The sequence below is a fragment of the Actinomadura atramentaria DSM 43919 genome (genome assembly GCF_000381885.1).
Classification (GTDB): Bacteria; Actinomycetota; Actinomycetes; order Streptosporangiales; family Streptosporangiaceae; genus Spirillospora; species Spirillospora atramentaria.
The window spans coordinates 170737-283263 of sequence record NZ_KB907213.1 but is presented as its reverse complement, the minus strand read 5'-3'; the positions used below and the strand labels follow the sequence as shown (position 1 = coordinate 283263).

Here is a 112527-nt window from a genome sequence, read left to right as displayed (position 1 = left end):
AGCGCCGCGACAGCGCCCCCAGCAGCGTCCGCGTCTGGCGGCCGATGCCGTTCGTGCAGTTCGCGGCCCCGTTGAACGTGCAGTACAGGAGCGCGTTCATCCGGCGAGGTAGAGGTCTTCGGGGTTCGGCCGCCACACCTTCGACTTGGCGCGGTTCGGCGTGAGCCCGGAGGCGGCCAGTGCGTCGGCGACCGTCTCGGCGGAGCACTCGGCCGCGCGGCGCGTCGAGCAGAAGACGGTGTAGTTGTCGGTGACCCGGACGACGGCCATGCCGTCGAGCCGCCGGTCCACGGGCACCAGGCGCAGGTTCGTCAGCAGCGGCGTCAGTCCGCTGCCGGGCGCGAGCGGCACGGGCAGCGCGGCGAGCGCCCGGCGGACGACGGCGAGGAACGAGCCGTCGCGGACGAACCGCGCGAGCCACGAGACCGTCTCGTCCAGGTCCGCGCCGGAGGTCGCGGCGGCGACGTCGAGGTCGGCGACCCAGACCCGTCCGGCGGCCAGGTGCCGGGCCGCGACGGCGAGCGCGTCGACACGTCCGGCCCGCCGCCGCCAGCCGAACATCCACGGCGGGTAGGCGTCGGATTCCAGGACCGGCTCGGCGGCCGTCCGCAGCGCGCGGTGAACGACACGGTCGCCGACGGTCGGGACCGCCAGCGCCAGGTCCTTGCCGTACGAGGGAAGCGAGACCGCGCGCACGGGCCCGGGCCGCCACGTGCCGTCGCGCAGCCGCGCGGCGAGTTCGGCGATGCGGGCGTCGAGGCCGTCGCGGTACCGCGCCCAGGTGACGCCGTCCGCGCCGGGCCCGGCGGGGCGGCGCATGCACGCACGCGCGCACCGCTTCAGCCGGGCGGGATCAACGAGCAGCGGCATGAGGCTGTGCGCCGCGGGATGGGTCATGGGAGCGCACTCCAGCGTGAAGTGGCCGCACCGGCGGCCAGGGCGGCACGCGCGTGCGGCCCGCGATGGAGAAGAAGGTCCAGGACGGACAGCCCATCGGTGAACGGCCCGCCGCCCGCCTGTGGATAAGGAGGAAGCGCGAAGGTGGACACCTCGACGTCGATGCCCGCCGCTGCGAGCGCTGCCGCGTCCAGGTATCCGGTCGCGCCCGTCCCGACGCGCAGCGTCCGCGCGCCGGTCCGGCGGCACAGGTCGACGAGCATGTCGGTGCGCGCCCCGGCCGGGCCGATCGAGCTGGACCGGACGAGTTCGACGGACAGGCCGAGCGCGTCCAGAAGGAACCCGGTCAGCGCCAGATCAAGGTCGACGAGCCGTTCCCACGGCCGCGCGTACAGCTCGTCGAGGCCCTGCGCGTACGAGTCCCAGCACGGCGCGCGGCCGTAGTTCTGCGCGAGCGTCCGGAAGTGGCGGCGCGCCCAGAGCCTCCCATCGGGGACGACGTCGGTCAGCGGCTGCCCGAACCTGCGGCGGACGGGCACGGTCAGCCACTGCGCGCCGCCCCCGGCCCGCAGCACCCGGTTGCGGTGCTGGAACCCGCGTTCGCTGAACTGCACGTGGTCGAGCACGACGAGACGCGGAACGTCCAGCAGCCGCGCGAAGTAGCCGCCCCACGGCAGGTAGGCGGGCTGGTGCGCCACCAGCACGGCGTCGGACATCAGCTCGCGACCCGGTAGGGCACGAAGCGCTCGGCGAACGGCACGCCGATCGAGATGCCGTGCGCCGCGTCCAGCGTCCGGATCGCGGACACGCTGCGCGGATGGCCGTCGCCGCGGAGCTGGGAGCCGTACGCGGCGAGCGCCTTCCCCTTGGCGGGCCAGCTCGCGGTGGTGTCCACGAAGACGCTCCACTGCTCCGCGTTCGGCGTCCAGGAATCCTCGGGACCGGCGTAGCCGAGGACGATGCGGGGCGTCGGCCGCGCCGAGCCGCCGGGCCGGACGGCGGCGAGGCACGCGGCGTGGACGGCGCGGTGGTCCTGGTGGAAGGCGTTGCCGGCGGGCATCAGCAGGACGTCGGGGGCGACCTGGGTGAGCGAGACCTCGGTCCCGGATTCGACGAGGTCGACGAGTTCCTTCTGGTGGCGGCCGGGAGCGCGGGCGCGGTCGTCGTCGGCCCAGCCGATCGCGCGTCCGGCGACGCCGAGCGCGTCGCACGCGGCGTGGAACTCCTTGGTGCGCAGGGCGACGTCGCTGTACCCGCCCCACATCCGGTGGGTGCAGCACGCGACGGCGAGCACGTGGACGGTGAGTCCGGCCTGCGCCATCCGGTGCAGCGTCCCCCCGGCGCCCAGGGTCTCGTCGTCGGGATGGGTCGCGACCATCAGCGCGACGCCGCCGGGGGCCAGGCCGAGCGGCGCGCGGTCGGTGGGGAGGTTCACGGTCGGCTCCTGCCGGTTCGGTGGCGTGTCACGGCGTCGAGGAAGGCCGCGGCGGCGGCGGACGGGGTGTGCGCGGCGACCCGGCCGGGGGCCGCCCGGCTGGCCGCGCGGTAGGCGCGGCGGTCGCGCAGCAGGGAGTTCGCGGCCGTCCACAGTTCCGTCGCCGTCCGGCCGGGCGGGACCATGACGCCCGCGCGTCCGACGAGGTCGGGGACGTGCCCGAAGTCGTAGGCGACCACGGGCGTGCCCGCCGACAGCGCTTCGGCGGCGGCGTTGCACCAGCTCTCCGGGCTGGTCGTGGAGATGATCGTCAGGCAGCCTCCGGCGAAGAAGTCCGGGACGGCGCGCCAGGGCAGAGCGGGCAGGACGCGCACGTTCGGCTTGGTGCGCGCGGCCCGGCGGCACTCGTCGATCACGTCGTCCTGCATGCCGGGCCAGTACTCGAACCCGGCCGCCGCGAGCACGATCTCCACCGGGCGTCGCGTGGACGCGGGGATCGCCTCGATCAGCTCGCGGACGCCCTTGTGCGGCTCGGCACGCGCGACGATGCGGACGGGACCGGCGCGGCGGAGCAGTTCGCGCCGGACCGCGCCCGGCGGCTTCCCGCTGGTCAGCAGGGCGTTGGGCACCGCCGCCCAGCGCGCGGTGTCGTAGCCCTCGGCCGCCGCCTCGCGCAGCATGAACGGGCTGGTGGTCACCACGACCGACGCCTGGGCGGCGGCCTCGTCGAACAGCGGGTCGGTGCGCATGACGGCGGCGTACAGCGCCGTGCGGACGCCCGCCGGGGCGGGCGCGAGGTAGCCGAGCCCCCAGGAGGCGTCCGCCCAGCAGGCGATGTCGACGTCGAGCCGCTTCAGCAGCGCGGAAACCTCGTCGGCGACCTCGGGGTGCCGGAGTGCGGCGAGCAGGTCGTCCTCCGTGGCGGGGTCCGCGAGGCGGACCGAGTCGAGCGCGACGACATCGGTGTCGGCGGAGGACGCCCGGCCCGCCGCCGTGACGATGACGGCCCGGTGCCCGAGTTCCCGCAGCCCCGCGGCGAGCGCCGCGACCGACCGTTCCAGCCCCGCCGGCACGTCCGCGCTGTACGACAGGAGAACGAACGCGATCGTCGTCACGGGCGCCGCACCCCGCTCGGCAGCGGCAGGGACTCGACCGGTCGGGCCGGACGCGCCTCCCACGGGAAGACCGTCCAGTCCGCGACGTCCCAGATCCAGACGTCGAGGTCGGCTCCCGCGCCGAGGTTGCGGCAGAGCGCGGCGGCGCGAACCGATTCGAGGCCCGGCAGCGTGCGCGCGAGCGCGGCCCGGACGGCCCGGAGCGTCGCGCCGGACCCGCAGATGTCGTCGACCAGCAGGACCCGCCGCGCGGCGCGGCCGAGGTCGCCGGTCTCCACACCGACCCGGCCGGTCGCCGGAAGGCCGATGCGGTCGTCGGCGTTGTGCCGCGCGGAGACGAACGCGCACCGCACGCCGAGCGCCGAAGCGAGCGCGGTGGCGGGCGGCGCGCCGCCGCGCCGGATACCGACGACGAGATCCGGGCCGTGGGCCCGCTCGGCGTCCGCGATCAGCCGGATCGCCGCGTTGAAGGCGGGCGTCGTCACCTGCCAGACGCGGCGCCCCTCGAAGAGGCGGGTCGGTTCACTGGTCATGGCCATCCCCATCGGTCCAGAACGGTGTGGGCGAAGGGCGCGTCGCGCGGGTCCGGCGTCCACCAGACGCGCGGTCCCGTCGCCAGCACGTCCGCGACGAGCAGCAGGTACAGCGGCTCGGCCACGACGAGCACCTCGCGGATCGGCCCTTCGGCGGCGAGCGCGGCGGCGACGGCGGGCCGCAGCCGCGCCGCGCGGTCGTGGTCCAGGCGGCGGTCGTACGGCAGGAGCGGCTCGTCGGCCGCGACCACGCCGTGCTCGGCGGACAGAATGCGCACGCGGGCGCGCAGCGCGGGGTGTCCCCCGAGGCGGGCGCGCAGCGCGGCGAAGCACCCGCCCTCGTACAGGTCCAGCGCCGGGAGCGGGACGTCGGTCGCCCGCTTGCGCCGGGAGCAGCCGACGATCACGAGCCGGTCGTCCGTCACGCGTCGCTCACCACCCGCACGCCGATGCCCGGTGAGACGAGCCCGGCGGGGACCTCGTTGACGTACGCGCAGCGCGCGTACAGGCTGATCGACCGGTACGAGCCGCCGCGCACGACCCGTCCGCCCGGCACGGCGGTGGCCGTCCACTCCCAGACGTTGCCCGCCACGTCCAGGACACCGTCGGGCGTCGCGCCGTCGGGGAAGCTCCCGACGGGGGACGGGCCGCCGAGGCCGAGCCCGCGCAGGTTCGCGCGCAGCGGCCCGTCGTAGCCGGGTTCGTCGTCGCCCCACGGGTAGCGGCGGTGGCCGCCGCCCGCCATCCACTCCCACTCGGCGGACGTCGGGAGCCGACCGCCCATCGCCGCGGCGATCCGGACGGCGTGCGGCCAGTCGAACCCCGTCGCGGGCGCGGCGCCGGTCCGCCGGGCTTCCCCGAGGTCTTCCGCCAGCGCCCAGGTGACGGGAACGCTCAACCACCACAGGTCCCGGATCGCCGTCGCAGGCCGCCATCGGCCAGACGGCAGCGTTCCACCGGCGACCGCGATCCAGCGCGGGCCCGGCCGGGTTACCGTGGATGCGGCCTGGGCGGCAGAGACGCTTCCCCGCGCGGTACACGGCCCGCTTCCGCACACGTGCGGGCCGGTCGCGGGGAAAGGACGACTCCGTCCGGGTCCGTTCGCGTCAGCGGCCACGGGCGTCCTCCCACAGCAGGACCTGCAGCCGGGGGGCGAGGTTCCAGCCGCGCTCGATGACCGGGTCGGCCAGGTCGCGCAGGAGTTCCAGGAGCCGTCCGGCGGACGTCGCCTCCGGCATGATCCACACGTCGTCGAGCCCGTGGGCGGCCTGGACGCGGGCGACCTCGTCGAGTTCGGCGGCGTCCGCGACGACGAACTTGAACCGCGCGCGCCCCGAGTCGGCCAGCGCCCGGAGCGCCCGTTCGCGGAGCCGCCGGTGCTCGGGCCCGCCCGCACCGGCGAGCTTCGGCGACACGTTGAACGCGACGTGCTCGACGAGCAGCTCGGGCGGCGGCGCCACCGTCCCGTTCGTCTCGATCTCGACGGCGGTGCCCGCGAGCCCCGCGACCAGCTCGGCGACCGGCCCGGCCTGCAGAAGCGGTTCCCCGCCGGTGATGACGACGAGGTCGGCACGGCCGCGCGCCCAGTCGCGGACGGCGTCCACCGGCATCGCCGTCTGCTCGGCCGCCCGGTCGTAGACCCGCCACTGCCACGTCCACGGCGTGTCGCACCACGAGCAGGCGAGGTTGCAGCCCGACAGCCGGACGAACGCGGCGTGCCGTCCGAGGCTCGGCCCCTCGCCCTGGAGCGTCGGGCCGAACAGTTCGGCGACTCTCAGCACGGACGCCATCGTCAGCTCCCCTCCGGCTGACGAGGCGATCCGTACTCCGCCCAGGTCGCCGCGGTCTCGGCGACCCGAACGGCCTCCACCGCGACGTCCGGCGGAAGCGCGAGTTCGGCGGCGCACCACTGGAAGAGGTGCCGGGCGAGGTGCTCGCTCGTGGGTTCGACGTCCAGGACCTCGTTCAGGTCGCGGTGGTCGAACGCCGTCCGCAGGTGGTCGCGGAACGCGTCCAGGGCGGCGAAGTCCACGACGAACCCCGGCTTGGCGAGCCCGTGCCCGGCCAGCCGGACCTCGACGGCGTACGAGTGGCCGTGCGGACGACCGCACTTGTGACCGGGCGGAAGGCCGCCGAGCCGGTGCGCGGCCTCGAACGCGAACGTCTTGGCGATGCGGAACATCTACGCCTCCCCCGTCGCGTAGCGGGTCGGGTCCGCGACGTCGGCGGCGGCGAACGCCTCCCGGCGCTCGACGCACGTCCCGCACGTCCCGCAGTGCAGGCCGCCGCCCCGGTAGCACGACCACGTCCGCTCGAACGGAACGCCGAGCCCGTCGCCGAGGCCGACGATCTCGGCCTTCGCCAGCGCCAGGAACGGCGCGGTCACCGCGAAGTCCGGCGGCAGGAACCCCTCCCCGGCGAGCCGGGCCGTCCGCTCGTAGGCGTCCACGAAGGCGGGCCGGCAGTCGGGGTAGACGGCGTGGTCGCCGCCGTGCGCGCCGTAGGCGACGGTGTCGGCCCCGAGCGCGGTGGCCAGGCAGACGGCGGCGTCGAGCAGCAGCGCGTTCCGGTGCGGGACGACCGTCACCGACATCGACGGCTCGTCGTAGCGCCCGTCCGGGACGGCGACCGACGGGTCCGTCAGCGCCGATCCGGTCAGCAGGCGGCCCACCGACGTCAGATCGACGACGCAGTGCGGGACCGCCAGATCCTCCGCGACGCCGCGCGCGAACTCCAGCTCCTTGCGGTGGCGCTGGCCGTAGTCCGCCGACAGCAGCGTGAGGCGCGCGGCATGCGCGGCCAGCCAGTGGGCGAGCACGGTGCTGTCCAGGCCGCCCGACACGACGGCCACCGCGTGTCCGATCGGACGATCGGGGGCGTTCACGCCGCGACGCCCGTCAGCCGGAGGAACTCGTCCCGCGCGGCCGGGTCGTCCGCCAGCGCGCCGCGCGCCGCGACCGTGACGGTCTCCGCGCCGAGCGCGCGCACGCCGCGCCGGTTCATGCAGGCGTGCTCGGCCACCAGGACGACGCCGACGCCGCGCGCCCCCATCCGCTCCTCGACGAACCGGGCGACCTGCTGCCCGAGTTCCTCCTGCACCTGCAGTCCGGCCGCGCACCACGCGACGGCGCGGGCGAGTTTCGACAGGCCGACGAGCCGGTGGCCCGGCAGCACGCCGACGTGCGCGACGCCCGAGAAGGGCAGCAGGTGATGGGCGCAGACCGACGTGAACGGGATCGCGCGCACGAGCACCAGGTCGTGCTGCTCGGCCGTGTTCGGGAACGTCGTGAACTCGAAGCCCGGCCGGTCGAGCAGCTCGGCGAGCCCGGCGACGACGCGCTCGGGCGTCCGCCGCGCCACCTCGCCGCCAGCGGGCACGCCGAGCGCGGCGATCAGCGCGGCGACGGCCTGCCGCGCCGCCGCGCGGTCCAGCGGACGGTCCTCCTTCACCAGGGCGTCGGGGCCGCCGACGGGTCCGGGTCCGGTTCGGGGGTGTGCAGTGCGCACTCGATCTCCTCTGATTGAGATCCCACGGGCCACCGGGGATGGCCGCGCGTCCGTGCCGGACGCGCCGGTCCCAGTGAAGGGCCGCCGACGTTCCGCGACCAGACCGTCGCGAGTTGAAGCCTGTTGAACATGACCGAATCCGTTGAACACTGTTGAAACCGGCTTCAGGCTGGGGTCCGCGCATCGGCGATCCGTCTCGGAAGGGGCACTCGATGGCGGGACAGCGACGTCTCCCGATCACCAACACGGCGTTGAAGGCGGCCATGACCGCGGCGGCGCTTCCCTATGCCCGGATCGCCGAGGTGATCAATCTCGTCGGACACGAAAACGGCGTGCCCCTGTACTACGGGCGCAGCACCGTCGCACACTGGCTGACAGGGACGACCCCGCGTCCGGAGTCGATCGCCGTCGTCGTCGAGGCGTTCGCCCGGCTGCTGGACCGCCCCGACCTGACCGCCGGCGACCTGGGATGGTCGCACGCCGAACCGGCCAGGCCGGACGACCCGTGGGACGGCGACCCCGTCGCGTGGCTGACCCGGCTGGGGAAGGACGACATGCTCGACCGGCGCTCGCTGCTGAGGGGCAGCCTGTACTCGTTGACCGCGCTCGGCCTGCCCGCGCCGCCGTGGCCAGCGCCGGCGCGGTCGGGGACGCCGCGCCGCACGGGCGCGTCGGACGTCGCCCGGGTCGAGGAGATGACGAGCCGCTTCGCCGCGGCCGACGACCTGTTCGGCGGCGGGCACGCGCGGACGGCCGTCGCCGCCTACCTCGTCAACGACGTCGTGCCGATGCTGCACGGAAGCTCCGGGCGGGCGCGGCCCGCGCTGTTCGCCGCCGCCGCCCGGCTGGCCTACCTCGCCGGGTTCATGAACGCCGACGCCGGGCACGCGGGGCAGGCGCAGCGCTACTACGTCCAGTCGGCGCGGCTCGGGCGCGAGGCCGACGACGTCGTCGCGCAGGCGACGGCGCTGCGAGCGCTCGCGCTCCAGGCGTCGGAACTGGACCATCCCGCGCAGGCCGTCGAGCTGGCCGAGTCGGCCGCCGCGACGCTCAACGACCGCGCCGACACCCGCATCCGCGCCTGGATGCAGGGCATGCTCGCCGAAGCGCACGCCGCCAACGGGGAAGGCCGCCAGGCGCTCGGGCGGCTCCGCCAGGCCGAGGCGCTCGTCGAACGCGCGGATTCCACGCCCGCCTCGGAATGGACCGGCGGCTACGGGCGCGAGGCCCTGGAGCACCAGACCGGGAGCATCCTCATGCGGCTCGCGGACCCGCGCGCGGCCGAGGAGCACTTCCGGCTCTCCATCGTCAGCCGACCGCCGAACGAGCGGCGGTCCAAAGTCCTCATCACCGCGCGGCTGGCGACGGCGCAGCTTCGCGACGGCCATCCCGAGAAGTCCGCGCGGACCGTCCTCGGGATTCGAGACGACATCGCGTTGGTGAGTTCGCACCGTGCGGTTCGGCACTTCCGCGAACTCCGGACGGGATGGGCGCGGGCGCGGTCGGAATCCGTCGTCCAGCGGGCCGACGATTTCCTCGTGCGGGCCGTCTCCGGGTAATCGGGCGTGTCGTCGTTGCTCTCGCATTAAAGGACGAGCAAACTCGGAGCGTCGGACCCGAACGCGAAGGAAGCTCTTCCGCTGACCGCTCACGCTGGTTGGAGCCTTCGCGCGATGAACGAATCCGATGATGAACTGGCGGCCGAAGCAGCCGCCGCTGATCTCGCCCTCGCCGTCCGCTCGTTGCTCGGTATGACGCCGCGGTATCCGGCAACGGTGTACGGCATTCTGGGGAACCTCGCCGAGACCGCTCGCGGCCTGGACCTGCTGTTCGACCGGCTCTCGTGTCTCCTCGGCGCGCAGCTCGCCGCCGGGCGGCTCGGCCACGACCGTGACGAGCCCGCTGGTCCGGCCGTCGCCGCGACCCGCCGTTCCCTCCTTCTGGCACGGACCTCCGCCCAGGAGATGCACCGAGGTTCGCGGCAGGCGCAGCGTTCGATGAACGCGCTGCACGCGCGTTGCGGCTTCCCCGACGACGGCGCTCGCTCACGCGGAGCAAGAGATACAGAAGTTTCACTTATTCATTCCGGGACCGAGCGCGGTCCCGGAAATCCCCTCTCCCGTTGACGGAGAAGGGGGTGATGATGGGCGGAAGCCGATCGTCGAAACAGGGGAACCGGCGGCGGAAGAGCCGCGAACCGCGCGTGCGCAGTGTCCGGCTGACCTGGTCGGAGACGGAGTACGCCGCGGTGGCCGCGGCCGCCGCGCGCACCGACATGGCAGTCGGCGCGTACGCGGCGGCGACGGTGCTCGCGGTCGCGACCGGCGCGGACCCGCCCGCATGGTCGCCGCTGCGGGAACTGCTCGCCGAGGTCGTCCGCGCGTCCGGCCAGACCCGCCGGATCGGCGTCAACCTGAACCAGGCCGTCGCGGCGCTGCACGCGCTCGGCCGCCCGACCTACGCGCTGGAGCAGTACGGACGCGTCGCCGCGCGCGCCGTGGACAACCTCGACGAGACCGCCGAGCAGATCCGCCGGACGCTCGCGGACCGGCCGTGATCGCGAAGGTCATCCGCGGCACGCGCGTCCAAGGACTCATCCGCTACCTGTACGGACCCGGACGGTTCAACGAGCACCGCGACCCGCACATCGTCGCGGGCTTCGACGACCCGGCACGCCTGGAGCTGCCCGTCCGCGACGGCCGCCGCGACTACCGCCGCCTCGACGGCCTGATGCGGCAGACGCTGGCCGTCCTCGGCGACCGCAACCATGACCGCCCCATTTGGCACGTCCCCGTCCGCGCCCACCCCGACGACCCGATCCTCACCGACGCCCAGTGGGCCGAGATCGCCGCCGAGATCATGCACCGCACCGGCCTAGCCCCCCGCGACGACCCCGAAGGCGTCCGCTGGTTCGCGATCCGCCACGCCGACGACCACATCCACATCGTCGCCACCCTCGCCCGCCAGGACGGCCAACGCCCGAACATCTGGGGCGACCGCTACCGAGTCCGCGAAGCATGCCGCGCCGTAGAAGACCGCCACGACCTCCACCGAACCCCACCCGCCGACGGCACAGCCGCAACCCGACCAACCCGAGCCGAAACCGAAAAAGCCCGCCGCACCACCCACCCCGAACCGCCCCGAGTCACCCTCCGACGACACGTCCAAACAGCCGCAGCATCAGCCCAAGACGAGAAGCACTTCCTACAACTCCTCCAAACCGCCGACGTCGCCCTACGCCTCCGCCACAGCCCCCACGACCCCACCAAAATCACCGGCTACGCCGTAGCCCTCCACACCGACCCCGCAACGACCGAGCACCCGATCTGGTTCAGCGGCAGCACCCTAGCCCCCGACCTGTCCCTCCCCCGCCTGCGAACACGCTGGCCAGCACCACAAGGAACAGAAGCCGAGCCCAACAGACCGACCGGCCGAGCAAAACTCCCCGCCCGCCTCGTCCTACCCCTCACCGACCACGAACGCCAAGCGATCTACACCGAAGCCGCACGCGCCGCCGAATTCGCAACCGCCTACCTACGCCAACCCGCCCCAGACCTGGACGACGCCTTCCACGCAACCCTCGACATCCTCCGCACAGCAGCAGCAACCACCGGCAACCCCCACCTCCACAAAGCCGCCGACACCTACGACCGAGCCGCCCGCCCACCCCACCGCCGCATCCCCACGCCGACCCCCGCCGGCCAAGCCCTACGCACCGCCGCAAGAACCCTCGCCGCAACCCACCCAGGAAAGCGCCACACCCAAACCCTGATCACTGCACTCATCACCCTTCTAGAAGCCATCACCACCCACCACCGCCACCACAAAAACCAAACCCGAGCCACCGCAACCCAACAAACCACCAACCACCTCGCCCGCGCCGCCATGCCCAAATTGGCCGCACCCAACAGGATACCGGAACCCAACGAACGCCCTCCTTTTGCATCCTCTGCGCAGAGCCGACCATACAAAAAACGTTCGTATACCACCGAGCCGCACGACCCTCGAAAACCCCATACTGCCTAGATGAAGCCTGAACATGCCGTCCCAACGACCTCAATAAGGACACGATGGCACGGGTGGCGACCGCCGCAGCGAACAGGTCGTGGGCACTGCCGCGCAACGGCCGCTGAACCCACACGATGGCGCCGTCCAAGGCGGCGATGACCTACAGGTCGTCCAGGGCTCGGAGGTCTGGCCCCAGACTCTCGGTGGGAGCCGATGATGTGCTTCTACTTGGAACGCCATCATCCCATCCCGACTGGTCGGCCCGGGGGCAGACCCCGCCGTGCATCCCGCAATGCGCCCCGGCGGCGGGGACGCTGCTGCGGCTGCGGCCAGGCGGCCAATGGATGCTGGACGCCGGCGGCATCGCCGAACTGCCGATGAACGGCCGGGAGACCTCCAGCGCCCGCTCCTACGCCCGTGCCGCCCGCCGCCACGCCGACGCGATCGGCCCCCATAGACGAACATTGACCTGCCACAAATTCCGATCGAATATCAGCACATACCAGTTAGGCGCGAATGAAAACGGCTATCCTGCCCTGAAATATCGATTGGACTCAACAAGCCCCCATCGATCTGCTTCAGGACGAAGGTACTGAATGAGCAACCCTGATAAGTGGTCACAACTCCGGCATTCCCGTAGGATGTCGAAGATCCCACTATCCAACTTTCGGGCCCACCCCCAACCGGCACCCAGAAGATAGTATGGCCAGCAACTGATTCGCCCCAGGGTATGGCACCCTCGGGCTCCGGAAAAATCGGCATCCTCAGGTCGCTACGCTCGCGAGCTACCGCTTCCCGATATTTTCGCACGACGAGGTCGGCGAGACTGTAGTCACCCGCGCCTTGCGGCGTTGCGATTCGGAGCCCACACAGATCACCGGGACCGTAAAACTCCGCGAATTTTTTGTAGTCGCCCGGCAGTTGGGCTCCAAGCGCCGATTCGATGCTGTCCCATTCGATAGGCGGAACGACAACAGAGTGCTCACCAAGGAGCAGTTTCAAATTAATGAAATCGTCGACCAACGGCTTGATCTTCACGCGCATCATGCGCCAGAACGGATCGCGAACCCGATCATCGCCCTGCCGGACGGATTCGTTAGCGTAGAGTTCGTGCTCGGCCGCCAGAGCATCAGCCATGGGCACAAAAGCCGGCGCGCGGAAATCGACGAAGGCATCGAGCGACGTACCGGTTGTGCGACCATTCACCAAAACCGTCAAGAATTCGGCCACACCACCGGCGAATGCACACCAGTTTTCGAACGTTGAATCTGCCACGACGACCGTCCAATTGTTCGGATCGACGTCGTCGGTGCGCCAGAAGATCGGTGTCATTCCAGGGCCGATCCCCCAGGGCAGCAGCCCACCGACCTCAGGGAATATTGGGTATGGAACGGCGTTTCCCTCCCCGCGTGACACGCGAAGGTCGTCCAACAAGTGGGCATAATACCCCAGAAAATCGGTCTCGACGTACCCATCCCCACCAGGTCGACCTACCCTGACGACGCCTTGAAAGAATCCGTCAACAGTGCCGTCCACGATTGACTTATAGTCTTCCGGCAGTGCCAGGCCGATCGATTCTTCGACCCGATGCCAATCGAAATGATGCATTTCCCCACTTGGCGCTTTCGCCAAATCGATCAGTTGTCGAACAGTGTCCATCAGACGCACTCCAACCACAGCTTACTTCTAGACCCACGCTATCATCCCACCGACGGTGCTGAAATATTGTAATTACGTTCAGCCTAATATTGCGAAGCAGGCGCCGCTTGAACGATGCCAGTCAGACGGTTGCGCAAACAGCAAGGGTACTTTAGAAGCACCGGATTAGAACGAACGCCGGGCTTGGCCAGCCAACGCGCGGACTTGGCGTGTTGCCGATCGAACGGCTTCTTTTATTCACCGATCCTACGACCCATCTTGCACCGAAAGGCGAAAACGCTCGAACCCAGCCCTGGTCGGCGCATAACTGACTAGTCGTTGCCACCCGCCATCCAGGACAGCCTATTCCTCACACTTGGGCGATTACTTCCCGACGCCTCTCGATAAGATCCGGTCGCGCCTCCGCACTTCGACTACAAGCCCCGTACCGCCCAGGAGAAGGAGTTCGACGCGAGTATCCGGCCCGAACTCTGGCATCCATCCGAGAAGAAGTACGGTCTGCCGGCGTCGAAGGTCCGCGCCGAAACACCGCTCGTGTACTGGGGGTCTGTCGCCTATAAGGGTGTGCGGGTGAGTGGCGGAGAAGCCCGAGTCGCAGTGAAGAACTGGGCCGTCATCCCTGAGGACGTCCGGGGCAAACTCGCATGGTGGTACGGGAACATGGCGGGCGACCCGCAAGGGTCGCCGGAGTTCACCTGGTCACTGGTCGACTACCGAACCGGGAAGTCCGTGCCGGCGTCCTGAGACAGCGGCTCTCCGTCTGGGGAGGCGGAGGGCCGTCCACCAGGCCATCGGGAGTAGTAGGAGGCTGACCAGGCCCAATGCGCTCAGGCCGATGACGATGTGGAGGCCGTCGACGCGGCGGGCCGAGGCGATGATCACGGGTGTGAGGGTCAGGGCGGCGAGGCCCGTGAAGGCGGTGAGCCAGTAGAACTCGTGGGGGATCAACGTCGTTCCTTAGCGGGTCGGGCGTCGGGTCGGTTGGCGTTGCGTGTGCCTGTTCGGGTCGCAGGGGTTGTTCCCTTGGCCAGAGCGGTTTTCACGTCGGTGGGGAAGGCGTCTGCGGCGATGGCTGCGGGATCGCGTTCGGCCGGTGCGGGGCGGGTTGCTGCGACGGCGTTGTTGATCTCGGAGTGTGTGAGGTTCGTGCGCGCGTTCAGCAGCGTCCGCAGGTCGTTGGCTGCGGGCTGGGTGGGCTGTTCGGTGCTGAGGCGTTCGGCAATCTCTCGTGCTCGGGTGCTGCGGCGGGCGGCGTGGAAGTCCTCGCGGGTCGGGCCGTGGTCGGCAAAGGCCCAGCGGGTGCCGGTTCCGGGGTTCAGGGTCGGACGCGGGGACCACGGTTCCTCGTGGACGCGGGGATTGCGGGCGAAGAACGGGGCGGCTTTCATCATCGCGTCGTAGCGGCCGAGGCCGGCCGCGCACGCCCGGTCGAAGTGCCCCATCGCGTGCGGGTGCAGGGCACGAAGGCGTTCTTCGCAGCGGTCCAGCGCCGACCGGGCGGCGGGGTGCTCGGCGGCGTACCGGACGGCCGCTCCCCACGCCTCCGCGACCTGGACGAGACCCGCCTGCCCCAGCCATCTGCGGTCATTGGCCGGGGCGTAGCGCACGCGCGCCTCCGCCGCGGCCGCGCGCAGGCGGCGCTCCATCGTCTCCTGTACGGCCCGATCTTTGGCCGCCCGCGCCTGCAACGCCCTGGCCCGCTGGCTCACCGCCAGTTGGTAGGCCGCCGCCGACAGCGAAACCACCTGGACGATGCGTTCGCCCGCCTGGGCGAAGCCCTCGGCGACGGGGTCTGGATGACGGTCGGTCATGCAACGCTCCTCAACACGATCACGGTGATGTCCTTCGACGAGGCGGGCCGGAGATCTTCGCCGGACGCGCCACCCGCGCCCGGTCCTCGACGGCTTCGACAACGGGTTCGCCAGGGAAGTCGTCAGCGGCCGACCCCGCCCCATCCGGGCTGACCTCCGCGATCAGCAGACTGGTCACCAGCGGCGAGTCGACTCCCGTCCGGTCGGCGACGCGCAGCACGTGCCGGGCGGCGTCGGCCGGGTCGAAGACGGCGATGACCGCGACGGCCGCCCGCACGGCCGCCAACCGGCCCTCGCCCGTCGTCAGCGTCCCGGCCGCGCGCTCGACCGCCGCATCGACCGCCACGTCGATCAGCGGAACCCCGTCCGCCAGCGCCTGCCTCAGCGCGGACGGCCCGAGGTCGTTCATCGTCGCCGCCGGATCACGCCCGCCGCCCAACACGACCGCGCTGACCGGCCCTCGGATGCCGGACAGAGCCGGGACGGCTCGCTGAATGGCCGCCTGACCTGCGCTGTCACCGTCCATCAGAACGACCGCGCCGACCGTGTCGAGGTCGACCGCGCTCGACAGCGCGCGCACGTGCCCGGTGGTGAGCGCGCATCCGCCCACGGCCACGGCCGCGTGCGCCTCGCAGGACGCATTGACGGCGATGGCGTCCAGCACTCCCTCGACGATCACCGGACGCGCGCCGCGCGCGAACCGCTCGCCCCCTTCATGCAGCCCGAACAGCAGCGTCGACTTACGGAAGATCGCGCTCTCCGGGCTGTTGAGGTACTTCGGCCCCCGCCCGCCGTCCGCGCGCCGTCCGATGAATCCGCGCACGGCACCGTCGGCATCGCGGATCGGGAAGACGATGCGGTCGCGGAAGAAGTCGCGCAGCGAACCGGACTCGTCCCTGCGGCACAGCCCGGCGGCGACGATCGTGTCGGCGGTGTGTCCGAGCGCGCGAAGGTGCGCCGCCAGCGCGCGCCCGCCCGCCGGCGCGTGGCCGATCTGCCAGTGACGATGCCAAGTCGGCGCGATCCCGCGGCCCGCGAGATAGTCGGCTCCCCAGCTTTCGGAGAGCTGGTCCTGGTAGTACTCGTGCGCTGCGTTGACGGCCGCGAGAAGATCTCCACGTCCCTTCGCATGCGGTCCCGGAACGTGGCTTCGCAACCGCGCGGCAGTCCGGATGATCCGCTCCCCGACGACCCGCAGCGAGCCGTTCGCGTTCGTCCGAGCGTCGGTTCCCGCCCATAGCGGGGCCTCCGCGAACTCGATCGCCGGGTCCACTCCCAGTCCGGCCAGGACGAGATGCGCGACCGAGTCGGCCTCGACGCGGCGTGCGCCGAAGCAGTCCCGCGCCACCGCGTCCGGCCGGTCGCCGCTCCGCAGGACGTGCGCGAGCTGGTGGGCGAGGAGAAGGGCCGCCTGGACGTCGTCCACTTCGCCCGCGACGCGCAGGACGCGACCGGAGCGGCCCGCGTACGTCCACCGCTCTCCCCGATCGACGTAGAAGCCGAGGTCGACGGCCGCGCCCCGCACCGCCTGCCAGACCTGTTCCGCTGAAAGGCTCGGCTGCTCGGGCACCGGCGGGCCGTCGGTCTGCGCGACGTCGAAGACGGGCCGCGCCGTCCCGCGCGGCAACAGGACGCGGACGGCCGTCTCGCCCTTGCGGACCTGCCGACCGGCGAGCTGCCAGTCGTCGTAGGTCCGGACGTCCGACGCCTCGGGACGCTGCGCCGGGATCAGCAGCGTGTTCACGAAGCCGTACTCGCCGAACGCACGGGCCCGTCCCAGCCAGTCCCGCCACCCGATCTCGCCGCCCCGCAGCCGGTCCAGCTCCTGGTCGAGCACGGACGCGAGAACGCGCGGCAACTCTCCGCTCTGCCGACTCACCGGCGCTTCCCGACCGCCATCCAGAGCAGGATTCGAGCGATGTGCCGGGCGTCGGAGACCGGGCCGAGGAGGCGTCCGTGCGCGGTGACGAACGCGTAGGCGTCCTCGGCTCCGGCGCACAGGACGGTCTCCGACCAGCGGCCGACCCACAGCCGGAGCTTGAGGCGGTCATGCCGCGTCCGCCGGACCCGCGTCCTGACGCCCAGCCGGTTCAGCTCCCATCGCAACCGCAGCAGGTGCTTCCGCCGCTCCTCGACCGCTTCGTCCGCCCTCATCGCCGCCCCCGATTCACGTCGATTGATGAACCGTCGATCCATCAACTAAAAGCAACCATGACGATGCCCGGAAGGAGATCGGGGCGTCAATCAATCGCGACGCGCCCGCGTTTCGACACGAAATGAACCGGACTATCGGCAATTGACGGATAAGTCCCGAGTCGCCCTGATGGCGCGACGCACGAACCTCCGCCGGGCATACCGAGCTTCAAACCTCGGCAGCAACGACGCGGCACCCGCATGCGGCGGTCGGCACCCTCAACTAGAGTCCGTCTGGTCGACCGCCGAAATCCTCACCCATCGGGCCGTTCGAGCGAAAGGTTAATCCGATGGCGAATGAAGCCATGCCGCCAGGGACTCTGGCGCAGAAAATCGAATGGCTGATCCGCAACATGTGGCCGGACGACGTCCCCCGACCCCGCAACAACGTCGAGGCCGCTGCAGCCATCACGAACGCGACCGGCGAGAACATGTCCTCCACCACGATCTGGAAGCTGCGCACGGGCCGCCAGGACAACCCGCAGTTCAGGACGTTGACCGCTCTCGCGTCCTTCTTCCGCGTCCCGATCGGCTACTTCGGATCGCCCACGGAGGCCGAGCCGCTGGAGGAGGACGTCACCTTCGCCGCGCTCCGCCGACGGGTCGCCCGCGGAGAGATCCGCCACGAGGTACTGCGCGCCCTGATCGGGTTGGACGAACAGACCCGCCGGATCGTCGACGGCATGATCCTCTCAGCCACCGACAACCGCGTCACCTGAGCGCGGAGGCTTCGGTCACCTGGGGTGCTTTCAGGTCGCGCAGCAGGTGCCGGGCCATGAATTCACCGATCTCACCATAAGCGTGAAGCTCGTTCGCTTTGTTGCTGAACCCGTGGCCCTCATCCGGGAAGACGTCGTAGCGAACATCGACGCCCCGGCTCCGAAGCCGCTCGACGAGCTGATCCGATTCAGCCTGCGGAACACGAGGATCACGCGCCCCCTGCAGAACGAAGAGCGGAGCCGTGATCTGGTCGGCGTACGTGACCGGAGAACGCTCGCCGAGAAGCGCCGCGTCGGCTTCCGGGTCGCCGAGGACGATCGAGATGAACGACTTCCACGTCGGGGGTGGATTCTGCGCGAGCGTGACGAGATTGGTGGGGCCGCAGATCGAGACGCCAGCCGCGAACCGGTACGGAAGGCGGGCGAGGCACGACAACGCGGCGAATCCGCCGTAGGAGGCCCCCATCACGGCGATCCGATCGGCGTCCAGGTGGGCGACGCCTTGGACATAGCGCACGGTGTGGTCGAGGTCGAGCAGGTCGGCTCCACCCCAATCGCGGTAGACGAGCCTCTGATACGCCGCGCCGTATCCGGTGGAGCCCGCGATGTTGGGCGCGAGCACGGCAATCCCCCGGTCGAGCAGATACTGGTAAAGGCCGGCGCGCATGTAGCGCGGCCTTTCCTGCGCTTCGGGCCCGCCGTGGATCGACAGCACGACCGGGTGCGGGCCGTCGCCGTCAGGCCGGTACAGCAGGGCGTGGACCTGCCGTCCGTCCGCCGACGGATAGACGACGACCTCCGGTTCAACGGGCTCGACCTGCCGCAACGCGACGGGCCGGGTGTCGGTGAGGTAGCGGAGCCCGGTAGCCGCGTCCACCACCGCGATCTCCGCCGGGCGGGCCGCCGTGTCGATCAGCACGACGGCGCGGTCTCCTTCCGGCGCGAGCGCCAAGGCGTTGATCACGCCGCGCGGCATTGCGGGGAACTCGATGTCGCGGTCGCCGCGCCGCCCGTGCAGGATCGAGCATCCGGAGTCGTTGACCGTCCACGCGAGCGTTTCTCCGCGGACGTCGACGCATTCAACGTCCCATTCGCACTGGGCGACGAGGTCGAGCCGCCCGTCTTCGACGGAGTAGCGGCCAACCGCCACGAACTCGCGCCCCATGTCGGTGAGCAGGTAGAAGGCGGACGAGTCCGCGGCCCACGGCCCCGGATCGAAAAGTCCCCTGCCGTACGCGGCGGTCACGCAGACGGGTTCCGAGGACGGGTCGGCGAGGTCGACGAGGTACGCGGCGATGTCGGTGTTCGAGCGGAATCCGGCGGCGAGCAGCCAACGCCCGTCCGGTGAAATGCCCACGGGCTCGAAGGCGACCCCCCGAGCGGGGACGACTCTGCGTTCGCTTCCGTCGGTCAGATCCCGGACGAGCAGGTCCTGCACCGCGATGTCGCGGTCGTTCGCCGAGTAGATGAGGTAGCGACCGGTGGCGTCGAAAGGCGCGGCGGGAATGACCCGCTGGCAGTCGGGGCCGGGCACGAGTTCGACGATGTCGTCACCGTTCAGGCCGGTCCGGTAGATCCGGTACTGCTCGTCGCCCTGGTAGTCCGCGGTGAAGACGAGGCTTTTCCCGTTCGGTGCCCACGCGACTTGGCGCACCGTCTGTTCCGCGAATCCGGCCACTCGACGCGCCGCTCCCCCGGATACCGGGACCGTCCACAACTCGAAGCTTCCGCCAGCGTTCCCCGAGTAGGCGACGGTTCTTCCGTCTGGCGAAAGGGCCAATGTCGGCTGGAAGCTCTGCCGAGGAACGAAGTCGGCGTAGTCGTGGGACATGAAGGTGCTCCGATCGTCGAGGTCAGTCGATCCAGCCGCGGCGTACCGCGGCGGCGCCGGCCGCGAAGCGCGTCTCGACGCCGAGTTCCTCGCGGATCGTGTTGATGTGCCGTCGTACCGTGCTGACGGCGAGAGAGGTGTGCCGGGCGATCGACTCGTCGCCGAGTCCTTGGGCGAAGATTGAGGATCTTCCGCTGCGTCGAGTTCAGCGGGTCGTCCGGCTGAGAGGCGCCGAAGGGGACGGCCCGCTCCCACAGCATCTCGAAGTATTCGCGGAGCGCGCCGACGACCACCGGCGACCGGACGAGAAGCGCGCCCGTCAGGCCCGTCATCGTCAGCGGCAGCAGCGCGATCGACTCGTCCGCCAGCTTCATCTTCATCACGACGCGAGGCAGCAGCCGGGCCTGCTCGCCCTCCTTGACGGCCAGCTCGATCGTGCGCAGGCCGACCGGGTCTTCGGCGCAGCGCGTCTCGTAGATGCTCCGGCACCGGACCTGCCCGTTGAAGGACGGGAGCGGTGCGACGACCGTCAGCTCGTCGATCGGCCGTTCCACGAACTGGTTGTCGAGCGTCAGCCAGTCGCGGTGGGCAGCGCTGATCAGGCCGCGCGACAGGCTCTCGATCTCTTCGCGGTCGGTGATGATCTGGACGAGGCGATCGATGCGCGCGTCCGACGCGCCGGTTCCGGGGAACCGCGCCTCGGCCATCCGGCGGTGGCCGCTCAGCAGGCGCTCCTGGTCGGCGGCGAGCCTGCGGGTGATGTCGGCCAGCGCTCCCTGCAGCGCCAGTTCGGGAGCGACCGGCACCAGGCGGCGCGGCAGCGACGGCCCGTCTGATCGGACGTGCGCCAGGCCGGCCGCCTTGAGCGCTTCGACGCCGTCCTGGCCGCCGAGCAGCTCCGAAGCCTCTTCCGGTGAACAGTCCCCGGCACGCTGCAGGACGCGCAGATAGAAGGTGAGCAGCTCGTCCGAGAGAATGCCCGAAAGCAACCGATGGGCGACGTTTCCGAGCTCCGAAGTCAGTTCCACCACCTCCTCGGTTCAGAGCGTAGCGAGCCGATGCCCCACCGTGACGGGGCTTCAGGGGTGCGCACTTCTGCTCACTGAGTGGAAGTGCTCACCGCCGCCGTATCGGGCCGCCCGCTCCCGTGCGACCCGACGGACTCGACGATCCCGTCGGCGACGACGACCCGGTTCGCCGCGCCGGACTGCTCACTTCTCGCCAGGGAGCGTTTCATCCACGTCCGCCGACGCCGCGCCCGACCACCATGTCGAGCGTTCACCGCAGACCGGAGGATGGATGAGGAACAAGGTGACGGCTCCGCTGCACGGCGCTTTCGTGGGAGGCGGTCGCTCGGCCGCTTCGTGGGATCGAGCGAAAGGCGGACGAACGTGGACGCGCATGTTGCTCGCCGTGGCCGCCCGTTCCGCTGGACGACGTCCGCGTCCGCCGGTTGGTCCCCCGCGCGCTGGACTGCGCTTGGCGCATGTCTTCGCGCATCCGAACGGCACCGGTTTCATCGGTCCCGATGCCGATGGATTGCTGCGGGCGATCCTCGTCGATGCCCTGATGTCCTCGGCGCGGACGCACGTGGTCACCACCCACTCGACCGTCACGCGCCTGCTCGGCGGAAAACCCGGTAATGCACGAGAACTGACGGTTCTCGATCTTCTAGAAGACACCGTCGAATACTTGGAAAGCCCGGCCGCCATGCCCAGTTACGGCCCGAGCGCCATTCTCTGGGTCACTACGCCGGACGCCGATACAGACGTGGTCTACCAGACACTGCTCGACCGCCCCCGCCACGGCTTGATCGCCCTGTGCGCGGGTCTTTGGCCGCACGGACCGACCTACGTGATCGACCAGGACGACCCGTTCTCCGGCGACCGCGTCGATCCGCCGATATTGACGAAGGAACAGGCTCTCACCGCCCTGGCCACTGGCTGATCCGTGAGGTCGCCGAGGAACCGTCGAGTGCCGCCCCGCGCCGGAACAGCGCGTCGCCGACGCGGGGCGGCAGTGGTCAGACCGACCGGCGCGGCGACGGAGCGGTCGGCGGCGTCACCGGCGAACGCGACGGGCCCGGGTCCGCCGGCGCCCGATCGATGACGTCGCTGACGGAGCCGGGAAACTCCCGACTCACCGCATCGCGCTGAGCGACGTCGTCGCCCTTGCCCTTCCCTTCGGCCCGGCTGTCGGCCGCGCGAAGAACCCCGACCTCCCGGCGCACCCGTGTAAGGGACGCGCCGGCCATATCCAACTGAAGCGACGCGCTGGCCAGAGCCGACTGCCCCTTCAGCACCGCCGCCGTCACCTCGGGGTGATTCCGGCGATGAGCATGCCGCTCGTTCCCCAGCTCCGCGAGGATGAACGTTCCCGTCTGCTTGATGGTCTCGTGCAGTTCGTTGACGATGTCGGCAAGCCCGCCGACGACCTTTTCCGCGGTCCCGTAATCAGACCCGCCGACCGACCCGGCCATCTTCACGGCCAGCGCGGCGGCACGCTCCCGCACCTCACGGATGATCTGCTCGGTATCGCCGCCCTGAGTCGGCCCCTGCTCGACGCTCATGCGCATCGCTCCACATGTTGCAACGAAGGATGGACATTGAAGGACCTCCTCTCAAATCGAAGCGATGAGTCCCACGCACCAAGAAGCCTGGAACTACGACTAAAGCTGATCATAAACTTCCCACCGAGCACCCGCCGATCACCACCGCCCATCGGCGTGTCCGCCCACACTTCATCCAGAACTCACCGACCCAGCCATTAGCACGACCATCCTCTTTTGGTCTGCTGCGAAGGCGGGCACCGCATCATCGTCACCAGCGCGCAGCCCACGGCCGCGCCGGGTTGCGATCCTCACCCGCCAGCGAAGGCGAGCGCCACCTCCCCGTCCGCCCCCGTGACATCGATGACGACACGTTGCGCTCCTCGCCCGTCGGCGAAGGCGGGCGCCACTCGTGGTCGCCGGGCGTCGTGGCCGGGGGGTCGTCGAGGTTGCGATCCTCGCCCGCCGACGAGGGCGAGCGCCACCGGCGGCTCGACCACCGGACGCGCCGCCGGACGTGGTTGCGATCCTCGCCTGCCGACGAGGGCGAGCGCCACTCCCGAACAGCGGTCCGCGAACGCGCGCATCGCCGTGTTGCGATCCTCGCCCGCCGACGAGGGCGAGCGCCACGGGGAGTTCCTGCGCGCCAACGGCGGACGACCGATGTTGCGATCCTCGCCCGCCGACGAGGGCGAGCGCCACGGACACGTCAGCGCACACCACCCAACCCGACCCCACCGTTGCGATCCTCGCCCGCCGACGAGGGCGAGCGCCACCAGATCGACTACGTCGTCAACTCGACGGCGTTCGTGTTGCGATCCTCGCCCGCCGACGAGGGCGAGCGCCACCGTTCATCGGCGTCATGCCCGACGCGCCGACGCCGATGTTGCGATCCTCGCCCGCCGACGAGGGCGAGCGCCACCGGCGGGCGGCCGTCTAGTCGGCAGCCCGGGGGAGCGGTTGCGATCCTCGCCCGCCGACGAGGGCGAGCGCCACGCGAGCCCGTCCTGACCTGCCAGGTCCGCATCACCCCGTTGCGATCCTCGCCCGCCGACGAGGGCGAGCGCCACGATGCGGTATGGCCACCCAGATGGCGGGGGGCCTTGTTGCGATCCTCGCCCGCCGACGAGGGCGAGCGCCACCCGTACATGTGGCCCAGGTCGGCCGCGGACGTGCCGTTGCGATCCTCGCCCGCCGACGAGGGCGAGCGCCACGGCCGTCATGGTTCCCGAATGGACGCGCGCGGTCGGTTGCGATCCTCGCCCGCCGACGAGGGCGAGCGCCACGTCCCAGGTCGCGACGACTTCGGCGTGCCCTTCGGCGGTTGCGATCCTCGCCCGCCGACGAGGGCGAGCGCCACGTGGACGCTGATTCCGGCGGACGCGCCGGTCATGAAGTTGCGATCCTCGCCCGCCGACGAGGGCGAGCGCCACGACCTGAATGCCCGGCACGACGCGGGCCGCAAGGCGTTGCGATCCTCGCCCGCCGACGAGGGCGAGCGCCACCCGCAGTTGACCTGCGACGATTACCCTCGGTGCCCAAAGGGGTTCGCGGGTGAAGCGGACAATTGCCATGAAGATGTCGATACGTTCTTCGGAACCCCCCGGCGATTCGGTGGGCACTGGGGGTTCCGAGCTAGAGGATGAGTGCGTCGTCGTGGGGTAGCGGCTCGGCGATGCCGAGGGTTTTGACGGTGCGGAAAGAGCCTTTGGGGACTCGGTAGACGCGGATGCTGTCCTCGGCTCCGTCGATGATGCGCTGGATCTTGTCGAGCAGGGTCAGCAGGTCCGCGTCCGTGCAGACGATCTCGAAGACCGATTTCTGGACGCGCAGGCCGTAGCCCTCGCAGAGTTTCGCGACCCGGCGCAGTCGGTTCTTGCCTTCGGGCGTGACGGTGCTGACGTCGTAGGTGAGCAGCAGTTCCATCACGCGATCCACGGGACGTAGCCGTCGAGTTCTCCACGGATGTGCCGGGCGAGGATGCGGGCCTGCACGGAGGGGAGGATCGCGGTGGGGACGCGTCGGCCGTTGAGGCGGTGCGGGCGGTCGCGTTTCATCGCTTCCCGCCAGGCGGTGAGCGCGATCGTCCGGCCGTCCTCGGTGAGTTGGACGGCGCCGCCGGGCAGTGTTTCGAAGTGTTCGGCGCACAACTGCCGGCGGTTGAACATCGTGAGGGCGAGGCGGTCGGCGACCGGTGCCCGGAACTCTTCCATCAGGTCGAGCGCGAGTGCGGGTTTCCCGGGGCGCAGGCCGTGGAGGAATCCCACGTACGGGTCCAGGCCGACCTGCTCGGCGGCTCCTTGCACCATCGACCTGGTCATCCCGTAGTAGAAGGAGAGCAGCGCGTTGACCGGGTCGGTCGGGGGGCGTTTGATCCGGGCGGGGAAAGTGCCGATGTCCAGGTCGCGGCGCAGCAGATGCCGGAATCCCTCGAAGTAGTGGCGGGCCGCGTCTCCCTCGATGCCGCGCAGCGCGTCGAGGTCGGGGGCCGCCGGGATCTTGCCGAGCATCTTTTCGAGCGTCGCGGCCTCTTCGCGAAGCTCGTCCCGGCCGCGTTGCGCGTCCCGCGCTCCCTTGAGGAGCAGTTGCCGGCTGTTCTGGAGTTTGCCCGCGACGAACGAGCGGGCCGTTTTCAGGGTGGCGTCCGGGTCGGCGTACCGGAGGTGCTGGGCGTGCCGGAGCAGGACGTTTCCGCGCGTCGGCCCTTCGAGCCGGTTGAGGAACCGTCCGCCGCCGCTCATCCAGGTGACCGGGCGTCCGTCGGCGGCGCACCGGGTCACCAGCGGGTTGCTGACCTGGACGCCGCCGAACACGACGATTTCCTGGAGCCGCCGCAGCGGCACGATGTTGCGGCCGTCGTGTTCGGGGATGACGATCCGGACGCTGTCCCCGTCAAGGAAAAGAGACGCCCCCTGGGTCTGGACATAGAGGGTGTTGAGGAGTTCAGTCATCCCCGGGACTTTCATCTGCTGGTTGGAATAGACGATCGAGTTCATCTCGGTAGCGCTTCTGGTTCGCGAGCAGCTTCGGCATGCAGAGTTCGTTCATCGAGCAGCGGCGGCATCTCTTGTCGGCGACCGGCGCGGGAAGCACCGTGTCGGCGAGTACGGCGCGGACCGCGCGGCTGAGGTCGACGACCCGTCGCCGCAGCGCCTCGTCGACGGCCACGGGGTGCCGTTTGCGGTCCGCGCCGGAGTAGATGTAGCCGAGGGGGACGGGCGTCTTGAAGCGTTCTTCCAGGCAGATCGCCTGCGCGGCGACCTGGACGTCGGCGGGCCCGCCGCTGACGTACGGCCCGGCCTTGTGCTCCACGGGGACGACCGCTCCGTCGTCGCGGAGTTCGACGACGTCGCAGACCCCCGTCAGGCCGAGACGGTCGTGCCAGACCGGGAGCGCGCGCAGCGTGCGCACCCCCGGCCTGGACTCGTCCCCGGGCTCGTGGACGCGCTGGTGCAGGAGGTTCCCGCGGACGGTACTGGCGTCGTCGGCGTAGCTCTCCTCCAGCAGGATGAGCCCCGCCTGGCGCGGGCAGTAGTCGTAGTGCTCCAGCGCGGACAGTGAGACCTGGATCGGTTCGGACATGTCCGTCAGCCGACGACCGGGGTGTAGGTGACGCCGTCGGGGAGTCCCGAGTCGTCGAGCTTGACGGTGTAGTCGGTGAAGTCGCGCGCCGGTCCCCCGACCTGCGACGTGATCGACAGCAGGTCGAACAGGCGGTGCGCGGGCGCGTTCCCGAACGCGTCGCCGTGCGTGAAGACGTGCAGCCCCCGCAGCGCCATCTCGCCGCGGCTGGACGCGCGGTCGTGCTCGAACATCAGCTCCATCGCGCGCCACAGCGCGGCGAGGTCGCCGGAGGTGACGCCGGTCTTCCTGGCGAGCGGCGCGCTGAAGTGCCCGTACCCGACGTACAGGCCGTACGGGATCATGCGCTTGTTGCCCATCTCGGTGGTCTCGCCCTTGTCGATGTGCTCGGTCTTGGTCTGGGTGACGCGGGTGATGCCGTGCTCGACGGGGAAGACCGGGTCGACGGTGCGGGCGAAGGTGAGCTGGAGCGGCCCCTGCACCCGGCCGGCGCGCTGCGTGCCGGTGGACATGACGGCGCCGAACATCCGGACGTCGAAGAACGTCTCGCACATCCACCGCTGGGCCGCCTCGACGGAGTCCTTCTTCTTGGCGTCGAGCCCCAGGGCGGTGTAGGCGCGCTCGTGCTGGGAGTTGAGGGAGACGCCGGCCTCGACGTAGATGTCGTAGCCGGGCTCGCCCTCCTTCAGGAGCGCGATCATGTTGCGGATCTTGCGCTTGACGGCGACGTCGGAGACCAGGCCCTCGCCCGTCTCCGGGTCGGTCCTGGGCAGGCCGCCCGCGTCGGGGTCGCCGTTGGGGTTGCCGTCGCGGACGTCGAAGACCAGCACGAAGTCCTGCTTGCGGGTGGGGTCGAGGTGCGGAGCGGTCGTCATGGTGCGGGGTCCTTCCACGTCAGTCGTTGGTCTGCCGGGCGGCGGCGCGGGCGCGGGCTTCGGCGGTGTCCTCGTTGCCCTGGCGGCTGTAGCCGACGACGAAGGCGGCCTGGTCGCGAAGGTCGAAGCGTTCGGGCGGGCCGCCGTCCGGGAACCGCGCGAGGAGGCCCTTGAGCTTGGATTCCAGGGCGTAGCCCGCGGTCTTGTCCGACGGCTTCGCGCTCCGCTTCAGCTTCCCGAGATGGCTCTTGGCCAGAGGGAAGAGGCGGGAGAGCGTCGCCTGCGGGCGCGTCATGGCGTTGTTGAGGTAGCGGTCGCCGATCGTGGTGTTGACGTCGGGGATCGCCTTGCGCTGGATCGACTCCAGGACGGCGAAGGCGCGGCCCCAGACCACGGCGGCGTCGTCTTCGATAGTCATGTCGGTCTCCTCGAACGGAGGACGGAACAGAATGAGCTGCAGCAGCGCCGCTCTCGGCAAATCGACGCGGGCGTCGGCCCGGATGCGCTGCAGCAGGTGCGGGAGGACCCAGACCGGAACGGGCACGCGGGTGAGCGCCGAGCGGAGCAGCGCCGACTGGGCGGCCTTGGGCGCCGATCCGTCGATGTACTGCTTCTTCTCCTTGTGCCACCGGCCGCACGCGCGGGCGAGCTGCCACAGCGGAAGGACGCGCTTCTCGCCCTTCCAACCGTCGAGCAGGCGGTGCTGGTCGAACCACGCCGTCACCGCCGTCAGCGCCTCGGGCAGCGGGACGTCGACCCAGTCCTTCAGCACGGCGCGGCTCTGGTTGGCCGCGAGCGTCACGGCGTAGAAGGTGTTCGGGCCGTCGGGGTCCGCATCTTCGTTCGCCTTGTCCGCGGCGTCGTAGATGGCCTTCACGTCGGCGGCGTCGACGCTGTCGAGCGCCGGGACGAGCGGCAGTTCCTGCTCCTCACGCAGCCACCAGACGGTCACGGCGTCGCTGCCCCGGAACCGGTGGTCGGGGTCCGCGAGCAGGACGTTGAGGACGGACATCGCCTGGCCGCCGCACCGGCCGCAGATCGGGGTGTTGCCGAGCTGGATGACGCCGCCGCGCCCCTGCGCGGGCTTGTTGATCGAGACGAGCTGCGCGTCCCGGGTGCGTCCGCTCGACGACGGGATCGCCCCGCCCTTGATCGGCTCGGGGATCGTGTCGAGCAGGTCGCCGTCCTTCCCGCAGGACAGGCAGACGCCCCTGGTGCCGCCCGCGCTCTTGCGCTCCCGGACGACGTCGGCCCAGCACTCCTTGGCGCTTCCGAGCATGTGGACGTAGCCGTCCTCGCCCGAGATGCGGATGGCCACCGTGTCCGACGGCTTCGCGTCCTCGGGCAGCTTGACGTTCAGGTGCTTCTCGTTGAGGAAGAACGACAGCACCGCGTCGGCGCGCCAGTCGCCGTCCGCGCTGTCACGCCACCGCTGGAGAAGCTCGATGTAGGCGTCGTTGCGGCGGTTCGCCTCCTCCAGCTCCTTGTCCGACTCATCCTTCGGCATCGCGAACACGAACTGGAGCGTGTCCACCAGGAGCGTCGGCGGCGGCTTCCTCCCTGACCGGTACACGTATGGAGCCGGCATCGGGCGGCCCGACGGGTGATGCGCGGAGTCCTTGAGCGACGCCAACCCGTCGGCCGTGGGGTTCCCCGAACGGTCGAGTTGCAGAGCCCACGGAACAGGGCGCATCCGGTAGTAGGGCGGCGGAAGGTCCGGGCGCTGCGCGGCATGGTCCGCGAGGTGCTTCAGCAGCACGGCTACCTCCGCGTCCCGGCCTCGGACGTCAGCCGGCACCCCTCCTTGGGGACCTCCAGCACGCCGTTCTCCAACTTGGCCTCGAACCAGGTGTAGGTCTCGCCGCGCTCGCCGTACTCGATGCCGTGCAGCATCACGCCCAGATCCTCCGAGCGCTGGATCGGCGGGCGGTCGGTCGCCTTCCCGAAGAAGGACACCGAGAACTCGCGCGTGCCGAGGAACGGATGCGTGTACGAGGCCCCGCGGTCGACCCGCCGCCGGAACATCGCGCGGTACTTGTCGACCGGCTCGTCGGCGTGCGGACGCAACTCGACCTGCGCGTGGACGCGGTAGTGGACGTCCCGCAGGCACACCATGTTCCGCTGGTCCCGGTCGTCCTCGACGTCGTAGCGGACGGTGCGGTCCACCATCGCCTTACGCACCCAGTCGACCGTCAGCATCGACTCGACCTCGTTGCGCCGGATCGACGCCCACCGGATCTCCGACAGCACGTCGATCCGCTCGACCCGGTAGGAGAACTCCGGCTTCCAGAAGATCGATTCCAGGATTCCCCGCGCCACCGAAGGCGTCATAACGGAATAACTCAGACGTTCCGTCTTATATTCGGGCCGCGTAAAACAGGCCAGCGGCCCGCCCACCTCCACGACCAGCGGCGGCAGCGGATGACGGCCGCCCGCATGAGATCTCACGATCACTTCCCTCCCGTCCACAGCGGACGCGACGGACGCTACTCAGGCCCCCCGACATTTCGACGCCCCGAAATCGGTGGTGGCCAGATCGGGACTTTCGGTTGCAGCGGACCACTCACCTGGGGCATATTTCGCGCAGCACAACTGGACAAATAGTAAATAGCATCCATTTGCCCCACCGGCCTGCGCGCGGGAATCAAAAAATGTAGTTCTGCGTGTCGGCGAACTCGATGCCGCGTTCGTGGTGGTAGTCGCCGATCCAGTGGACCATGTCGCCGATGACCGGTTCTGCGAGTCCTTCTTTCAGGGCCTCGCGGGCGAGGTGGCGCGGGATCGCCGCCATGTACGGCCGCAGTTCGCGCAGCAGCGCGCCCGCGTACGGGACGCCTCGGCGGATGTCGTACACGGCGTCCCGGCAGCGGGCCGCCTCGGCCTCGTCGCCCCACGGCACGACGACCGGGACCGTGTACTCGTCGATCATGCGGAATTTGGCCGCGACCTCCGGGAAGTCGAACTTCTCCCGGTACTTCTGGATCTCCGCGCCGGCCGCCTCGACGTCCTTCAGGTTGTAGCGGTCGGCGTAGTAGCGGTCGAGCGCGTCCAGGTCGTCGGGGTCGGCGCGGTTCTCGCCGATGTGGGACGCGCTGGCGAACGCGGCTCCGCCGTAGACGGTGGCCTCGCTCTCGTCGCCGTCGATCTGGAAGACGACCACCCGCCCGAGGGCCAGGCGGCCGCTGCGGTTCGAGCGTCCGGCTGCCTGTTGGAGCGAGTCGGCCGGGGCCTTCGCGCGGTAGACGACGGGGAAGTCCAGGTCGACCCCGGCTTCGACGAGCTGCGTTGAGATCACCGCGATCGGCTCGCCGTCCGCGAGCCGTCGGCGGATGTCCGCCAGGACCGCGCGGCGGTGCGCGGCGACCATCCGCGTCGAGAGGTGGAAGACCGGGCCAAGCTCTTCGGGGCGCTCGGCCGCGACGAGTTTGTGGAGGTCCTGCGCGACGCGCGTGGTGTTGACGACGCAGAGCACCTGCCGCTCGTCCGCGACGTCGGCGGCGATCTCCTCGATGGTCGGCGCCGGGTCGACCCGCCACTCGTAGGTGACCCGCCGCAGCGAGGTGTAGAGCCGCTCCGGTTTGGCGATCACGTCGCGCGCGGGCAGGCCCTTGAACGCGCTGAGCCGCCAGAAGGAGGGCTGCGTCGCCGAGGCGAGCAGCACGGACGCGCCGAACCGCTCGGTCAGGGTGCGCAGCGCCGACAGGATGGGGATGAGCATCGGGTCCGGCAGCGCCTGCACCTCGTCCAGGACGATCACCGACCCGGCGAGCCGGTGCAGGCGCCGCATCGCCGACGGACGGCGGTCGAACAACGACTCGAACAGCCGGACGGTCGTGGTGACCACGAACGGCGCGTCCCAGTTCTCGGCGGCGAGTTTGCGCCAGGGCCCGACCGGGCTGCGCTCCCCCTCGTCGAGGTCCACGCCGCTGTGGTGCTCCAGGACGACCGGGTCCTCGCCCTTGCGTTCGAGGACGCGGCGGTACACGTCCGCGTTCTGGTCGGTGATCGACAGGAACGGGACCGCGACGATCACCCGGCGCAGCCCGTGGACACGGGCGTGCCGCAACGCGAAACCACCCGCCGCCAGCGTCTTGCCTGCTCCCGTCGGCGCGGGGAACCGGTAGATGCCCCGGTCCCCCGATGCGGCGGCGAGCGCCTGTTCGTAGACGTCCCGGCGGATCGCGTCGACGGGCGACGGCGCGTTGCCCGCGAGCAGCCGCGACCGCCCCTCCTCGAAGCGCTGCGCGAGGTCGGCGGCGAGGACGGGATGCTCAGCCCGCGCCTTGCCGTCGTTGAAATGCTCCTCGGTGTCGAGGAAGTCGCCGTCCACGACCGCGCTGAAGACCATCCGGATGAGAAGTTCCCGTTCCACCGCCGGCGCTTCCGCGAACCAAGCCGGCAGCGACGGCGAGGACGACGCGATCTCGGGAACCAGCGCGACGGCGCGCGCGACGGCCTCCTCCACCACCGCACGCTCGCGCCCACCCGCCCGGCGCACCGCGGTCTTGAGATCGGGCAACGATGGCAGCCCGCCATGATGCCCGAACACGACGGCGGCCAACACGTCGAGCCCCCGCTTCGAGGCCAGCCACGTGCCAGCGTGCTTGTGATCGATACCGACCCGGCCACCACTGGCGCCAGCAAGACGCAACCCGTCCTGCCACGCGCACGACGCCTTCCCCACGTCATGGACGAGCCCGAGAAACTCGGCGACCTCGCGCGCACCGAACAACTCCGCGAAACACCCCGCCCGAGCCGCCGTCCCCCGCAGATGGTCCGCCAGGTCGTGGCAATGCCCCAGCCCGTTCGCACTGTGCGCGTGAATCTCTTCCGAACCCACCCCGTGACCTCCACCGCGGAAACGCTCACCCGCTCACGGCGAGCAGCCGACAACCTCGGCCAGTAGCTCTACCGCGACCATTCGTCACCGAGCACCCGTTCACACCATCAGGCCGGAGTCGGCCCACCCCAGTGAACGACTTGACGGCGCCCCACAGCACGCCCAGCAGCGGTTGCGCAACGCCAAAGGTGGTTGCGGACGATCCCTTCGCGAACTTCAACGCTTGCGTTGCCGACCCACCGCCTGAGAAATGTCGACACCACCATCCTCACGATAGGGTGACAGATCCCTTACGGTGGGTAGTACCACGAGGCGGCCTGCAACTACCCTGGGGCGAACGCCATCCGCTTATGGGCTTCTCGCTCAGCGGTGAGCTGGGGTAACGCAGGTCAGTACAGCGGTCACGCTGAGTGACCTGAAAAGCGAAAGGTCGGCGGTTCGACCCCGCCCCTGCCCACAATTCTAGATATCAAGAATGGCCTCTGAACTGCGATTTTGCAATCGGGGATCATTTTCACCTCTCGGCGGAGACGCGCACCAGAACCTCCACATCACTCCCGCCTGGCGAACTCGAGCCCCTGAGCAGAAGCCCATACAAACCGCCCCTCGCAGTACAATCAGAACGAGCACCAACCCCCAATGCACGCTATTGCTACGGTCATCGATGGAACCAAGAGCGCGTTAAGTCGCGGGTGTCGGCGTGGAGCGCGTTGACGCGGCCGATCGCCACCGCGAGCAATTCGGTCAGGCCGGACTGGAATCAATTGCGGAGGCCAGAAGCTGCCTGACGACATTACGCGCATACCAGGCGACCGAATGCCGACATCTCGATCCCGTCCGCGCGGAGCAGCCGCCTCGCCCGCGACGACCATTGCGCCGGATGGGATCGCCTCAAAGTCCTCGTTGTCGCAGGCGGGCATTCCCGGATCGGCGTCGATCAGCGCGAAAATGCCGGTCAGGACGCTTCATCGTGCGGAGACGTCAACACTCGGTGCGCAACGGCTCGTGCGCACCGACTCACGATCAATGCCAAAAAAATCGTCGCCACCAACCGCACTCAAGAAATGGAAAGGGCCATAAGATCGCCATAACAACCAGTCGAGCAGTAAGTTTTCGAGCCTCAAAAAGTTACTTACCTATTGAAGGTAAATCATAGAGATGTTCCAGACGCTAGAACGCTCGCCATTTTCCCTACGGAAGGCGAGACCACGAAATCGAGCAAAGGTGGGCAACGGCGACAAATCGGCACAATACGTGACTAGTTGGTCACCCTGGGCTAGGCTGCCGCAGCACCAGGAGGTACTGACGGTCCAAGAGGGTCAACCATAGCCTTGATCTGCCACAATGTATTACATGGGTCTCAGCAGTCGTGATGCCAAGGAGCAGGAGCTCGTCCCTGTAGCTGGGAACGCGCCCCAAGTGATCGACCTCTTCGCTGGCGCAGGAGGCCTGTCCCTCGGAATGGCAACCGCAGGTCTTAGGGTTGCATTGGGCGCAGACAACTGGGCTCCCGCAGCCAACACATACCGAAACAACCTTGACGATCATCCATTTTTTGACATGGACCTCGGTGAGGCGGAGTCATCAGAGATCCTAAAAGCTTCCGGCGTCGGTCACGACCCCTGGGCCCTGGTCGGGGGACCTCCATGTCAAGGGTTCTCCTCAGCCGGAGTGAGGAGAAAAATAGACCACCGAAACACCCTGGTTGGTAGATTCGCGGAGATCGCAGCGGAACTAAAGCCCGACGTCTTCATCTTCGAAAATGTCGAAGGGTTCTTCACTACAGGAAGAGGCGAGTTCGTCGTTGATCTACTGGATCCTCTCATCGAAAGCGGCTATCAGATCATTCTCCAAAAGATCAACGTAGCCAACTTTGGAGTTCCCCAGCTCCGTAAAAGGGTTATATGCATCGCTTCTCTCGGTCGGCCTCCCGCCGACTTGGTTCCAACTCATCGTGCGTTCGGTGCTCCGGGAGCCTGGCGAGTTGGCAAAGACCTCCCTCTAACTCGAACGATTATGGAAGCCATACAAGATCTGCCAGTTCCTTCTCCCGTAGCACCAGGGGAACCGCAGCTTCATTTCAAACCCGGACTTAGCCCACGAGATCAGTTGCGCGTTGCGGTCCTAAAACAGGGCCAGACTATGCGCGATCTTCCTTCGGAACTTTGGCACAATAGTTACCATCGCCGAGCGAACAGACGTGTCGCGGACGGAGTTCCTACTGAACGGCGGGGTGGCGCGCCAGCTGGACTCCGACGTCTGATCGCTGACGAACCTTCTAAGGCAATCACGAGCGCAGCATCCAGAGAGTTCATCCACCCATTGGATGATCGACCTCTTACCCTACGAGAATGCGCAAGGATTCAGACGTTTCCAGACTGGTTCAATTTTATGGGCAGCCGGTCGGATATCGCCAAGCTGATCGGCAATGCTGTTCCGCCCGCTTTTGCTGAAGCCATAGGCCACGCGATCGTTACTACGCTGTCGCTTCCGAAATGTGATACAGGAGGGGGAAGACTCATCTCGTTCGACGTTACATCTGCAGACGCTATGAGTCCCGCCCTCAAACACGTTGTAAACCTCGTACGAGATCGCTACGGTGGTCGAGCGCGATGCTTGCAAGAGCGGACCACCGGACGTGACATCCATGCATAGGAGCTGCTATGGAATTGAGCAGGTCGCAGTCGACTATCTACCAGCGTATCCGAAACAGCTCTTCAAGCAAGCAGGCAGTGTCTCTCGATGATGATGCAGTTCGCACCCTCATCTTCATAACCGCGCGAGACTTGGATATCGCGCAACACATCAAAGACGCGCCTCGCAACATTCCCGATTTTTACTCACCTGAACTGGTCAATGGTTACAAGTGCCCGGGGCCAAACCCTAAGACGTTGTTCGCGCAGCTGTGTGGGCTTAAAGAAGACGCAGATACCTATGTATCTTGCTTGGCAACGCTACACAAAGGCAGGCTGAAGCACCAGAGGATCCTACAAACGCAGCCGCTTCCCACCATGGATCAAGTCGGCATGCGTGGACTCTTGCAATATGGACTGGTGCCCACGGAGTCTTTGGCAGCACTGCTCATTTGGCGTAAATGGTTTTATGATATTGACAACAGGGCCGCTCAGGACACCGGATACCTCGTCGAGCCGATCATCGCGGGTGCTCTTGGAGGGGCCCCTTACCCGGCCAATAATAGTCCCGTAAGGCGCGTGAAGGATGGCCGGAAGGGCAGGCAAGTCGACTGCATTAAAGATGGCCTCGCATACGAATTTAAGCTTCGAATGACGATCGCCGCATCCGGACAGGGGCGTTGGGCTGAAGAACTAAACTTCGCCGAAGACTGCACGGCTAGCGGATTCACTCCGGTTCTGATTGTTCTCGATCCTACGGACAGTAAAAAGCTCACTCAGCTAAAACGCCGTTTCGAAGATGTCGGTGGACGATGCTATATTGGCCAGGAAGCCTGGGGCCACCTTTACGATCAGGCCCGGTCGACGATGGCCGTATTCTTGCAGAAATACGTCGAGCGCCCGTTGATGAATCTCTTTTACGCGCTTCCTGAAGGAATCCCGCTGCCGCGTATTGAAATAAGTCACAAAACATACGGCAGCGACCACCGGATGAGATTCGCAATTGGCTCCACCGACTGGGAAATTGTACGCCGTCCCGATGAACCGGGCAATCCGGGATCCGATCGTCTTTCTGAAGACGCCGGAGACTGCCCTCCAGGATTCGAACAAATGTGAGCCGTATCTGAGTCGTAGATGATGGGGTACTGCCAAATGAAACACAGATTATTGACCCACACCGGCCAATTCAATCTCGCCCTCGAGGCAAGCGGGCACCCGCTTGGCCGTGCTTCGGATCGGCTCCTCCAAGGCGGCCAACCTGCGGATATGAGCGTGCGGGCGCGGCGGGCGGCGGCCGCGGTGGCGCACGCGAGAAGCGCGAGCGCCACCAGGGCCGCCGTCGCCCCGCGCGGGCCGTGGTCGAAGAGGCGGCCCACGGCCGCGCCGCCGGCGAAGGCGAGCAGGCCCGAGAAGAACGTCCGGACGCCAAGGTACGTCCCGAAGCGGGATCGGGGCGCGAGCCGGGCGGTGGTCTGGAACATCGCCGGCTGGAGCAGGCCGTCCGCGAGGCCGTGGAGTGCGGCGGCCGCGAGCAGGCCCGGCAGGGCGGCGGCCGCGCCGAGCGCCAGCAGGAGGTAGCCGCCCCCGGCGTCGAGCAGTCCGGCGCGGAGCACGGCGGGGCGCTCGGCGCGGGTCGCGCACCACGGTTGGGCGGCCGCGGACGTCATCGCCAGGACGCAGCAGAAGACCGTCACCGCCGTCGCGTCCGCGCCGCCGAGCGGGACGACGACCGGTGCCTGCGCCGTCAGGAGCACCGTCGGCGTCGTCACCGCCGCGAACCACAGGAAGACGCGGTCGCGCAGGGCCGCCGGTACGCCGGTGACGACGCCGGTCTCGGCCGGATATCGCGGGGCGTGCCGGGCCAGGGGGAACAGCGCCGCCGCGAAGCACCACAAAGCGGCCGCCGTCAGGGCCACCAGCCAGTAGCCGATGTTCAGGAGCGCCAAGCCGAGCGCGGGGCCGAGGACGGCGGCGGCCTGCAGCGTCATCATGTAGGCCGCGTAACCGCGCGTCCGGCGTCGCTCGGTGAGCGAGGCCAGGAGTGATTGCGCCGCCGGATGGAACAGCGCGCCGCCCGCGCCGAGCAGGACGGCCGCGCTGATCAGACCGGGCGGGGACGAGACGGTGCCGAGCAGCGCGAACCCGGCCGCCCGGACCAGGCACGCCAGCACGCCCGCCTGGCCGGGGCCGAGCACGTCCACCAGCGCGCCGACCGGCAGGGACAGCGTGTGCTGGACGAGGTTGCGCAGGGCCAGGACCAGGCCGATCAGCCCGGCGGCCAGCCCCAGGCCGTCCTGGAGGTGGACGACGATGTGCGCCATCGCCGAGAAGTACCCCAGCGAGATCGCCGCCTGAACCGCGCCGACCACGGCGACCGTGGGTCGGTCGCCGTGGTCGGCGGCGGTGGGTTTCACGTGGTCGGGAGCACATTCAGTCGTTTGAGAAGTTCGCGGCTGACAGTGGCGCGCTTGGCGGCGTCGGCGTCGTTTTTGACGTCGATGTTCAGGGCGAACGTGTAGACGTGGTGGTCGCGGACGACCCAGCCGGACCACCAGCCCGTTCCGGGGTTCGGGGCGTTCTGCCAGCCGGACTTGGCGTAGAGCGTGTAGCCGTCCTTGGACTCCTGCTTGATGATGTCCTGGACCAGGAGCTGGTTTTTGCGCGAGGCGGGGAGGCGTAGGGCGGCCAGGCGTTCCATGAAGCGGGTCTGCTCGATGGCCGAGGTCTTGAGGGGGCCGTCCAGCCAGAATCGGTCGACGATGTCGCCGGTCTGCTCATTGCCGTAGGAGAGGCGGTGCAGCCACTGGCGTTCGCGCTTGAGGCCGATGCGGCGGGCGATCACCTGGAAAGCGGCCGCGTTGGAGATCTGGACGGCCTTCCGCATCGTCATGTCGTGTTCCCACTCGGGGTACGGCTGCGGCGTGCCGTCCCACGGGATGACCTCCTCGGGGCTCTTGACGACGCCGGTCTCCAGCGCGATCAGCGCGTGCGGGACCTTGTAGGTGGAGGCGGGGACGAGCGGCGTCTCGGCGCGCCGCCGGTCCACGACGGTCGTGGTGCGGGACGAGACGTCCAGCAGCGCGAACGTGCCGTGGACGCCCGCCGCGTCGAAGACCGCGCGCAGGTCGTCGCGGACGGTCGTGCGGGGGCCGCGGTGGTCGGCGACGACGGCGGCGCGCGGCGCGGCCTCGTGGGCGGTCGCGCCGCACGCGGCGGTGCCGGCGAGGGTGAGGACGGCGAGCGCGGTGGCGCCCAGGCGGGAGCGGAGATTTCGTTTGATCACGCCCCGAGCAGACCAGAGCCCGCTCCCGCCTGTCCAATATTGATATCAATCGAGTAGCGATATCGAAGCGGATATCGTCACAGTTCAGACAACGGCGGAACGGAGAATTCAGCTCTCCAAATCCAGTGCGGCGAGCCGCGCGGGATCGGACAGGATGTCGATCGCCACGATCCGGTCCGCGGCCACCGTGAAACTGACGACGGAGAACACTTCGCCGTCCACGAACGCGACCATTCCGGCCGTTCCGTTGACGAGCGCGGGCCGTCCGGTCGTGGACGTCGCCATCCGGTGGAACGTCGCGGCCTGGCCCGCCACGGCCTCGACGCCGCGCAGGACCTTCATGCCGCCGGGCAGCGTCGCGCCGCCGTCCGCGCGCAGGACGACGTCCGGGTCGAGCACCGCGACGAGGGCGTCGAGGTCGCCGCCGCGCGCGGCGGCGAGGAACGCGTCCACGACGCGGCGCTGCGCGGCCGGGTCAGGTTCGGGGACGGGCGCGGTGTCCTGGACGCGGCGGCGCGCGCGGCTGGCGAGCTTGCGGGCGGCGATGGGCGTGCGGTCGACGATCCGGCCGATCTCCTCGAACGACATCCCGAACATGTCGTGCAGGACGAACGCCAGCCGCTCCGGCGGGGACAGCGTCTCCAGCACGACGAGCAGCGCGAGCCCGACGGAGTCGGCCAGCAGCGCCTCGTGCTCGGGGTCGGCGTCCGCGTCCAGGACGATCGGGTCGGGCAGCCGGGGCTCCAGCGGCGTCTCGCCGCGCCGCGTCCGGGACCGGAGCATGTCGAGGCAGACGCGGCCGACGACGGTCGTCAGCCAGCCGCCGAGGTTCCCGATCTCGCCGGACTCGGCGCGGGCGAGCCGCAGCCAGGCTTCCTGGACGGCGTCGTCGGCCTCGCTCAGGGAGCCGAGCATCCGGTAGGCGACGGCTTTGAGATGCGTCCGGTGCTCTTCGAATCGTGCGGCGAGGAAGTCGCGGTCGTCCATGATCGCCTTTCTGCGGGTCGCCGGTGTCGGAGCACTGACGAACCGGGCGCGGGGAACGTGACCGTCAGCGGTCCGCGGGCGGCCGGAGCCGCAGCAGGCGGTGGGCGCCGGCGAGCAGGTGGCGGCGCAGCGCGTCGTCGTCGAAGTCGTCCAGGAGCAGGCCGGTGGCGGCGCTCATCAGGCCGCCGCTCACCATGACGGTCGCGACGACGGTCTCGGGGGCCGGGTCGGGGCCGGTGAGCAGGTCGAACACGCGCTGCTCGACGGCCCGCATCTCCGGCGTCGCGCGGAGCATCCCCATGATCGCGGGATCGGACTGCAGGACGGCCGTGAGGTGCCGGTGCTCCACGACGAGGTCGACGATCCCGGCGAGGACGACCTCGGCGCGCGCCGCACGGCCCCGGCGCCGCTCGGCGGCGGCGGTGACCTCGGCGAGCCGGTCCAGCGCGGGGGCGATGACGGCGCGGACGATGTCGTCCTTGCTGCGGAACTGGTGGTAGACGGCGGCCTTGGTGACGCCGATCTCGTCGGCGATCATCTGCAGCGAGGTGCCGTGGACGCCGTGCCGCGCGAACAGTTCCAGGGCGGCGGCGAGCACGCGCTCGCGGGCCGCGCCCGGTCGCCTCCGCTGGATCATCGGCGCAACCCTACCAATGCGGACGGATAGCCGGTCGGCTAGACGGAAAGTAGCCGACCGGCTAGGAAATTTGTGCGCCAGGGATCTTGCTCCGCATGCAAGCGTCCACTTATGTTTCTCGTCGGCAACCGAGGCGTCGAGACGATGGGCCGGATGGATGAAGCGAAGTGCAAGGACCCTCCCGCTGGTCGGCGGGCTGGCCGCGGCCGCGCTCGCGGCGACGGCGGCGGTGGCCGTCGCCGACCCGGCGCCGACGGTGTCGCGTGGCATCGCCATCCCGGCGTTCTACACGCCGCCGACCGAACTGCCCGGCGAGAACGGCGCGCTGGTCCGCACCGAGCCGATGCCGCTCGCGCTCACGCCGCCCGGCGCGAGCGGGCCGCTGCCGGGGAACGCCACGCGGCTCATGTACCGGTCGACGGACGCGAACGGCGCGCCGATCGCCGTCACCGGCGTCTACATCGAGCCGACCGCGGCCTGGAAGGGCAAGGGACCGCGCCCGCTCGTCGGCCTCGCGTCGGGGACGATGGGGCAGGGCGACCAGTGCGCGCCCTCGCTCGCGCTGCAGACGCCGCTGACGTTCTCCGACAAGACCATCTCGGTGGGTTACGAGAGCCTGGCCGTCTACCGGCTGCTCAGCCGGGGCATCGCCGTCGCGGTCACCGACTACGCCGGACTCGGGACGCCCGACCGCGTCCACACCTACGCGGAGCGGTTCGACCAGGCGCACGCGCTGCTCGACGTCGTCCGGGCCGCGCGGCGGCTGCCCGGCACGTCGCTGCGCGGGACGTCGAGCGTCGGCCTGTACGGGTACAGCCAGGGCGGCGGCGCGAGCGCGGCGGCGGCCGAACTCCAGCCGTCGTACGCGCCGGACGTGCGGCTCGCCGGCTCGTACGTCGGGGCGCCGCCCGCCGATCTCACCGAGGTCATCAAGGGCATCGACGGCAGCGCGCTCGCGGGGGCGCTCGGCTGGGCGATCAACGGGCTCGTCCACGACTATCCGGCGGTGCGGCCCGTCCTCGATGCGCATATCAGCGCGTCCGGGAAAGAGGCGCTCGCGGATCTGTCCACGATGTGCGTCGGGGACGCGATCCTGCGGTACGGCTTCTCCAACAGCAAGCAGTGGACGACGGACGGGTCTTCGCTCGCGCAGATCATCGCGGCGAGTCCGGAGGTGAAGAAGGTCCTCGCGCGCGAACGCCTCGGCTCGCTGAAGCCCGCCGGGCCGGTGCGCGTCACGACGGGCGTGCTGGACGACATCGTCCCGCACGCGCAGGTGCGCCGACTCGCCGCCGACTGGTGCGCGAAGGGCGCGAACGTCACCTACGCGCCGGTCTCGTTCCCCGAGCTGGGCAAGGGGCTGCTCACCAACCACCTCGTGCCGCTGCTCGCCGACCAGGACGCGGCCGTGTCCTGGCTCGGCGACCGGCTCGGCGGCAAGGCCGCGTCCTCGACCTGCGCGACGCTGCCGAAGCAGCCCTGACCCGGGGGTCAGTCGGGGCAGATGTCCGTGCCCTCGTCGGGCGGGCGCTGGCCGTGCTGCGGGAAGTACCAGGTGACGCGGCGGTAGGCCAGGGCGCCCCGGCAGTCGCCGAGGTCGGACGCGACGACGCGCGCGGGCTCCATCGTCCCCTCCGAGACGCCGTCCGGAGCCCACAGCGCGGTGCCCGTGGCGGTCGCCGCGGGCTCGCCCCAGCCGGACCACACCACGTTCTCGACCACGCCCGTCGGGTCGCCGCCGTTGAAGATCATCGGCGGCAGGACCGTCCCGTAGCCCTCCTGGTCGGACCCCCACACCTGGCCGAGCGTGGGGACGGGCGTCGTCGGCAGCGGTGACGGGCCCGGCGCCGCGCCGGACGACCGGACGGCGGCCGGGCTCACGACGACGTCGTGGACGTCGGTCGCGACCGCCCGGACGGCCGACGACCGGGTCGAGCCGACGACCAGCGTCCGCGGCGGCGGACCCGTGGCGTCGCGCCCGCCGGGCCGACCGAGCCGCAGCCCGACGTAGACGTCCGCGCCGACCGGCCGGTAGCAGGCCGGGGGCGGTCGGGACATCTCGATCGGCTACGGCTTCCAGCCGTGGCGGGCCGCGCTGTGGCGCGGCGGGCTGGCTGCTCGCGACGACGGTCGCGGCGGGCGCGGCGCGGACGGTCGCCCGGAACTGAGCGGAGGTGAGGCCGCCTGACCGGCGTCGGCCTCTGTTCCGCGCGACCCCGCGTGGCGGAGAATGCTCGGGTGATTGTTGACATGGCGATCTACCACGGCGGGAAGCGCCGCGACATCGAGGGCGACATCTCCGACGCCTTGGACGAGGCGCGGGACGAGGCGCGGGCGGACGCGGACGGCGGCGACTGCTTCGTCTGGATCGGGCTGCACGAGCCGACGCCGGAGGAGTTCGACCTGATCAGCGAGGAGCTGCGCCTGCACCCCCTCGCCGTCGAGGACGCCATCACCGCGCACCAGCGGCCGAAGCTCGAACGGTACGACGACACCTTGTTCGTCGTGCTGAAAACGCTCGAATACGTCGATGCCACCTCCGACATCGAGGTCGGCGAGATCATGCTGTTCGTCGGGCGGGATTTCGTCGTCACCGTCCGGCACGGGACGGCGAACCGGCTCGCGCCCATCCGGAAGCGGATCGAGGCGGACGTGACGATGCTGAAAGCCGGACCGTCCGCCGTCCTGTACGCCGTGTGCGACGAGATCGTCGACCATTACGGGACCGTCGCGCACGAGGTCGAGGTGGACATCATCGAACTGGAGCGGGCCGTGTTCCGCTCGGTCGGCGGCACCGACGACGTCACCGAGGCCATTTACCGGCTGAAGCGCGAAGTCCTGGAATTCCGGGCGGCCGAGGACCCGCTGGTCCCCGTCCTCCAGGAGATCGTCCGGGGCCGTGTCAGCGCCCTGAGCGGAACGCGCGAATACTTCCGCGACGTCCTCGACCACCTCCTGCGCGTGGACGGCCAGGTGGACGCCCACAACGAACTCCTGAACAGCGTCCTCAACGCCCACCTGGCCCTGCTCGGCAAACAGCAGAACGAGGACATGCGCAAGATCTCGGCCTGGGCGGCGATCATCGCCGTCCCGACCGCCATCGCGGGCATCTACGGCATGAACTTCGTCCACATGCCCGAACTCCAGTGGAAACTCGGGTACCCGATCGTCCTCGGCGTCATGGCCGTGGCGATCCTCGCCGTCTACTACCGCCTCCGCAAGAGCGGCTGGCTCTGATTCAGTCCGCGAGCAGGTCCAGCAGGAGTCCGTCGCGGGTGGTCGGGTCGGACGGTGCGCCAGGGTTCAGTTCGGCGAGTTGGTCGATGGTTTCGGGGAGGTCGTCGATGCTCCGGCCGAGGAGTTCGTTGAAGACGACCGTGACGACGTCGGTGAAGGCCCGGTCGACGGCGATCAATTCGCGTGCCACCGCGCGGGGGTCGCGGCCCTTGTATTCCGCGAGGCGTGGTCGCAGGAGTTCCGCGTAGCGCGCGTAGACCCCGCGGGGCAGGCCCGGGTCTTCTTGAAGAACGGACGTGGCGAACGCGGTGAAGCGGGCACGAGCGGCCAACGCTTCGTCCCCGGCTCCGGGGCGGAGTTTCAGGGAACTGAGCGCCGTTTCCGTGGGCAGCCAGGCGATGTTGTCCAGGTCGGACGCCACCAGGGAATCCAGCAGGAGCCGGTGCGGCAGTCGCACGTGTTCGGCCAGGAGAAGCGCGTCGTGCAGATCCTTGGGCTCGATGTACGGATCGTCCAGGAGCCACATCGTCTTCCACGCGAGCGACTGTTCCGGCGTCGCGGCGAGAAGGGACACCGCACCGGTGTCGGGAACGGTGACCGCCACGCTTTCCGGGGGAACGGGAATGCGCTCGTTGAACGCGAAATCGAGGCCCACTTCGCCGCCGGGGCCGTCGTCGGACCGCCACGGGAGGGCGATGCGGACACCGGGCGACGCGCCGTAGGACCACAGGTCGTCGGTGACCGCGCCCGCCGCGTCGATGAGCACCCGCGGGTGCGGCGAGCGGAGCGAGACGCGTTCGGCGGCGTGCGCGATGTCCGCCAGCATCGCGCGGGCGTCCGCGCCGTCGCACGCGAAGGTGTGCGGGACGACGACGAAGTCCAGGTCGCCGGGCTCGCGCGCGGCCGAGCCGAACGCCGCGCGCAGCAGCACGCTCCCGCGCAGCGCCAGGTGCGCCGACCAGCGCGATTCCGCGACGGCGGCCAGGACGTGGCCGAGCACGCGACGCCGCGCGGCCCGCCCCGCCTCGCTCCCGGACGCCGGTTCGTCGGCGGACGACGGCGGCGCGTCGGCGTCGAGCACCAACCGATCGGCGATGTCCGTCCAACTCATCACGAACCGGCCAGCGTCCGCAGCACGTCGTCCCGCACGCCGGGATTTCGGTCCAGATAGCCCGTCCAACCCCGCCCGACACGGCGGCAGGCGCGGAGCACCGCGTCCACGGTGTCGCCCAGCGCGGCGGCGTCGCGGCCGAGCAGGACGTTGGCCAGCACGGTCGCCTCCAGCGGAGCGAAACGGTCATCGCGGATCATCCGGTGCAGCGCCGCGGAGAGCCCGAGCCCCCGGTAGTCGGCCAGGCGCGGACGCAGCAGCTCGGCGGCGCGCCCGTACACGTCGTCCGGCAGGCCCGTGTCCTGCGCGAACACCGGTTCCAGCAGCGCGGCGAGCCGGGCGTGCGCGGCGCGCCCGTCGAGGGCGACGTCCGGATGCTCCTTGCGGAACTCGTCCCAGTCCGCGCCGATCCGCCGCACGTCCTCGAACGTCGGCGGCCGCACGGCCCGCGCCGGCTCGGACGCGGCGAACACGTCCAGCAGCAGCCGGTGCCGCAGCGGCGTGGACTCCGCGAGCAGCAGCGCGTCGTACAGGTCCTTGCCCTGCGGGTACATGTCGTCGACGAGCCACATGATCTTCCACGCCAGCGAAAGCTCCCGCGACGCGCCGGGCAGCCGGACGGGCTCCCCGCCGGGCACCGGCACGGATACCGGCTCCGGCGGGACCGCCAGCCGCTCGCCGAACACGACGTCCACCTGCACGGTCCCGCCCGGCAGCCCGTCCGCCGCCCACGGCAGGACGAGCCGCACGCCCGGCACGCGGTCGTACGTCCAGATGTCCTCGCACACGGCCGCGTCGGCGTCGAAACGCACGGCACCGCCCGCCGCGCCGCGCGCGATCCCGTCGAGCAGGTCCGGCGCCGCCTCGACGCCGAGCGTTCGGGGCACCGCGACGAAGTCCAGGTCGCCGGGCTCCCGCGCCGCCGCCCCGAACCACGCCCGCATCAGCGCGCTCCCCCGCAGCACCAGATGCGGCGACCGGGCGGCGGCGGCGAGCACCCGGCCGAGCGCCGCCCGCCGCGCGTCGTGCCACGCGCGTGCCGTGTCGGCGTCCGCGAAAGACGGTTCGCCGAGCCGCGCAGCACGGGCGTGATGCTTCAACGCGGGATCGAACAGCAGCGGTTGCACGAGTCCGGGCGTCGGCAGCAGCGTCGCGGGCAGGTCGAGCCGGGCGCGCACGTCGGCGCCCGGTTCCCCGGAGACGCGCGTTCCGGGAGACCACGGCCCCCAGCCGAGGTCGGTCCAGTCCGTCATCGGGGGTCCTCCTCGGCGATCCAGCCGTCGTCGAGCGAGGCGTCGCCGTCGTGGACGACGTACTCGCGCTCGACGGAGGCGATCTCGTGGCACGCGTCGCGCAGGGCGAGGGTCAGCGCGGCGAGCCGCCGCGCGGCGGTGCGGTCGCCCACGGCGCGGCACCGCTGGGTGACGAACCGCTCCCGGCGGCCGTCCGCGCGGACCCGCCGCGCGTTGCGCGACAGGTGCGCGGTGTGCGGCTCGACCAGCGCCGCGAGCCGCGCGAGGTCGGCGTCCGGCGGCAGGACGAGCTTGACGTGGTGCTCGAAGTACCGCGCGGGGTCGGCGCGGCGCGCGGCGGCGTCGTCCACGGGCACGCCCGGATTCCCCGGCGCGCCCTCGATCTTGGTCCGGACGACCGGAATCCCGGCCGAGACCAGCTCGGCGGCGGTCGCGCGCGCGGCGGCGAACGCGGCGTCCAGCGGCCCGCGCACGCGCCGGGTCAGCATCGGCTGCGACGGCACCCGCCCCCGGTCGAGCACGATGTGGACGGCCTTGAGCCCGCGCGCGGCGGCGAACGCGTCGAGCCGGTCGGGGCCGCCCCCGACCGTCAGGTGGATCTCGTAGACCTCCGCCGCGGACACGGATGAATCGTGGCAGACCCATCCGAGGCGGTCATCCGCATTTAGTCGCGGAACGCCCGGTCGGCGGCGGCCCGCCGCAGCGGCTCCAGCGTCGCGGACTGCCGGTCCGCGCGCGCGATGAGGCCGTCCAGCAGCGCCGCGTCCAGCCGGTCGTCGTGTTCGGCTAGTTCGCGCAGCGTCCGCCAGCCCGCCGCCTTGCCCGCGACGCCGAGCGCCAGCGCCTCCAGCTCGACGACGTCGCTGAGCGGCGCGCGGTGGACGAGCCCGCCGTTGGACTTCAGCCGCCCCACCTTCTCCATCGCCCACGCCGCGTAGACCTTGTAGCGCCGCGCCGGGACGCCGAGGCTCGCCATGATCTCCAGCAGCGTGTCGCGGTCGGCCTCGATCTCGTCGCGGACGGTCGCGAGCGCCGGGTCGTCGTGCGTCGAGGCGATCCGCCGGGCCAGCTCGACGCCGCCCGTCGCCCCCGTCAGATGGTCGTTGAGATAGATCGCGAGCGCGTCCAGCCGCACTCCGGCCCGCGCCGCGAGCGTCTTCACCGTGGTCATGGACGGCCCCTGCCCGCCCGCGGCGCGGTGATGCGTCAGGCCGGGCGGGTCGCGGACGAGGTGTTGTGCGCGGTGATCAGCCGCATCGCCGCGTCGCGGTCGCGGGCGTCCAGCGCGTCCACCAGGTCGGCGTGCAGCCGGTACCGCTCCGCGATGTAGTCCGGCAGCGGCTGGACGGCCGAGGGCAGCACCGACAGCGTGTGCGTCTCGATGACCTCCAGCAGGCTGTGGTACAGCGACGCGAGCAGGCGGCTCGGCGTGATCGACGCGATCCGCGCGTGCAGCCGCCAGTTCGCGTGGACGAACGCGACGGGGTCGCCCGCCTCGACGGACTCGGCCATGACGGCGAGCCGGGCGCGCAGGTCGGCGATGTCGGCGGGGGACGCGTGCCACAGCGCGTCCTCGATGAGCAGCGGGTCCAGGACGTCGCGGACCCGGATCGCCTCGGCGACGTCGGTGCCGCCCGCGTCCAGCGCCAGGACGGAGTTCCCGAGCCGCACCATCGGGGACTGCTCGGCGGCGAACAGCCCGCCGCCGGGGCCGGGCCGGACGGTGACGAGCCCGCGCGCCTGCAGCAGCCGCAGCGTCTCGTTGAACGTGCCGACCGAGACGCCGAGCCGGGTCCGCAGCTCCTCCTTGGTGCCGAGCCGTTCGCCCGGGCGGACGGCCGCCGCCAGCTCCGCGACGCGGTCGGCGGCCTGCTCGGCGCGGCTGAGCGCGCCGGAGCGGTCCCAGTCGGCGCGGCGGAGCGCGGCGTCGTCAGGGGTCACGTCGGCCTCCTCGAAATGATTATGGCGATTAGCATCCCACCTCTTGACGGACGGCCCAACCGCAGCGCATTATCGCCATAATCATCATGACGAATCAAGCACGACCTGGAGAGACCCCCGTGCGCATCGCCAACCTGAACGGCCGGCTCGTCCTGCTCGACGCGTCCGGCGCGGCCGTGGACGTCGAGGAGGCGAGCGGCGGCCGGTTCACCGCCGACCCCACCGCCGTCTACGCCCGCTGGGCCGAGTTCCGCGCCTGGGCGGACGCCGCCGACCTCCCGCCCGGCACGCCGTTCGACGCCGCCGACCTCGGCGCGCCCTCCCCCGCGCCCGCGCAGATCCTCGCGATCGGGCTGAACTACCGGGCGCACGCCGACGAGTCCGGGTTCGCCGCGCCCGACACGCTGCCGCCGGTGTTCACCAAGTTCGCGTCCAGCCTGACCGGGCCCGTCACCGAGGTCGCGCTGCCCGAGGGCGGGCACACCGACTGGGAGGTCGAGCTCGTCGCCGTCATCGGGACCGAGGCGTACCGCGTCGCCGAGGCGGACGCGTGGGACCACGTCGCCGGGCTCACCGCCGGGCAGGACATCTCCGAGCGCGTCACCCAGATGGTCGGCCCCGCGCCGCAGTTCGGGCTCGGCAAGTCCTTCCCCGGCTTCGCGCCGACCGGGCCGTGCCTGGTCACCCCCGACGAGTTCCGCGACCGCGACGACATCGAGCTGAGCTGCGCCCTGGACGGCGAGGAGATGCAGAAGGGCCGCACCCGCGACCTCATCTTCTCCGTGCCCGCGCTCGTCGCCCGGCTGTCGGCCGTCCTCCCGCTGCGCCCCGGCGACCTGATCTTCACCGGCACGCCCGCCGGGGTCGGCCTCGGCCGCAGCCCGCAGCGCTGGATCGCGCCCGGCGAGGTGCTCGTCAGCACCATCGAGGGCATCGGCGAACTGCGCCAGACCTTCGTCGCGTCCTGACCCGCGGGAGACACTCATGGCTCTGCACCGACTGTCCGCGATCACCGTCGGGGTGCCCAACCCCGTCGAGACCGGCGACTACTACGCCGAGTTCGGGTTGGCGCGCGCCGCGGACGGGTGGTTCCGCACCCGCGACGGCGGGGACCAGCTCCGGATCGTCCACGCTCCGACGCGCCGCCTGCTGGAGGCGCGGATCGGCGCGGACGACCCCGACGACCTCGGCGCCGCCGCCGCCCGCCTCCGGCGGCTCGGCGTCGAACCCGTCCTCGCCGGGACGGAACTCACCGCCGTGGAACCGGTCACCGGCGTGCGCGCCGTGCTGCGCGTCGAGCCGCGCATCCTCCAGGAGGCCGTCGCGCCGACGCCCTACAACGGGCCCGGCCGCGTCGACCGGCCCGGCGTGCGCGCGCCCGGCGTCCTGCGCACCGACCCGATCCGGCCCCGCAAGCTCGGCCACGCCGTCCTCGGCACCACCGACGCCGCCGCGACCATCGCGTTCTTCCGCGACGGCCTCGGCTTCCGCACCAGCGACCTCATGGGGAACGTCGGCGCGTTCCTGCGCTGCTCGACCGACCACCACAACATCCTGGTGCTCCAGGCCCCCGTCTCCTTCCTGCACCACACGTCGTGGCAGGTCGACGACGTGGACGACGTCGGCCGCGGCGCGATGGCCATGCTCGAGGGCCGCCCCGAGCGCCACGTCTGGGGCCTCGGCCGCCACCACGCCGGATCGAACTTCTTCTGGTACCTGAAGGACCCGGCGGGCAACTTCTCCGAGTACTACTCCGACATGGACTCCATCCCGGAGGACGCCCCCTGGACCCCGGAGGTCTTCGAGGGCGCGAAGGGCCTCTTCAACTGGGGCCCGCCGCCCCCGCCGTCCTTCATCAACCCCGAGGACCTCGCCGCCCTCATGACCGACGCCCACACCTGACCCCGCCCGGGACGGCCCCACTCCCACGGGGCCGTCCCGGTTCACGTCCGTTCCGCATCCGGCCACAACCCGCCGTCCGCGCCGCGCCGCCCGCCCGCGCGGCGTAGCGTCCCGCAGTGCGCGCAGACGGCCGCGTCCCGTCCGCCGTGCTCCCCTGCCGCAGCCCTGCCGTGCGAGACGAGGAGTGCGAGCCGTGGAACAGATGACCAAGGGCGCGAACGTCGAGCTGTCCGCGCTGTCGGACGCGCCGGGGCCGCTGACCGTGGCGCTGGGCTGGACCGACCCGTCCGGCGCCGGGGAGGCCGACGTCTCGGTCCTGCTCCTCGGCGCGGACGACCGGGTGCGCGGCGACGGCGACTTCGTCTTCTACAACCAGCCCGCCACCGCGGACGAGTCCGTCCGCCTGCTCGGCACGACGCCCACCGCGGCGGGCAGCGAGGACCGCATCCTGGTGGACCTCGCCGCGCTGCCCGCCGCGGTCCGGCGCGTCGTCGTCGCCGCGAGCCGCCACGACGCGACGTTCGGGGACCTGAACGACCTGCGGCTCGCCGTCACCGACGCGGCGGGCGGCGCGCTGCTCGCGTTCGACATCGGCGACGCGTCGACCGAGACGGCGTTCGTCTTCGGCGAGTTCTACCGGCGGGGCGACGGCTGGCGGTTCCGCGCGGTCGGGCAGGGGTACGCGTCGGGCCTCGCGGGGCTGGCCACGGACTTCGGCATCGACGTCGAGGACGGGACCGCCGAGCCCGCCGAGCCGCCCGCACCGACACCCGAGCGCGCGCCCGCGCCGGAGGCCGCGCCCGCGCCCCGCCCGGCGCGCGTGCGGACGGCGAAGCGCAAGACCACGCTGGCCCCCGCCCCGAAGGTCAGCCTCGCCGACCACCCCTCCTGGCAGGGCGCCCGCCTCTTCCCGGTGACGGGCCTGCGCAACGACCAGGAGCGCGAGGCGCGCGCGACCTCGACGCTCCTCGCCGTGATGGCGCAGGTCCCCGAGTTCGGGCGGCGGCTCACCGCGCGGTTCGGCGCGCCCGCCGGGACCGTCCAGACGTTCGCCGAGGCGTCGTTCAAGCACGGCGACGGGAAGGTCCGCCCGGACGGCGTCCTGCGCGTCGCGCGCGCCGGACGGATCTGGACGGCGCTCGTGGAGACCAAGACGGGCGGCAACCCCCTCAAGTCCGACCAGGTCGAGGCGTACCTGGAGGTCGCGTCCCGGCAGGGCTACGAGGCCGTCATCACCCTGTCCAACGACCTCGCGCTCGACGACGCCCACCCGCTCACCGTGGACCGGCGGCGGCTGCGCAAGGTCGCGCTGCGGCACCTGTCGTGGGCCGAGGTCGCGTACGAGGCCGAGCTGCTCTGCCACCACCAGGGCGTCGCGAACCCCGTCCACGCCTGGCTGCTCGGCGAGCTGCTGCACTACCTGCGGCAGCCGAACGCGGGCTGCCAGGGCTTCCAGGACATGGGGGCGGCGTGGGTGCCGGTCCGCGACGCGGTCGCGGCGGGCACGCTGCGGCTCGGCGACCGCCGCGCGCTGCAGGTCGCCGAGAGCTGGGAGAAGCTCGTCCGGCAGCTCTGCCTGCGGATCGGCGGGCGGACCGGGCTCACCGTCGCGCCGGTGCTGCGCCGCCGCCGGGACGGGGACGCGTCCGTGCGCCGGATGCGGACGGTCGCCTCGCTCGTGGAGGCCGGGCGGATGAGCGCGGAGATCCGGGTGCCGGGCACGGCCGGGCCGGTGCTCATCGAGGCGGACCTGCGCACCGGGCGGATCGAGACGACCGTCGAGGTCCCGGCCGCGGACCGGGCGCGGGCGCTGACCCGCGTCCAGTGGCTGCTGCGGCGGCTCGCGGACGCACCGCCGGAGCTGCGCGTCGAGGCGCTGCCGGCGGGCGGCGCGAGCGGGCCCTGCGACCTGCTGCGCAACCTCGCCGCCGAACCCGGCCTGCTGGTGCCGGACGGCGGCGAGCAGATCGGGTCGTTCCGGCTGACGCTCCCGACGGGCATGGGCGTGCGGCGCGGCTCGGCGGAGGCCGGGTTCGTGCGCAGCGTCGACCACGCCGTGGACCGGATGCACGAGCACGTCCTGCGCGCGGCGGCGACGGAACCCGCCGCCTGACCGTCAGGGCGTCGGCGGGAGGGTGCGGAGGCGGTCGAGTTCCCGGCGGTCGCGTTTGGTGGGGCGGCCCGCGCCGCGGTCGCGACGGGCGACGGGGATCAGCGCCTCGCGCGGGGGCGGGGGCGGGCTGTTGTCGGTGTAGGACTCCTGCGCGAGCGGCGCGCTGACGCGTTTGCGCAGAATGCGGCGGACCACGACGACGCGTTCGCGGCCCTCCAGCCGGACCCGCACCTCGTCGCCGACGCGGACCGGCGTCGCGGGCTTCACCCGCTCGTCGTTCACCCGGACGTGGCCGCCCCGGCACGCCGCCGTCGCCGCCGAACGGGTCTTCACCAGGCGCACGGACCAGATCCACGCGTCCACGCGAACGCTGCCGCCCTCTTCCGCCGTCATGGAACCGACCCTACGCGGCCCCCCGAATCCCGCGCCTCCCCATTTCCGCTCGCCCGGATCAGGCGCGCGCCTCGCGCATCCTGCACGCTCTCCCCGCGAGCCCCCGCACGGCGGACGCCGTACGTCCGCCCGCGCGGTCAGGCGCGACGGCCGATTCCCGTCGCGAACTCGCGGATGCGCAGCGGGCCGCTCGTGCGGCGGGCGAGCGGCGGCGTGTCCATCGCCGCGTTCTCGCGCAGGCCCTGGAGGAACTCCCCCAGCGCCGCCAGGCTGGAGTGCTTCGGCGTCCAGCCGAGGATCTCGTGCGCGCGCCCGGTGTCGAGGATCGGCAACCGCATCGCCAGGTCGAACAACTGCGGCGACGCCGGGACGAGCCCGAGCCCCCACATCGCCGCGAGGGCCGTCCGGACGGCGCCCGCCGGGACGCGGACGGTGCGGGCGCTCAGCAGGTCCGCGATCCGCGCCATGTTGATCACGGGTTCGGCGGCGAGGTTGAACGCGCCCCGCACGTCGCCGAGGGCGGCCCGCCGGTACGCGTCCCCCGCGTCGTCGGAGTGCAGCGCCTGGAACGCCAGACCCGGAATCTCCGGAACGACCGGGATCACCCCCGACCGCACGAGCCGGTTCGGAACGAACGGCCCGCCGAAGATCCGCCGCTGCGCCGTCGCCGCGTCGCGCTTGAAGATGAACCCGGGCCGCATCCGCACGACGCGGCACTCGGGGTGCTCGGCCTCGAACGTGTCGAGAAGCCGCTCGGTGTAGCACTTCTCGCGGCTGTAGGCGGCGGTGGGCCGCCCGTCCGTGGGCCACGACTCGTCGACCGGCCGCCCGTCCTCGGGCCGCGGCGAGTAGGCGCCGATGGACGACGCGTACACCAGCGCGGGCACCTTCGCCGCCGCCGCGGCCTGGAACACCCGCGACGTCCCGACGACGTTGTTCCGCCACGTCACCTCGGGGTGGTGCGTCGGCTGGAAGATCCAGGCCAGGTCGATCACCGCGTCCGCGCCCTCGAACAGCGCCGCGAGGTCGCTGCGGACGATGTCCGCCGACACCCACTCGGTCCTGTCGAACGTCAGCCCGGGCCGCCGCCGCGCGACGCCGAGGATCGAGGTGACCTCCGGGTCGCCGGCGAGCGCGCGCACGGTGCTGGTGCCGACGTTGCCGGTGGCCCCGACCACGACGATCCGCATGATTGCTCCCCCCGTATGCGGTCTGGACGCCGCGCCTACCCGCGCGGCGCACCCCGGAACATGCGGACGGCGGGCCGGGGAGTCCCCGACCCGCCGTCCGGCGCGGAACCGTCAGGCCGGCTGCGCCGCGCCCCGGCGGCGGAGCAGCAGCGGCACGACGTTCAGCAGGAGCCCGACGACCCCGACGGCCGTCACCAGGTTGACGCCCGGGTGGAACGGCGCGAACCCGCCGCCCCCGGCCGGGGAGTCCGTGGCGACGAGCGCCGTGACGAGCGCGAGCACCAGCGCGGCGCCGACCTGCCCGGACGTCTGGACGAGCCCGGACGCCAGCCCCTGCTCGGAGTCGTCGATCCCGTCGGTGGCCTGCGCCATGATCGAGCTGAACCCGAACCCGAACCCGCCGCCCAGCAGGATCATCGTGGGCAGGACGGTCAGCGCGTAGTGCGGCGTGTTCCCGGCCGTCGCGAGGAACCACACGTAGCCGAGGCCGAGCGACACCATCGAGCTGATGATCAGGCGCGGGGTGCCGAACCGGTCGATGAGGCGTCCCATGAACGGGGACACGACGGCGACGATGATCCCGGCGGGCAGCAGCGCCATCGCCATCCGCAGCGGCGACCAGTGCAGGACGTCCTGGAGGTACAGCGTCATCATGAACTGGAAGCTGAGGTACGAGCCGAACAGCGCGATGATGCTGAGGTTCGCGCGGACGATCGTCCCGGACCGCAGGATGCCGAGCCGGACCAGCGGGTGCCGGACGCGCATCTCGGTGACGACGAAGCCGACGAGCAGCGCGACCGCGACGACGACCGACAGGATCGTCAGCGGGTCGCCCCAGCCCCGGTCGGGCGCGGACACGACGGTGTAGACGGCCAGCAGCATCCCGGTGGTGAGGGTGACGGCGCCGACGAGGTCGTGGCCGCCGCCCGCCGCCGGCTTGTCGCGCGGGATCAGCGCCAGGCCCGCGACGAGCGCGAGGACGGCGAGCGGGACGGGCGTCAGGAACGTCCACCGCCAGCCCGCGCTGGTCAGCAACCCGCCGAGGATCAGCCCGGACGAGTAGCCGCTCGCGCCGAAGACGGAGAACACCGACAGCGCCCGGTTGCGGGCCCGCCCGTGGAACGTGGTGGTCAGGATGGACAGGGCGGTCGGCGCGGTGAACGCGGCGGCCAGGCCCTTGACGAAGCGGGTGACGATCAGCAGCGTGCCGTCGTTCACGAGCCCGCCGACGAGCGACGCGGCGGCGAACACGGCCAGCGCGGTGAGGAAGACGCGGCGGCGGCCGAGCAGGTCGGCGGTGCGCCCGCCGAGGAGCAGCAGTCCGCCGTAGCCGAGGACGTAGCCGTTGACGATCCACTGCAGCGAGGTCGTGGACAGGCCCAGCTCGGTGCCGATGGACGGGAGGGCGACGCCCACCATCGACACGTCCAGCCCGTCGAGGAACAGCACGGCGCACAGCACCGCGAGGACGCCCCACAGCCGGGGGGTCCAACTCTGGTCGGCGCCGTGGGGGGCACGGCCCGACGCGCGGTCGTCGGTGGCACGGGAGGTTTCGGTGATGGTCACGTCGGAGGACAGTACATGCACATGCATTGAATGTCCAAGCACAGGTTTCGTGAGCATTTAATGCGCGTGCAATGGATGCGCAGGCATGGTAAGATGCGCGACATGGAGCCGGAACATGGCCTGGTCGATCGGTGGCGCTCGCTGCTGACCTGCTACAACACGGTCGCGTGCCATCTCGACCGCGCCCTGTCCGAAGAACACGGGCTGACCATGAGCGAGTACGAGACGCTCGACCGCCTCGTCGAAGCCGGCCGCGACAGCCAGCGCATGCAAGACCTGGCCAGTGAGATGTATCTCAGCCAGAGCGCCCTCTCCCGCACCGTCGGACGGCTCGAGAAGAACGGCCTCGTCGCCCGGTCCCACTGCACGTCCGACCGGCGCGGGGTGTTCGTGTGCATCACGCCCGAGGGACGGGCGCGGCATGAGGTGGCGACGAAGACGCATCGGGCGATCCTTCGCACGCACTTGTAATTGTGGGGGGGCGACCCCCCACGCCCCCCGCGGCGCGAAGCGCCGCATCCTCGCTCGCTGGCGCTCGCTGCGGTGCGGCCCTTCGCGCTGCGCGCGCCCGGCCGCTCGCTGGCGCTCGCGGCCGTGCGCCCGCCGGTAACCCCCCGTGGTTTCTGTCCCGGTTCGGGTGGAGACCCCCAGCGGCTCGCGTGCGTCTTCCGGGCAACCCCGTTGGTGTCCGTCTTTGCCGGGTGTAGACCCCCGGTAGCTCGCGGCCGTGCGCCTGCGGGCAACTCCCTGTGGTTCCCGTCCTTGGTCGGGTGTAGACCCCCGGGGATCGCGGCCGTGTGCGCGGGGCGCCCCTGGGGGTGCCGCAGGTCTGCTTGCGTCTTTTTGCGGGTGCTCTTCTGGCGTCGCGGGGTTAGTTCGTGCTCCTCGTTCGGTCGGCCTCTGGTTTGTGGGTTCTTCTTGGTTTCGGGCGGTGGACCGTGATCGAGGCCACCTCGAACGTGAACGTCGCGCCGCGTTCGGGGCGGCGGTGGAGGCGGCCGTCGTCCACGGACATGCCGACGACCAGGTGGGCGTGGAAGTCCGGGCCCACCCCCCGGCGGTCCGCGTGGACGGCGCGCATCGGGCCGGGCGGGCGGCCCAGGTACCAGACCACGCGCCGCTCGCCGAAGCGGACGGCCACGTCCAGCCACACACCGCGCCGCACCAGCGGGCTCGCGCAGAAGCAGCCGCCCTCCCGCACGTGGTTCGCGAACTCCAGGGTGTCCGGTTTGTCGGCGTGCCACTCGAAGACGTCGACCTCGTTGCCGCCCTCCCGCCACGTCCAGATCCCCGGCCACGCCCCCGACCGCGCCGACGGCAGCCGGACGCGCGTCGTCACCAGGTCGCCCGTCCGCACCTCGAACCCCGTGCCGCCCGACCCGCACGAGTCGCCCGTGCTGAGCAGCCCCGTCTGCCAGCGCCCGTTCGGCAGCGGCGTCGCCGTGACGGCCAGGTGCCCGGTCGCGGTGGACAGCGCCGCCGGGGACAGCGAGTCGAGCTTGAAGTTGCCCCGGTTCGTCGTGCAGTCCGGGTAGGCGGCGCTCCGCCAGCCCCACCGGCGGCCCGGCCCGACGTCCAGCGTCGTGAACGTGTCGCGCAGCGGGACGCGCCCGGTGTCGGGGGCGAGCGCCCGGCCGTTCGGCCCGACCGTCTGGATCGTCACCGGGCCCTTGGGCGGCGGCGCGTCCGAGCCCCAGCCGCAGCCGCCCGCCGCCAGCACGACCGCCGCGACCGCACCGCGCCGCAGCGCCCGACGCCCTGATCCCACTCGACCTTTACGCACGCCGAGTGAGCGTAACGACACCCACCGCTATCCATGCGTCGTTTTACCGACGCCCGCCCCACCGCCGCCGAAGGCGCGTCGGTTAGCGTCGGAGAGTCGCGAACGAAGGAGTTCACCCCATGCTGCCCTGGTCCGCCGACCTCGCCGGACGGCTCGACGAGCACGTCGTCACCAGCGAACTGCTCGCCGGTAACCCGCTCGGCGACCCCGCCGACCGGCCCCTCCTCGTCTACACGCCGCCCGGCTACGACGACGAGCCGGACCGCCGCTACCCGGCCGTTTACGTCATCCAAGGCTTCGTCGCGCATGTCGGGATGTGGCGGAACCGCACGGCGTTCCGGCAGCCGTTCCCCGAGACGGCCGACGCGGTGTTCGCGCGCGGCGAGGCCCCGCCCGCGATCGTGGTGTTCGTCGACGCCTGGACGTCGTACGGCGGCAGCCAGTTCCTCGACAGCCCCGGCACCGGCCGCTACCACTCCTACCTGTGCGACGAGATCGTCCCGTGGGTCGACGCCCACTACCGGACCCTCGACGCGCCCGCGCACCGCGCCATCAGCGGCAAGTCCAGCGGCGGCTACGGCGCGATGATCACGCCGCTGCTGCGCCCCGACCTGTTCGGCGCGCTCGCCGCCCACGCGGGCGACGCCCTGTTCGAGTACGCGTACCTGACCGAGTTCCCGCAGGTCGTCCGCCATCTGCGCGGCTGGGACGGGGACATCCTGCGCTGGTGGGACGACTTCCGCTCGCGCATCTCCTTCACCCGCCCCGAGGACATGATGCTGCTCGAAATCCTCGGCTACACCGCCTGCTACTCCGCCGACGACGACGGCACGCCCGTCCTCCCCTTCGACCCGCGCACCGGTGTCCTCCGCGACGACGTCTGGCAACGCTGGCTCGACCGCGACCCCGTCCGGATGACCGCGACCCACGCCGACGCCGCCCGCTCCCTCCGCGCCGTGTGGATCGACGGCGGCACCCGCGACGAATGGTTCCTCGACGTCGGCGCGGACGCCTACCGCGCGGCCCTCCTCGACGCGGGCGTCCCCGAGGACGCGATCCACTTCGAACTCTTCGACGCGACCCACGGCGGCATCGACTACCGCTACCCGATGGCTTTGACCTGGCTCTGCCAACGCATCGCTCTGTAGCTTGTGGGGGGGGCGACCCCCCACGGCGCGAAGCGCCGCATCCTCGCTCCGCTGGCGCTCCGCTGCGGTGCGTGTGTTGCCTGTGGGGGGGGCGACCCCCCACACCCCCCGAGGCGCGAAGCGCCGCATCCTCGCTCCGCTGGCGCTCCGCTGCGGTGCGACCCTTCGCGCTGCGCGCGCCCGGCCACTCGCTGGCGCTCGCGGCCGTGCGCCCGCGGGGCACCCCCCGTGGTTTCTGTTCCGGTTCGGGTGTAGACCCCCTGGGCTGCCGTTCGTTGCGGGGCTTTCTCGCTCGCTGCGCTCGCTTCGGCGGCCCCGCTACGGTCGCCGTCTCTTCCACGGGTGTTCTTGGGCGCTCGCCGTCCGTGCTTTGTCGGGGGCGGTGGGCAGACTGGGGGGATGTGCCGCAGTATCAAGACCCTTCGCCCGCCGATGGCCGAGCACGTCACCGATGAGGACGTGCGGGCCGCCGCGCTCCAGTACGTCCGGAAGATCTCGGGGTTCCGGGCTCCGGCCGCGCACAACGCCGAGGCGTTCGACCGGGCCGTCGAGGAGGTCGCCGCCGCCACGGCGGCGCTGCTCGACTCGCTGGTCGTGCGCGGCCGGACCGGGTAGGCCCGGCCGCCCGCGCATCCGGGGTTCCGCGCGGCTGACGCGCTACTTCGGGCAGTTCTGTCCGGCCGCCGTCAGGCCGAACCACGAGACCAGCCCGTGCTTGACCACGAACACGTAGTCGGCCCGCTCCGGGTTCTGCGGGACGGGCGCGCGCCACTCCTCCGACCCTTCGGAAACCTGCCTGATCTGCGGGTACAGCCGCTGGAGCGTCCCGAGCATGGTCCCGGAACCGGCGTCCTCGGGCGTGCGCATCCCGTCCGCCGCGAAGATCGCGATGACGCCGTAGGACGGCAGGATGTAGCCGCCGACGCCGCTCAGCCCCGGCGGGTGCGAGGTGAGGTCGAACTTCACGCAGCTCGTCCCGTCGCCCTCGGACGTCACGGTGATCAGCCCGGTGGCGAGCGCCTCGTCCTTGCTCATGCCGAGCGTCAGCTTCTGGTAGCCGTTCGGCCCGAGCGCCTTGTCGCCCGACACGGCCGCCGACGGCTCCGGTCGCGCCGACGAGTCCGAGGACCCGCCGCCCACCACCGGGATGTCGCACCCGCCCAACGCCAGCACCGCAGCGACCGCCACCGCCGCCACACCCCGCGCGTTCATTCCGCACTCCCGTCCTGGTGGGACGCCCCCGCGGCCGCACGAGGCCGCGCCGAACCCGTCGCCCGCCCAGGCACCCCCGAGTCTCTGGTCGCCGGACACTCTAAGAGGCTTTTGATCCCGATATCGGAACTTCGCCCGGACGCAACGGAGGGCCGCGCCCCACCGGGACGCGGCCCTCCACAACGAAAACCCCTACTTCACCAGCAGTTCGGCGATCTGCACGGCGTTCAGCGCCGCCCCCTTGCGCAGGTTGTCGCCCGACGCGAACAGCGCCAGCCCGTTCTCGACCGTCTCGTCCCGCCGAATCCGCCCGACGTACGTCGGGTCCTGCCCGGCGGCCTCCAGCGGCGTCGGGACGTCCGACAGCACGACCCCGGGCGCGTCCGCCAGCAGCTCCGCCGCCCGCTCCGGGCTGATCGGCCGCGCGAACCGCGCGTTGATCTGCAGCGAGTGCCCGGTGAACACCGGCACGCGCACGCAGGTGCCGGACACCTTCAGCCCGGGGATCTCCAGGATCTTGCGGCTCTCGTTGCGGAGCTTCTGCTCCTCGTCGGTCTCGGCGCGCCCGTCGTCCACGATGGACCCGGCCATCGGCAGGACGTTGAACGCGATCGGCTTGACGTAGACCTTCGGGTCCGGGAACGCGACGGCGCCCCCGTCGTGGGTGAGCGCGGCGGCGTCCGCGACGACCTCGCTCGCCTGGCCGTGCAGCTCGTCCACGCCCGCGAGCCCGCTCCCGGACACCGCCTGGTACGTCGCGACGACGAGCGCTTCGAGCCCGGCCTCCTCGTGGAGCGGCCGCAGCACCGGCATCGCGGCCATCGTCGTGCAGTTCGGGTTGGCGATGATCCCCTTGGGCCGGTTCGCGGCGGCGTGCGGGTTGACCTCCGCGACGACCAGCGGGACGTCCGGGTCCATCCGCCAGCCCGACGAGTTGTCGATGACGACGGCCCCGGCCGCGGCGACCTTCGGCGCGAGCGCGAGCGACGTCGTCTTGCCCGCCGAGAACAGGGCGATGTCGAGCCCGCTGTAGTCGGCGGTGGCGGCGTCCTCCACGACGACCTCGCGGCCGTCGAACGGCAGCGTCCGCCCGGCCGACCGCGCGGAGGCGAACAGGCGCAGCTCGTCCACCGGGAATCCGCGCTCGGCCAGGATTCTCAGCATCACGCCGCCGACCTGTCCGGTTGCTCCGACGATCCCGATTCTCATGCCGCTCCCTCTGCTCGCTCCGCCCGCGGGTCGGGCACCGAGTGTGCCCGTGACGTCGTGGAACGTCCAGGCAATAACCCTTGCCCCCGACTTTAAGCGGTGCGTGGCGGTCGCGTTGTCTCCGGGACCGGGTCAGGGGAGGGCCAGGGACGGTCCCTGATGTGCGGGCCGCCGCGCCGGGGGCATCATCGAGGCATGGATCTCCACAAGGACACGCAGAACGCCCCGAAGCAGCTCCGCCGGACCCGCGACGGCCGGATGGTCGCCGGGGTCTGCTCGGGCGCGGCGAAGTACTTCGAGGTGGACGCGAACATCATCCGGCTCGCGCTGGCCGTCCTCACCGTCTTCGGCGGGGCGGGCGTCGCCGCCTACGTCATCGCGTGGGTGCTCGTCCCCGAGGAGGACGCGGCCACGTCGATCGGCGAGGACCTGCTGAAGAAGGCGCAGGAGAACCCCGGCGTCCAGGACGCGGTCCAGCGCGCGAAGGACGCCTTCGCCAAGCGGTGACTCAGGACGCCGACGCGCGGTCCACCGCGGGCTCGTCCGCGAGCCCCAGCCCGTCGTCCGGCTCCTCGGCGCGCGCCGCGCCCGGCACGTTCGCGCGCACCCTGTTCCAGCCGAGCGCGAGCACGGCCGCCGCCGACAGCCCCGCCGCGCCGGAGATCGCCACGACGCGCTCGGGCCCGAGCAGCTCCGTCCCCGCCCCGGCGACCAGGATCGCGAGCCCCTGCCCGGCGAGGATGCCCGACTGCGCGAGCCCGAACGCCATCGCCCGGCCCGCCGCCGGGACGGCCGCGACGAACGCCGCGTTCGCCGCGAGCTGGTAGGCGCTGCCGACCCCGGCCAGCGCCCACAGGCACACCACGGCCCACAGCGGCGGCGCGGCGGCGGTCGCGACGAGCGGCGCGCACGCCAGCATCGCCATCCAGCCCATCGACCGAATCCGGTCGGACGGGCGGACGCACCGGCTGAACAGGAACGCCCCGATCACCATCCCCGTCGGCATCGAGGACATCAGCAGGCCCGCGATGACGGGGTCGTCGCGCCCGGGGTTCTCCGCGAACGTCGCCGCGTACGGCACCGCGAGCCCTTCGGGGACGACGTAGAACGCCGCCAGCCACGCGAACAGCATCAGCGCCCGCAGCGTCGGGTCGCCGAAGACGAGCCGCGCCCCGTCGCGCGTCCCGCGCAGCAGCCCGAGCGAGTCGTGCTCGCGGACCTTCGGCGCGGGCCGCGCCCGCAGTCCGGCGAGCAGGATGACGGCCGACAGCGCGAACGTCAGCGCGTTCAGCGCGAGCGCCTGCCGCTCCCCGACGACCACGACGACGCCCGCGCCGACCAGGAACCCGGCCATCTGCGTCGCCTGGTGGGTGATGTTGTTGATCGCGGACCCGGCGACGTACCGGTCGCCGTCCAGGACGTCCGGCAGGATCGCCGCCCGCGCCGCCGTGAACGGCGCGCCGAGCAGCACGGTGAAGAACACCAGCGCGCACAGCCCGACCGTCGGCATGCCGGTCATCGTCATGCTCGCGACGAGGACCATCCGCACGAGGTCGCAGACGATCATCACGCGGCGGCGCGGGAACAGGTCCGCCAGGCCCGACAGGACGGGCCCGCCGACGATCGGCGGCAGATACGTGAGCGCGTACGTCACCGCGGTGAGCAGCGGCGACTGCGTGTGCTTGTAGATGAGGAGCGCCAGCGCGACCTGCGCGAGCTGGTCGCCGACGAAGGACAGGACCTGCGCCGCCCAGAGCGCGCGGAACTCACCTACGGCGAACACCTCGCGGTAGGTGGCACGCGTCTCGGGCGGACGCCGATGACGGCCGGTCTGCTTTCCCGCCACGCACGCTCCCGTCGGTCGTTCCTGCCGGGCCGGCTCCCCCTATTAACTCACGCTGCGTGGCAGTTATGTGACCTACCGTGCCCATTTGCTGGAACCAGGAAGCGACCGGGGCTTTGACCGGCCCGTGATCTGCCCGGTGATCTGCGGGAACGTCAGTAGCCGAGGTCGTGGAGGCGCGCGTCGTCGATCCCGAAGTGGTGCGCGATCTCGTGGACGACGGTGATCCGCACCTCCTCGACGACCTCCTCGGGCGTCGCGCAGATCCGCAGGATCTCGCGGCGGTAGATCGAGATGTGATCGGGAAGGACGCCCGCGTACCAGTCGCCGCGCTCCGTCAGGGGTACGCCCTGGTACAGGCCGAGCAGGCCGGGTTCGGGCGCGTCGTCCTCCACGACGATGACGACGTTGCTCATGTGCCGGGTCAGCGCGGCCGGGACGCCGTCGAGGGCCTCCCCCACCAGGTCCTCGAACGCGTCCCGTGACATGTCGATCACATCGTCCATTCTGCTTCATGCAGGGAGGTTCCGTGCGTATACCGGCGAGGCTCACCGGACCCGGTGCCCGCCGCACCGGCCGCGTCGCGGCCGTGCTCGCCGTCGCCCTCGTCGGCGGCACGATCGGCCTGCTGCTCGGCGGACGCGTCGAGACCGCCGCCGGGCCCACCGACGTCGCGCTGTCGCTGCGCCCGTCGTGGACCGGCGGGACCACCGTCCAGATCCCCCCGCTCGGCGCCCTCCACCTCGACACCCACCTCGGCCCGTTCGCGCTCCGCGCGCAGGTCACCGAGCTGCGGCTGGCCAGCGCGCGCAAGCTCCTCGACGACCCGGGCGCGGTGGACGACCTCACCGACACCATCGCCGACCAGCTCCGGCACGGCATGATCGTCCTGCTGCTGCGCGGCGCGGGGCTCGCCCTGGTGTTCGGGTTCCTCGCCGGGCTGCTGGTCTTCCGGTCGTGGCGGCGGGCGCTGCTCGGCACCGCCGCGCCCGTCGCCGGCCTGGCCGCCGTCGCGCTCGTCGCCTGGCTGACGTTCAACCCGCGCGCCCTCGCCGAACCCCGCTACACGGGGCTGCTCGCGAACGCGCCGCAGGTCGTCGGCGACACGCAGAACATCGTGGACCGCTTTTCCCGGTACCGGGCGCAGCTCGCGCGGCTCGTCGGGAACGTGTCGCGGCTCTACGCGGCGGCGTCGAGCCTGCCGACGTACGAGCCGGACCCGTCCACGATCCGCGTGCTGCACGTCTCCGACATCCATCTGAATCCGGCGGCGTGGAACGTGATCAGATCCGTCAGCACGCAGTTCCAGGTGAACATGATCCTGGACACCGGCGACCTCATGGACCACGGAACGGCGGCGGAGAACAAGTTCGCGAACGACATCAAGACGTTGAAGGTGCCGTACGTCTACATCCGCGGGAACCACGACTCCAAGAGCACACAGAAGGCCGTCGAGCGGCAGAAGAACGCGGTGGTCCTGGACGACGCGACGCGAACCGTCGGCGGCCTGAAGATCTACGGCGTCGGAGATCCGCGTTTCACCCCCGACAAGTCCACGAAGGACGACACATTCCCCGCCGCGCGACTGCGCTCGCTCGGCGACGGTCTCGCGGCGCGGCTCGCCGCGTCCGGCACGCGGCCCGACCTCGTCATGACGCACGACCCGACCGAGGGCGAGGCGTTCTCCGGGCTGACGCCGCTGATCCTCGCCGGCCACGTCCACGCGCGCTCCACGAAGCTGCTGCCGACCGGGACGCGGCTGTTCGTCCAGGGTTCGACGGGCGGCGCGGGCCTGCGCAGCCTCGACCACGCGCAGCCGACGCCGATCGAGCTGTCCGTCCTCTACTTCGACCGCGCCACGCACCGGCTCCAGGGGTGGGACGACCTGCGCCTCGGCGGCCTCGGCCTCACGTCGGCGCAGATCGAACGGCACCTCGAACCCGACCCGAAACGCAAGGTCGCCCCGGCCCCCGCGCCGCAGTCGCCCAGCCCGGACCCGTCCTCCCCGACCCCCGCGACGACCCGTCCGTCCACAGGCGGATAATCGCTTATGCGTCCCGCCTGGTTGTCCCCTATGCTGGACACGTCGAGTGGCATCGCGCCCGACTCGACCAGGCAGGACCAGGCCCCCTTCGTCTAGCGGCCTAGGACGCCGCCCTTTCAAGGCGGTAGCGCCGGTTCGAATCCGGTAGGGGGTACCACCACCGATACGCGCTGTCGGGGCGGCGGGTTAATGTGACCGGCCTATGACGGCCCCTTACACCACGTTCGCGGACGCGCTGGTGATTCTGGTTCGCGGGGGTGAGGTGCTGCTCGCGCAGCGGAGCGGGACCGGTTATGCGGACGGGATGTGGAATCTGCCGTCCGGCAAGCTCGATGAGGGCGAGACGATCGGGCACGCCGCGATCCGCGAGGCGCGGGAAGAGGTCGGTGTTCGCGTCGCCGAGGCCGATCTGGACTTCGTCCATCTGATCCACTACCGCAACCGTCTGGGTGACGCCCGCCTCGGTGTGTTCTTCGCCGCCCGCCGCTGGATCGGCGAGCCCTACAACGCCGAACCGCACAAATGCAGCCAGGTCGGCTGGTTTCCGCTGGACAGGTTGCCGGCGGAGACCTATCGGTATACCGCCGAGGGGCTTGCCGCCTTCCGGCGCGGCGTTCCGTTCAGCGCTGTCGGGTGGGCCTGAAGTTCCGTAGGCATCGCGCCGCTCTTGGGATCGGCGGCCTGGTGGGGCGATGCGAACCCTCCGTGAGCACATCGTCGTACACCGCCATCTTTTGAAGCATTCCTTGACAGGAATATTCCTCCACACGAATACTAGCGGGCATGGAGGAACTTCTCGTCGCGCTGGCCGATCCGGCTCGGTGGCGGCTGGTGGCGTTGTTGGCCGAGCGGCCGCGGGCCGTGGGGGTGCTCGCCCGGCTCGCCGGGGCGCGGCAGCCGCAGACGACCAAGCACCTGCAGACGCTTGAGCGCGCGGGGGTCGTCACGTCCCAGCGGAGCGGGCAGCGGCGCATCTACGCGTTGCGGCCGGAACGGCTGCGGGAGTTGGCGGCGGCGCTCGGTGGGCTCGCCGACACCGCGGAGCGGGTCGGCGGGCCGGGCGAGAGTTTCGCGCGCTACGGACGCGGCCTCGACGCGGAGCGGCTCGCCGCCGAGGAGCCCGGATGGGCCGACGGCCGGTCGTTCAGGTTCGTCCGGGCGCTGGCGGGCGGGCCCGACCTCGTCTGGCGGCACCTCACCGACGCCGACCTGCTCGGCCGCTGGTGGGCGCCCGACGACCTGCGCGTCTCCGAACTGGTCTTCGAGGCGCGGCCGGGGGGACGCGTCGTCCTGGAGTACCGCGACGCCGAGGACGTCGACGGCCCCGTCGTCGGACGCGCGGAAGGCGCCGTCGAGGACGTCCGCCCCGGCGAACGCCTCGTCTACCGGTCCTCCCCGCTGCTCCCCGATGGCGGCACCGCCTTCACGTCCCACCTCGACCTCCGACTCAAGCCCTCCGAATCCGGCACCGACCTCGACGTCCACTTCCGCGTCACCGACAGCACCGTCGACTCCGCGGACTTCATCGCGGGCATCGAGATCGGCTTCGGCCAGAGCCTCGACCGGCTGGCGGCGGTCCTCGCCGCCGACCCGAACAACCCAGGGAGCACCGAATGACCGACCGCACAGTGACCGCGAACCTGGCCCTCAGCCTCGACGGCCGCTACCACGGCCCCGGCGGCCCCGGCGATTTCGGCGCGTTCGCCCCGTACGTGGCCACCGACGTCGCGCGCGACCACCTCACCCGCGTCTGGGCGGACGCGACGACGGCGCTGCTCGGCCGCGTCAACGCCGAGGGGTTCCTGGGCTACTGGCCGTCCGTCGCGGCGGACGAGAACGCCGACCCGCGCGACCGCGGCTACGCGACGTGGCTGGTCGGCACGGAGAAGGTCGTCCTCTCGACCACCCTGACCGAATCGCCGTGGGACCGCGCCCGCGTCGTGAACGCCCCCGCCGCGGACGTCGTCGCCGACCTCAAGGCCGCGGGCAAGGGCGACATCCTCGTCAACAGCAGCCCCAGCGTCATCAAACCGCTCCTGGCGGCGGACCTGATCGACCGGCTCTACCTCCTGATCTGCCCCGAAATCGTCGGCGGCGGCCAGCGGCTGTTCGACGACGGCCTGACGCCGACGAAGTGGACCCTCGCCCGCTCGGAGACCGGCGAGAGCGGCGAAATCGCGATGGTCTACGACCGCGTCCGCTGAACCGTTCGCCGAGGGCTGTCACGACGGGCCGGATGGCGGACATGTGCGGGGCATGAACTCCTATGACGAGCTGCGCGCCGCGGCGCGGACCGGGGACGGCGCGCTGGCCGCCGACCCGGAGGTCCGCGCCGCGCTGGACGAGCTGGCCGGCCGGACGATGGCCGCCCGCCGGACACCGCGAAGGAGAGCCGTGCCGATCCTCGCGGCGGCCGCCGCCACGGCCGCCGTGCTGTGCGGCGTCGCCGTGCTCCAGCACGACGGGCCGCGCCCGGCGGCCGTCACCCAGCGCGCGTCCCCGCTGCGCACCGGAACCTTCGGCGGCGGCGCGGACGGCAGCGAGTGGCTGAACCTCGGCAGCCCCGGCCTGCCCGCCTACCTGGACGACGCGACGGCGCGCGTCCCGCTGCCGTCCGGCACTGGCTGGACGGCGCTCCGCAGGCAGTTCGCCAGCGACGGCGAGCGGATGCAGGAGACGTCCGTGCAGCTCAACATCGTCCGATACGCGCTGTGCGCGTGGCACGACCATCCAGGCCCGCGTATCGACAACGCTCTGAAAGAGCTGACGGAATGGCGGCCGACCGCCCGCGGCGCGCACGGCGAGATCGTCCCGCCGCGCGACCCCGACCTGCTGCGCCCCCGCGCCGACCGGGCGGCGCTCGCCGCGTACGCCGCCGCCCAGTGCGGGACGAACTGGCGGCTCGCGGGGGCGCGGCGGTGACCGGCGAGCAGCGGTTCGAGGCCGCCGTCCGCCGTGACGGCCCCGCCCTCCTCGGCTACCTGACCCGCCGCACCGACGCGCCCGAGGACGCCGCCGACCTACTCGCGGAGGTCTTCGCCACCGCCTGGCGGCGCGTGGCCGACCTGCCGCCCGGCGACGAGGCCCGGCTGTGGCTCTACGGCATCGCGCGCCGGACCCTGGCCAACCACCGGCGCGGGCGCGTCCGCCGCCACCGGCTGGCCGCGCGGCTGCGCGAGCACCTGGCCGCCCGCGCGGACGGCGGGGACGATCCGGACGACCGCGTCCGCGACGCCCTGCGCGCCCTGTCGGACCGCGACCGCGAAGTCCTGACGCTCACCGCCTGGGAGCAGATGACCCCCGCCGAGATCGCCGTCGTCCTGGACCTCGACCCCGGAACCGTCCGCGCCCGCCTCAGCCGCGCCCGTGCCCGCCTCCGGGCCGCGCTGGAGAAGGCCGACGCGCGTGCGGGCTGACCCTATGCTGGCGGTCGGTTCGGGGGGAGAGGTCGCAGATGATCCGGGTTCTGCTGGCGGAGGACATGCGCATCCTCCGGGACGCGCTCGTCGGCCTGCTCGGTCTGGAGGACGATCTGGAGGTCGTCGCCGCCCTCGGCGACGGCCGGGAGATCGTCCCGGCCGCGCTGCGCCTCCGCCCGGACGTCGCCGTCATCGACATCGAGCTGCCCGGACTGGACGGCCTCAGCGCCGCCGCCGAACTGCACGAGCGCCTGCCGGAGTGCCGCACGCTGGTCCTCACCGGCGTCGGCCGACCCGGGAACCTGCGGCGGGCGCGGGCCGCGCACGTCTCGGGGTTCATGGTGAAGGACTCCCCGGCCGCCGACCTGGCCGGGGCCGTCCGCACGGTCGCCGGGGGCGGGCTGGTGGTCGATCCGCAGCTCGCGTTCGCGGCGCTGGAGGCGTCCGGCAGCCCGCTGACCGACCGCGAGGCCGAGGTGCTGCGGCTCACCGCCGCCGGGAGCGAGCCGCCGGAGATCGCGCGGCAGGTCGGGCTGTCGTACGGGACCGTCCGCAACTACCTCGCGTCGGCCGTCACGAAGCTGAACGCGCGCAATCGGGTGGACGCGATCCGGATCGCGGCGGAGGCGGGCTGGATCTGAGCGGCAGGTCCGCGACGAGCGTGAAGCGGTCGCCGTCGCGCCGGACGGTGAGCCGCCCGCCCGCCTCGGCGGCCCGCGCCGTCAGGTTGGCCAGGCCGTTGCCGCGCCGCGCGGCGGACGAGGCGCGCGCACCGTCGTTGGCCACCCGCAGCCGGACGGCGTCCCCCACGGCACGCACGTCGATCTCGCAGACCGTCGCGCGCGAGTGCCGGACGACGTTCGTGACGGCCTCGCGCAGCAGCACCGCCAGCAGCGGCCCGGGCGCGTCCTCGGGCAGGTCGTCCAGCGCGACGCGGGTCTCGATCCCGGCGGCGGCGAGCATCGAGCGGGCGGCCGCCGCCTCGTCGCACAGCGCGAGCCCGGCCGCGTCGCCCGTGATCGAGCGGACGGTCGCCAGCGCCTGCTCGGCCGTCGCCGCCAGCTCCGCGAGCTGCCCGCGCGCCGCGCCCGGGTCGGCGGCGAGCAGCCGCCCGGCCAGCTCGCCCTTGAGCGCGACCGCGGAGAGCTGGAAGCCGAGCAGGTCGTGGACGTCCCGGGCGATCCGCAGCCGCTCGCGGACGGCCGCCATCCGCGCCAGGCCGCGCCGGGCGTCGTCCACCTCGCGGGCGACGAGCGGCAGGCGGCACAGCGCGTAGACGGCCACGGCCCCCTGGGCGTTGGCGGCGTACGCGAGCACGAGCATCGGCGAGTGGCCGGGGCCGTACACCAGCGGCGCGGGCGCGTAGACGAGCGCGGCGGCAGCCGCCCACGACCAGGGCGGCCGGACGTGGAACAGCACGACGCCCGCGATCAGCCCCGTGTACGGCATCGGGAACGCCGCGCCCAGCACGATCAGCCCCGTCCCGATCGCGGCGACCTGCAGCAGCACCGTCCACCGCCAGGCGCGCGGGCGGCCCGCGCGCGGGACGACGTGGTAGAGCTGCAGTCCCGCGACGAGCGGCAGCACCACGGCCGCCGTCGCGAACTGGGCCGGGGTCGCGCGCAGGACGTTCCCGAGCAGGTTGAGCACCGTCGTGCCGAAGAAGTCGAGCTCGTAGACGAGCAGGACGCCGAACGCCAGCCAGGGCGCGGAGCCGACCGGCCCGGCGGCGGGCGCGGGCGGGCGGCGAGGCACGCGGACCTCCGCGAACGCCTCGTCCCCGGCCGCGCCGGTCTCCAGCCGCCCGCCGACTCCCGCGACGGTGTCCGCGAGACCGGGGAACGCCGACGGGAGCCCGGTGAACGTCACCCGCATCCGCGCGGCCCCGAGTTCGATGCGGCAGCTTTGCGGCGTCCCCTGCTGGAGCGCGGCGACGACGATCCGGCGCAGCAGCGGCGCGAGCGCGGTCTCCTCAACGACCGGCCCGTCCACCGAGACCGGCACGCCCGCCGCCGCGAGCACCGACCGCGCCCCCGCCAGCTCGGCCGCGAGCGACCGGTCCCCCTGCTCGTCCGCGACGGACCGCACCTCGGCCAGCGCGCGCCGGGCGAGCCGCACCGTCTCGGCGACCACCGCCGGGTCCGGGTCGGCGGCGGCGCGGCGGGCCGTCGCCAGGACGACCGCGAGGCGTTCGCCGAGCGCCGCCCGCACGCCGCGCGCCATCCGCAGCCGCTCGCGGGCCGCCGCCAGCGGCGCGAGGCGCGCCCGCGCGGCGTGCAGTTCGCCGACGAGCAGCGCCAGCCGTCCGACGCCGAAGAACAGCACGCCGGTCGCGCCGGTCGCGAGCGCCGTCCACGCCGCGTGGAGCCCGACGTGCGGCGCGCCGGGCGGCGGCAGCCACCACAGCCGGATCGCGAACTCGGCGGCGGGGACGAGCGCCGCCGCGCCCCAGCGCGCCCGCCCGCCGAAGACGAGCAGCACGACGGCGGCGAGCGGCGCGGAGATCGTGGGCAGCGCCCCGCCGACCAGGAAGTACGGCCCGTACGCGAGCACGGTCAGGCAGCAGCACGCGGCGACGGCCCCGCGCCGTCCCGGGCGGCGGAGCACGACCGCGACGGCGAGCGCGAACACCGCGACGACGGCCGCGACGGCCAGTACCGCGGGAATCCCGCGCGGCGCGGGATAGCGGTCCTGCCCGACGAGCAGCGAGCCGATCTTGTACGGGACGAGCAGCCCCGCGCAGAGCGCGAACTGGAGCCTCGCCCGCTGCGGCGCTCGCACCTCGTGGCCCCCTACCAGCCGGTCCGGTGCGGCTCATTATGCATGTCAGCGATGTGCGGATTGCACGTGTCCGTCCTGCGGACCGCGCCCGCGACCGGTGCGCGCGCCACTACCGCGGCCGTCCGCCCGCCTGCGAGTCTCGGCGAACCGAGTTCCACGGAGGGAAGCCGCATGAGCACCATCGAACCGTTCCGCCTCTCGATCCCGGACGCCGAGCTGGACGACCTGCGCGACCGCCTCGCCCGCGTCCGCTGGGCCGACGAGCTGCCGGAGGCCGAGATCACCGACGGCGTCCGGCGTGGACCGATCCAACCCGGCTGGGAGTACGGAGTTCCCCGGTCGTTCGTGCGGGCGCTGACCGACCACTGGCTGACGAAGTTCGACTGGCGCGCCCAGGAGGACCGGCTCAACCGGTACCCGCAGTTCACGACCGAGATCGACGGGCAGAACGTCCACTTCCTGCACGTCCGCTCCCCCGAGCCCGACGCCGTCCCGCTGCTGCTGACGCACGGCTGGCCGAGCAGCTCCTTCGAGTACCTGGGCCTCGTCGACCGGCTCACCGACCCGCGCGCGCACGGCGACGACCCGGCGGACGCGTTCCACGTCGTCGTCCCGACGATCCCCGGCTTCGGGCTGTCCGGGCCGACGCGGGAGAAGGGCTGGAACGAGTACCGCGTCGCGCGGGCGTGGGCCGAGCTGATGGCGCGCCTCGGCTACGACCGGTACGGCGTCCACGGCAACGACGCGGGGGCGATCGTCTCGCCCGTCGTCGGCCGCGTGGACCCCGGGCGGGTGATCGGCGTCCACGTGAACCAGATCTTCTCGTTCCCCTCGGGCGACCCGGCCGAGTTCGCGGGCCTGACGCCCGACGAGCTGGCCTACCTGGAGTTCTTGCAGGGCTTCGTCTCCCACGCCGTCCACGACAAGATCCAGGCGGCGCAGCCGCAGACGCTCGCGCACGCCCTGTCCGACTCGCCGGTCGGGCAGCTCGCGTGGAGCGGGCAGCTGCTCGGCGGCGCGCTGAGCCCGGACGACGTGCTGGCGAACGTCGCGCTCTACTGGTTCACGAACACGTCCGCCTCGTCGGCGCGGTTCTACTACGAGTGCGGGCTGACCGAGCCCGCCGCCGAGCCGACGACGGTCCCGATCGGGCTGGCGTCGTTCGCGTACGACTTCCGGCCGATCCGGAGGTTCGCCGAGCGCGACCACGCGAACATCGTCCACTGGAGCGAGTTCGACCGGGGCAGCCACTGGTCGGCGTACGACGCCCCGGACCTGCTCGTGGACGACGTCCGCGAGTTCTTCCACAAGCTGCGCTGAAACGTCCTACAGACGGCCCTGTACCCCTGACCTACGATGCTCCGCATGGCGCGCATGATCGCTGGTCGGTACAGGGTCGTCGGGGAACTCGGGCGCGGCGGGACGGGGGTGGTCTGGAAGGCGTGGGACGAGCGCCTGAACCGCAACGTCGCGATCAAGGAGCTGACGCTCCCGCAGGACGTCGGGGACGACGAGCGCGCGGCGACGCGGCGGCGGTTCCTGCGCGAAGCCCGCGCGGTCGCGGCGCTGGACCACCCCAACATCGTCGCGGTCCACGACGTCGTCGAGGAACCCGACGTCTACCTGGTCATGCAGTACGTCCAGGGCACCTCGCTCCAGGACGCGGACGTGCCGCTGCCGCCCGAGCGCGTCCGCGCGCTGGGCCTCGCGCTGCTGGACGCGCTGCGGGCCGCGCACGCCCAGGGCATCGTCCACCGGGACGTCAAACCCGCGAACGTGCTGCTCGCCGACAGCGGCGGCGTCGTCCTCGCGGACTTCGGCATCGCCGCGATGACCGACGCCACCCACACCCTGACGCGGACGGGCCTGGTCGTCGGCTCGCTCGGCTACATCGCGCCCGAGCGGTTCTCGTCCGGGACGACCGGCCCCGAATCGGACCTGTGGTCGCTCGGCGCGACGCTCTACTACGCGGCGGTCGGCAAACGCGCGTACCGCGCCGACGAGGGCCTGGAACCGCACCTCGGCCGCCTCATGCTGGGCGACGACCCTGATCTGGCGAAGGCCGGGCCGCTCGGTCCGGTCATCGCCGGGCTGATGGTGAAGGACCCCGCGCACCGGTGGGACCACGAGCGCGCCCGGCGCGCGCTGAACGGCGAGGACACCGGGCCGACCCGGACCATGCCGCCCGCGCTCCGCCCGGCCCCGCGCGGGAACCTCCGGCGGGCGGCCGTCGCGGGCGGCGCGGCGCTGGCGCTCGTGCTCGCGGCCACCGCCGTCTACGCGGCCGTCCGGGACGGCTCGCCCGGCGAGCCGCGCCCGACCGCGTCCCCGAGCCCGACGCTGTACGCCCGGATGCCGGACTTCTGCGACTACATGGCGCGCAACCGGATGCGCGGCTGGAAGGAGCTGACGGCCTCCGAGCTGGGTGTGGACAGCGCCAACAACAGCCGCGAGGCGAACTGCGGCTGGAAGAGCGAACGCGGCACGCTCTCGCTCGTCGTCGGCGCGAAGCTGTACGACGACGACGCGGCCGCCGCCGCGGAGATGGCCAAGATCAAGCCCGGTCGCAGCCCGTACGCCGACGAGACGACCAGCCGCGTCGAGAACGACCAGATCGGCGACGAGGCCATGCAGATGACCGCCGACGAGAAGCGCGGGAAGGACAGCGTCACCAACGCGACGACGGTCTGGTTCCGGCACGACAACCTCGTCGTCTCCGCGCACTACTCGTACACCGACGACGCCGTCATCCTGGGCACGGACGGGAAGGCGGTCGCGGCGGACCTGGCCCGCCAGTTCGCGCGCCAGCTCGACGGCTTCCTGGACGACGAGCCGGAGAACGCCGAGTCCCCGATCCGGGGCGTGCCTACGGCCGGCTGAACAGCAGGTGCGTGACGCCGCTCGGCGACGTCACCGACTCGAACTCCGGGAAGCGCTCCTCCAGCCCTTCGAGGCCGTCCCACAGCCGGACGCCCCGGCCGAGGACGATCGGCATGACCGCGACGTGGAGGTAGTCGACGAGGTCGTCGGCGAGGAACTGGCGGACGGTGGTCGGGCCGCCGCCGATCCGGACGTCCAGGCCGCCCGCCGCCTCGCGCGCCTGCGCCAGGGCCTCCTTCGGCGTCGCGTCGATGAAGTGGAACGTCGTCCCGCCCTCCATCTCCAGCGTGGGGCGCGGGTGGTGCGTCAACACGAAGACCGGGGTGTGGAAAACCGGGTTCGCGCCCCACCAGCCCTTCCATTCCTCGTCCGCCCACGGGCCGCGCTGCGGGCCGAACTTGTTGCGGCCCATGATCTCCGCGCCGATCCCGGTCTGCCACGAACCGGCGACGGCCTCGTCCACCCCGCTGGAACCGCCCTCCTCGCCGTGGATCGCGCGGAACGTGCGGGTGGGCAGCGCCCATTGGACCAGGCGCGTGCCCGCGTGGCCGAAGGGCTGTTCGAGGCTCTGCCCCTCGCCGGTGGCGTAGCCGTCGAGCGAGACGGAGAAGTTGTGGACCCGGACGCGGGACATGGCTTCCTCCAGAGTGGTTGCGGTTTGCAAGCAGTTATCCGGCGAGCGTAGGGTACCCACTTGCGGATTGCAATCACCGGGCGGGCGGGAGAAGGACGGCGATGCGCGACGAGCCCCGGTCGGGCTGCCCCATCAACGCCACGGTCGAGGCCCTCGGCGACCGGTGGAGCCTCATCGTGCTGCGCGACGTGATCTTCGGCGGGCGGCGGCACTTCCGCGACCTGCTCGCCCACTCGGAAGAGGGCATCGCGTCCAACATCCTCAGCAGCCGCCTCAAGGCGCTCGTCGCGGGCGGCCTGCTCACCCGCCACGACGCCGGGCGCGGGCGGCGCGGCGCCTACACGCTCACCGAGGCGGGCGTCCAGACCGTCCCGATCATGGCGGCGCTCGGCTCCTGGGGGCTGCGGCACCGGACGACGACCCGCGAGCTGAGCGTCCGCGCGGAACTCCTGGAACAGGGCGGGCCGGAGCTCTGGGCCGATCTCATGGACGAACTCCGGGAAACACACCTCGGCATTCCGCGCTCCGACCCGGACCGGCCGCGCGCGTCCGAACGCCTCCGGGCCGCGTACGAACAGGCCGTCGCCGAGGGGCGGTGAATCCGTCCGGCGCGCCCGCGCGTCCCATTACCGCCGCTTTCAGGGGTGCGCTCCCGGTTCGCGGCGTGGTGCAATCAACGCTCGGGCGTCTTTGAGGACGGCATGTGAACCACCTCCCTCCCCCCAGGCCGGAACCGCAGGTCGCGGCGTGGATTCGCGTTCCGGCGCTGATCGTCTTCGTGCCGCTGCGGCTGCTGTGGGAACTCGTCGTGCTCGTCGCCAAGGGCGTCGGCTGGGTGCTCGCGGCCGTCGTCGTCATGCCGGTCCTGTGGATCGGGCGCGGGATCGCCCGGCTCGCGCGCGCCCTGTGGACGCACGTGCTCGCGCCGTTCGGACGTTTCCTGCTACTGCTCCTGCGGCTGCTGTGGTGGCCGTTCGGGATGCTGCTGACGGGCCTCGCGCTCGCCGCCGCCTGGGCGTGGAAGTACCTGGTGGCGCTGCCCGCGTCGCTGCTGTGGCGGTACGCGCTGCGGCCGCTGCTGCTGGGGCTGGCGTACGTGCTCGTCGTGCCGCTGATCGGGCTCTACCGGTACGTGCTGCGACCGCTCGGGCTGGCGCTCGCCTGGTCGTGGTCCGCGGCCGGTCGGCTGCTGTATCTGCTCCTGGTGGTCCCGTGCCGCTGGCTGTACGCGGCCATCCTGCGCCCGCTGGGGCACGCGGTCCGCTGGACGTGGTTCGCGGCGGGACGTTTCCTGGCGTTCCTCATCGTCACCCCGTGCCGCTGGCTGTACCGCGCGATCCTGCGCCCGCTCGGGCACGCCGTCCGCTGGACGTGGTTCGCCGCCGGACGTTTCCTGGCGTTCCTCGGCCGCGTGCTCATCGCCGCGCCGTGCCGGTTCGCGTACCGGGCCTTCCTCCGGCCCGCCGGCCACGGCGTCCGCGCCGTCTGGCGGACGTGCGTCACGCGGCCCGCGCGCTGGGTCCGCGTCACCTACATCGACCCGATCCGCGCCGCCGGACGCGAGGTCCGCGCCCAGATCCGCCGCGCGTTCCGGGCGGGGTGACGGCCGCCCAGGCGCGACTGGGATAATCGGGCGCGATGTATCGACTCCTGTACGCACTGGTCATCCGCCACGTCCCCGCCGAACCCGTCCACCACTGGACGCTGCTCGGCCTCCGCGCGATCCAGGCGGTGCCCGGCGCGACCGCGCTGCTGCGCCGCCTGCTCGCCCCGCGCGACCCGGCGCTGCGCGTCCGCGCGCTCGGCCTGGAGTTCCCCGGCCCGCTCGGGCTCGCCGCCGGGTTCGACAAGGACGCCGTCGCCTACGACGCGCTCGGCGCGTTCGGGTTCGGGCACGTCGAGATCGGCACGCTGACCGGGCAGGCCCAGCCGGGCAACCCCCGGCCCCGGCTGTTCCGGCTGACGGCCGACCGCGCGGTCGTCAACCGGATGGGGTTCAACAACCGGGGGTCGATCGACGCGGCGCGGCGGCTGCTGCGGCGGCGGCCGGGGACGATCGTCGGCGTCAACATCGGCAAGACCAAGATCGTCCCGGAGGACCGCGCGGCCGCCGACTACGTCGCGAGCGCCGGACGGCTCGCGCCGCACGCCGATTACCTCGTCGTCAACGTCAGCTCGCCGAACACGCCGGGCCTGCGGAACCTCCAGGCCGTGGAGCACCTGCGGCCGCTGCTGTCGGCCGTCCGCGCCGCCGCCGACCAGGTCACCGACCGGCACGTCCCGCTGCTGGTGAAGATCGCGCCCGACCTCGCCGACGAGGACGTGGACGCCGTCGCCGACCTCGCCCTCGACCTCGGCCTGGACGGCGTCATCGCGACCAACACCACCGTCTCCCGCACCGGCCTGCGCTCGCCCGCGACGCTCACCGACGAGACCGGCGGCCTCTCCGGCGCGCCCCTGAAGGCCCGCTCGCTCGACGTCCTGCGCCGCCTCCGCGCCCGCACCGGCGGCCGCCTCACCCTGATCTCCGTCGGCGGCGTCGAAACCGCCGACGACGTCTGGGAACGCGTCCGCGCGGGCGCCACCCTGGTCCAGGGCTACACCGGCATGATCTACGGCGGCCCCTTCTGGGCCCACCGCATCCACAAGGACCTCTCCCGCCGCCTCCGCGCGAGCACCTTCAAAACCCTCACCGACGCCCGCCGCTGACCGGAACCCCCAGCCACACCGCCCCACCCGACACCGCACCCCCCAGGCCCGGACTACCAGCCCCGCCTCCCGCCGAACCCGCCGATCTCCGCCACAGCGCGAGTGCGTGACCTGCCGGGTGGGGCGGAGCCGAAGGCGAGCCCCGCCCGGCAGATCGCGGAGCGATGCCGCACTCGCACGCGGTCCGGGTAAGCCGCGAGCCGCCAGGCGAGCGGCTTGGCCGGGGATGCCAGTCAATTGGCCGGCCCCTAGGCGAATCAAGCACCGGGTGGGGGTGTGAGCGGGCGTTCGCGGCGGGACGGTCCTGCGTATGGACATGATCGGGCGGCGGGCGGCGGGGGTGCGCGTCGGGGCGGCCGTGGTCGCGGCGCTGCCCGCGTTGGCGCTGCGGTTGTCGGGCGCGCATCCGCCCGCGGGGTGGGCGCTGGTCGTCTTCGGGCTCGGGGTGCTGGCGGCGGCCGTCGTCCTGATGTGGGCGTCGGAGACGGCGCGGGCCGACATGTCGGGCGCGCTCGCCCTGGCGCTGCTCGCGTTGATCGCCGTGCTGCCCGAGTACGCCGTCGACCTGTACTACGCGTACCGCGCCGGGTCCAGGCCGGAGTACACCGCGTACGCGGCGGCGAACATGACGGGCGCGAACCGCCTGCTCATCGGCGTCGGCTGGGCGGCGGTCGTCCTGGCGTTCGCGACCGCCTCCCGCCGCGCCACCAGACGCGGCGGCGTCGGCGCGGACCCGCGTGCCGCCGGGCGTCGTGGGATCGGCAGGCGTTCCGGGGGGCGGCATGCGAGGCGGGATGTCGTGCTGCGGCCCGCGCAGCGCATCGACCTCGGGTTCCTCGCGCTCGCGGCGGTGCTCGGGTTCGTCCCGCCGCTCGCCGACGAGATCGGGTGGTACGTCACGATCCCCCTGCTGCTGATCTACGCCGCGTACATCGTGCGGATCTCGCGCGGCGGACCCGACCACGAGGCCGAGCCGGCGGGCGTCCCCGCGTACCTGACCGCGCTGCCGCCGCCCGCGCGCCGCGCCGCGACGTGGGCCGGGTTCGCGTTCGGCGCGGCGGTGGTGTTCGCTTCGGCGGAGCCGTTCGCCGAGTCGCTCGTCCACCTCGGGACGTCGGCGGGGATCGACCGGTTCCTGCTCGTCCAGTGGCTCGCGCCGCTCGCGTCGGAGGCGCCCGAGCTGATCGTCGCGACGCTCTACGCGTGGCGGCTCCGCGACGCGGACGGCATCGGCGCGCTGCTGTCCAGCAAGGTCAACCAGTGGACGCTGCTGATCGGCACACTCCCGTTCGCCTACCGCGCGGGCGGCGGCGCCTGGTCGCTGCCGCTGGACGCGCGGCAGGCCGAGGAGGTGCTGCTGACGGCGGCGCAGACCGTCCTCGGCCTCGGCCTGCTCATCGACCTGGTGTTCCGCCGCTGGGAGGCGCTGCTGCTCTTCGCGCTGTTCGCCGTCCAGTTCGCGATACCGGGCCAGCAGGCCCGCCTGGTCCTGGCGGGCGTCTACCTCGCCGCGGGCTTCGCCGTGCTGATCACCAAACGCCGCTCCCTCGCCGCCGCGATGGCCACGGCCCTCCGCCCCGACCGCTGACAGCCCGACAGGGCCACGCGACCAGCCCCACTGCCGCCGCCCCGCCGATGGGACGGTCGCCGCGCGGGGTGAGAACGGTTCGGCGACGGCACCACGACCGACCGGTACACGCCGGTCTTGGTGAGCGGCCTGCCGTAGCGGAACCCCGACCGCGCGCCGGCCGGTTTCGGAGGGCGGCTACGGGACGACGGTGAAGAAGCCGTCCGCGATCAGTTCCGGGAGGACGGCGGCGGCGTGGGCGCGGACCTGGGACGGGTCCAGGGCGAGCAGTTGCGCGATGGCGTCCAGGAGCGGTTCCGGCGGCAGCGTCCCGTCGCAGACGCCCGCCAGCGCCGCCTCGACGGTCCCGACGCCCGCGACGCGCCGCAGTCCGCGCGTCTGCCGCAGCAGAATCCGCTCGGGATCGGCCGCGCCGGGCGGCCCGACCTGCTCCTGCACGACGCCGTCCGCGAGCCGAAGTTTTCCCCAGCCTGTGGAAAACTCCGGAGCAGCCACGAGACCGGACAGGACGCCGTCCACATACGCCCCCACGGGCTCGTCCACCGCGTGCCGCAACTCCTCGACGCGCACCACCGGAACACCCCCGTCCCGCCGCCGCAGCGTGATCCACCCGAACCCGATCCCGGCCACCTTCCGCCGCTCGAAGTCCGCCAGCCACGCCTCGTACCGCTCCGCGTAACCGGGCGCGCCCGCCTCGACCGAGTCCCGCAGCCACAGCTCCGCGTACTCCGCCGGGTCCTGGACGTCCCGCTGCACGATCCACGCGTCGCACCCGGACTCCGCCGCCCACCCGCCGACGCGCTCCCGCCACCCTTCACCGGCCACATCCAGCCAGTTCGCGAGCAGGTGACAGTACCCACCGTCCGTCAAACGGTCGCGCGCGGAGACCACCAGCCGACGACAGAACTCGTCCCCCGGCAGACCGGATTCCCGGTACGTCCGGCGCTGCCCGCCAGGCGGCGCGACGACGAACGGCGGGTTCGACACGATCAGATCGAACCGCCGATCCTCCACCGGCTCGAACAGCGACCCCTCCGCCAGCTCGACCCCGGCCAGCCCCGACAGCGCGAAGCTGAGCGCGGCGAGCCGCAGCGCGCGCGGATGCACGTCCGTCGCGGTGATCCGCCCCGGCCGCCGCCCGACCGCCGGGTCCGCGACGTGCAGCGCCTGCACCCCGCACCCCGTCCCGAGATCGAGGACGTTGTCCACAGGACTGTGGACGACGAGCCGCGCCAGGCTCGCGGACGCGCCGCCCGCCCCGACCACGTGGTCCGCCGAGACCGGACGTCCGGAACCGGGCCGCACCTTGAGATCCGAAACGACCCATCCGGCATGCCCCGAACCCGTCACCGACTCCAGCGGCTCGACGTGCAGCAACGGCCGCAGCTCCCCGCCGTCCGCGACGGCGAGCCCGGCCGCCGCGAGATCGCACGCCGGAACAGCGTCCACCGGAACGGGCACCTGCAACCAGAACAACCGCGTGAAGACCTCCAGCGGCGACCCGCCCCCGGTGGCCCGCAACGCCGGAACGATCTCGTCCCGCGCCAGCGCCCCGCCCGCCACCGCGCCGAGCAGCCCGCGCACCCCGCCCACCGTGTAGTCGGCCGCGGCGAACGCGGCGCGCACCCGCTCCAGGGCGGCGGCGACAGCGGGATCGAGGACGGGAACGCGCGGCTCGTCGGGCATCCGCCCATCCTGCCGGACCCGCCGCGCGGTCAGCGCAGGTACGCGTCGAAGCCCTTCGCCAGCGCCTCGGCCATCCGCTGCCGGAACGCCGCGCTCGTCATCTTCGCGGCGTCCCCGGCGTTGCGCATGTTGCCGCACTCGATGAACACCTTCGGCACCGTCGACAGGTTCAGCCCGCCGAGGTCGCCGCGCCTGTCGATGCCCTGGTCCGCGATGTAGTTCGCGTACGGGATGCCGGTGCCCTGCCGGTACGCGTCGCGCAGCGCGCGGGCCAGCTTCGCCGACGGCCCGACGATCGCGGTGTTGTGCCCGGCGACCGGCGCGGGCTCGATGATGTGGAACCCGTGCCCGGACGCGGCCGCGCCGTCCCCGTGGATGGAGATCGCCGCGTCCGCCCGCGCCTGGTTGCCGATGGCGGCGCGCTGGTTGACGCACGGGCCCCAGCCCTTGTTGTCCTGCCGCGTCATCTTCACCGTCGCGCCCTGGGCGACGAGGATGTCGCGCAGGCGCTTGGACACGTCCAGCGTGAACGCCGACTCGTCGTACCCCGCGTTCGTCGCGGTGCCGGTGGTGTCGCACTCCTTGTGGCCGTTCCCGACGTTCACCTGCCGGTTGATCTCGGCGGTGTGCGTCGCGTTCCCGCCGTTGTGGCCCGGGTCGATGACGACCACCTTGCCCGCCAGCGGCCGCCCGCCGCGCGGCGACGCGCTCGGCGAGGTCGCGGCGCCCGGCGAGCCCGGCTGCGACGCGGTCGGCGGCGTGGCCGACGCGGTGCCCCCGCCGCCCTCGTCGTCACCGCCGCACGCCGCGAGGAACGCCAGGCAGAGCGTCACGCAGGCGGCGGCGGGGCCGCCCGTCGTCAGGCGTGCTCGGTGGAATCGCACAGGCCGCGCTCCCGTGATGTGATCGTTACGACCCTGACAGTCTGCACCCGTGCGGCGGTACGTCAAACGCGGCCGTCCGCCGCCGCGTCCGCGCGGGCGAGCAGCGCCGCGAGCGCGCGCGCCTCCGCCGCGTTCAGCCCGAGCACGACGCGCGGCCGCCCCCACGGATGGTCCGTCGAGTGCGCGACGTAGCTCGCCACGGACTCCGCGTCCTCCCCCGCCAGCCCGCACGCGCGCCGCCACTCCGCCCAGGCCCGCTCCAGCTCGCCCGCCGCGCTGCGCGCGCACGACGCCAATTCGGGATCACGCACGACCGAACCCCCCACGCTGCCCGTTCCTCCCGGCGACCGCGCCCGAGAACCGGCCCGCCGCGCGGGCGGACTCGTCTTCGGGCACGACCGCCGAATCCTTGGCCCCATTGACCACCCGGGGCACGCCGCCGCGCCGCGCGGAAGGGACAGAACGGGAACGGACTTGGTCCGTCCGTTACCCGGGGCTCAGACCGGGACCGGTCCCGTCGTCGCGCGGACGACGAGATGCGGCACGACGAGGTTCTGCCGCGCGGGCCGCGACGGGTCGCCGATGCGCGCGGTGAGGAGTTCCGCCGCGACCTTGCCCATGTCGCGGCGCGGCTGGTCGACGCTCGTCAGCGAGATGTGCCGGATCGCCGCGAGATGGGTGTTGTCGTACCCGATGATCGACACGTCCCGGGGGACGCCGAGTTCCAGCTCGTCCGCCGCCGACAGCGCGCCGGTCGCGACGAGGTCGTTCGGCGCGAAGATCGCGGTGGGCCGCGTCGCGGGGTCGGTGTCCAGCAGCGCCTTGGCCGCCCGGTACCCGCCGTCCTCGGTGAAGTCGCCGGGGACGACGCGGATCTGGTCCTCCAGCCCGTGCCGCCGCATCGCCTTCTCGTACCCGCTGCGCCGGTACCGCGCGGTCGTGGACCGGACGCCCTCGATGTGCGCGATCCGGCGGTGCCCGAGTTCCACGAGGTGGTCGACGGCGAGGGCCGCGCCCAGCTCGTCGTCGTCCACGACGATGTCCACCCCGTGGACGTCGCGTTCGCCGACGACGACCACCGGCACGCTCGCCGCGGCCTCGCTCAGCGAGGACGGCACGACGCTCAGCAGCACGAGCCCGTCCACCCGCATCTCCAGGAACGCCTCGACGGCCTCGGCCTCGAACAGCGGGTCCCACCGGCCGCTGCCGACGAGCATCCGCAGCCCCTCGCCGTGCAGGCTCTCCTGCAGCCCGTCGAGGAACTCGGCGAAGAACGGGTTGTGGAGGTCGGCGACGATCGCGCCGATGAGCCGCGTCCGCCCCTCCACGAGACTGCGCGCGACCGCGTTCGGCCGGTACCCGAGTTCCCGCGCGGCCTGCAGGACCGCCTCGCGGCGGCGCTCGCTGACGTGCGGCGAGCCGCGCATCACCAGCGACACCAGCGACTTGGACACGCCCGCCCGCTCCGCGACGTTCCGGATCGTCGGTTTGGGCGCGGGAGGTTTGGCCGACGGTCCCGGTCTGCCCTCCGGGGACCGCGGCGCGGGCACCACGACATCCCCCGCCTGGGACGTTCCCTTGCGCGTGGAACTACCTTCACCAGCAACTGACATGGCACTCCGTCCGGGGAGCCTGCAGGACCTGCCGCGACGGCGCTCCAAGCCCGCGGGGGCGGGGTCGGCGCACCTTCCTCACTCGGGAGGAGATGCCATGATGCCCGCCCGCGCTCCCAAATGGTCGCAACAGGGAGTAACGGGCGGACGTCAATACCAGTTCGGGCCTGTGGTGTCCCGGATCACAACAGATCGGACTTCCCGCACAAGCTGGGACGACGCCCGGAACGCCGCCCGCGGGGCCGTCCGAAAAACGCCGATGCCGCACGGGATCGCGCGTCGATCCGTCATGCTGCCTCGGATACGCTGCCCGGGTGGGAGATCACGCGACGGCGACGGGTCAGGCATCCGGCGGTTCCGGCACGGCGCCGGACCGCCCCCGGCGGGGCGGCGGCCGCGGCCGCCGGCGGCTCACCGTCGACGAGCGCCGCGACGAGCTGATCGAGGCGGCGCTGCAGCTCTTCAGCTCGCGCTCGCCCGAGGACATCTCGATCGACGACGTCGCCGCCGCCGCGGGCGCGTCCCGCGCGCTCGTCTACCACTACTTCGGCGGCAAGCAGGAGCTCTACATCGCGGCGCTCGGCAGCGCCGCCAAGCAGCTCGCGGTCCTGCTCGAACCGCCGACCGAGGGCAGCCCGCTGGACCGGCTGCGCGTCTCCCTGGAACGCTACTTCGACTTCGTGGAACGCCACGCCGCCGGGTTCACCGCGCTGCTGCGCGGCGGCCCCGCCGACCGCTCCGGCGAGGTCGGCGAGATCGTGGACAGCATCCGCAACCTGCTGCTCGGACGCATCCTGCACGCCCTCGACATCGACGCCGCGCCGCCGATCCTGCGGATCACGCTGCGGTCGTGGATGGCGTCGGTGGAGACCGCCGGGCTGGACTGGCTGGAGAACCGCGACCTGGACCGGCCGCAGCTCGAACGGCTGCTGGTCGACCAGCTCGTCGTGCTGCTGGACGTCGCCGGGCACCACGAGCCGACGATCGCGGTGCTGTTCGACCGCCTCGCCCGCGAGGAACTCGCCGGCGGCCCCGAACCCGCCTCGGCCTGACCCTGCCCGGCGGCCGAGCACGTCCCGGCATGATCGGGGTGCCCGAACGCGGCCCGCGTCCGAGCGCGTCCTGACTTGAGGGGCACCTGAGCGCACGGAGCGCGGCGGTACCCGAGTGCAGCGTTCCGTTACGGCCTGACCCTGCCTGGTGTCCTGCTGAACTCTTCGTGCGACCGCGTGCCGTCGCGCCTGTGCATCCGCCGCGCGACCGCGTCCGCCATACCCACGCATGCGCCCGTCGCGCGACCGCGTCCCGCGCGAGAACGCGACGAGTCCCGTTCGCACGCCCGGACCGCCGCCGCCCCCGAGGGGGACGGGACGGGACGTGCGCCGCCGCGAACGGGACTCCGCACCGGGGGGCAGGCGACCCGGGACCGCGATTCTCGGACGATCGTGGTCCCGGACCTCCGCGAGGCTCGGGCACCGCGCCCCGCACGCACAGCGCACGCGAGGTGGTGCGACGGCCTCCCGGCCGCCCCCCGATGAACTACCGGGCGTGTCCGGCGAGCGGTTGCCGCGCCCGCCGACCGGAGTGCGTCACTCCGAACGCTGCTGCGGGATGCCCGCCAGCAGCGCCCGCACTTCCGCCTCGCGGTAACGCCGGTGTCCCCCCAGCGTGCGAATGGACGTGAGCTTGCCGGCCTTGGCCCACCGGGTGACGGTCTTGGGGTCGACGCGGAACATCGTCGCCACCTCGGCGGGCGTCAGCAGGGGCTCGGCCTCTGGCGTACGTGCTGACATGTGTGCGGCCTCTCCTTCGTGGACCGATGACAGCGATCCTGCGATTGATCCTCGCGCGGTCACTGATGTCCCCTATGGCCCGAAAGAGCCACTATGACATCACAACGTGTAACCTTGCCACCACTCACCGCAACAAGCAAGTACCTAACGGCATGGAACATCCCCGCTCTCACGGGAGTCCGCCGCCGCCGGAGCCGTCCGGTCCGTGGCCACTGGGTCACGCTGAGTGATTCTAGTGACACGTATAGTCGTATCGCGCAGGGATTCGGGAAATTTGTTCAGTACGCCCTAGCCACAGGGCCGTCCACCTGCGGGATCGTCGCGCGAAAAGTTCACCGGCGGTCGCGGAGCGTGTCAGCGGACCGGTCAACCGCCCGTCAGTTCGCCGACTCCAGCGCCCGCACGCGCCGCCACCGCTCGCGCAGCCGCTCACCCGCCGCGACGGCCAGCTCCCGCTCGCCCCGGCGCAGCGCCGTCACCGCCACCGCCAGCTCCGCGACGGACGCGTCCGCCGCCAGCGCCCGGTCGTCCAGCAGGTGGACCAGCCCACCGTAGTCGAGTTCCACCAGCGAATCCGGGTGGAAACCGGCCAGCCACCGGTCGAGCGCCTCCAGCGCGCCGCACGCCACCGGCAGCGGCCCGTCCCCGCCCGCCGCCGCGACGACCGGCAGCGCCTCGGCGATCCGGCGGCGGCCCGCCGCCAGCGTCGTCGCGTAGACCAGCGCCCGCGCGGGCGCGGCCGTCGCCGCGGCCGGTTCCGGCCCGGCCGCGCCGTCCGGCGGCAGCACCAGCGACCGCTCGTCCGGGCGGAACGGCACCAGCCACTCGCCCGGCACCCGCCACGTGCTCGACAGGATGTGCGGCTCCACCGGGCGGCCCGCGCCGCGCCAGCGCGCCAGCCCGTCCCGCGCCCGCTCGACGGCGGCGGGCGGCACCGCGTCCGCGACCGCCGCCGGGGCCTGCCCGGCCAGCCGCGCGGACGCCAGCCAGCAGCGCAGCCGCGTCCCCCACGGCGCGACGTAGATCATGTCGCCGCCGCGCCGGACGTAGGCGTCCCGGCTCTCCCGCTCCGGGACGGCGCGCGGCTCCAGCAGGCGCAGCAGCGCCTCCCGCTGCTCGGCCGCGAGCGCCCCGGACCGGCGCGGCCGCCGCCGGGACTCGGCGTACGCCGTCCAGACCGTCCGCTCCGGCTCCGGGAACGCGGTCACCGGCTCGTAAACCCGAAGGTAGGCGGCGTACGGAAGCACACCCCGCATCGTGGCACGAGACTCCCGGCGAAGCCCGCATCTCCGCACCGCGCGGAGACGGCGGCGCGGCCTCGCGGGGCGCGGCGCGCCCGCCGTAGGCTGATCTCAAGGACAGAGAGGAGGGCACCACCGTGCCTACAGTCTTCGGCGGGTCGTCCCACAAGGAATCCGGCCCCACCGTCCCGTCCCGGTTCGGAGCGCACGAGCAGGTCGTCTTCTGCCAGGACGAGCAGAGCGGCCTGCGCGCCATCGTCGCGATCCACTCGACCGCGCTCGGGCCGGCCCTCGGCGGGACGCGCTTCTACCCCTACGCCTCCGAGGACGACGCCCTCGCGGACGTGCTCAACCTCGCGCGCGGGATGTCGTACAAGAACGCCGTCGCGGGCCTCGACCACGGCGGCGGCAAGGCCGTGATCATCGGCGATCCCGCGACGGACAAGTCCGAGGCGCTGCTGCGCGCCTACGGCCGCTTCGTCCAGTCGCTGGGCGGGCGCTACTACACGGCGTGCGACGTCGGCACGTTCAGCGAGGACATGGACGTCGTCGCGCGCGAGTCCCGGTACGTCACCGGCCGCACCGTCGCGCACGGCGGCGCGGGCGACTCGTCCGTCCTGACCGCCTTCGGCGTCTTCCAGGGCATGCGCGCCGCCGCCGAGGCGCGGTGGGGCTCGCCGACGCTGCGCGGGCGGCGGGTCGGCGTCGAGGGCGTCGGGAAGGTCGGGCGGCGGCTCGTGGAGCACCTGCGGGAGGACGGCGCGGAGGTCGTCGTGTGCGACGTCAGCGAGCGGGCCGTCGACCGCGTCCGCGAGGTCCACCCCGAGGTCGGCGCGGTCGCGGACAAGGCCGCGCTGCTCGCGTCCGGCCTGGACGTGTACGCGCCGTGCGCGCTCGGCGGCGCGCTCGACGAGGCGACGATCGCGTTGCTCGGCGCGGAGATCGTCTGCGGGGCCGCCAACAACCAGCTCGCGCACCCCGGCGTGGAGAAGCAGCTCGCGGACCGGGACGTCCTGTACGCCCCCGACTACGTGGTCAACTCCGGCGGCGTCATCCAGGTCGCGGACGAGATCGGCGGGTTCGACTTCGAGCGCGCCCGCGAACGCGCCACCGGGATCTTCGACACCACCCGCCGGATCTTCGCGCTGGCGGCCGACGAGGGCGTCCCGCCCGCCGTCGCCGCCGACCGGATCGCCGAGCGGCGCATGGCGGAGGTGGGGCGGCTGCGCGGGCTGTACCTCCGGGACTGACGCGCCGCGGGCGACTGCTTGTGCCCCAGGGTACGGAGTGGTAACGGGGCCGCCAAGAGACGCCGGTGACCACGCGATACACTGGTGCCGTCTCCGTAACGAGCCTTCCGCCACGTACCGACGATGTACCGAGCCGGGCGCAAAACGGGTACGGTTGTACCCGTGACTGACGCATGGCTCATCAGGCACCGGTTCGTGTGGTACACGCGCGCGTTGATGGGCCCACGAAAGCCCTGACCATCGAGGGGGTCGAGCCAATGGGTCGCGGCCGAGCCAAGGCCAAGCAGGTGAAGGTTGCCCGCCAGCTCAAGTACAACAGCGGCGGAACGGACCTCGACCGCCTGAAGAGCGAGCTGGGAGTGAACGACTCCCAGGGCGACGACTCCTACGACGAGCTCGCTGAGAAATACGCGGACTACGCCGACGACTACGACGAGCGTAGGGACGGCACGACCGGTCGCTGATCAGGCGACATGCGATGACGCCACTGCCCGGGACCTCGGTCCGGGCGGTGGCGTTCGTGTTTCCGGCGGCCTGAACCCACCCGACCCCCGGCCGCGACCCGCGCGGGATCTCGATGCGCGCCGACGCTGCCGGGTACCGGCGCCGGGTCAGCGGGTGGCGAGGGCCGTGTCGACGCCGTTCTCCGGGTGGCCCAGGAGGGTCGGGTCGGGTCGGCGGACGAGGCTGTTCAGGGCTTTGATCATCGCGAGCGGTTCGCGGGCGTAGCCGGTGAGGGTCGCGTCGGGGCGGGCGGCCAGGCTCGCGTCGCCGACGCCCCAGGCGTCCAGGCCCGCCGCGCGGCACAGCGCGACGGCGCGCGGCAGGTGGAAGTCCTGCGTGATCACGGTGAGCCGCCGGACGCCGAAGATCCGCCGCGCCCGCGCGCAGGAGTCCCAGGTGTCCAGGCCCGCGAAGTCCCGGACGACCTTGTCCGCCGGGACGCCGTGCGCGGCGAGGTAGTCGCGCATGACCGTCGGCTCGTCGTAGTCGGGCGTGCGGTTGTCCCCGGACACCAGCAGGACGCGGACCTTGCCGCGCCGCCACAGATCAACGGCCAGGTCGAGCCGCCGGGCGAGGAGCTGCGACGGGACCCCGTCCCTGATCCCCGCGCCGAGCACGAGCCCCACGGGCGTCGCGGGGACCGTCGCGGGCGACAGCCGCCGCCCGGCCGTGTCCGCGTACGCCCACCCGACCGGCGCGGCGAGCGCGTACCCGCCGAGCGCCACGGCGACCGCCAGCGGCCCCCGCATCCGCCGCACGCGAGCCCACCACATCCGTGCCCAGGACATCGTCACACCGATGAGACGCCCGAAACGCCCACCCGGGTTCACCCCGCCGCCAGCCGAAGGACCGCGCGCACCCGCGTGAGGTCGGCCGCGCGGCGCGGGGTCAGACGAGGGTCGCGGTGCCGGTGCCCTCGGTGATCTCGCCGAGGGGCCAGGCGGGGACGTCGCGGGCGGCCAGGAGGCGCAGGGCCGCGTCGGCGGCGTCGGGGGCGACGATCGCGGCCATGCCGACGCCGAGGTTGAACGTCTTGTCCATCTCGGCGGCGGGGACGCCGCCCGCCGCGCGCAGGACCTCGAACAGCGGCGGGACCGTCCAGGAGTCGCGGCGCAGCACGGCGTCGGCGGTCGGGGGCAGGGAGCGCGCGAGGTTCGCGGCGAGGCCGCCGCCGGTGATGTGCGCGAAGGCGCGGACGCCGCCCGCCGCCGCCAGCGCGAGGCAGTCGCGGGCGTAGATCCGCGTCGGGGTGAGCAGTTCCTCGCCGAGGGTGCGGGACAGCTCGGCGGGCGCGGACTCCAGCGTCAGGTCCGTGGTCGCCAGGACGTGGCGGACGAGCGAGTACCCGTTGGAGTGGATGCCGGACGACGCCATCGCCAGCACGACGTCGCCGGGGCGCACCCGGTCGGGCCCGAGGATGTCGTCGGCCTCCACGACGCCCGTCGCGGCGCCCGCGATGTCGAACTCGTCCGGCTCCAGCAGCCCGGGGTGCTCGGCGGTCTCGCCGCCGACGAGCGCGCAGCCCGCCAGCGCGCAGCCGTCCGCGATGCCGCCGACGATGTCGGCGATCCGCTCGGGGACGACCTTCCCGCACGCGACGTAGTCCGTCATGAACAGCGGCTCGGCCCCGCAGACCGCGAGGTCGTCGACGACCATGCCGACCAGGTCGTGCCCGACCGTGTCGTAGATCCCGAGGCGGCGGGCCAGGTCCACCTTGGTGCCGACGCCGTCCGTCGACGTGGCCAGCAGCGGCCGCCGGTACTTCAGCAGCGCGGACGCGTCGAACAGGCCCGCGAACCCGCTGGCGTCGTCCACGACCTCGGGTCGCCGCGACCTGGCGACGCGCGCCTTCATCAGCTCGACGGCGCGTTCGCCCGCGGCGATGTCCACGCCCGCCGCCGCGTAGGAGGTGCTCATCGGTTCCCTCTCGTGCTCGGTCACGGCCGGGACGGCTCCAGGAGGTGCTTGCCGCGCGCGCTCTCCTCGACGGGGATCGGGTACTCCCCGTCGAAGCACGCCCGGCACAGCCGGTCCTTCGGGATGCGGGACGCGGCGATCAGCTCGTCGAGCGAGATGAACCCGAGGGAGTCGGCGTTGATCGAGTCGCGGATGCCCGCGACGTCGAGCCGCCCGGCGATCAGCTCGGCGCGGGTGGCGAAGTCGATGCCGTAGAAGCACGGCCACGACACCGGCGGGCTGGAGATCCGGACGTGGACCTCCGCCGCGCCCGCCTCGCGCAGCAGCGCGACGACCTGGCGCTGGGTGTTGCCGCGGACGATGGAGTCGTCCACGACGACGAGCCGCTTGCCCTCGATCGCCTCGCGCAGCGGGTTGAGCTTCAGCCGGATGCCGAGCTGCCGGATGGTCTGCGACGGCTGGATGAACGTCCGGCCGACGTAGGAGTTCTTCACCAGGCCCTGGCCGTAGGGGATGCCGGACGCCTCGGCGTACCCGATCGCGGCGGGCGTGCCGGACTCGGGCGTCGGGATGACCATGTCGGCCTCGACGGGGTGCTCCAGCGCGAGCCGGCGGCCGACCTCGACGCGGGTGGCCTGCACGCTGCGGCCCGCGATGGTGGTGTCGGGGCGCGCGAGGTACACGTACTCGAACAGGCAGCCCTTCGGGCGCGCGTCGGCGAACCGCTCGGCGCGGACGCCGTCGCCGTCGATCGCGACCAGCTCGCCGGGCTCGATCTCCCGGACGAACCGCGCGCCGACGATGTCCAGCGCCGCCGTCTCGGACGCGACGACCCAGCCGGTGTCCTCCCACTGCCCGAGGACGAGCGGGCGGATGCCCTCGGGGTCGCGGGCGGCGTACAGCGTGCCCTCGTCCATGAAGACCAGCGAGAACGCGCCGCGCGTGACGGGCAGGATCTCCCGGGCCGCCGCCATCGTGCCGCCCTCGCGGGTGGCCAGCAGCGCGGTGAGGACGTCGGTGTCGGACGTCGCCGCCGTCGAGGCGCGCTCGCCGGGGGCGAGGCGGGCCGCGAGCTCGGGGGTGTTGATCAGGTTGCCGTTGTGGGCGAGCGCGAGGCCGCCCGTGCCGGTGGAGCGGAACGTCGGCTGGGCGTTCTCCCAGGTGGGCGAGCCGGTGGTGGAGTAGCGGCAGTGGCCGACGGCCAGGTGGCCGCGCAGCGTGGACAGGACGGACTCGTCGAAGACCTGGGGGACGAGTCCCATGTCCTTGTAGACGACGATGCGGGCACCGTCGCTGACGGAGATCCCGGCGGACTCCTGGCCCCGGTGCTGGAGCGCGTAGAGGCCGAAGTAGGCGAGCTTGCCGACCTCGGCACGGCCTGCGTGCTCCGGGGGGACCCAGACGCCGAAGACGCCGCAGGCGTCCTGGGGGGCGCGGTCGGAGGGGTCGAGGTCGTGGCTCAGTCGTCCATCGCGGAGAGGCACGCCCGCCAGTGTAGATGGCGGGTCTCGCTGCTCCGCTCGGCGCGGCTCGTGAACAGACCTTTACCTGGGAATATCTCGGCTTGGGAACCGTGCGCGCGACCCTGGTGGCCGACAGGGGGAGGGACGCATGGCCAAGCCGGGCCAGCAGCCGGGCTACCGCACGTACACGCCGCCGGGGGCGCCGCAGCGCGACCCGCTCGCGACGGCGGCGCTGACGCTCGGGATCGTCGGCCTGGCGGGGTTGTCCGCGTGCCTGCTCGGGCTGCTCCCGGCCGCGGTGGGGCTCGTCCTCGGGGCCGTCGCGCTGCGGCGGGGCGGCGGACGGCGGCGGGCGGCGCTGGCCGGGGTCGCCTGCTCGGCGGCGGCGCTGGTGATCGGCGGGGTGCTGCTGGCGCTGCTGCTGGGCAAGGCGGCCAAGTGCGGCGACCGCGACCCGGAGGCGCGCGAACGCTGCGTGCAGCGGGAGTTCCCCTTCATCCGCGACACGTCCGCCCCCGGAACGTGAGACAAACATCACTTTGACCCCTTTGTCCGGTGCCGCGCCCGGTCCGGGCGCGGCCTCGGGACCACCCTCACCGCCCGTCACGCCCCGCCAAAACCGCGCCGGAGGCTGTGGATAACTCGGCCGCGGCCGGACGGGCGCGTCAGGACGGCAGCAGCGGGAGCTGGGCCGAGAGATCGGCGCGGGGGCCGCTCGCCGCGACCGCGTGGGCGGCCAGCGCGTCCGCCCAGGTCATGTCGCCGATCGCCAGAGAAATCCACGTTTCGGCCGACATCTCGACCACGTTGGGCGGCGTTCCGCGGGTATGGTGCGGCCCTGCGACGCACTGCACGGCCGCGTGCGGCGGCACCCGGACCTCGACGGACCGTCCCGGCGCGCGGGCCGCCAGTTCGTCGAGCAGGAACCGGACGGCGCCGGTCAGCACCGGCCGGGACGGCGCGGCCCCGGCGGCGCGGGCGGCCAGCACCGTGTCCAGCGCGGCGCGGCGCAGCGCGGGGGTCTCGTCGGGCCCCGCGTACGGCGGGAGGCCGAGGCCGGCGCGCTGCTCGTCCAGGGCGGCGCGGGTGAGCGGTCGTCGAGGCATCGGCCCGACCGTACCCGCCGCCCCGCTCCCCCGCACCACGACACGGAGGTTGGTCAGATGCCCGAGGCGCTGCCGCTGCAGCCCGGCGATCCGCGCACGCTCGGCGGGTACGCGATCACCGGCAGGATCGGCGTCGGGGAGCACGGCGCGGTGTTCGCCGGACGCGCCGGGGACGGCCGGCCGGTCGCGGTCAAGCTGCTGCACGTCCCCCTGGACGGCCGGCCGGTGGCGGGCGCGCGGTTCGCCGGGGCGTTCGCGGCGGCGCGGCGGGTGTCGGGGTTCTGCGCGGCCGAGATCCTGGCGGCGGGCACCGAGGGCGACCGCGCCTACGTCGTCGGGGAGTTCGTGGACGGGCCGTCGCTGGCGGCGCTCGTCGCCGACGAGGGGCCGCGCGGCCCGGCGGTGCTGGAGCGGCTCGCGGTGGGGACGGCCGTCGCGCTGGCCGCCGTCCACCGCGCCGGGGCCGTCCACCACGACTTCCGGCCCGCGAACGTCCTGCTCGGGCCGGACGGGCCGCGCGTCACCGACGTCGCGCTGCGGGGCGCGCTGGAGGCGGTCGGGGCGGTGCCCGAGGGGACGTCCGGCTACCAGGCGCCCGAGCAGCTCGGCGGCGCGGGGGCCGGGGCGCCCGCGGACGTGTTCGGGTGGGGCGCGACGCTGCTGTTCGCGGCGGCGGGCGCGCCGCCGTTCGGCGCGGGACCGCCCGCGGAGACGGCGCAGCGCGTCCTGTACGACGACCCGGACCTCGCGCCGCTGCCCGAGCCGCTGCGCGGCGTGGTGGCGGACGCGCTCGCCAAGTCCCCCGCCGACCGGCCGACCGCCGCGCGCGTCCTCGAACGCCTGCTCGACGACGGCGCTCTCGCCGCCCGCCTCCCCGCGCCGCTCGCCGCCGAGGCCCGCGCCCTCGCGGGCCTGCCGTCGCCGATGGGCGGCACGCCGCCCGCCGTGCCCGTTCCCGCCCCGGCCGCTCCGGCGCTCGCCGCGCCCGCCCCCGCCCCCGCCCCGCCCGCGCCGGTGACCGTGCCGACGCCGGCGGTGGGGGAGGACGCGCAGGCGACCGCGATGATCTCCGTGCCGCCGTCCGAGCCGGACGACGACGGGACCGCGCTGATCCCCGGCCTCTCGCGCGCGGGCGGCGACCGCACCGACTCGGGCACCGCCGTGCTGCCCGCCGTCCCGGACGAGCCCGAGAGCGGCGGCCGGGTGCTGGGCCTCGCGCTGTCGGTCGGCGTCGGCGTGCTCGTCGGCATCGTGATCATCACGCTGGTGCTCTGGCCGAGGTTCAGCGACGACGGCGGGTCCACCGGCGACCCGGCGAACGTCGCCGACGGCCGCCCGGTGTCCGCGATCCCCGGCGCGTTCGCCGGGACGTGGACCGGCACGGTCGTGAACGAGACCAACGGCGGCTCGTTCCCCGTCCAGGTCACGTTCCAGGAGGGCGACAAGACGGCCCGCGCCGCCTATCCCAAGGAAGGCTGCGCGGGAACGCTGTCGTTGACGCGCGGCACGGGCAGCACCCTCCAGATGCGCCTGGACATCGGCAAGCCCTGCACGCCCGGCCACATCCAGGTGGCGCGGCAGGCGGACGGGACGCTGCAGTACTCGTGGAGCCGCAGCGAGGACGGCCGCCCGGTCGGGTATCAGGGCCGCCTCACTCGTACCAAATAGCGACTTCTAACCAAATGTCCGACTAGTTGTCGCGAGTTCCATTAGTGTGCCCCTCGGTCGATCAACGATCACGTCCGCGGACCCCGACCGGGTCCGTTCACGACCGAAGGAGGCCCAGTGCGGCCCACCCCCCGAAGGCTGCTGATCATCGGCTCGATCGCGGCCGTCGCGAGCACCGTTGCGACGGTGCCCGTCCTCGCCGCCGGGAACGACGACCTCGTCGCGGTGACGGCGGCGCAGGGACGGCCGGTGCCGGGGCAGTACATCGTCACCATGCGGGGCGGGGCGTCGCCGAAGACGGCCGCCGCCCGCGTCAGCGCGACGGGGACGCGGCACCTCGGCGGCGTCCTCAACGGCTTCGTCGCCAAGCTGAACGCGCGCCAGCTCGACAAGCTGCGGCACGACAGCTCGGTCGCGGCGATCGAGCAGGACCAGCTCGTCCACATCGACACGACGCAGAAGGCCCCGCTCCCCTGGGGTCTCGACCGCATCGACCAGCGCAGCAAGAAGCGCGACAAGAAGTACACGTACAAGTCCACCGGTAGCGGCGTGAACGCCTACGTCATCGACACCGGTATCGACGTCAAGCACAAGGACTTCGGCGGACGCGCGTCCATCGCGTGGACGGCGTCCCGGTTCTACGGCGACGGCGCGGACTGCAACGGCCACGGCACGCACGTCGCGGGCATCCTCGGCTCGAAGACCTACGGCGTCGCGAAGGGCGTCAAGCTGAAGGCGCTGCGCGTCCTGGACTGCGACGGCGAGGGCTACATGTCCGACATCGTCGAGGCCGCGAACTGGCTGAAGACGAACGCCGCCAAGCCCGCCGTCGCGAACCTGTCGCTCGGCGGCGCGAAGTCCACCGCGGTGAACACGGCGCTGGAGAACCTGTCCAAGTCGAAGGTGTTCGTGACGGTCGCCGCGGGCAACGACGGCAAGGACGCCTGCAAGTACTCGCCCGCCAGCGCGGGCTGGGTGATGGCGGTCGGCGCGACGACGATCTACGACAACCGCGCCGCGTTCTCCAACTACGGCAAGTGCGTCGACATCAACGCGCCGGGCTACGGGATCACCTCGACGTGGCCGGGCAACCGCCAGGCCGCCGAGAGCGGCACGTCGATGGCGTCCCCGTACGTGGCGGGCGTCGCGGCGCTGTACCTGGCGGGCCACAGGACGGCGACCTTCCCGCAGGTCCAGAAGTGGCTGAACGACAACTCCACCAAGAAGGCCGTCGGGCGGCTCCCGAAGGGCGCCCCGAACCGGCTGCTCTACAAGGCCGGCCTCTGACGGCCTCCCGTAGGATGCCCGGTGCCGGGGACGGGCCGTCGCGGAGCCCGCGGCGGCTACCCTTGGCCCGAGCGGTTCGTTCCGGTTCGTTAGCGTTCATGCCCTGACCGGCCCGGTGACCGGGGCGGGCGCGCGCGGCGCGCCCGCCCCGGACCGGCGCCGCCGCCGCGATCCCGAGGAGAGGAGACGCCCCCGTGGAGTCCCGCAGCTCCGCCCGCGCCCGCCGCGCGGCCCTGGCGCTCGCCGCCGCGGCGGCCGTCGCGCTCCCGGTCGCGGGCGCGGTGCCGTCCGCCGAGGCCGACCCGGGCGACTCCGCCAAGCTCGCCCAGCTCAACAAGCAGATCAACAAGCTCGACCGCGAGTACGGCGGCGACCTCGCGAAGCTGAAGGACGCCCAGTACGGCGTCCAGAAGGCGATGAAGAACGCCGACGGGCTCAAGAAGCAGCTCGACGAGGCGCAGCGGCTCGTCGCCCAGCTCGCCGCGAACCAGTACATGACGGGCGGCACGGACCCGGCGCTGACGGCCCTGTCGTCCGACGACCCGTCGAACTTCCTCAACACCGCGAGCCTCGCGCAGCACGTCGCGCGCAACCAGGCCGCGAAGGTCGAGCAGACGCAGAAGCTGATCGACGAGCAGGAGAAAGCGCGCAAGGAATCGCAGCAGAAGATCAAGGACCTCCAGCAGGAGATCGAGGATCTGAAAAAGCAGAAGACGCGAATTCGGCAGTTGGTGAAGAAGTACAAGCCGCAGTCGCCGAGCGTCGGAATGGGCGGCGTCACGCCGCGGATGATGCACGTCAAGCAGGTCATCGACGCCGAGTTCGGGCCGTTCCCGACGATCGGCTGCACCCGTCCGGGCGACCCGCAGGACCACGGGACGGGCCGCGCCTGCGATTTCATGGAGAGCAGCGGCGGCGTCATGCCGACCGCCGCGCGCAAGGCGAACGGCGACCAGGTCGCCGCGTACGCCATCGCGCACGCCAGTTCCCTCGGCATCAAGTACGTGATCTGGCAGCAGCGCATCTACGACATGCGCAGCCCCGGCTGGCGGGGAATGGAGAACCGCGGCGGGATCACCGCGAACCATTACGACCACGTCCACATCTCGGTCTTCTGACCCTGGGCGGCGGGCCGGGCGCGCGGTGACGCGGAGCGACCGGGGTCAGCTTTTTCGATGAAGATCCTTGATCTTGTCGTTGTGTAACGGTTACCTTCATGCCGCTTCGTGGATCGTTCCCCGCAAGCCCGTCTCGTACGGGCTCTAGGAGGTCAACCGCCCATGTCCCGGCTGCTCCCCCGCACCCTCGCCCTCGCCGCCGCCCCCGTCGCCCTCGCGGCGGTCGCGGCCCTTCCCGCCCACGCGGCGACGACGACGTGGACCACCTACAACCCGTCCGCCGACGACAAGTTCACCGCGACCTCCACCGGCCCGCTGACGCTGAAGAACGCGGCCGGGCAGACCCTCGTCTCGTGCGACTCGCTCAAGGAGTGGGGCTCGATGACGTCCGCCACCCCGCCCGCCGGGTGGGCGCTGGCCGCGCTGACGTCGCGGCAGGGGATCAACTGCGTCGGGCCGGGCGGCGCGAGCGCGACGGTCCTCAGCGGGACGTTCGTCTCCGAGAACGTCAGCGTCGTCGGCAGGTCCTACAACGCGGCCACCAAGACGGCGACGCTGTCGATCGAGGGCTCCACCTGGGGCAACGGCCTCGTCATCATCTCGCAGAACTGCAGCTTCGCCGTCTCCAAGACGAACGCGACCTACGCCAACGACACCCAGACCCTCAAGTACACGACGGGCACCGCGAAGCTGTCGGTCAACGCCAACGGCCCGAACGGATGCCCGACGCTGCTCAAGACCGAGGGCGAATCCATCACGTTCAACACCGAGCTGAAGGTCTCCCCGGCGATCCGGATCACCGCCACGACCTCCTGATTCTCCGCCGAAGAACCGCCCCCGGCACGACCGCCGGGGGCGGTTTCCATTTCGGGTGCAACCGCCCGGGCCGCTTCGGGAGAGAGACGGGTGTCAGCTTCCCCCAGTCCGAAGGAGCCAGCCGTTGCCGAGGAAGAGAAGCTTGTGGCCGCGACCGCAGCGGTGAACCCGCGGGGAGACGCGCTCGACGACGCGGAACTCGTCGCCGCCTCCCGCGAGGACCCCGAGGCGTTCGGCGAGCTGTTCCGCCGCCACGCCCCCCGCCTGCACGCCTACATCCGCCGCCGCCTCGGGGACCCGCTCGCCGAGGACGTCGTCGCGGAGACGTTCGCCGTCGCGTTCCGCCGCCGCGAGCGGTTCGACGGCCGGAGCGAGTTCGGGGCCTGGCTGTGGGGCATCGCGAGCAACCTCATCGCCCGCCACCGCCGCCAGGAGACCCGCATGTACCGGGCGTTCGCCCGGACGGGGACCGACCCCGCCGAGGACGGCGTCGCGGAGGTCGCCAGCGCGCGGGCCGCGGCCGCCGCGCTCGGCCCGAAACTCGCGCGGGCGCTCGCCGGAATGCGCGCCCAGGACCGCGACGCGCTGCTGCTGCACGCGTGGGGCGGGCTTTCCCACGCCGAGATCGCGGCCACGCTGGACGTGCCGCTCGGCACCGTCAAGGCCAGGATTCACCGGTCGCGCGCCAAGCTGCGCCGCGCCCTCCCCGAGGAGAAGAACGATGGATGAACTCGACGCCCTGCGCGGGATGCGGACGGCGCTCGCGAAGCAGGAGAGCCCCGAGCGGCTGCGGATGCGCGCCGGACGCTGGGCGGAGCCCGCGCGCCGGACGCGCCGCGCGCGGCCCGGTTTCCGCGTGCCGCTCGTCAGCGCGGTGACGGCGACGGCCGTCGCGGCGGGCGCGCTCGCGGCCGTCGCGCTGACGGGCGACGGCGGCGCGCCGACGCCGCACGCGCCGGTGGCGGGCGGCCCGGCCGTGGGTGGCCCGGTCGCGCCCGGCGACGCGCTGCTCGTCGCCGCGACGAGCGCGGAGAACGCCCCCGCGGGGACCTACTGGCACACCAAGCGGATCTCCGGCGAGATCAACGGCGTCGGCACGAAGACCGACCACTACATGGTGGACTCGCGGCAGGTCCTCGAAAGCTGGACGACCCGCGCCGGGGCCTCGTCCCAGCGCCGCCTCGGGCCGGTCGGGTACCCGTGGCAGCCCGCCGACGCCGCGAAGTGGCGCGCGGCCGGGTCGCCGAACCGCGTCTACATCCCGAACCCGGACGCCGACGGCAGCAAGACGTTCATCTTCATGGGCGACAACGAGCGGCTCCAGCCGATGCCGCCGGACGACGACGTGCGGTTCTTCGGCCTGACCGTCGCCCAGATCAGCGACCTGCCCACCGACCCCGGCAAGCTCAAGGACGCCCTGCTCGACCTGAAGGGCCACTGGCGCGCCGCGTCCCCGGACGGTCCGGAGCGCCCGATGCGCGAGCTGGCGGGGGCCGAGCGCGCGCGGGCGCTGAGCGAGGTCGCCGGGACGCTGCTGTCGGACGCGCCGACGCCGCCGAAGATCCGCGCGGCCGCGTTCCGGATGCTCGCCGGGCTGCCGGGCGTCCGCGCCGAGGGCACGGCGAAGGACCCGACCGGGCGGCCGGGCAACGTGATCTCGCTGCCGGTGGCGTCGACCGTCCCGCTCGGCCTCTACACCGCGCCGAAGCGGCTGGGGACCTACCGGCGGCAGTGGATCATCGACCCGAAGCGCGGACTGCTGCTGGCCGTCCGCGACCTGGTGGTGACGCCGCCGCACGGCTCGCTGCCGCTGCCGTCCGGGGACCGGGGCCAGCACCGCGTGCTGCGCGTGTCGGACGTGCCCGACCGCTTCCACAAGCCCGGCGAGATCGTGGACTACGAGGTCTACGAGGTCGCCGAGTGGACGGACCGCGGCCCCGCCAACTGATCCCAGACGCGAGGACCGTTCCCGAATCCGGGGACGGTCCTCCGTCGCGTTCAGTCGTCTTTCAGGTGGTACTTCATTCCCATGTGGGACGGGCGGAAGCCGATCTTCTGGTAGAACCGGATCGTCTGGGGGCGCTGGCGGTCCGTCGTGAGCTGGACGACGCGGCAGCCGCGCGCCCGCGCCTGTTCGATCGCCCACCCGATCATGATCTGCCCGACACCGTGGCCGCGCTGCTCGGCGGCGACGCGGACGCCCTCGATCTGGGCGCGCTCGCCGCCGGTGTAGGTGAGGCTCGGAATGTAGGTGAGCTGGAAGGTTCCCGCCACCTCGCCGTCGAGCTCGGCGACGATCTGGTGGTTGTTCGGGTCGCGTTCGATGGCCGCGAACGCGGCGAAGTAGGCGTCCGGGATGACCTCGCCGGGGGACTCGCGGGTCGCGCCCAGCGGGTCGTCGGCCAGCAGGTGGACGATCGCGGGGAGGTCGTCCCGCGTCGCCTCGCGAAAGGTCACTTCTCGATCACGCCGCACGTCAACAGGCTATCCGGACGTTCTACCGGGTTCCGCACCGCGACTTGTAGTACTACGTGTCGTAGTACTACGTTATGTGGAGACGAGCCCACCCCGTACCTCACCCGGCGCGAACCGCCGCAGGGAGACGTCAAATGCCTACACCGAGCAACGAGGAACACTGGAGCGACCACGCCATCTGCCGTGGCGCCGATCCCGACCTCTTCTTCCCGATCGGGTACTCGGCCTCCATCCTGCGGGAGCAGGAGCGGGCGGCGAAGCGGATCTGCGCCAACTGCCCCGTCACCGCCGACTGCCTGACCTGGGCGCTGCGGGTCGGCGAGCCCGACGGCATCTGGGGCGGGACGACCCCGGAGGAGCGCCGCCTGCTGCGCCGCACCGCCGAGGCCCCGGCCCGACGCCGGCTGCCCGCCATCGTCGTCCGCGGCGACGTCGCGGCCGACGCCGCCTGAGCAGTCCCCCACGCCCGCCCCGCGCCGACTTCCCCAGCGGCCCGTCCACCGGACGCGCCGGTCGCGCGGGGCCGACCACCGCGGGCACCTTCGCGCGGCCCCGCCCGTTGAAGCGGGTGACGCACGCGAGCTTCCGACCTACGGTGATCCCATGAGCTACCCCCCGGTACCCGCTCCCGACCAGAACCGCTCCGCCGGACTGGCGACGCAGGGCGCGCGGGCCGTCACGGCGGCCGTGCTCGTCCTCGCCGTCACCGCCGGGATGTGGGTGCTGGAGCTGGTGGACGCGGTCACGGACCACTCGCTGGACCGCTACGGCATCCAGCCGCGCGACGTCGGCGACCTGCCCGACATCTTCAGCGCGCCGTTCCTGCACGGCGGGTTCGACCACCTGGCGGGCAACACCGTGCCGTTCGTGGTGCTCGGGTTCCTCGCCGCGTGGCGGGGCATCGCGAAGTTCCTGTGGATGTCGCTGATCGTCATCGTCGTCGGCGGGCTCGGCGTGTGGTTCACCAGCTCGGCGAACACGCTCGGGTCCAGCATCCTGATCTTCGGGTTCTTCGGGTACCTGATCGGCCGGGGCGTGTTCGAGCGGCGGCTGCCGGACATCCTGGTCGCCGTCGCGGTCGTCGCGATCTACGGCACGCTGATCTTCGGCGTCCTGCCGAGCGATCCGCGCATCTCGTGGCAGGGCCACCTGTTCGGACTGGTCGGCGGCGTACTCGCCGCGTGGGCGCTGCGCCGCCGGGCGGCGGCCTGACCCTCGGTCCGCCGCGGGGCCGAGTCGGCGTTCACCGCCCGGCCCGCGCAGCGGGCGGCGGCGTCAGTGGGGGCGGACGGTGATCTCGGTGACGGCCGAGTCGCCCGGCGTCTCCAGCGCGCCGACGATGACGCCCGCGACCGTCCTCGGGTCCGCGAAGTCGGACGGGTCGTAGGGGCGGCCCTCCTGCGCCCGGACGCTCGCCTGCATCGACGTCGCGGTCCGCCCCGGGAAGACCGTCGTGACGCGCAGCTCCGGTTCCTCGGCGCGCAGCGAGTCCGCCAGCGACCGCAGCCCCGCCTTGCTCGCCGCGTACGCCGACCAGCGCGGGTTGGCGCGCAGCCCGGCCCCGGAGTTGACGAAGAGCACGTCGCCGCGCGCGGCGCGCAGCGCGGGCAGCAGCAGCCGGGTGAGTTCTGCGGCGGCGACGAGGTTGACGGTGAGGTGGTCGAGCCAGTCGTCGGCCTCCAGTTCCTCGACCGCGCCGAGGTGGACGACGCCCGCCGCGTGGACGACGCCGTCGAGCCGCGCGGGCGGCCCCGCGTCGACCAGGACGGCCTCCAGCCGCCGCGGCTCGGACAGGTCCAGCGCGATCGTGCGCACCGCCGGCCCGCCCGCCGCTCCGGCCGAGCCGATGTGGAACGCCTGCGTGCGCGCGTGCGCGCCCTTGCCGAGCGTCGCGGCGAGGTCGGCGAGGCGGTCGGCGGACCGCCCGGTGAGGATGAGGTCGTGGCCGCGGTCGCGCAGCAGGCCCGCGACGGCCGTCCCGATGCCGCCCGTCGCCCCCGTGATCAGATACGTGCCCATGACGCCCCATTCTGGTGGAGGTTCCCGCCGGGATCGACGCCCGCCCGAGTCTTGAATCCGTAGCCGGCCGTCTCAGCCGCGGCGCGGCCGGGTCTGCGTTCAGTTCGGACGCAGGACGCGTGTGACCCCCGCGATGAGCGCGGTGGCGAGGACCCAGCCCGCCGAGACCAGCCCGTACGCGACCCACCGGGACCAGCCGGACGGGTCGTAGGACTGCTGCTGCCCGAACGTGTCGATGGGAATGAGCAGGTCGAGGCTGTAGATGAGGGCGTGGAAGCGCGGCAGCTCGTCCGGCGGCTTGATGTTGCCGGGCCGGTCGAGGGAGAACACGAGCGTCCCGACCGCGAGGAGGACGCCGAACCACGCGAACGCCAGCCACGGCCGGTACCCGTACCCGACCGTCCAGTCGAGCAGGTGGTTCCAGCCCTTGCCGACGGGGTTGAGGCTGCGCCGCCGCGCACGGAGCTTGGCGAGCTGGACGCGCCGCGCGAGGTCGTCGTGGCCGACGCCGTGGTACCAGGTGGCGAGCTGCTCGTAGGGCTGGAGGTGGAATTCGGGGTCGCGGCTGACCCAGCTCAGCCGGTCCTTGAACTCGCCGCCGCGCAGGGTCTCGTAGGTGAGGCCGTTGAGGTACAGCTCGTCGGGCCAGACGGACGGGTGGTCCATGATCAGCGAGATCCGCGAGTAGGACAGCGAGACGCGTCCCTCGATGCGCCGTTCGGGCCACAGCATCAGCTCGTCGGCGGTCATGTGGCTGGCGTGCAGCGCCATCCGCGCGGGGTCGCCGGAGTCCAGGACGGCCCGCGAGAACGAGACGATCCCGGTGAACCGGGCGTTGCGGATGCGGACGGTGCCGAGCGCGGTGAACCCGCCGCTGAACTCGGCCGCGTCCTCGACCACCATGCTCTGCGCGTCCAGCGCGAGCCGCCCCGGGTTGCGGAGCGTCGCGCCCTCCATGAACAGGCCGCCGTTCATCCGCGCACCGACGAACCGGACGCCCCCGGTGATCTCCGCGTTCCGCGCGTAGCAGCCGACCTCGACCACGAGCGCGCCCGCGAAGACGGCCCATTCCTCCTCGCTGCGGGCGGTGATCACGGACCCGTTCATCCGCAGCCCGCCGGAGAGCTGCGCGCGCGGCAGCCGCAGCGAGCCGTCGATGCGCGACCCGGACAGGCTGAGATAGCCGTCCGCGCGCAGCCCGCCGCCGTCGAACCCCGGCATCCGGCACCCGTTGAACCGGAGCTGCCGGGTGACGGCGTTGGACAGGTCGGGGGCCTCGACGAGCCGGCAGCGGTCCAGCCGCAGCTCGTGCTCGATGGTGCCGCCCGCGAGGTCGAGCGCGCCGACGACGTACGCGCCGCGCAGCCGCACCGCCGGGATCGCGCCGGGCCGCGTCTCGCGCCCGCCGAGCAGCAGCCGCGCGATGATCTCGGCGCGGACGATCCGGTCGGGGTCGGGCCCGGCGGGCAGGTCGTCGCCGAGGACGACGGACGCGCCGGACGGGAACGCCGACCAGAGCCGTCGCTCGGCGGCGTTGAGTCCGGGAGGTTCGGGCATCGCCTCACTTTCTACGCGTTCCCGCCCGCCGTGATCAAGTCCCGGCGGGCGGGACAGGCCGTCAGAAGAAGCCGTGGCGGCGTCCGGCCTGCTGCAGGAAGCCGTCCAGCTCCTGCTCCCACGCGGTGTGCTGCGCGCTCGCGTAGTCGACGGTGAACCGGCTGAACGCGTCGTGCCCCTCGGTGAACAGGCCGCCGCGCTTGTCCAGCTCCAGGATGACCTCCATCGAGTGGGGGTTCGCGACGAACGTCACTTCGAGCTGGTTGATGCCGTTGTAGTGGTGCGGCGGATGGAACTCGATCTCCTGGTAGAAGGGCAGTTCCTGGTGGACGCCGTGGATGTGCCCCTGCTCGCAGTCGGCCCCGCGGAAGTGGAACCCGAGGTTGGAGAACGCGGCCAGGATGCGCTCCTGCGCGGGCAGCGGGTGGATCGCGATCGGGTCGAGGTCGCCGGGGTCGAGCGCCCGCGCGACCTCCAGCTCGGTGGACAGCCCGACGTTCATGCCGTGCAGCGGGTGCCCGTACATGTGCGTCAGCGGGGCTTCCCACGGGATCGGGAACTGGAACGGGATGCCGTACCGCGCGCCGTCGTCCAGCTTGAACGGCCCGGAGACGGGCACCTTCGCGTACGTGCGGTTGGTGTCGTACTCGCTGTCGCTCGTCTCCACCTCGACGCGGGTGCGCAGCGCGAGATTGACGCCCAGGATGTCGGAATCGTATTCGCCGCCGATGATGGTGATCTCGCCGGTGACGACGCCGCCCGGCAGCGTGTTCGGGTCGTGCAGGACGGTCTCGATCGACGGGCCGCCCACGCCCATCGCCTGCCTCAGCCGCTTGAAGACCACGTGCTCTCAACTCCCCTTCACGGGCGCCGTCCGTCCGGCGCGCCAGCACCGACATAGACGCCCGTTCCGGGTGAGTCGTTCCAAACACGGATCAGTGGCCGCCCCCGGCCAGATTGAGCCCGACGACGCCGACGACGATGCACGCCAGCGCGGCGATCTTCAGCGGCGACGCGGCGTCGTGGAACACCAGCATCCCGGCGGCGGCCGTGCCGACCGCGCCGATCCCGACCCACACCGCGTACGCCGTCGCGACGTCGAGCCGCTTGAGCGCCAGCGACAGCAGCCCGAAGCTCGCGACGGCGAAGAACAGGAATGACAGCGACGGCCACAGGACCGACAGGCCCTTGCTCGCCTTGAGCGAGAGCGCCATCGCGACCTCGAACAGTCCGGCGGCGAGGACGAGGAACCAGGCCATGAGCGGGCCTCCCGGTGAGACGGCGACAGGGGTCCGCGTCGTCTTGGCGTTCCGGGTACGGCGCGTCTCGTCCGGGAGGGATGGCCCTCGCCCGCGTCAACGGCCGGGCGCGGCCGGGTGTTCCCGCCGTCAGGGGCGGCCGAGCGCCCGGTACTCCCAGCCCGCGGCCCGCCAGCGCTCGGCCTTCAGGACGTGCCGGCCGTCCACGATGCGGCGGTGCGCGACGACCGCGCCGAGCGCGTCGGGGTCGATCTCACGGAACTCGGCCCACTCGGTGAGCAGCACGACGGCGTCCGCGCCGCGCGCGACGTCCAGCGCGGACTCGCCGTAGGACAGCTCGGGGAAGGCGCGGCGCGCGTTGCCGAGCGCGGCCGGGTCGTAGACGCGGACGTCCGCGCCGAGCCCGTGCAGCGTGCGGGCGACGTCGAGGGCGGGCGCGTCGCGGATGTCGTCGGAGTTCGGCTTGAACGCCGCGCCCCACGCGGCGACCCGCGCGCTCGCGACCCGGCCGCCGAGCAGTTCGCCGACGAGGTCGACGGTCCGCGCCCGCCGCCGCTGGTTGATCTTGTCGACCTCGCGCAGGAACGACACCGACTGCCCGACGCCCAGCTCCTCGGCGCGGTGCGCGAACGCGCGGATGTCCTTGGGCAGGCAACCGCCGCCGAAGCCGAGGCCGGGTTTGAGGAACCGGCCGCCGATGCGGTCGTCCAGGGCGAGGGCGTCGGCGAGGTCTTTCACGTCCGCGCCGACCGTCTCGCAGATCTCCGCCATCGCGTTGATGTACGAGATCTTCGTCGCGAGGTAGGAGTTCGCGGCGACCTTCACCAGTTCGGCGGTGGCGAGGTCGGTGCGCACTACCGGTGACCCGTACTCGATGACGGGCTTGAACGCGGCGCGGAGCTGCTGTTCCGCCCAGTCGGACGCGACGCCGAAGACGAGCCGGTCCGGGTGCAGCGTGTCGTCCACGGCGAAGCCCTCGCGCAGGAACTCCGGGCTCCACGCGAGTTCGACGTCGTTCCCGGCGGGCGCGAGGTCGCGCAGGACGCCGGTGAGGCGCTCGGCCGTCCCGACCGGCACGGTGGAGCGGCCGACGACGAGCGCGCGGCGGTCCAGGTGGGGCGCGAGGCCGCGCACGGCCGCGTCCACGTAGGTCAGGTCGGCGGCGTCGGACCCGGCCTGCTGCGGGGTGCCGACGCAGATGAAGTGGACGTCGCCGAACGCGCCGGCCTCGGCGAACGACGTCGTGAAACGCAGCCGCCCGGAGTCGAGCGCCTTGGTCAGCAGCTCGGGCAGGCCGGGCTCGAAGATGGGGGACTCGCCGGACGCGAGTTTGGCGATCTTCTCCTCGTCCACGTCGAGGCCGAGGACCTCGTAGCCGAGGGCGGCCATGCAGACGGCGTGGGTCGCGCCGAGATAGCCGGTGCCGATCACGGTGAGGCGCGGGGAGTCGATGAAGCTCATGGCCGTCCTCTCTCTCACGCTGCTTGCGTGCGTACACCTGCCCGGCGGTGATCGAGACCGGCCCGGTGCGGTGCGGGGTGGCGGGGAACGCGGAGCCGGGCGCTCCGACGTCGACGGCGGTGCGGGGCCGTTGGAGCCTGGCGGCAATGTTCGTCGGTTTTACCAGCAATAAGAACAAATGTGTGTTATCGGTAGGCCGGTGGGGTCGTCAAGCACGCGCGGACGGCGCACGGCGGGCCGCCGCGACCCCGTTCCGGAGCCGTCCGGTGAAAGTTGCAGATGACCCCGCCGGAGCCGCCGCGAACCGAAACATGTTCGGTATGCATGTGATGTACGTCACTTACCTTTCGGAGCACCCCCTCCCGCCCCGTCCGCGATCCGGGTGACTCCGCGGGTTGCGCGCCGGTTACCAGCGGGTAGCATGAAGTTGAGTTACTGACCAGTACGATTCGCGGGGCCACGAGCGCGCCGCCGGATAAACGGAGTGTTCGATGGGGCACTACAAGAGCAACCTCCGGGACCTGGAGTTCAACCTCTTCGAGGTTTTCAACCGCCAGGACCTGCTCGGCAGCGGCCCGTACGCGGAGCTGGACGAGGAGACCGTGCGCAGCATCCTCGACGAGGTCAACCGCCTCGCCGAGGGCCCGCTGGCCGACTCCTTCGCCGACGCCGACCGCAACCCGCCGAAGTTCGACCCCGAGACCGGCGAAGTCACCATGCCGGAGAGCTTCAAGAAGTCGTACCAGGCGTGGATGGACGCCGAGTGGTACCGCGTCGACCTCTCCCCCGAGTTCGGCGGCACCGGCGCGCCGCGCAGCCTCACCTGGGCCATCGCGGAGCAGGTGCTCGGCGCCAACCCGGCCGTCTACATGTTCTCCTCCGGCCCCGGCTTCGCCCAGATCCTGTGGCACATCGGGACGCCCGAGCAGAAGAAGTTCGCCGAGATCGCCCTCGACCGCAAGTGGGGCGCGACGATGGTGCTGACCGAGCCCGACGCGGGTTCGGACGTCGGCGCGGGCCGCACCAAGGCCGTCCAGCAGCCCGACGGCACCTGGCACATCGAGGGCGTCAAGCGCTTCATCACCTCGGCCGAGCACGACATGTCCGAGAACATCTTCCACCTGGTGCTCGCGCGCCCCGAGGGCGCCGGCCCCGGCACCAAGGGCCTGTCGATGTTCCTCGTGCCGAAGTACCTCGTGGACGTCGAGACCGGTGAGCTGGGCGCGCGCAACGGCGCGTACGTCACCAACGTCGAGAAGAAGATGGGCCTCAAGGTCTCCACGACCTGCGAGCTGACCCTCGGCGAGAAGCACCCGGCCGTCGGCTACCTGGTGGGCGACGTCCACCAGGGCATCCGGCAGATGTTCCTCGTCATCGAGTACGCGCGCATGATGGTCGGCACCAAGGCCATCGCGACGCTCTCGACGGGCTACCTCAACGCCCTCGAGTACGCCAAGGAGCGCGTCCAGGGCGCGGACCTGACGCAGATGACCGACAAGTCGGCCCCGCGCGTCACGATCACGCACCACCCGGACGTCCGCCGCAGCCTCCTCACCCAGAAGGCGTACGCGGAGGGCATGCGGGCGCTGGTGCTGCTCACCGCGTCCTACCAGGACGCCGTGCAGATCGCCGAGTTCGAGGGCCGCAAGGACGAGCTGGCCGAGAAGGTCAACGACCTGCTGCTGCCGATCGTCAAGGGCTTCGGCTCCGAGCGCGCCTACGCGCTGCTCGGCGCGGAGTCGCTGCAGACCTTCGGCGGGTCCGGGTTCCTCCAGGAGTACCCGATCGAGCAGTACATCCGGGACTCCAAGATCGACACCCTCTACGAGGGCACGACCGCGATCCAGGGCCAGGACCTGTTCTTCCGCAAGATCCTCCGGGACAACGGCGAGGCGCTGAAGGCCCTCGCCGGGGAGATCAAGGCGTTCGCCACGAGCGACGCGGGCAACGGGCGGCTCAAGAACGAGCGCGCGCTGCTCAACCAGGCCCTCGACGACGTGCAGGGCATCCTCAACCCGATGATCGGGTGGGCGCTCGGCTCGATGGAGGACCCGAAGCTCCTCTACAAGGTCGGCCTCAACACCTCCCGGCTGCTGCTGGCGCTCGGCGACCTGGTCGTCGGGTGGCTGCTGCTGCGCCAGGCCGAGGTGGCCCTCGGCAAGCTCGGCGGCGGCGACGTCTCCGACGCCGACCGCTCGTTCTACTCGGGCAAGGTGACGGCGGCGCAGTTCTTCGCGCAGACGGTCCTCCCCCGCATCGCCGCCGACAAGGCGATCACCGAGGCGACCACCCTCGACGTGATGGAACTCCCCGAAGAGGCGTTCTGACCTGTGTCCTGTAGAACGGCCCCGGCGCACACCGCCGGGGCCGTTCCCGTTTCCGGGGTTCTCGTTCTCCATCCGCCAGACGCAGAAGCGCCGACGGCCGCGCGCATCTCCGTCGGGAGCCGCCACGAGCGCCTCTCCCGAAGAATGGGCAGTACGGAGCCGTCAGGACGATCCAAATTCGCGCACCCAGGTCACACGCGCGCGATACCCGTCTTGCCGGGCCGACTCCCACGTGAATTCGACAGCTCCGCCGACAGCCAAGGCGCGGTACCCGGGAGCCTCGATGACGGAATAGTGGACCCACATCTCCGGCAGCCCGGGAGCGGCCAGCACTCCCCAACCCTCCTCAGCGTGCCACTCCATGACCGTCCCACGAACAACGGCCATCTTCATTCCCTTCCGACCGGAGACGGGCTTCATTAGCGCTTCCACTCGCCGTAGCTCCTGAGCAGGTCCACAAGATCATGTCTCCCTGCGCAGGCGGGGTGGTCCGTTCGGGGTCACGGCCGGGAATCCGCAGGTAAGGTTAGGGAGCTTCGGGTAGGACGTAGCGGATACGGCCTGCGCGGGCCGCGCGGGGAACTCGCACTCGTTCGGCGCCGAGGTGTTCCAGGAAGTGCTGTGCGGCGGTGTTGTTGCAGCGGACTTCGATTCTTGGGTGGGGCACGCCGTTTGCTCGGGCGAGCGGGATCGCGGCGGTCAGCATTGCTGTTCCGACGCCCAGGCGGCGCATTGAGGGGCGTACTGAGATCCATAGCTGCGATCCGGCCTCGCCGAGGATGTCGTTGACCGGTTCGTGGCGGATCGCCATTCGGCCCAGGTAGTCGTGGTCGCCCTTCGGGCCTGTGAGGTACCACCACACCGAGGGGCGGAGCGGGTCGACGCCGTAGCGGGTTCCGTCGTTGACGCATAGGCTCGTCGTGTACGGGCCGAGGTTCCCCAGCCGCAGGTCGTCCAGGGGCAGGCCATCGGCGTCGGGCTCCTCCCCGGCGGCGGCGTAGTCGGCCATCGCTTCCAAGAAAGCGTCCTCGTACTTCTCGTGAGGGGAGGCGAGGAAAGCAGTTGAGGGGCGTGTGGTCGGCATGCGTGCCAGCCTGTCATCGCTGCGGTTTCGGGTCCAGTGGGTCGAGGAGTCGCCCGGCGATTGCGTCGGTGATCGGCATTGCCGTGCCGAACTCGACGAATCCCCACATTCCGGTGGGATTGCATTCGAGGAACACCCAGTCGTCGGTGCGGCGGATGAAGTCGAATGCTCCGTATTCCAGGCCGAGCCCGGTCATATAGCGGGTGATGCGGTCCTGAACCGGGGCAGGGATCTCGACGGGCGTGTAGGTGACGTCGCGGTGGCCGCGCCAGTCGAGGCGGGTCGCGCCATGGATGCTGACGGCGAACATCCGCGGACCGGCGACGGTGACGCGAATGTGATCGCCGTTGATGATCCGTTGGAAGGTGCCCGCGGCGTGGAGTTGGGGTGGGATCGAGGCCGGTGCGACCGGTCCGGCGTAGATCATGGCGGTGTCGTCGGGGCCGTTGGCGTAGAACGCCTTGTACAGGGCGCGTCCGTCCGCTGACCAGTGTCGTGCCGAACGCGCGGTGTTGGTGATGAGCGTGGCGGGGACGGTGAGTCCGGCGGCGTGCGCGGCGGCGAGTTGCAGCGGTTTGGAGTTCGCGACCGCGACGCGGTCGGGGTGGTTGATCCAGCGGACGCGCAGCGTCCGTAGCACGCCGTGCAAAGCCTCGGAGTCCTCGCGTCCGGCCCAGCGGCGGGCGGCCGGGTCGCTGACCGCCGGAGCACCGGCCGCACGCGTCGGCCACCGCCAGAACACCGCGACCACATCCTCCAGAAGGACGGCACGGTGCCCGTCACCCAGCTCACCGACCCACCGGCCACCGGACAGCTCGGCGGTCAGGCGCACACCGGGATCACCGAGATCGAAGCGCGCAACCCGCACTCCGCGGTCCCGCAGCGCCCTGACGACCAGGTCCGACGACGGGTCGCCGGGGCGGGCGACGATCAGCACCGTGCCGCCCATGGTCAGCTCTCCACGTCGTCGGAGAAGGTGTCGTTGCGGTTGGTGCCGGTCTTGTACGTTTCGGTTGTCTTGGGCATCAGCTCGACGCTGTCGGCCAGAGCCGGCCCGTCGAGGGAACCGATCCGGTTGATCTGGGCGACGGGGTCGTAGACGAGGTCGGGCATCGTGAACGGCGGCAGCGGGGCCTGCCGGGTAAGGCCGAACGGGACGATGGTCTGCGTCATCGGTGTCCTCCCGAGAGGTTCGGGCGCCGGAGCGGCGCCGACAACGGCAGAATCACCCACAGCGGCGCGGATCGGCGTGATCGTGTGCAGGATTCGCACCGCGTGCAGTTTCTGCACACGATCTCCACAAGCGGTGTCGAGCCGGTTACCGTGGGCACGCCTCTCCCCTTCGGGTCATTCGGATGGTCATGGGCGACGAGCACTTCTGGAGATCAGGTCCGATCAAGGCCGCGATCCGATCCGGCGAGTTCGGGACGGTCGTGCGCCTCGCCCGCGAGCACCGCGCGCTCCGCCAGGCCGACGTCGCCGCGCGGGCCGGGATGTCGAGGTCGACGCTGTCCCGGGTCGAGACCGGCCGTCACCAAGGCGTGGACGTCGCCCGGTTACGGGTCGTCGCGGACGCGATCGGGATGCCGCCGGGGGTGGTCGCCGCTCTGCTGGGCGTGGCGGGCCGACCTGCAGCTACGGTGGTGGCGCGTGACCCGCACCCGAACGGCCCGGCAGGGCCCGCCGAGGAGGACCCGTTGCGTCGCCGCACGTTCCTGACCGCCGCCGGGGCCGTGGTCCCGATCGCGTCCCTCGCCCGCGTCGACGACGCGCTCGCCCTCACGCCCGACCCCGGCGGGGCAGTGTCGGCCGCGCAGCTCGCCGCGCGGCTGAACGCGCTTCGCGACCGGTACGACGCCGGGCGGCTCGTCGAGGTCGTGGACGGGCTCCCCCGCCTGCTTGCCGTCGCCGAGCAGGCTCCCGAACACTTCGACGCGCCGGGCGTCCACGCGCTCGCCTCGGCCGCCTACGGGTTCGCGGCCGACGCGCTCAGCAAGGTCGGGGCGAAGCCCGCGTCCCGCATCACCGCCGACCGCGCGGTCGGGTACGCGCGCCGGTCCGAGGACGCGGTCGCGATGGCCGAGGCGAGCCGCGCGCTGGGGATCGTCCTGCGGCATGAGGGCCGCCAGGGGATCGCGCACCAGGTCACGTTGCGGGCGGCCGGGCGCGTCCAAGCGAAGGGGATCGACACTCCGCGGGCGGCGGCGACGCTCGCGCAGACCCTCTGCACGTGCGCTTACAACGCCGCGCAGGCCGACCGCCGCGACGACGCGCTCATGCTGATCGGAGAGGCGCGCAGCGTCGCCCGTCACCATCTGCCCGACGTTGCCGCACGCGGAGCGCGGCCCGCGTTGACGCGCGCGCAGGTGACGCTGTACGAGGTCGGTGTGCATTGGGCACTCGGCGACTCGGGTCGGGCGTTGAACGTCGGCGCCGGCCTTGACGCCGCAATGTTCCCGACGCCGGAGCGCAAGGCGCGGCTGCACACCGACCTTGCGCGGGCGTGGTGGCAGCGTGACCGTCCCGCCGAGACCGCCCGGCACCTCCTCGAAGCCCACGAATACGCGGCCGGTGAGGTCCGCGACCGCAGCTCGATCCGCCGCATCGCCGACGCACTCGCACGCGACCACGGCCGGGTCGGGGAAGTCCGCATGCTCACCGACCGGCTCAGCCGGTAGGTTCTCCCCGCGCAGGCGGGGGTGTGCCGGGCAGGGGGAGAGGCTCACAGAGAACACCCTGGTTCTCCCCGCGCAGGCGGGGGTGTGCCGTTCTGCCTGGTCTGTGAGGTGAAGTTGGGGAGGTTCTCCCCGCACAGGCGGGGGTGTGCCGCTCGCCGACACGCTCGGCAAGCTGCTCGGGCAGTTCTCCCCGCGCAGGCGGGGGCGTGCCGTTCCAGCGCTGGATCAGGGACGGGCGGGTGGGGTTCTCCCCGCGCAGGCGGGGGTGTGCCGAAGGCGTGGATGCAGGCGCGGGACCGGCTGCTGTTCTCCCCGCGCAAGCGGGGATGTGCCGAAGAGTATGGTCCCGGCGCTGGCCAAGGACACGCCGTCGCGCTGCTGCTGAACATCGCGTTGCGTTCGGCCGGTTGAAGGGCCTGGCTGTCGGGTCGTTCCTACGTCACCACGATCCCGCGCGTGCGTTCGTTCGGGAGGGGCCGTGCTGTGGGCCAGCAGATGTCGGTGCCGTCATCGGCTGCGCGGAACTACGTCGGCAAAACGTAGACCCGGGCGAACCAGTGGCCGACTTCGGCCTCGTGCAGGTGGCCCGCGATGCCCTGGTCGCCTTCGATGGCCATCGTGACGTGCAGGTGGGGTTCGCCGTTGACGACCTCGCCGGCGCCGTGCATCTCGGCGGGGCGGGTGTAGGTGGTGACGATGTCCGTGGAGGCGTCGTCGGCGGGCATGGTCGAGACGGTGAACTCGTCGACGGCGCCGATCAGGGAAACGATCGCGGCGGAGGTGACGCCGAGGTCGGCGAGCCGCTCGGTGAGCGTGGCGATCAGCGGCCCCTGGTCGATGTGGATCACATGCACGGCGAATCCCCGTTCAGCAGCAGAGCGTAGGCGCGCACGTTCTCGCGCACCGGTTCATCGCGCAGGGCCGACGCCAGCGCGTGCCGGGCGTGCGGTGCGTTGTCGCGGACCAGCAGGTGCGCGGCGCACGATCGGGCGCCGGCGTCGCGGGCGTTGCGCAACTCGGCCGCGAGCGCGGTCGGGCTCGCGCCGACCCGGACGGCGACGGCCCGAACGTACAGGCGCCGGACGTCGGCGTCCCGGGCGAGCAGGACCGGGACGTCCTCGACCAGCTCAGAGCGGGTCTTGGCGCCGACCCCGGCGGCGTTGACGCGGACGACCGGCGAATCCGCGTCGGCTGCCCAGCGCGCCAGCCGGAGCAGGCTGGGCCGGTCCCGCACCGCGAGCGCGGACACGGCCAGGTCGGTCCGGTGGGAGGTCTGCGCCAGCCCCAACGGCCCCGGGTCGCCGCCGGCGATGGAGGAGAACAGGTCGGCTGCGACGTGTTCAACACCGTGTGCGGTGCCGGTGCCGACGCCGGTGGCGGCTGCGCCACTGAGAGCCGACATGGTGGCGAGGAAGTGGCGTCGTCTCACGCGGGCGGCCTCCAGCGTCTGTAACGGCACGTCGAGCGCGTCGGCGAGCCGACCGAGCCAGAACGGGCCGGGAACGCGGACACCGCGCTCTCATCTCGCCACGTCGTGGCGCGTGATCGTGGCGCGCTCCGCCGACGCGCACAGTTTCTCTGCCAGCCGTGTCTGCGACCATCCCCGCGATGTGCGCAACTGCGCGACGAGCCTTCCGAGGGCGTTATCGTCGGCCATACCTGCTCCGATCCCGAGAAGGACCCGATGTCTCAGGCTACGGCGCAGAGCCCTTGTCTGCGGTGTTGTTCGTATCGGCGGACCAGAGATGAGCGGGCTGCACGGTCTTCGGGTCGTCCGGCGGCGGCCCGCACCTGCCGGGCCGCCGAGGGCGGCTTCCCGCGCAGGCGGGGGTCGTCTGTCTGCGGCGATGACGTCGTGGATGGACGGGTCGTTCTCCTCGCGCAGGCGGAAGTGCGCCACCGGGAATTCCGGTGGCCCCGGGGAGCGGTGTTGTCCGGGTGCTCTTTCTTGCGGTTCCATATCCAGCAATCAGATCCCAAGAACACCGGGTCGGCTCCGCCGCCTGGTCGGGCGCGGCGGGTGGGACGTTGGTCGGCGGCGGTGCTGGTTCTCGGGTGAGGCGAACTCTTTCTCGCCGGCTATCGCTGGCGCCTGCGTTCGGTAGTTCCCAAGATCCGCTCTTGAGAGCGGTGTCGGCCTGTCCCTGTCGTCGTAGGACCACTGACAAACAGCGACAGTTTCCGCCGCACTTTCGGTATCAAATCGGTAACGGGCTCGCTCAGGCGCAGGTCGCGAAGTGTTCTCCCCGCGCAGGCGGGGGTGGTCCGCAGG

The 112527-nt window shown here is 72.0% G+C and carries 111 protein-coding genes, 1 tRNA gene, 1 pseudogene, 2 CRISPR repeat arrays and 1 riboswitch (1 of these 116 only partly in view); of the genes and pseudogenes, 44 read left to right on the top strand and 69 right to left on the bottom strand.

The features are described from left to right. The 12 genes from G339_RS0116850 to folE form a co-directional block, all read right to left on the bottom strand. A protein-coding gene (locus G339_RS0116850; RefSeq protein WP_019632254.1) for a glycosyltransferase family 4 protein crosses the window boundary here: on the bottom strand, positions 1–100 show its start. The gene continues 1175 nt to the left of window position 1, outside the view; only the first 100 of its 1275 coding nucleotides appear in the window; its start codon is at positions 98–100; its stop codon lies beyond the left edge, outside the window. Next, positions 97–897: a reverse transcriptase family protein gene (locus G339_RS0116845; RefSeq protein WP_019632253.1), complete on the bottom strand. Its 801-nt coding sequence runs from the start codon at positions 895–897 to the stop codon at positions 97–99. Before G339_RS0116845 ends, G339_RS0116850 begins: the two co-directional genes overlap by 4 nt. Beyond that, positions 894–1613 (bottom strand): WbqC family protein, encoded by a 720-nt coding sequence (locus G339_RS0116840; RefSeq protein WP_019632252.1) that lies wholly within the window; start codon positions 1611–1613, stop codon positions 894–896. Before G339_RS0116840 ends, G339_RS0116845 begins: the two co-directional genes overlap by 4 nt. Further along, the gene (locus tag G339_RS0116835) at positions 1613–2332 is read right to left on the bottom strand and encodes a PIG-L deacetylase family protein (protein ID WP_019632251.1); all 720 of its coding nucleotides are present in this window, start codon (positions 2330–2332) and stop codon (positions 1613–1615) included. Before G339_RS0116835 ends, G339_RS0116840 begins: the two co-directional genes overlap by 1 nt. Beyond that, on the bottom strand, positions 2329–3447 hold the full coding sequence (locus G339_RS0116830; protein ID WP_019632250.1) for a glycosyltransferase family 4 protein: 1119 nt from the start codon (positions 3445–3447) through the stop codon (positions 2329–2331). Before G339_RS0116830 ends, G339_RS0116835 begins: the two co-directional genes overlap by 4 nt. After that, entirely contained in the window at positions 3444–3980 is a 537-nt protein-coding gene (locus G339_RS36805) for a phosphoribosyltransferase (protein ID WP_019632249.1), read from the bottom strand. Before G339_RS36805 ends, G339_RS0116830 begins: the two co-directional genes overlap by 4 nt. Then, positions 3977–4405 carry a DUF6884 domain-containing protein gene (locus tag G339_RS0116820; RefSeq protein ID WP_019632248.1) on the bottom strand — a complete coding sequence of 143 codons (429 nt, stop codon included), beginning with the start codon at positions 4403–4405 and terminating at the stop codon, positions 3977–3979. The genes G339_RS36805 and G339_RS0116820 overlap by 4 nt, the downstream gene beginning before the upstream one ends. Beyond that, entirely contained in the window at positions 4402–4878 is a 477-nt protein-coding gene (locus G339_RS0116815; RefSeq protein WP_019632247.1) for a formylglycine-generating enzyme family protein, read from the bottom strand. Before G339_RS0116815 ends, G339_RS0116820 begins: the two co-directional genes overlap by 4 nt. A 208-nt stretch (positions 4879–5086) precedes the next feature. Beyond that, positions 5087–5770 (bottom strand): 7-carboxy-7-deazaguanine synthase QueE, encoded by a 684-nt coding sequence (locus G339_RS0116810; RefSeq protein WP_019632246.1) that lies wholly within the window; start codon positions 5768–5770, stop codon positions 5087–5089. A gap of 2 nt (positions 5771–5772) precedes the next feature. Beyond that, complete coding sequence (locus tag G339_RS0116805) at positions 5773–6162, bottom strand: 6-pyruvoyl trahydropterin synthase family protein (RefSeq protein ID WP_019632245.1); 390 nt, start codon at positions 6160–6162, stop codon at positions 5773–5775. Then, positions 6163–6831: a 7-cyano-7-deazaguanine synthase QueC gene (gene queC, locus G339_RS38885; RefSeq protein ID WP_240489832.1), complete on the bottom strand. Its 669-nt coding sequence runs from the start codon at positions 6829–6831 to the stop codon at positions 6163–6165. A 29-nt stretch (positions 6832–6860) separates the two neighbouring features. Further along, positions 6861–7487, bottom strand: coding sequence for a GTP cyclohydrolase I (gene folE / locus G339_RS38880; protein WP_205625566.1), 627 nt, complete (start codon positions 7485–7487; stop codon positions 6861–6863). 212 nt (positions 7488–7699) lie between these two features. On the opposite strand from folE, the gene G339_RS0116790 reads away from it, so the two are divergent. From G339_RS0116790 to G339_RS38870, 4 genes are all read left to right on the top strand, one after another. Continuing rightward, entirely contained in the window at positions 7700–9046 is a 1347-nt protein-coding gene (locus G339_RS0116790) for an NsdA family TPR-like regulatory protein (RefSeq protein WP_240489831.1), read from the top strand. Between the two features lie 114 nt (positions 9047–9160). Beyond that, positions 9161–9613 (top strand): hypothetical protein, encoded by a 453-nt coding sequence (locus tag G339_RS38875; RefSeq protein ID WP_157407774.1) that lies wholly within the window; start codon positions 9161–9163, stop codon positions 9611–9613. Positions 9614–9690: 77 nt separating this feature from the next. Beyond that, positions 9691–10044 (top strand): hypothetical protein, encoded by a 354-nt coding sequence (locus G339_RS39445; RefSeq protein ID WP_169514750.1) that lies wholly within the window; start codon positions 9691–9693, stop codon positions 10042–10044. Beyond that, positions 10041–11513, top strand: coding sequence for a relaxase/mobilization nuclease domain-containing protein (locus G339_RS38870; RefSeq protein WP_169514749.1), 1473 nt, complete (start codon positions 10041–10043; stop codon positions 11511–11513). Before G339_RS39445 ends, G339_RS38870 begins: the two co-directional genes overlap by 4 nt. A gap of 474 nt (positions 11514–11987) precedes the next feature. Here G339_RS38870 and G339_RS38865 read toward each other — a convergent pair whose 3' ends face one another. From G339_RS38865 to G339_RS0116760, 4 genes are all read right to left on the bottom strand, one after another. Then, positions 11988–13154 carry an SMI1/KNR4 family protein gene (locus G339_RS38865; RefSeq protein WP_157407770.1) on the bottom strand — a complete coding sequence of 389 codons (1167 nt, stop codon included), beginning with the start codon at positions 13152–13154 and terminating at the stop codon, positions 11988–11990. Between the two features lie 944 nt (positions 13155–14098). Next, positions 14099–14965 (bottom strand): hypothetical protein, encoded by an 867-nt coding sequence (locus G339_RS0116770; protein ID WP_019632238.1) that lies wholly within the window; start codon positions 14963–14965, stop codon positions 14099–14101. A gap of 19 nt (positions 14966–14984) precedes the next feature. After that, entirely contained in the window at positions 14985–16844 is a 1860-nt protein-coding gene (locus G339_RS0116765; RefSeq protein ID WP_157407768.1) for a toprim domain-containing protein, read from the bottom strand. Next, the gene (locus tag G339_RS0116760; RefSeq protein ID WP_019632237.1) at positions 16841–17119 is read right to left on the bottom strand and encodes a hypothetical protein; all 279 of its coding nucleotides are present in this window, start codon (positions 17117–17119) and stop codon (positions 16841–16843) included. The genes G339_RS0116765 and G339_RS0116760 overlap by 4 nt, the downstream gene beginning before the upstream one ends. A 329-nt stretch (positions 17120–17448) precedes the next feature. On the opposite strand from G339_RS0116760, the gene G339_RS36795 reads away from it, so the two are divergent. Next, entirely contained in the window at positions 17449–17877 is a 429-nt protein-coding gene (locus tag G339_RS36795; RefSeq protein WP_157407767.1) for an XRE family transcriptional regulator, read from the top strand. Here G339_RS36795 and G339_RS40460 read toward each other — a convergent pair. Both G339_RS40460 and G339_RS40455 read right to left on the bottom strand, forming a co-directional pair. Next, complete coding sequence (locus tag G339_RS40460; RefSeq protein WP_240489842.1) at positions 17870–18853, bottom strand: alpha/beta hydrolase family protein; 984 nt, start codon at positions 18851–18853, stop codon at positions 17870–17872. The genes G339_RS36795 and G339_RS40460 overlap by 8 nt on opposite strands. A gap of 581 nt (positions 18854–19434) precedes the next feature. Further along, positions 19435–20736, bottom strand: coding sequence for a hypothetical protein (locus tag G339_RS40455; protein ID WP_033323298.1), 1302 nt, complete (start codon positions 20734–20736; stop codon positions 19435–19437). 373 nt (positions 20737–21109) lie between these two features. Between G339_RS40455 and G339_RS0116735 the strand changes: the two genes are divergently transcribed. Then, a complete protein-coding gene (locus tag G339_RS0116735) occupies positions 21110–21655 on the top strand; it encodes a hypothetical protein (RefSeq protein WP_169514748.1) in 546 nt (181 codons plus the stop codon). 76 nt (positions 21656–21731) lie between these two features. Here G339_RS0116735 and G339_RS0116730 read toward each other — a convergent pair whose 3' ends face one another. From G339_RS0116730 to cas3, 8 genes are all read right to left on the bottom strand, one after another. Beyond that, the gene (locus G339_RS0116730; protein WP_157407763.1) at positions 21732–22277 is read right to left on the bottom strand and encodes a hypothetical protein; all 546 of its coding nucleotides are present in this window, start codon (positions 22275–22277) and stop codon (positions 21732–21734) included. 280 nt (positions 22278–22557) lie between these two features. After that, a CRISPR array of direct repeats spans positions 22558–23761; the repeat unit is 37 nt; unit sequence GTTGCGATCCTCGCCCGCCGACGAGGGCGAGCGCCAC. 130 nt (positions 23762–23891) lie between these two features. Further along, on the bottom strand, positions 23892–24182 hold the full coding sequence (cas2, locus tag G339_RS0116725) for a CRISPR-associated endonuclease Cas2 (RefSeq protein ID WP_019632231.1): 291 nt from the start codon (positions 24180–24182) through the stop codon (positions 23892–23894). After that, on the bottom strand, positions 24182–25207 hold the full coding sequence (cas1c, locus tag G339_RS0116720) for a type I-C CRISPR-associated endonuclease Cas1c (protein ID WP_019632230.1): 1026 nt from the start codon (positions 25205–25207) through the stop codon (positions 24182–24184). Before cas1c ends, cas2 begins: the two co-directional genes overlap by 1 nt. Next, positions 25200–25838 carry a CRISPR-associated protein Cas4 gene (gene cas4 / locus G339_RS0116715; RefSeq protein WP_019632229.1) on the bottom strand — a complete coding sequence of 213 codons (639 nt, stop codon included), beginning with the start codon at positions 25836–25838 and terminating at the stop codon, positions 25200–25202. Before cas4 ends, cas1c begins: the two co-directional genes overlap by 8 nt. Positions 25839–25843: 5 nt before the next feature. After that, positions 25844–26713 carry a type I-C CRISPR-associated protein Cas7/Csd2 gene (cas7c, locus tag G339_RS0116710; RefSeq protein ID WP_019632228.1) on the bottom strand — a complete coding sequence of 290 codons (870 nt, stop codon included), beginning with the start codon at positions 26711–26713 and terminating at the stop codon, positions 25844–25846. A 19-nt stretch (positions 26714–26732) separates the two neighbouring features. After that, entirely contained in the window at positions 26733–28472 is a 1740-nt protein-coding gene (gene cas8c / locus G339_RS0116705) for a type I-C CRISPR-associated protein Cas8c/Csd1 (RefSeq protein WP_026341520.1), read from the bottom strand. A gap of 2 nt (positions 28473–28474) precedes the next feature. Next, on the bottom strand, positions 28475–29110 hold the full coding sequence (gene cas5c / locus G339_RS34015) for a type I-C CRISPR-associated protein Cas5c (protein ID WP_240489841.1): 636 nt from the start codon (positions 29108–29110) through the stop codon (positions 28475–28477). Positions 29111–29357: 247 nt separating this feature from the next. Next, the gene (cas3, locus tag G339_RS0116695; RefSeq protein WP_157407761.1) at positions 29358–31553 is read right to left on the bottom strand and encodes a CRISPR-associated helicase Cas3'; all 2196 of its coding nucleotides are present in this window, start codon (positions 31551–31553) and stop codon (positions 29358–29360) included. 1344 nt (positions 31554–32897) lie between these two features. On the opposite strand from cas3, the gene G339_RS41105 reads away from it, so the two are divergent. Beyond that, the gene (locus tag G339_RS41105) at positions 32898–34208 is read left to right on the top strand and encodes a DNA cytosine methyltransferase (protein ID WP_084693275.1); all 1311 of its coding nucleotides are present in this window, start codon (positions 32898–32900) and stop codon (positions 34206–34208) included. Positions 34209–35148: 940 nt separating this feature from the next. On the opposite strand, the gene G339_RS0116685 is transcribed toward G339_RS41105, so the two are convergent. The 4 genes from G339_RS0116685 to G339_RS0116670 form a co-directional block, all read right to left on the bottom strand. After that, positions 35149–36600 (bottom strand): MFS transporter, encoded by a 1452-nt coding sequence (locus tag G339_RS0116685; RefSeq protein WP_019632224.1) that lies wholly within the window; start codon positions 36598–36600, stop codon positions 35149–35151. Continuing rightward, entirely contained in the window at positions 36597–37469 is an 873-nt protein-coding gene (gene blaOXA / locus G339_RS0116680; RefSeq protein ID WP_019632223.1) for a class D beta-lactamase, read from the bottom strand. The genes G339_RS0116685 and blaOXA overlap by 4 nt, the downstream gene beginning before the upstream one ends. A 108-nt stretch (positions 37470–37577) precedes the next feature. Beyond that, the gene (gene sigJ, locus G339_RS0116675) at positions 37578–38456 is read right to left on the bottom strand and encodes an RNA polymerase sigma factor SigJ (protein WP_019632222.1); all 879 of its coding nucleotides are present in this window, start codon (positions 38454–38456) and stop codon (positions 37578–37580) included. Positions 38457–38520: 64 nt separating this feature from the next. Next, positions 38521–39093 carry a TetR/AcrR family transcriptional regulator gene (locus G339_RS0116670; protein WP_026341518.1) on the bottom strand — a complete coding sequence of 191 codons (573 nt, stop codon included), beginning with the start codon at positions 39091–39093 and terminating at the stop codon, positions 38521–38523. 157 nt (positions 39094–39250) lie between these two features. Between G339_RS0116670 and G339_RS0116665 the strand changes: the two genes are divergently transcribed. Beyond that, complete coding sequence (locus tag G339_RS0116665; protein ID WP_019632220.1) at positions 39251–40576, top strand: lipase family protein; 1326 nt, start codon at positions 39251–39253, stop codon at positions 40574–40576. 8 nt (positions 40577–40584) lie between these two features. Here G339_RS0116665 and G339_RS36785 read toward each other — a convergent pair whose 3' ends face one another. Then, positions 40585–41151: a hypothetical protein gene (locus G339_RS36785; protein WP_019632219.1), complete on the bottom strand. Its 567-nt coding sequence runs from the start codon at positions 41149–41151 to the stop codon at positions 40585–40587. 180 nt (positions 41152–41331) lie between these two features. On the opposite strand from G339_RS36785, the gene corA reads away from it, so the two are divergent. Continuing rightward, entirely contained in the window at positions 41332–42330 is a 999-nt protein-coding gene (corA, locus tag G339_RS0116655; protein ID WP_026341517.1) for a magnesium/cobalt transporter CorA, read from the top strand. Between the two features lies 1 nt (position 42331). On the opposite strand, the gene G339_RS36780 is transcribed toward corA, so the two are convergent. The 5 genes from G339_RS36780 to G339_RS0116630 are packed head-to-tail and all read right to left on the bottom strand — an operon-like array spanning position 42332 to position 46635. Next, positions 42332–43411 carry a nucleotidyl transferase AbiEii/AbiGii toxin family protein gene (locus G339_RS36780; protein ID WP_169514746.1) on the bottom strand — a complete coding sequence of 360 codons (1080 nt, stop codon included), beginning with the start codon at positions 43409–43411 and terminating at the stop codon, positions 42332–42334. 29 nt (positions 43412–43440) lie between these two features. Further along, a complete protein-coding gene (locus G339_RS36775) occupies positions 43441–44694 on the bottom strand; it encodes a nucleotidyl transferase AbiEii/AbiGii toxin family protein (protein ID WP_019632216.1) in 1254 nt (417 codons plus the stop codon). Further along, positions 44691–45317 carry a hypothetical protein gene (locus G339_RS0116640; RefSeq protein WP_019632215.1) on the bottom strand — a complete coding sequence of 209 codons (627 nt, stop codon included), beginning with the start codon at positions 45315–45317 and terminating at the stop codon, positions 44691–44693. The genes G339_RS36775 and G339_RS0116640 overlap by 4 nt, the downstream gene beginning before the upstream one ends. Before the next feature lie 41 nt (positions 45318–45358). Further along, positions 45359–45865, bottom strand: a complete 507-nt coding sequence (locus G339_RS0116635; RefSeq protein ID WP_019632214.1) for a hypothetical protein — start codon at positions 45863–45865, stop codon at positions 45359–45361. 35 nt (positions 45866–45900) lie between these two features. Further along, positions 45901–46635: a FadR/GntR family transcriptional regulator gene (locus G339_RS0116630; RefSeq protein WP_019632213.1), complete on the bottom strand. Its 735-nt coding sequence runs from the start codon at positions 46633–46635 to the stop codon at positions 45901–45903. Between the two features lie 119 nt (positions 46636–46754). Here G339_RS0116630 and G339_RS0116625 point away from each other — a divergent pair, with 119 nt between their 5' ends. The 3 genes from G339_RS0116625 (at position 46755) to G339_RS0116615 (ending at position 50650) form a co-directional block, all read left to right on the top strand. After that, complete coding sequence (locus G339_RS0116625; RefSeq protein WP_019632212.1) at positions 46755–47603, top strand: fumarylacetoacetate hydrolase family protein; 849 nt, start codon at positions 46755–46757, stop codon at positions 47601–47603. Between the two features lie 16 nt (positions 47604–47619). Then, positions 47620–48537, top strand: a complete 918-nt coding sequence (locus G339_RS0116620; protein ID WP_019632211.1) for a VOC family protein — start codon at positions 47620–47622, stop codon at positions 48535–48537. Between the two features lie 202 nt (positions 48538–48739). Further along, a complete protein-coding gene (locus G339_RS0116615; RefSeq protein ID WP_033323386.1) occupies positions 48740–50650 on the top strand; it encodes a TerD family protein in 1911 nt (636 codons plus the stop codon). A 3-nt stretch (positions 50651–50653) separates the two neighbouring features. On the opposite strand, the gene G339_RS0116610 is transcribed toward G339_RS0116615, so the two are convergent. The 3 genes from G339_RS0116610 to G339_RS0116600 all read right to left on the bottom strand — a co-directional run bounded on the left by G339_RS0116610 (position 50654) and on the right by G339_RS0116600 (position 53799). Then, entirely contained in the window at positions 50654–51043 is a 390-nt protein-coding gene (locus tag G339_RS0116610; RefSeq protein ID WP_033323292.1) for an RNA-binding S4 domain-containing protein, read from the bottom strand. Positions 51044–51180: 137 nt separating this feature from the next. Beyond that, positions 51181–52233 carry an NAD-dependent epimerase/dehydratase family protein gene (locus G339_RS0116605; RefSeq protein WP_019632208.1) on the bottom strand — a complete coding sequence of 351 codons (1053 nt, stop codon included), beginning with the start codon at positions 52231–52233 and terminating at the stop codon, positions 51181–51183. Between the two features lie 111 nt (positions 52234–52344). After that, positions 52345–53799 (bottom strand): MFS transporter, encoded by a 1455-nt coding sequence (locus G339_RS0116600; RefSeq protein WP_019632207.1) that lies wholly within the window; start codon positions 53797–53799, stop codon positions 52345–52347. 102 nt (positions 53800–53901) lie between these two features. On the opposite strand from G339_RS0116600, the gene G339_RS0116595 reads away from it, so the two are divergent. Then, a complete protein-coding gene (locus tag G339_RS0116595) occupies positions 53902–54270 on the top strand; it encodes a MarR family winged helix-turn-helix transcriptional regulator (protein ID WP_157407757.1) in 369 nt (122 codons plus the stop codon). A 400-nt stretch (positions 54271–54670) separates the two neighbouring features. Here the strand turns inward: G339_RS0116595 and G339_RS33995 are convergent, their stop codons facing one another. Then, positions 54671–55567, bottom strand: coding sequence for a LamG domain-containing protein (locus tag G339_RS33995; protein WP_157407755.1), 897 nt, complete (start codon positions 55565–55567; stop codon positions 54671–54673). A gap of 134 nt (positions 55568–55701) precedes the next feature. Here G339_RS33995 and G339_RS0116585 point away from each other — a divergent pair, with 134 nt between their 5' ends. Next, positions 55702–56730, top strand: a complete 1029-nt coding sequence (locus G339_RS0116585; RefSeq protein WP_019632204.1) for an alpha/beta hydrolase-fold protein — start codon at positions 55702–55704, stop codon at positions 56728–56730. A gap of 399 nt (positions 56731–57129) precedes the next feature. Beyond that, positions 57130–57345, top strand: coding sequence for a DUF2277 domain-containing protein (locus G339_RS0116580; protein WP_026341515.1), 216 nt, complete (start codon positions 57130–57132; stop codon positions 57343–57345). A 42-nt stretch (positions 57346–57387) separates the two neighbouring features. On the opposite strand, the gene G339_RS0116575 is transcribed toward G339_RS0116580, so the two are convergent. Together G339_RS0116575 and G339_RS0116570 are read right to left on the bottom strand one after the other, a co-directional pair. After that, on the bottom strand, positions 57388–57942 hold the full coding sequence (locus tag G339_RS0116575; protein ID WP_157407753.1) for a hypothetical protein: 555 nt from the start codon (positions 57940–57942) through the stop codon (positions 57388–57390). Between the two features lie 192 nt (positions 57943–58134). After that, positions 58135–59151 carry an aspartate-semialdehyde dehydrogenase gene (locus tag G339_RS0116570; RefSeq protein ID WP_026341514.1) on the bottom strand — a complete coding sequence of 339 codons (1017 nt, stop codon included), beginning with the start codon at positions 59149–59151 and terminating at the stop codon, positions 58135–58137. Between the two features lie 195 nt (positions 59152–59346). Between G339_RS0116570 and G339_RS0116565 the strand changes: the two genes are divergently transcribed. Further along, entirely contained in the window at positions 59347–59658 is a 312-nt protein-coding gene (locus G339_RS0116565) for a PspC domain-containing protein (protein ID WP_019632200.1), read from the top strand. A 1-nt stretch (position 59659) separates the two neighbouring features. On the opposite strand, the gene G339_RS33990 is transcribed toward G339_RS0116565, so the two are convergent. Continuing rightward, positions 59660–60997, bottom strand: coding sequence for an MFS transporter (locus tag G339_RS33990; protein WP_019632199.1), 1338 nt, complete (start codon positions 60995–60997; stop codon positions 59660–59662). Between the two features lie 152 nt (positions 60998–61149). After that, entirely contained in the window at positions 61150–61500 is a 351-nt protein-coding gene (locus G339_RS0116555) for a metallopeptidase family protein (protein WP_420804494.1), read from the bottom strand. A gap of 23 nt (positions 61501–61523) precedes the next feature. Between G339_RS0116555 and G339_RS0116550 the strand changes: the two genes are divergently transcribed. The 8 genes from G339_RS0116550 (at position 61524) to G339_RS0116510 (ending at position 67098) form a co-directional block, all read left to right on the top strand. Then, positions 61524–63038: a metallophosphoesterase family protein gene (locus G339_RS0116550; protein WP_051107860.1), complete on the top strand. Its 1515-nt coding sequence runs from the start codon at positions 61524–61526 to the stop codon at positions 63036–63038. 81 nt (positions 63039–63119) lie between these two features. Next, positions 63120–63195 (top strand) — tRNA-Glu (locus tag G339_RS0116540). Between the two features lie 45 nt (positions 63196–63240). Beyond that, entirely contained in the window at positions 63241–63681 is a 441-nt protein-coding gene (locus G339_RS0116535) for an NUDIX hydrolase (RefSeq protein WP_019632196.1), read from the top strand. 140 nt (positions 63682–63821) lie between these two features. Then, the gene (locus G339_RS0116530) at positions 63822–64655 is read left to right on the top strand and encodes a metalloregulator ArsR/SmtB family transcription factor (RefSeq protein WP_019632195.1); all 834 of its coding nucleotides are present in this window, start codon (positions 63822–63824) and stop codon (positions 64653–64655) included. Further along, entirely contained in the window at positions 64652–65242 is a 591-nt protein-coding gene (locus G339_RS0116525) for a dihydrofolate reductase family protein (RefSeq protein WP_019632194.1), read from the top strand. Before G339_RS0116530 ends, G339_RS0116525 begins: the two co-directional genes overlap by 4 nt. Positions 65243–65294: 52 nt before the next feature. Continuing rightward, positions 65295–65960 carry a hypothetical protein gene (locus G339_RS40450; RefSeq protein WP_019632193.1) on the top strand — a complete coding sequence of 222 codons (666 nt, stop codon included), beginning with the start codon at positions 65295–65297 and terminating at the stop codon, positions 65958–65960. Beyond that, entirely contained in the window at positions 65957–66454 is a 498-nt protein-coding gene (locus tag G339_RS0116515) for an RNA polymerase sigma factor (RefSeq protein WP_240489830.1), read from the top strand. Before G339_RS40450 ends, G339_RS0116515 begins: the two co-directional genes overlap by 4 nt. 38 nt (positions 66455–66492) lie before the next feature. Beyond that, positions 66493–67098 (top strand): response regulator transcription factor, encoded by a 606-nt coding sequence (locus G339_RS0116510; RefSeq protein WP_019632191.1) that lies wholly within the window; start codon positions 66493–66495, stop codon positions 67096–67098. On the opposite strand, the gene G339_RS0116505 is transcribed toward G339_RS0116510, so the two are convergent. Further along, positions 67031–69238, bottom strand: coding sequence for a sensor histidine kinase (locus G339_RS0116505; RefSeq protein ID WP_019632190.1), 2208 nt, complete (start codon positions 69236–69238; stop codon positions 67031–67033). The genes G339_RS0116510 and G339_RS0116505 overlap by 68 nt on opposite strands. A 171-nt stretch (positions 69239–69409) precedes the next feature. On the opposite strand from G339_RS0116505, the gene G339_RS0116500 reads away from it, so the two are divergent. Both G339_RS0116500 and G339_RS36770 read left to right on the top strand, forming a co-directional pair. Continuing rightward, positions 69410–70558 (top strand): epoxide hydrolase family protein, encoded by a 1149-nt coding sequence (locus G339_RS0116500; RefSeq protein ID WP_019632189.1) that lies wholly within the window; start codon positions 69410–69412, stop codon positions 70556–70558. 45 nt (positions 70559–70603) lie between these two features. After that, a complete protein-coding gene (locus G339_RS36770) occupies positions 70604–72118 on the top strand; it encodes a serine/threonine-protein kinase (protein WP_169514745.1) in 1515 nt (504 codons plus the stop codon). On the opposite strand, the gene G339_RS0116490 is transcribed toward G339_RS36770, so the two are convergent. Beyond that, a complete protein-coding gene (locus G339_RS0116490) occupies positions 72105–72752 on the bottom strand; it encodes a dihydrofolate reductase family protein (RefSeq protein WP_019632188.1) in 648 nt (215 codons plus the stop codon). The genes G339_RS36770 and G339_RS0116490 overlap by 14 nt on opposite strands. 101 nt (positions 72753–72853) lie before the next feature. Here G339_RS0116490 and G339_RS0116485 point away from each other — a divergent pair, with 101 nt between their 5' ends. The 4 genes from G339_RS0116485 to G339_RS0116470 all read left to right on the top strand — a co-directional run bounded on the left by G339_RS0116485 (position 72854) and on the right by G339_RS0116470 (position 77049). After that, the gene (locus G339_RS0116485) at positions 72854–73351 is read left to right on the top strand and encodes a winged helix-turn-helix transcriptional regulator (protein ID WP_019632187.1); all 498 of its coding nucleotides are present in this window, start codon (positions 72854–72856) and stop codon (positions 73349–73351) included. Between the two features lie 104 nt (positions 73352–73455). Further along, entirely contained in the window at positions 73456–74355 is a 900-nt protein-coding gene (locus G339_RS0116480; protein WP_019632186.1) for a hypothetical protein, read from the top strand. A gap of 35 nt (positions 74356–74390) precedes the next feature. Further along, positions 74391–75461, top strand: a complete 1071-nt coding sequence (locus G339_RS0116475) for a quinone-dependent dihydroorotate dehydrogenase (protein WP_019632185.1) — start codon at positions 74391–74393, stop codon at positions 75459–75461. Between the two features lie 310 nt (positions 75462–75771). Then, the gene (locus G339_RS0116470) at positions 75772–77049 is read left to right on the top strand and encodes a hypothetical protein (protein ID WP_019632184.1); all 1278 of its coding nucleotides are present in this window, start codon (positions 75772–75774) and stop codon (positions 77047–77049) included. Between the two features lie 177 nt (positions 77050–77226). On the opposite strand, the gene G339_RS0116465 is transcribed toward G339_RS0116470, so the two are convergent. The 4 genes from G339_RS0116465 to G339_RS0116450 form a co-directional block, all read right to left on the bottom strand. After that, on the bottom strand, positions 77227–78735 hold the full coding sequence (locus G339_RS0116465; RefSeq protein WP_019632183.1) for a DUF7059 domain-containing protein: 1509 nt from the start codon (positions 78733–78735) through the stop codon (positions 77227–77229). 29 nt (positions 78736–78764) lie between these two features. After that, positions 78765–79619 carry an N-acetylmuramoyl-L-alanine amidase gene (locus tag G339_RS0116460; RefSeq protein WP_240489829.1) on the bottom strand — a complete coding sequence of 285 codons (855 nt, stop codon included), beginning with the start codon at positions 79617–79619 and terminating at the stop codon, positions 78765–78767. 62 nt (positions 79620–79681) lie between these two features. Continuing rightward, a complete protein-coding gene (locus G339_RS0116455) occupies positions 79682–79930 on the bottom strand; it encodes a hypothetical protein (protein WP_026341511.1) in 249 nt (82 codons plus the stop codon). A gap of 186 nt (positions 79931–80116) precedes the next feature. Continuing rightward, entirely contained in the window at positions 80117–81232 is a 1116-nt protein-coding gene (locus G339_RS0116450; RefSeq protein ID WP_084693271.1) for a LacI family DNA-binding transcriptional regulator, read from the bottom strand. A 314-nt stretch (positions 81233–81546) separates the two neighbouring features. Between G339_RS0116450 and G339_RS0116445 the strand changes: the two genes are divergently transcribed. Continuing rightward, positions 81547–82284: a TetR/AcrR family transcriptional regulator gene (locus tag G339_RS0116445; protein WP_019632179.1), complete on the top strand. Its 738-nt coding sequence runs from the start codon at positions 81547–81549 to the stop codon at positions 82282–82284. A 537-nt stretch (positions 82285–82821) separates the two neighbouring features. Here G339_RS0116445 and bldC read toward each other — a convergent pair. Together bldC and G339_RS0116435 are read right to left on the bottom strand one after the other, a co-directional pair. Next, positions 82822–83025, bottom strand: a complete 204-nt coding sequence (gene bldC, locus G339_RS0116440) for a developmental transcriptional regulator BldC (protein WP_012850682.1) — start codon at positions 83023–83025, stop codon at positions 82822–82824. Between the two features lie 377 nt (positions 83026–83402). Next, positions 83403–84281: a DUF8083 family protein gene (locus G339_RS0116435; protein ID WP_019632178.1), complete on the bottom strand. Its 879-nt coding sequence runs from the start codon at positions 84279–84281 to the stop codon at positions 83403–83405. Positions 84282–84403: 122 nt separating this feature from the next. Here G339_RS0116435 and G339_RS0116430 point away from each other — a divergent pair, with 122 nt between their 5' ends. After that, entirely contained in the window at positions 84404–85516 is a 1113-nt protein-coding gene (locus tag G339_RS0116430) for a Glu/Leu/Phe/Val family dehydrogenase (protein WP_019632177.1), read from the top strand. Positions 85517–85773: 257 nt separating this feature from the next. Further along, complete coding sequence (locus tag G339_RS0116425; protein ID WP_019632176.1) at positions 85774–85980, top strand: DUF3073 domain-containing protein; 207 nt, start codon at positions 85774–85776, stop codon at positions 85978–85980. A gap of 147 nt (positions 85981–86127) precedes the next feature. On the opposite strand, the gene G339_RS0116420 is transcribed toward G339_RS0116425, so the two are convergent. From G339_RS0116420 to purF, 3 genes are all read right to left on the bottom strand, one after another. Then, positions 86128–86808, bottom strand: coding sequence for a SanA/YdcF family protein (locus G339_RS0116420; RefSeq protein ID WP_026341509.1), 681 nt, complete (start codon positions 86806–86808; stop codon positions 86128–86130). A gap of 100 nt (positions 86809–86908) precedes the next feature. Further along, positions 86909–87937 (bottom strand): phosphoribosylformylglycinamidine cyclo-ligase, encoded by a 1029-nt coding sequence (gene purM, locus G339_RS0116415; protein ID WP_019632174.1) that lies wholly within the window; start codon positions 87935–87937, stop codon positions 86909–86911. 20 nt (positions 87938–87957) lie between these two features. Then, positions 87958–89421 carry an amidophosphoribosyltransferase gene (gene purF / locus G339_RS0116410; RefSeq protein ID WP_019632173.1) on the bottom strand — a complete coding sequence of 488 codons (1464 nt, stop codon included), beginning with the start codon at positions 89419–89421 and terminating at the stop codon, positions 87958–87960. 127 nt (positions 89422–89548) lie between these two features. Here purF and G339_RS0116405 point away from each other — a divergent pair, with 127 nt between their 5' ends. After that, positions 89549–89926 carry a hypothetical protein gene (locus G339_RS0116405; RefSeq protein WP_019632172.1) on the top strand — a complete coding sequence of 126 codons (378 nt, stop codon included), beginning with the start codon at positions 89549–89551 and terminating at the stop codon, positions 89924–89926. A gap of 139 nt (positions 89927–90065) precedes the next feature. Here G339_RS0116405 and G339_RS0116400 read toward each other — a convergent pair whose 3' ends face one another. Further along, entirely contained in the window at positions 90066–90506 is a 441-nt protein-coding gene (locus G339_RS0116400) for a sterol carrier family protein (protein WP_019632171.1), read from the bottom strand. A 57-nt stretch (positions 90507–90563) separates the two neighbouring features. Between G339_RS0116400 and G339_RS36765 the strand changes: the two genes are divergently transcribed. From G339_RS36765 to G339_RS0116370, 6 genes are all read left to right on the top strand, one after another. Continuing rightward, positions 90564–92174, top strand: coding sequence for a serine/threonine protein kinase (locus G339_RS36765; RefSeq protein ID WP_019632170.1), 1611 nt, complete (start codon positions 90564–90566; stop codon positions 92172–92174). A 117-nt stretch (positions 92175–92291) separates the two neighbouring features. Next, complete coding sequence (locus tag G339_RS0116390) at positions 92292–93461, top strand: S8 family peptidase (protein WP_019632169.1); 1170 nt, start codon at positions 92292–92294, stop codon at positions 93459–93461. 194 nt (positions 93462–93655) lie between these two features. Continuing rightward, a complete protein-coding gene (locus G339_RS0116385; RefSeq protein WP_019632168.1) occupies positions 93656–94579 on the top strand; it encodes a coiled-coil domain-containing protein in 924 nt (307 codons plus the stop codon). Between the two features lie 162 nt (positions 94580–94741). Further along, entirely contained in the window at positions 94742–95395 is a 654-nt protein-coding gene (locus tag G339_RS0116380; RefSeq protein ID WP_019632167.1) for a hypothetical protein, read from the top strand. 144 nt (positions 95396–95539) lie between these two features. Then, entirely contained in the window at positions 95540–96124 is a 585-nt protein-coding gene (locus tag G339_RS0116375) for an RNA polymerase sigma factor (RefSeq protein ID WP_019632166.1), read from the top strand. Further along, positions 96117–97343 (top strand): CU044_5270 family protein, encoded by a 1227-nt coding sequence (locus G339_RS0116370; RefSeq protein ID WP_019632165.1) that lies wholly within the window; start codon positions 96117–96119, stop codon positions 97341–97343. The genes G339_RS0116375 and G339_RS0116370 overlap by 8 nt, the downstream gene beginning before the upstream one ends. 50 nt (positions 97344–97393) lie before the next feature. Here the strand turns inward: G339_RS0116370 and G339_RS0116365 are convergent, their stop codons facing one another. Then, positions 97394–97852, bottom strand: a complete 459-nt coding sequence (locus G339_RS0116365) for a GNAT family N-acetyltransferase (protein WP_019632164.1) — start codon at positions 97850–97852, stop codon at positions 97394–97396. Positions 97853–98004: 152 nt separating this feature from the next. Here G339_RS0116365 and G339_RS0116360 point away from each other — a divergent pair, with 152 nt between their 5' ends. Both G339_RS0116360 and G339_RS0116355 read left to right on the top strand, forming a co-directional pair. Then, positions 98005–98322: a WhiB family transcriptional regulator gene (locus G339_RS0116360; RefSeq protein ID WP_019632163.1), complete on the top strand. Its 318-nt coding sequence runs from the start codon at positions 98005–98007 to the stop codon at positions 98320–98322. A gap of 151 nt (positions 98323–98473) precedes the next feature. After that, entirely contained in the window at positions 98474–99082 is a 609-nt protein-coding gene (locus G339_RS0116355; RefSeq protein ID WP_019632162.1) for a rhomboid family intramembrane serine protease, read from the top strand. Between the two features lie 63 nt (positions 99083–99145). Here the strand turns inward: G339_RS0116355 and G339_RS0116350 are convergent, their stop codons facing one another. From G339_RS0116350 to G339_RS0116330, 5 genes are all read right to left on the bottom strand, one after another. Then, the gene (locus tag G339_RS0116350; RefSeq protein ID WP_019632161.1) at positions 99146–99889 is read right to left on the bottom strand and encodes an SDR family oxidoreductase; all 744 of its coding nucleotides are present in this window, start codon (positions 99887–99889) and stop codon (positions 99146–99148) included. Positions 99890–99988: 99 nt separating this feature from the next. Continuing rightward, a complete protein-coding gene (locus tag G339_RS0116345) occupies positions 99989–101446 on the bottom strand; it encodes a pentapeptide repeat-containing protein (protein WP_019632160.1) in 1458 nt (485 codons plus the stop codon). 61 nt (positions 101447–101507) lie between these two features. Beyond that, on the bottom strand, positions 101508–102290 hold the full coding sequence (locus G339_RS0116340; RefSeq protein WP_019632159.1) for a sporulation protein: 783 nt from the start codon (positions 102288–102290) through the stop codon (positions 101508–101510). Between the two features lie 91 nt (positions 102291–102381). After that, the gene (locus tag G339_RS0116335) at positions 102382–102705 is read right to left on the bottom strand and encodes a DMT family transporter (RefSeq protein WP_019632158.1); all 324 of its coding nucleotides are present in this window, start codon (positions 102703–102705) and stop codon (positions 102382–102384) included. A 32-nt stretch (positions 102706–102737) separates the two neighbouring features. Beyond that, a riboswitch (guanidine-III (ykkC-III) riboswitch) is annotated at positions 102738–102797 on the bottom strand. A gap of 37 nt (positions 102798–102834) precedes the next feature. Continuing rightward, positions 102835–104166, bottom strand: a complete 1332-nt coding sequence (locus G339_RS0116330; protein WP_019632157.1) for a UDP-glucose dehydrogenase family protein — start codon at positions 104164–104166, stop codon at positions 102835–102837. Positions 104167–104657: 491 nt separating this feature from the next. On the opposite strand from G339_RS0116330, the gene G339_RS0116325 reads away from it, so the two are divergent. Then, a complete protein-coding gene (locus tag G339_RS0116325) occupies positions 104658–106493 on the top strand; it encodes an acyl-CoA dehydrogenase (RefSeq protein ID WP_019632156.1) in 1836 nt (611 codons plus the stop codon). 162 nt (positions 106494–106655) lie between these two features. Here G339_RS0116325 and G339_RS41100 read toward each other — a convergent pair whose 3' ends face one another. From G339_RS41100 to G339_RS0116305, 4 genes are all read right to left on the bottom strand, one after another. Continuing rightward, positions 106656–106856, bottom strand: coding sequence for a cold shock domain-containing protein (locus G339_RS41100; RefSeq protein WP_420804495.1), 201 nt, complete (start codon positions 106854–106856; stop codon positions 106656–106658). Positions 106857–107019: 163 nt separating this feature from the next. Next, entirely contained in the window at positions 107020–107502 is a 483-nt protein-coding gene (locus G339_RS0116315; RefSeq protein WP_169514744.1) for a GNAT family N-acetyltransferase, read from the bottom strand. Positions 107503–107590: 88 nt separating this feature from the next. After that, positions 107591–108526: an MvdC/MvdD family ATP grasp protein gene (locus G339_RS33975; RefSeq protein ID WP_019632153.1), complete on the bottom strand. Its 936-nt coding sequence runs from the start codon at positions 108524–108526 to the stop codon at positions 107591–107593. A gap of 2 nt (positions 108527–108528) precedes the next feature. Continuing rightward, a complete protein-coding gene (locus G339_RS0116305) occupies positions 108529–108867 on the bottom strand; it encodes a hypothetical protein (protein WP_157407747.1) in 339 nt (112 codons plus the stop codon). Between the two features lie 65 nt (positions 108868–108932). On the opposite strand from G339_RS0116305, the pseudogene G339_RS41095 reads away from it, so the two are divergent. Next, positions 108933–109127 (top strand): annotated as a pseudogene (locus G339_RS41095) (helix-turn-helix domain-containing protein); the annotation flags it as partial. 6 nt (positions 109128–109133) lie between these two features. On the opposite strand, the gene G339_RS41090 reads toward G339_RS41095, so the two are convergent. The 3 genes from G339_RS41090 to G339_RS0116290 form a co-directional block, all read right to left on the bottom strand. Next, the gene (locus tag G339_RS41090) at positions 109134–110207 is read right to left on the bottom strand and encodes a hypothetical protein (protein WP_420804493.1); all 1074 of its coding nucleotides are present in this window, start codon (positions 110205–110207) and stop codon (positions 109134–109136) included. Positions 110208–110254: 47 nt separating this feature from the next. Next, positions 110255–110589: direct repeats of the CRISPR family, unit length 30 nt; unit sequence GGTTCTCCCCGCGCAGGCGGGGGTGTGCCG. 190 nt (positions 110590–110779) lie between these two features. Continuing rightward, positions 110780–111109, bottom strand: coding sequence for a PCC domain-containing protein (locus G339_RS37855; RefSeq protein ID WP_205625565.1), 330 nt, complete (start codon positions 111107–111109; stop codon positions 110780–110782). Then, positions 111100–111657 (bottom strand): hypothetical protein, encoded by a 558-nt coding sequence (locus G339_RS0116290; protein ID WP_019632150.1) that lies wholly within the window; start codon positions 111655–111657, stop codon positions 111100–111102. Before G339_RS0116290 ends, G339_RS37855 begins: the two co-directional genes overlap by 10 nt. Between the last annotated feature and the right edge of the window lie 870 nt (positions 111658–112527).

Coding starts and splice junctions, on each gene's coding strand:
- G339_RS0116790 (WP_240489831.1), top strand. CDS start 7,700: ATGGCGGGACAGCGACGTCTCCCGATCACCAACACGGCGTTGAAGGCG.
- G339_RS0116380 (WP_019632167.1), top strand. CDS start 94,742: ATGTCCCGGCTGCTCCCCCGCACCCTCGCCCTCGCCGCCGCCCCCGTC.
- G339_RS0116555 (WP_420804494.1), bottom strand. CDS start 61,500: ATGGACGATGTGATCGACATGTCACGGGACGCGTTCGAGGACCTGGTG.
- G339_RS0116610 (WP_033323292.1), bottom strand. CDS start 51,043: ATGACGGCGGAAGAGGGCGGCAGCGTTCGCGTGGACGCGTGGATCTGG.
- G339_RS0116635 (WP_019632214.1), bottom strand. CDS start 45,865: ATGACCACGGTGAAGACGCTCGCGGCGCGGGCCGGAGTGCGGCTGGAC.
- G339_RS0116735 (WP_169514748.1), top strand. CDS start 21,110: ATGTTGCTCGCCGTGGCCGCCCGTTCCGCTGGACGACGTCCGCGTCCG.
- G339_RS0116575 (WP_157407753.1), bottom strand. CDS start 57,942: ATGAACGCGCGGGGTGTGGCGGCGGTGGCGGTCGCTGCGGTGCTGGCG.
- G339_RS0116510 (WP_019632191.1), top strand. CDS start 66,493: ATGATCCGGGTTCTGCTGGCGGAGGACATGCGCATCCTCCGGGACGCG.
- cas7c (WP_019632228.1), bottom strand. CDS start 26,713: ATGACGACCGCTCCGCACCTCGACCCCACCCGCAAGCAGGACTTCGTG.
- G339_RS0116770 (WP_019632238.1), bottom strand. CDS start 14,965: ATGACCGACCGTCATCCAGACCCCGTCGCCGAGGGCTTCGCCCAGGCG.
- cas4 (WP_019632229.1), bottom strand. CDS start 25,838: ATGTCCGAACCGATCCAGGTCTCACTGTCCGCGCTGGAGCACTACGAC.
- G339_RS0116810 (WP_019632246.1), bottom strand. CDS start 5,770: ATGGCGTCCGTGCTGAGAGTCGCCGAACTGTTCGGCCCGACGCTCCAG.
- G339_RS0116290 (WP_019632150.1), bottom strand. CDS start 111,657: ATGTCGGCTCTCAGTGGCGCAGCCGCCACCGGCGTCGGCACCGGCACC.
- G339_RS40450 (WP_019632193.1), top strand. CDS start 65,295: ATGAACTCCTATGACGAGCTGCGCGCCGCGGCGCGGACCGGGGACGGC.
- G339_RS0116840 (WP_019632252.1), bottom strand. CDS start 1,613: ATGTCCGACGCCGTGCTGGTGGCGCACCAGCCCGCCTACCTGCCGTGG.
- G339_RS0116475 (WP_019632185.1), top strand. CDS start 74,391: ATGTATCGACTCCTGTACGCACTGGTCATCCGCCACGTCCCCGCCGAA.
- G339_RS0116760 (WP_019632237.1), bottom strand. CDS start 17,119: ATGAGGGCGGACGAAGCGGTCGAGGAGCGGCGGAAGCACCTGCTGCGG.
- G339_RS0116405 (WP_019632172.1), top strand. CDS start 89,549: ATGGCCAAGCCGGGCCAGCAGCCGGGCTACCGCACGTACACGCCGCCG.
- G339_RS36785 (WP_019632219.1), bottom strand. CDS start 41,151: ATGTCCCGACCGCCCCCGGCCTGCTACCGGCCGGTCGGCGCGGACGTC.
- G339_RS0116450 (WP_084693271.1), bottom strand. CDS start 81,232: ATGTCAGTTGCTGGTGAAGGTAGTTCCACGCGCAAGGGAACGTCCCAG.
- cas2 (WP_019632231.1), bottom strand. CDS start 24,182: ATGGAACTGCTGCTCACCTACGACGTCAGCACCGTCACGCCCGAAGGC.
- G339_RS0116465 (WP_019632183.1), bottom strand. CDS start 78,735: ATGCCCGACGAGCCGCGCGTTCCCGTCCTCGATCCCGCTGTCGCCGCC.
- G339_RS0116670 (WP_026341518.1), bottom strand. CDS start 39,093: ATGATCCAGCGGAGGCGACCGGGCGCGGCCCGCGAGCGCGTGCTCGCC.
- G339_RS0116370 (WP_019632165.1), top strand. CDS start 96,117: ATGGATGAACTCGACGCCCTGCGCGGGATGCGGACGGCGCTCGCGAAG.
- G339_RS0116665 (WP_019632220.1), top strand. CDS start 39,251: ATGAAGCGAAGTGCAAGGACCCTCCCGCTGGTCGGCGGGCTGGCCGCG.
- G339_RS41100 (WP_420804495.1), bottom strand. CDS start 106,856: ATGGAGTGGCACGCTGAGGAGGGTTGGGGAGTGCTGGCCGCTCCCGGG.
- G339_RS0116350 (WP_019632161.1), bottom strand. CDS start 99,889: ATGGGCACGTATCTGATCACGGGGGCGACGGGCGGCATCGGGACGGCC.
- G339_RS36795 (WP_157407767.1), top strand. CDS start 17,449: ATGGCGAATGAAGCCATGCCGCCAGGGACTCTGGCGCAGAAAATCGAA.
- G339_RS0116535 (WP_019632196.1), top strand. CDS start 63,241: ATGACGGCCCCTTACACCACGTTCGCGGACGCGCTGGTGATTCTGGTT.
- G339_RS0116565 (WP_019632200.1), top strand. CDS start 59,347: ATGGATCTCCACAAGGACACGCAGAACGCCCCGAAGCAGCTCCGCCGG.
- G339_RS0116570 (WP_026341514.1), bottom strand. CDS start 59,151: ATGAGAATCGGGATCGTCGGAGCAACCGGACAGGTCGGCGGCGTGATG.
- purM (WP_019632174.1), bottom strand. CDS start 87,937: ATGAGCACCTCCTACGCGGCGGCGGGCGTGGACATCGCCGCGGGCGAA.
- G339_RS0116605 (WP_019632208.1), bottom strand. CDS start 52,233: ATGCGGATCGTCGTGGTCGGGGCCACCGGCAACGTCGGCACCAGCACC.
- cas1c (WP_019632230.1), bottom strand. CDS start 25,207: ATGACTGAACTCCTCAACACCCTCTATGTCCAGACCCAGGGGGCGTCT.
- G339_RS0116435 (WP_019632178.1), bottom strand. CDS start 84,281: ATGCGGGGTGTGCTTCCGTACGCCGCCTACCTTCGGGTTTACGAGCCG.
- G339_RS0116530 (WP_019632195.1), top strand. CDS start 63,822: ATGGAGGAACTTCTCGTCGCGCTGGCCGATCCGGCTCGGTGGCGGCTG.
- G339_RS0116730 (WP_157407763.1), bottom strand. CDS start 22,277: ATGAGCGTCGAGCAGGGGCCGACTCAGGGCGGCGATACCGAGCAGATC.
- G339_RS0116420 (WP_026341509.1), bottom strand. CDS start 86,808: ATGTCCTGGGCACGGATGTGGTGGGCTCGCGTGCGGCGGATGCGGGGG.
- G339_RS33975 (WP_019632153.1), bottom strand. CDS start 108,526: ATGGGCGGCACGGTGCTGATCGTCGCCCGCCCCGGCGACCCGTCGTCG.
- G339_RS0116580 (WP_026341515.1), top strand. CDS start 57,130: ATGTGCCGCAGTATCAAGACCCTTCGCCCGCCGATGGCCGAGCACGTC.
- sigJ (WP_019632222.1), bottom strand. CDS start 38,456: ATGGACGACCGCGACTTCCTCGCCGCACGATTCGAAGAGCACCGGACG.
- G339_RS0116335 (WP_019632158.1), bottom strand. CDS start 102,705: ATGGCCTGGTTCCTCGTCCTCGCCGCCGGACTGTTCGAGGTCGCGATG.
- G339_RS36775 (WP_019632216.1), bottom strand. CDS start 44,694: ATGACGGACTGGACCGACCTCGGCTGGGGGCCGTGGTCTCCCGGAACG.
- G339_RS0116360 (WP_019632163.1), top strand. CDS start 98,005: ATGCCTACACCGAGCAACGAGGAACACTGGAGCGACCACGCCATCTGC.
- G339_RS38865 (WP_157407770.1), bottom strand. CDS start 13,154: ATGGACACTGTTCGACAACTGATCGATTTGGCGAAAGCGCCAAGTGGG.
- G339_RS0116805 (WP_019632245.1), bottom strand. CDS start 6,162: ATGTTCCGCATCGCCAAGACGTTCGCGTTCGAGGCCGCGCACCGGCTC.
- G339_RS0116490 (WP_019632188.1), bottom strand. CDS start 72,752: ATGTCCCGCGTCCGGGTCCACAACTTCTCCGTCTCGCTCGACGGCTAC.
- G339_RS0116500 (WP_019632189.1), top strand. CDS start 69,410: ATGAGCACCATCGAACCGTTCCGCCTCTCGATCCCGGACGCCGAGCTG.
- G339_RS0116345 (WP_019632160.1), bottom strand. CDS start 101,446: ATGCCCGAACCTCCCGGACTCAACGCCGCCGAGCGACGGCTCTGGTCG.
- G339_RS41105 (WP_084693275.1), top strand. CDS start 32,898: ATGTATTACATGGGTCTCAGCAGTCGTGATGCCAAGGAGCAGGAGCTC.
- G339_RS0116330 (WP_019632157.1), bottom strand. CDS start 104,166: ATGAGCTTCATCGACTCCCCGCGCCTCACCGTGATCGGCACCGGCTAT.
- G339_RS38875 (WP_157407774.1), top strand. CDS start 9,161: ATGAACGAATCCGATGATGAACTGGCGGCCGAAGCAGCCGCCGCTGAT.
- G339_RS0116595 (WP_157407757.1), top strand. CDS start 53,902: ATGGAGCCGGAACATGGCCTGGTCGATCGGTGGCGCTCGCTGCTGACC.
- G339_RS0116325 (WP_019632156.1), top strand. CDS start 104,658: ATGGGGCACTACAAGAGCAACCTCCGGGACCTGGAGTTCAACCTCTTC.
- G339_RS0116585 (WP_019632204.1), top strand. CDS start 55,702: ATGCTGCCCTGGTCCGCCGACCTCGCCGGACGGCTCGACGAGCACGTC.
- G339_RS0116620 (WP_019632211.1), top strand. CDS start 47,620: ATGGCTCTGCACCGACTGTCCGCGATCACCGTCGGGGTGCCCAACCCC.
- G339_RS0116615 (WP_033323386.1), top strand. CDS start 48,740: ATGACCAAGGGCGCGAACGTCGAGCTGTCCGCGCTGTCGGACGCGCCG.
- G339_RS36765 (WP_019632170.1), top strand. CDS start 90,564: ATGCCCGAGGCGCTGCCGCTGCAGCCCGGCGATCCGCGCACGCTCGGC.
- G339_RS40460 (WP_240489842.1), bottom strand. CDS start 18,853: ATGCCGCGCGGCGTGATCAACGCCTTGGCGCTCGCGCCGGAAGGAGAC.
- G339_RS0116425 (WP_019632176.1), top strand. CDS start 85,774: ATGGGTCGCGGCCGAGCCAAGGCCAAGCAGGTGAAGGTTGCCCGCCAG.
- G339_RS36770 (WP_169514745.1), top strand. CDS start 70,604: ATGGCGCGCATGATCGCTGGTCGGTACAGGGTCGTCGGGGAACTCGGG.
- bldC (WP_012850682.1), bottom strand. CDS start 83,025: ATGTCAGCACGTACGCCAGAGGCCGAGCCCCTGCTGACGCCCGCCGAG.
- G339_RS0116485 (WP_019632187.1), top strand. CDS start 72,854: ATGCGCGACGAGCCCCGGTCGGGCTGCCCCATCAACGCCACGGTCGAG.
- G339_RS0116315 (WP_169514744.1), bottom strand. CDS start 107,502: ATGGCCGACTACGCCGCCGCCGGGGAGGAGCCCGACGCCGATGGCCTG.
- G339_RS0116400 (WP_019632171.1), bottom strand. CDS start 90,506: ATGCCTCGACGACCGCTCACCCGCGCCGCCCTGGACGAGCAGCGCGCC.
- G339_RS0116355 (WP_019632162.1), top strand. CDS start 98,474: ATGAGCTACCCCCCGGTACCCGCTCCCGACCAGAACCGCTCCGCCGGA.
- G339_RS0116525 (WP_019632194.1), top strand. CDS start 64,652: ATGACCGACCGCACAGTGACCGCGAACCTGGCCCTCAGCCTCGACGGC.
- G339_RS36805 (WP_019632249.1), bottom strand. CDS start 3,980: ATGACCAGTGAACCGACCCGCCTCTTCGAGGGGCGCCGCGTCTGGCAG.
- G339_RS0116845 (WP_019632253.1), bottom strand. CDS start 897: ATGACCCATCCCGCGGCGCACAGCCTCATGCCGCTGCTCGTTGATCCC.
- G339_RS0116470 (WP_019632184.1), top strand. CDS start 75,772: ATGGACATGATCGGGCGGCGGGCGGCGGGGGTGCGCGTCGGGGCGGCC.